General features: G+C 40.1%; 95 protein-coding genes and 1 pseudogene. 56 read left to right on the top strand and 40 right to left on the bottom strand.

What is annotated here, in order from left to right; translation table 11 throughout:
- Nucleotides 1-272: 272 nt before the first annotated feature.
- The 3 genes from H5201_RS06520 (at nt 273) to H5201_RS06510 (ending at nt 2,266) form a co-directional block, all read left to right on the top strand.
- Nucleotides 273-1,010 carry a ferredoxin--NADP reductase gene (locus H5201_RS06520; RefSeq protein ID WP_182784014.1) on the top strand — a complete coding sequence of 246 codons (738 nt, stop codon included), beginning with the start codon at nt 273-275 and terminating at the stop codon, nt 1,008-1,010.
- 62 nt (nt 1,011-1,072) lie between these two features.
- Nucleotides 1,073-1,897: a nuclear transport factor 2 family protein gene (locus H5201_RS06515; RefSeq protein WP_182740590.1), complete on the top strand. Its 825-nt coding sequence runs from the start codon at nt 1,073-1,075 to the stop codon at nt 1,895-1,897.
- 48 nt (nt 1,898-1,945) lie between these two features.
- The gene (locus tag H5201_RS06510) at nt 1,946-2,266 is read left to right on the top strand and encodes a hypothetical protein (protein WP_182719357.1); all 321 of its coding nucleotides are present in this window, start codon (nt 1,946-1,948) and stop codon (nt 2,264-2,266) included.
- On the opposite strand, the gene H5201_RS06505 is transcribed toward H5201_RS06510, so the two are convergent.
- Nucleotides 2,263-3,153, bottom strand: coding sequence for a TPR end-of-group domain-containing protein (locus tag H5201_RS06505; RefSeq protein WP_149982000.1), 891 nt, complete (start codon nt 3,151-3,153; stop codon nt 2,263-2,265). The genes H5201_RS06510 and H5201_RS06505 overlap by 4 nt on opposite strands.
- A 373-nt stretch (nt 3,154-3,526) precedes the next feature.
- On the opposite strand from H5201_RS06505, the gene H5201_RS06500 reads away from it, so the two are divergent.
- Entirely contained in the window at nt 3,527-4,273 is a 747-nt protein-coding gene (locus H5201_RS06500) for a GAF domain-containing protein (protein ID WP_182719359.1), read from the top strand.
- Nucleotides 4,274-4,311: 38 nt separating this feature from the next.
- Nucleotides 4,312-4,899, top strand: a complete 588-nt coding sequence (locus H5201_RS06495) for a sensor histidine kinase (protein WP_182719360.1) — start codon at nt 4,312-4,314, stop codon at nt 4,897-4,899.
- 247 nt (nt 4,900-5,146) lie between these two features.
- Here the strand turns inward: H5201_RS06495 and H5201_RS06490 are convergent, their stop codons facing one another.
- From H5201_RS06490 to exbB, 5 genes are read right to left on the bottom strand one after another with little or no spacing between them, the layout of a single operon-like run.
- Nucleotides 5,147-5,566, bottom strand: a complete 420-nt coding sequence (locus H5201_RS06490) for a YbaN family protein (protein WP_149981998.1) — start codon at nt 5,564-5,566, stop codon at nt 5,147-5,149.
- Nucleotides 5,567-5,609: 43 nt separating this feature from the next.
- Nucleotides 5,610-6,212, bottom strand: a complete 603-nt coding sequence (locus H5201_RS06485; RefSeq protein ID WP_182719361.1) for a biliverdin-producing heme oxygenase — start codon at nt 6,210-6,212, stop codon at nt 5,610-5,612.
- Between the two features lie 55 nt (nt 6,213-6,267).
- Nucleotides 6,268-7,110: an energy transducer TonB gene (locus tag H5201_RS06480; RefSeq protein ID WP_182719362.1), complete on the bottom strand. Its 843-nt coding sequence runs from the start codon at nt 7,108-7,110 to the stop codon at nt 6,268-6,270.
- Complete coding sequence (locus H5201_RS06475) at nt 7,107-7,541, bottom strand: biopolymer transporter ExbD (RefSeq protein WP_182784012.1); 435 nt, start codon at nt 7,539-7,541, stop codon at nt 7,107-7,109. The genes H5201_RS06480 and H5201_RS06475 overlap by 4 nt, the downstream gene beginning before the upstream one ends.
- 1 nt (nt 7,542) lies before the next feature.
- The gene (gene exbB, locus H5201_RS06470) at nt 7,543-8,502 is read right to left on the bottom strand and encodes a tonB-system energizer ExbB (RefSeq protein ID WP_259399660.1); all 960 of its coding nucleotides are present in this window, start codon (nt 8,500-8,502) and stop codon (nt 7,543-7,545) included.
- Between the two features lie 245 nt (nt 8,503-8,747).
- Here exbB and H5201_RS06465 point away from each other — a divergent pair, with 245 nt between their 5' ends.
- The 5 genes from H5201_RS06465 (at nt 8,748) to H5201_RS06445 (ending at nt 16,979) form a co-directional block, all read left to right on the top strand.
- Nucleotides 8,748-9,266: a sigma-70 family RNA polymerase sigma factor gene (locus H5201_RS06465; protein WP_149981994.1), complete on the top strand. Its 519-nt coding sequence runs from the start codon at nt 8,748-8,750 to the stop codon at nt 9,264-9,266.
- Nucleotides 9,267-9,272: 6 nt separating this feature from the next.
- The gene (locus H5201_RS06460) at nt 9,273-10,253 is read left to right on the top strand and encodes a FecR domain-containing protein (RefSeq protein WP_182784010.1); all 981 of its coding nucleotides are present in this window, start codon (nt 9,273-9,275) and stop codon (nt 10,251-10,253) included.
- 113 nt (nt 10,254-10,366) lie between these two features.
- Complete coding sequence (locus tag H5201_RS06455; RefSeq protein WP_182740594.1) at nt 10,367-13,066, top strand: TonB-dependent receptor; 2,700 nt, start codon at nt 10,367-10,369, stop codon at nt 13,064-13,066.
- 33 nt (nt 13,067-13,099) lie between these two features.
- Nucleotides 13,100-15,529 (top strand): PKD domain-containing protein, encoded by a 2,430-nt coding sequence (locus H5201_RS06450; protein ID WP_182762125.1) that lies wholly within the window; start codon nt 13,100-13,102, stop codon nt 15,527-15,529.
- A gap of 175 nt (nt 15,530-15,704) precedes the next feature.
- Nucleotides 15,705-16,979 carry a lipopolysaccharide assembly protein LapB gene (locus H5201_RS06445; protein WP_182784008.1) on the top strand — a complete coding sequence of 425 codons (1,275 nt, stop codon included), beginning with the start codon at nt 15,705-15,707 and terminating at the stop codon, nt 16,977-16,979.
- 536 nt (nt 16,980-17,515) lie between these two features.
- Here the strand turns inward: H5201_RS06445 and H5201_RS06440 are convergent.
- The 6 genes from H5201_RS06440 to dndB all read right to left on the bottom strand — a co-directional run bounded on the left by H5201_RS06440 (nt 17,516) and on the right by dndB (nt 24,659).
- Nucleotides 17,516-18,406, bottom strand: coding sequence for a nucleotidyl transferase AbiEii/AbiGii toxin family protein (locus H5201_RS06440; protein WP_149981989.1), 891 nt, complete (start codon nt 18,404-18,406; stop codon nt 17,516-17,518).
- Nucleotides 18,407-18,931, bottom strand: coding sequence for a type IV toxin-antitoxin system AbiEi family antitoxin (gene abiEi / locus H5201_RS06435; protein WP_182784006.1), 525 nt, complete (start codon nt 18,929-18,931; stop codon nt 18,407-18,409). It abuts the gene before it with no gap.
- A 762-nt stretch (nt 18,932-19,693) separates the two neighbouring features.
- A complete protein-coding gene (gene dndE, locus H5201_RS06430) occupies nt 19,694-20,044 on the bottom strand; it encodes a DNA sulfur modification protein DndE (protein ID WP_220497152.1) in 351 nt (116 codons plus the stop codon).
- On the bottom strand, nt 20,041-21,996 hold the full coding sequence (gene dndD, locus H5201_RS06425; protein WP_182784004.1) for a DNA sulfur modification protein DndD: 1,956 nt from the start codon (nt 21,994-21,996) through the stop codon (nt 20,041-20,043). The genes dndE and dndD overlap by 4 nt, the downstream gene beginning before the upstream one ends.
- A 1-nt stretch (nt 21,997) precedes the next feature.
- Nucleotides 21,998-23,581: a DNA phosphorothioation system sulfurtransferase DndC gene (gene dndC / locus H5201_RS06420; protein ID WP_182784002.1), complete on the bottom strand. Its 1,584-nt coding sequence runs from the start codon at nt 23,579-23,581 to the stop codon at nt 21,998-22,000.
- Nucleotides 23,574-24,659, bottom strand: a complete 1,086-nt coding sequence (gene dndB / locus H5201_RS06415; RefSeq protein WP_182784020.1) for a DNA sulfur modification protein DndB — start codon at nt 24,657-24,659, stop codon at nt 23,574-23,576. Before dndB ends, dndC begins: the two co-directional genes overlap by 8 nt.
- Nucleotides 24,660-24,856: 197 nt before the next feature.
- Here dndB and H5201_RS06410 point away from each other — a divergent pair, with 197 nt between their 5' ends.
- Genes H5201_RS06410 through H5201_RS06400 form a run of 3 tightly spaced genes read left to right on the top strand, consistent with a single transcriptional unit; the run spans nt 24,857 to nt 31,504 of the window.
- Nucleotides 24,857-28,240 carry a hypothetical protein gene (locus tag H5201_RS06410; protein ID WP_182784000.1) on the top strand — a complete coding sequence of 1,128 codons (3,384 nt, stop codon included), beginning with the start codon at nt 24,857-24,859 and terminating at the stop codon, nt 28,238-28,240.
- Nucleotides 28,241-28,242: 2 nt separating this feature from the next.
- The gene (locus H5201_RS23455) at nt 28,243-30,813 is read left to right on the top strand and encodes a hypothetical protein (protein WP_182783998.1); all 2,571 of its coding nucleotides are present in this window, start codon (nt 28,243-28,245) and stop codon (nt 30,811-30,813) included.
- Between the two features lies 1 nt (nt 30,814).
- Complete coding sequence (locus tag H5201_RS06400; protein ID WP_182783996.1) at nt 30,815-31,504, top strand: hypothetical protein; 690 nt, start codon at nt 30,815-30,817, stop codon at nt 31,502-31,504.
- 41 nt (nt 31,505-31,545) lie between these two features.
- Here H5201_RS06400 and H5201_RS06395 read toward each other — a convergent pair whose 3' ends face one another.
- Nucleotides 31,546-33,582 carry a DNA phosphorothioation-associated putative methyltransferase gene (locus H5201_RS06395; protein WP_182783994.1) on the bottom strand — a complete coding sequence of 679 codons (2,037 nt, stop codon included), beginning with the start codon at nt 33,580-33,582 and terminating at the stop codon, nt 31,546-31,548.
- Nucleotides 33,579-33,752, bottom strand: a complete 174-nt coding sequence (locus H5201_RS06390; protein ID WP_182783992.1) for a hypothetical protein — start codon at nt 33,750-33,752, stop codon at nt 33,579-33,581. Before H5201_RS06390 ends, H5201_RS06395 begins: the two co-directional genes overlap by 4 nt.
- Nucleotides 33,753-35,028: 1,276 nt before the next feature.
- On the opposite strand from H5201_RS06390, the gene H5201_RS06385 reads away from it, so the two are divergent.
- Nucleotides 35,029-36,501 carry a hypothetical protein gene (locus H5201_RS06385; protein ID WP_182783990.1) on the top strand — a complete coding sequence of 491 codons (1,473 nt, stop codon included), beginning with the start codon at nt 35,029-35,031 and terminating at the stop codon, nt 36,499-36,501.
- A 31-nt stretch (nt 36,502-36,532) separates the two neighbouring features.
- On the opposite strand, the gene H5201_RS06380 is transcribed toward H5201_RS06385, so the two are convergent.
- On the bottom strand, nt 36,533-37,552 hold the full coding sequence (locus H5201_RS06380; RefSeq protein WP_182783988.1) for a nuclease-related domain-containing protein: 1,020 nt from the start codon (nt 37,550-37,552) through the stop codon (nt 36,533-36,535).
- 587 nt (nt 37,553-38,139) lie between these two features.
- Here H5201_RS06380 and H5201_RS06375 point away from each other — a divergent pair.
- From H5201_RS06375 to H5201_RS06355, 5 genes are all read left to right on the top strand, one after another.
- On the top strand, nt 38,140-38,691 hold the full coding sequence (locus H5201_RS06375) for a hypothetical protein (protein ID WP_182783986.1): 552 nt from the start codon (nt 38,140-38,142) through the stop codon (nt 38,689-38,691).
- Nucleotides 38,692-39,500: 809 nt separating this feature from the next.
- Entirely contained in the window at nt 39,501-39,821 is a 321-nt protein-coding gene (locus tag H5201_RS06370) for a helix-turn-helix domain-containing protein (protein WP_145242858.1), read from the top strand.
- Complete coding sequence (locus H5201_RS06365; RefSeq protein ID WP_259398490.1) at nt 39,805-40,092, top strand: HipA N-terminal domain-containing protein; 288 nt, start codon at nt 39,805-39,807, stop codon at nt 40,090-40,092. Before H5201_RS06370 ends, H5201_RS06365 begins: the two co-directional genes overlap by 17 nt.
- 226 nt (nt 40,093-40,318) lie before the next feature.
- Entirely contained in the window at nt 40,319-40,783 is a 465-nt protein-coding gene (locus H5201_RS06360; protein ID WP_259399659.1) for a HipA domain-containing protein, read from the top strand.
- A gap of 65 nt (nt 40,784-40,848) precedes the next feature.
- Nucleotides 40,849-41,559 (top strand): hypothetical protein, encoded by a 711-nt coding sequence (locus H5201_RS06355; protein ID WP_182783984.1) that lies wholly within the window; start codon nt 40,849-40,851, stop codon nt 41,557-41,559.
- A gap of 80 nt (nt 41,560-41,639) precedes the next feature.
- Here H5201_RS06355 and H5201_RS06350 read toward each other — a convergent pair whose 3' ends face one another.
- From H5201_RS06350 to H5201_RS06335, 4 genes are all read right to left on the bottom strand, one after another.
- A complete protein-coding gene (locus H5201_RS06350; protein WP_259398492.1) occupies nt 41,640-42,473 on the bottom strand; it encodes an ABC transporter substrate-binding protein in 834 nt (277 codons plus the stop codon).
- A gap of 363 nt (nt 42,474-42,836) precedes the next feature.
- A complete protein-coding gene (locus H5201_RS06345; RefSeq protein ID WP_145239878.1) occupies nt 42,837-43,208 on the bottom strand; it encodes a response regulator in 372 nt (123 codons plus the stop codon).
- A 53-nt stretch (nt 43,209-43,261) separates the two neighbouring features.
- Nucleotides 43,262-43,804 carry a DUF6942 family protein gene (locus H5201_RS06340; RefSeq protein ID WP_182739997.1) on the bottom strand — a complete coding sequence of 181 codons (543 nt, stop codon included), beginning with the start codon at nt 43,802-43,804 and terminating at the stop codon, nt 43,262-43,264.
- The gene (locus tag H5201_RS06335) at nt 43,801-44,250 is read right to left on the bottom strand and encodes a YaiI/YqxD family protein (protein WP_182783982.1); all 450 of its coding nucleotides are present in this window, start codon (nt 44,248-44,250) and stop codon (nt 43,801-43,803) included. The genes H5201_RS06340 and H5201_RS06335 overlap by 4 nt, the downstream gene beginning before the upstream one ends.
- 123 nt (nt 44,251-44,373) lie before the next feature.
- Here H5201_RS06335 and H5201_RS06330 point away from each other — a divergent pair, with 123 nt between their 5' ends.
- Entirely contained in the window at nt 44,374-44,910 is a 537-nt protein-coding gene (locus tag H5201_RS06330) for a lipocalin family protein (RefSeq protein WP_182718227.1), read from the top strand.
- A gap of 300 nt (nt 44,911-45,210) precedes the next feature.
- On the opposite strand, the gene H5201_RS06325 is transcribed toward H5201_RS06330, so the two are convergent.
- Genes H5201_RS06325 through H5201_RS06315 form a run of 3 tightly spaced genes read right to left on the bottom strand, consistent with a single transcriptional unit; the run spans nt 45,211 to nt 47,494 of the window.
- Nucleotides 45,211-45,546, bottom strand: a complete 336-nt coding sequence (locus tag H5201_RS06325) for a DUF3325 domain-containing protein (protein WP_149981968.1) — start codon at nt 45,544-45,546, stop codon at nt 45,211-45,213.
- Nucleotides 45,546-47,153 carry a PepSY domain-containing protein gene (locus H5201_RS06320; protein WP_182767871.1) on the bottom strand — a complete coding sequence of 536 codons (1,608 nt, stop codon included), beginning with the start codon at nt 47,151-47,153 and terminating at the stop codon, nt 45,546-45,548. Before H5201_RS06320 ends, H5201_RS06325 begins: the two co-directional genes overlap by 1 nt.
- Complete coding sequence (locus tag H5201_RS06315) at nt 47,150-47,494, bottom strand: hypothetical protein (protein ID WP_182739995.1); 345 nt, start codon at nt 47,492-47,494, stop codon at nt 47,150-47,152. Before H5201_RS06315 ends, H5201_RS06320 begins: the two co-directional genes overlap by 4 nt.
- A gap of 259 nt (nt 47,495-47,753) precedes the next feature.
- Between H5201_RS06315 and H5201_RS06310 the strand changes: the two genes are divergently transcribed.
- The 4 genes from H5201_RS06310 to H5201_RS06295 are packed head-to-tail and all read left to right on the top strand — an operon-like array spanning nt 47,754 to nt 49,877.
- Nucleotides 47,754-48,116 carry a VOC family protein gene (locus H5201_RS06310; RefSeq protein ID WP_182761730.1) on the top strand — a complete coding sequence of 121 codons (363 nt, stop codon included), beginning with the start codon at nt 47,754-47,756 and terminating at the stop codon, nt 48,114-48,116.
- Between the two features lie 46 nt (nt 48,117-48,162).
- Nucleotides 48,163-48,537, top strand: coding sequence for a VOC family protein (locus H5201_RS06305; protein ID WP_182718231.1), 375 nt, complete (start codon nt 48,163-48,165; stop codon nt 48,535-48,537).
- On the top strand, nt 48,527-49,117 hold the full coding sequence (locus tag H5201_RS06300) for a uracil-DNA glycosylase family protein (RefSeq protein ID WP_182767872.1): 591 nt from the start codon (nt 48,527-48,529) through the stop codon (nt 49,115-49,117). The genes H5201_RS06305 and H5201_RS06300 overlap by 11 nt, the downstream gene beginning before the upstream one ends.
- Before the next feature lie 4 nt (nt 49,118-49,121).
- Nucleotides 49,122-49,877 (top strand): phytanoyl-CoA dioxygenase family protein, encoded by a 756-nt coding sequence (locus H5201_RS06295; protein ID WP_182767873.1) that lies wholly within the window; start codon nt 49,122-49,124, stop codon nt 49,875-49,877.
- Nucleotides 49,878-49,948: 71 nt separating this feature from the next.
- Here H5201_RS06295 and H5201_RS06290 read toward each other — a convergent pair whose 3' ends face one another.
- Together H5201_RS06290 and H5201_RS06285 are read right to left on the bottom strand one after the other, a co-directional pair.
- Nucleotides 49,949-54,010, bottom strand: a complete 4,062-nt coding sequence (locus tag H5201_RS06290) for a DEAD/DEAH box helicase (RefSeq protein ID WP_182783980.1) — start codon at nt 54,008-54,010, stop codon at nt 49,949-49,951.
- 104 nt (nt 54,011-54,114) lie between these two features.
- Nucleotides 54,115-54,675, bottom strand: coding sequence for a short-chain dehydrogenase (locus H5201_RS06285; RefSeq protein WP_182761733.1), 561 nt, complete (start codon nt 54,673-54,675; stop codon nt 54,115-54,117).
- 131 nt (nt 54,676-54,806) lie between these two features.
- Between H5201_RS06285 and arfB the strand changes: the two genes are divergently transcribed.
- Entirely contained in the window at nt 54,807-55,220 is a 414-nt protein-coding gene (gene arfB, locus H5201_RS06280) for an alternative ribosome rescue aminoacyl-tRNA hydrolase ArfB (protein ID WP_145239847.1), read from the top strand.
- A gap of 1 nt (nt 55,221) precedes the next feature.
- Here arfB and hemH read toward each other — a convergent pair whose 3' ends face one another.
- Together hemH and H5201_RS06270 are read right to left on the bottom strand one after the other, a co-directional pair.
- Entirely contained in the window at nt 55,222-56,241 is a 1,020-nt protein-coding gene (gene hemH / locus H5201_RS06275; RefSeq protein ID WP_182783978.1) for a ferrochelatase, read from the bottom strand.
- A gap of 96 nt (nt 56,242-56,337) precedes the next feature.
- Nucleotides 56,338-57,624, bottom strand: coding sequence for an HD domain-containing phosphohydrolase (locus H5201_RS06270; protein WP_182784018.1), 1,287 nt, complete (start codon nt 57,622-57,624; stop codon nt 56,338-56,340).
- A 162-nt stretch (nt 57,625-57,786) separates the two neighbouring features.
- Here H5201_RS06270 and H5201_RS06265 point away from each other — a divergent pair, with 162 nt between their 5' ends.
- From H5201_RS06265 to H5201_RS06230, 8 genes are all read left to right on the top strand, one after another.
- Entirely contained in the window at nt 57,787-58,746 is a 960-nt protein-coding gene (locus H5201_RS06265; RefSeq protein WP_182718235.1) for a sensor histidine kinase, read from the top strand.
- 110 nt (nt 58,747-58,856) lie between these two features.
- Nucleotides 58,857-59,507 carry a hypothetical protein gene (locus H5201_RS06260; protein ID WP_182718236.1) on the top strand — a complete coding sequence of 217 codons (651 nt, stop codon included), beginning with the start codon at nt 58,857-58,859 and terminating at the stop codon, nt 59,505-59,507.
- A 286-nt stretch (nt 59,508-59,793) separates the two neighbouring features.
- Nucleotides 59,794-62,331: a TonB-dependent siderophore receptor gene (locus tag H5201_RS06255; RefSeq protein ID WP_149981959.1), complete on the top strand. Its 2,538-nt coding sequence runs from the start codon at nt 59,794-59,796 to the stop codon at nt 62,329-62,331.
- A gap of 109 nt (nt 62,332-62,440) precedes the next feature.
- On the top strand, nt 62,441-62,641 hold the full coding sequence (gene arfA, locus H5201_RS06250) for an alternative ribosome rescue factor ArfA (protein WP_149981958.1): 201 nt from the start codon (nt 62,441-62,443) through the stop codon (nt 62,639-62,641).
- A gap of 458 nt (nt 62,642-63,099) precedes the next feature.
- Nucleotides 63,100-66,249: a glycosyl hydrolase family 18 protein gene (locus H5201_RS06245; RefSeq protein WP_182783976.1), complete on the top strand. Its 3,150-nt coding sequence runs from the start codon at nt 63,100-63,102 to the stop codon at nt 66,247-66,249.
- A 58-nt stretch (nt 66,250-66,307) separates the two neighbouring features.
- Complete coding sequence (locus H5201_RS06240) at nt 66,308-67,903, top strand: lytic polysaccharide monooxygenase (protein ID WP_182783974.1); 1,596 nt, start codon at nt 66,308-66,310, stop codon at nt 67,901-67,903.
- Nucleotides 67,904-67,970: 67 nt separating this feature from the next.
- The gene (locus H5201_RS06235; RefSeq protein WP_182783972.1) at nt 67,971-70,598 is read left to right on the top strand and encodes a glycosyl hydrolase family 18 protein; all 2,628 of its coding nucleotides are present in this window, start codon (nt 67,971-67,973) and stop codon (nt 70,596-70,598) included.
- Nucleotides 70,599-70,773: 175 nt separating this feature from the next.
- Nucleotides 70,774-71,484 carry an ABC transporter substrate-binding protein gene (locus H5201_RS06230; protein WP_182718241.1) on the top strand — a complete coding sequence of 237 codons (711 nt, stop codon included), beginning with the start codon at nt 70,774-70,776 and terminating at the stop codon, nt 71,482-71,484.
- A gap of 23 nt (nt 71,485-71,507) precedes the next feature.
- On the opposite strand, the gene H5201_RS06225 is transcribed toward H5201_RS06230, so the two are convergent.
- Entirely contained in the window at nt 71,508-72,458 is a 951-nt protein-coding gene (locus H5201_RS06225) for a helix-turn-helix domain-containing protein (protein ID WP_182761738.1), read from the bottom strand.
- Between the two features lie 246 nt (nt 72,459-72,704).
- On the opposite strand from H5201_RS06225, the gene H5201_RS06220 reads away from it, so the two are divergent.
- From H5201_RS06220 to eat, 3 genes are read left to right on the top strand one after another with little or no spacing between them, the layout of a single operon-like run.
- On the top strand, nt 72,705-74,111 hold the full coding sequence (locus H5201_RS06220) for an ethanolamine ammonia-lyase subunit EutB (protein WP_182718243.1): 1,407 nt from the start codon (nt 72,705-72,707) through the stop codon (nt 74,109-74,111).
- The gene (gene eutC, locus H5201_RS06215) at nt 74,108-74,977 is read left to right on the top strand and encodes an ethanolamine ammonia-lyase subunit EutC (protein WP_182718244.1); all 870 of its coding nucleotides are present in this window, start codon (nt 74,108-74,110) and stop codon (nt 74,975-74,977) included. The genes H5201_RS06220 and eutC overlap by 4 nt, the downstream gene beginning before the upstream one ends.
- Before the next feature lie 51 nt (nt 74,978-75,028).
- The gene (gene eat / locus H5201_RS06210) at nt 75,029-76,426 is read left to right on the top strand and encodes an ethanolamine permease (RefSeq protein ID WP_220497151.1); all 1,398 of its coding nucleotides are present in this window, start codon (nt 75,029-75,031) and stop codon (nt 76,424-76,426) included.
- 52 nt (nt 76,427-76,478) lie between these two features.
- On the opposite strand, the gene H5201_RS06205 is transcribed toward eat, so the two are convergent.
- Nucleotides 76,479-77,984, bottom strand: a complete 1,506-nt coding sequence (locus tag H5201_RS06205; protein WP_182718245.1) for a DUF2235 domain-containing protein — start codon at nt 77,982-77,984, stop codon at nt 76,479-76,481.
- A gap of 248 nt (nt 77,985-78,232) precedes the next feature.
- On the opposite strand from H5201_RS06205, the gene H5201_RS23540 reads away from it, so the two are divergent.
- The 3 genes from H5201_RS23540 (at nt 78,233) to H5201_RS06190 (ending at nt 80,150) form a co-directional block, all read left to right on the top strand.
- Nucleotides 78,233-78,709: a transporter substrate-binding domain-containing protein gene (locus H5201_RS23540; protein ID WP_404698739.1), complete on the top strand. Its 477-nt coding sequence runs from the start codon at nt 78,233-78,235 to the stop codon at nt 78,707-78,709.
- 114 nt (nt 78,710-78,823) lie between these two features.
- On the top strand, nt 78,824-79,033 hold the full coding sequence (locus tag H5201_RS23535; protein WP_404936354.1) for a hypothetical protein: 210 nt from the start codon (nt 78,824-78,826) through the stop codon (nt 79,031-79,033).
- Between the two features lie 142 nt (nt 79,034-79,175).
- Nucleotides 79,176-80,150: a transposase gene (locus H5201_RS06190; protein WP_182761740.1), complete on the top strand. Its 975-nt coding sequence runs from the start codon at nt 79,176-79,178 to the stop codon at nt 80,148-80,150.
- A gap of 506 nt (nt 80,151-80,656) precedes the next feature.
- Here the strand turns inward: H5201_RS06190 and H5201_RS06185 are convergent.
- Complete coding sequence (locus H5201_RS06185) at nt 80,657-81,961, bottom strand: NAD(P)/FAD-dependent oxidoreductase (RefSeq protein WP_182718249.1); 1,305 nt, start codon at nt 81,959-81,961, stop codon at nt 80,657-80,659.
- 267 nt (nt 81,962-82,228) lie between these two features.
- Here H5201_RS06185 and H5201_RS06180 point away from each other — a divergent pair, with 267 nt between their 5' ends.
- The 3 genes from H5201_RS06180 to H5201_RS06170 all read left to right on the top strand — a co-directional run bounded on the left by H5201_RS06180 (nt 82,229) and on the right by H5201_RS06170 (nt 85,021).
- Nucleotides 82,229-84,178, top strand: coding sequence for an ATP-dependent DNA helicase RecQ (locus H5201_RS06180; RefSeq protein ID WP_182783970.1), 1,950 nt, complete (start codon nt 82,229-82,231; stop codon nt 84,176-84,178).
- 47 nt (nt 84,179-84,225) lie between these two features.
- Nucleotides 84,226-84,552 carry a YkgJ family cysteine cluster protein gene (locus tag H5201_RS06175; protein ID WP_182718251.1) on the top strand — a complete coding sequence of 109 codons (327 nt, stop codon included), beginning with the start codon at nt 84,226-84,228 and terminating at the stop codon, nt 84,550-84,552.
- Nucleotides 84,553-84,640: 88 nt separating this feature from the next.
- Complete coding sequence (locus H5201_RS06170) at nt 84,641-85,021, top strand: VanZ family protein (protein WP_182783968.1); 381 nt, start codon at nt 84,641-84,643, stop codon at nt 85,019-85,021.
- A gap of 553 nt (nt 85,022-85,574) precedes the next feature.
- Here H5201_RS06170 and H5201_RS06165 read toward each other — a convergent pair.
- From H5201_RS06165 to H5201_RS06155, 3 genes are read right to left on the bottom strand one after another with little or no spacing between them, the layout of a single operon-like run.
- Nucleotides 85,575-86,939: a TrkH family potassium uptake protein gene (locus tag H5201_RS06165; RefSeq protein WP_182739983.1), complete on the bottom strand. Its 1,365-nt coding sequence runs from the start codon at nt 86,937-86,939 to the stop codon at nt 85,575-85,577.
- Between the two features lie 2 nt (nt 86,940-86,941).
- Nucleotides 86,942-87,595: a TrkA family potassium uptake protein gene (locus H5201_RS06160; RefSeq protein WP_182718253.1), complete on the bottom strand. Its 654-nt coding sequence runs from the start codon at nt 87,593-87,595 to the stop codon at nt 86,942-86,944.
- 12 nt (nt 87,596-87,607) lie between these two features.
- Nucleotides 87,608-89,062: a TrkH family potassium uptake protein gene (locus tag H5201_RS06155; RefSeq protein WP_182783966.1), complete on the bottom strand. Its 1,455-nt coding sequence runs from the start codon at nt 89,060-89,062 to the stop codon at nt 87,608-87,610.
- A gap of 205 nt (nt 89,063-89,267) precedes the next feature.
- Between H5201_RS06155 and H5201_RS06150 the strand changes: the two genes are divergently transcribed.
- Together H5201_RS06150 and H5201_RS06145 are read left to right on the top strand one after the other, a co-directional pair.
- Nucleotides 89,268-90,593 (top strand): DUF4118 domain-containing protein, encoded by a 1,326-nt coding sequence (locus tag H5201_RS06150; protein WP_182783964.1) that lies wholly within the window; start codon nt 89,268-89,270, stop codon nt 90,591-90,593.
- Nucleotides 90,586-91,254: a response regulator gene (locus H5201_RS06145; RefSeq protein ID WP_149981938.1), complete on the top strand. Its 669-nt coding sequence runs from the start codon at nt 90,586-90,588 to the stop codon at nt 91,252-91,254. The genes H5201_RS06150 and H5201_RS06145 overlap by 8 nt, the downstream gene beginning before the upstream one ends.
- A 16-nt stretch (nt 91,255-91,270) precedes the next feature.
- On the opposite strand, the gene H5201_RS06140 is transcribed toward H5201_RS06145, so the two are convergent.
- The 4 genes from H5201_RS06140 to H5201_RS06125 form a co-directional block, all read right to left on the bottom strand.
- Nucleotides 91,271-92,893, bottom strand: a complete 1,623-nt coding sequence (locus H5201_RS06140) for a methyl-accepting chemotaxis protein (protein ID WP_182783962.1) — start codon at nt 92,891-92,893, stop codon at nt 91,271-91,273.
- Nucleotides 92,894-93,170: 277 nt separating this feature from the next.
- Nucleotides 93,171-93,788: a glutathione S-transferase family protein gene (locus tag H5201_RS06135; RefSeq protein ID WP_182783960.1), complete on the bottom strand. Its 618-nt coding sequence runs from the start codon at nt 93,786-93,788 to the stop codon at nt 93,171-93,173.
- Between the two features lie 41 nt (nt 93,789-93,829).
- Nucleotides 93,830-94,861, bottom strand: coding sequence for an NADP-dependent oxidoreductase (locus H5201_RS06130; RefSeq protein WP_182783959.1), 1,032 nt, complete (start codon nt 94,859-94,861; stop codon nt 93,830-93,832).
- A gap of 463 nt (nt 94,862-95,324) precedes the next feature.
- Nucleotides 95,325-96,452: a zinc-binding dehydrogenase gene (locus tag H5201_RS06125; protein ID WP_182783957.1), complete on the bottom strand. Its 1,128-nt coding sequence runs from the start codon at nt 96,450-96,452 to the stop codon at nt 95,325-95,327.
- 242 nt (nt 96,453-96,694) lie between these two features.
- Here H5201_RS06125 and H5201_RS06120 point away from each other — a divergent pair, with 242 nt between their 5' ends.
- The 3 genes from H5201_RS06120 to H5201_RS06110 all read left to right on the top strand — a co-directional run bounded on the left by H5201_RS06120 (nt 96,695) and on the right by H5201_RS06110 (nt 99,035).
- Nucleotides 96,695-97,603, top strand: coding sequence for a LysR family transcriptional regulator (locus H5201_RS06120; RefSeq protein WP_182783955.1), 909 nt, complete (start codon nt 96,695-96,697; stop codon nt 97,601-97,603).
- A gap of 147 nt (nt 97,604-97,750) precedes the next feature.
- Entirely contained in the window at nt 97,751-98,176 is a 426-nt protein-coding gene (locus H5201_RS06115; RefSeq protein WP_149981933.1) for a hypothetical protein, read from the top strand.
- A gap of 13 nt (nt 98,177-98,189) precedes the next feature.
- Nucleotides 98,190-99,035: an SMP-30/gluconolactonase/LRE family protein gene (locus H5201_RS06110; protein ID WP_182739977.1), complete on the top strand. Its 846-nt coding sequence runs from the start codon at nt 98,190-98,192 to the stop codon at nt 99,033-99,035.
- A 355-nt stretch (nt 99,036-99,390) separates the two neighbouring features.
- Here the strand turns inward: H5201_RS06110 and H5201_RS06105 are convergent, their stop codons facing one another.
- Nucleotides 99,391-102,135: a TonB-dependent receptor domain-containing protein gene (locus H5201_RS06105; protein ID WP_182783953.1), complete on the bottom strand. Its 2,745-nt coding sequence runs from the start codon at nt 102,133-102,135 to the stop codon at nt 99,391-99,393.
- A gap of 201 nt (nt 102,136-102,336) precedes the next feature.
- On the opposite strand from H5201_RS06105, the gene H5201_RS06100 reads away from it, so the two are divergent.
- A complete protein-coding gene (locus H5201_RS06100; protein WP_182718263.1) occupies nt 102,337-103,542 on the top strand; it encodes an anhydro-N-acetylmuramic acid kinase in 1,206 nt (401 codons plus the stop codon).
- On the opposite strand, the gene H5201_RS06095 is transcribed toward H5201_RS06100, so the two are convergent.
- Nucleotides 103,539-104,033, bottom strand: a complete 495-nt coding sequence (locus H5201_RS06095; RefSeq protein WP_149981928.1) for a hypothetical protein — start codon at nt 104,031-104,033, stop codon at nt 103,539-103,541. The genes H5201_RS06100 and H5201_RS06095 overlap by 4 nt on opposite strands.
- Before the next feature lie 302 nt (nt 104,034-104,335).
- Here H5201_RS06095 and H5201_RS06090 point away from each other — a divergent pair, with 302 nt between their 5' ends.
- The 4 genes and pseudogenes from H5201_RS06090 to H5201_RS06075 form a co-directional block, all read left to right on the top strand.
- Complete coding sequence (locus H5201_RS06090) at nt 104,336-104,812, top strand: thioredoxin family protein (protein ID WP_145239740.1); 477 nt, start codon at nt 104,336-104,338, stop codon at nt 104,810-104,812.
- 4 nt (nt 104,813-104,816) lie between these two features.
- A complete protein-coding gene (locus H5201_RS06085) occupies nt 104,817-105,281 on the top strand; it encodes a mechanosensitive ion channel family protein (protein WP_182767885.1) in 465 nt (154 codons plus the stop codon).
- A 71-nt stretch (nt 105,282-105,352) separates the two neighbouring features.
- Entirely contained in the window at nt 105,353-105,946 is a 594-nt protein-coding gene (locus H5201_RS06080; protein WP_182762535.1) for a DUF4202 domain-containing protein, read from the top strand.
- Between the two features lie 41 nt (nt 105,947-105,987).
- Nucleotides 105,988-106,392, top strand: a pseudogene (locus tag H5201_RS06075) (zf-TFIIB domain-containing protein); the annotation flags it as partial.
- Between the two features lie 279 nt (nt 106,393-106,671).
- On the opposite strand, the gene H5201_RS06070 reads toward H5201_RS06075, so the two are convergent.
- Nucleotides 106,672-106,908, bottom strand: coding sequence for a hypothetical protein (locus H5201_RS06070; protein WP_182783950.1), 237 nt, complete (start codon nt 106,906-106,908; stop codon nt 106,672-106,674).
- Nucleotides 106,909-107,014: 106 nt separating this feature from the next.
- On the bottom strand, nt 107,015-107,395 hold the full coding sequence (locus tag H5201_RS06065) for a VOC family protein (RefSeq protein WP_182783948.1): 381 nt from the start codon (nt 107,393-107,395) through the stop codon (nt 107,015-107,017).
- Nucleotides 107,396-107,560: 165 nt separating this feature from the next.
- On the opposite strand from H5201_RS06065, the gene H5201_RS06060 reads away from it, so the two are divergent.
- From H5201_RS06060 to H5201_RS06045, 4 genes are read left to right on the top strand one after another with little or no spacing between them, the layout of a single operon-like run.
- Nucleotides 107,561-110,362: an Ig-like domain-containing protein gene (locus tag H5201_RS06060; protein WP_182783946.1), complete on the top strand. Its 2,802-nt coding sequence runs from the start codon at nt 107,561-107,563 to the stop codon at nt 110,360-110,362.
- 37 nt (nt 110,363-110,399) lie between these two features.
- Nucleotides 110,400-113,060, top strand: coding sequence for a TonB-dependent siderophore receptor (locus tag H5201_RS06055; protein ID WP_182783944.1), 2,661 nt, complete (start codon nt 110,400-110,402; stop codon nt 113,058-113,060).
- 12 nt (nt 113,061-113,072) lie between these two features.
- A complete protein-coding gene (locus H5201_RS06050) occupies nt 113,073-113,306 on the top strand; it encodes a hypothetical protein (RefSeq protein ID WP_145239716.1) in 234 nt (77 codons plus the stop codon).
- Nucleotides 113,303-114,451 carry a cytochrome-c peroxidase gene (locus H5201_RS06045; protein WP_182783942.1) on the top strand — a complete coding sequence of 383 codons (1,149 nt, stop codon included), beginning with the start codon at nt 113,303-113,305 and terminating at the stop codon, nt 114,449-114,451. Before H5201_RS06050 ends, H5201_RS06045 begins: the two co-directional genes overlap by 4 nt.
- The last annotated feature ends 70 nt before the right edge of the window (nt 114,452-114,521 follow it).

The raw sequence follows: 114,521 nt of genomic DNA, 5'->3' as shown, positions 1-114,521 counted from the left end.
AATGCTTTTAGCCGCTTCCTTAGCAAACGCTTCGAGTTCTTCTTTATTCATGTTCATCGCCTAATCCTTAAACTCTTGATAGAGTAAATTATGATAGGCATTTACACAAAATTAGTTACATCCTCTCGCAAACTCGCAAACTCGCAAACTCGCACTCCTTATAAGTGAATGCAAACTCGTACCTTTATAAAAGATAAGCAAACTCGCAAACATTGACAATGCTGTGCACTCTTGCCACTGTTATACAAAGCAATAATTAAGGAGTGTTAATTGTGTCTAATTGGGTTGAAGCGAGTGTTAAAGATATTGTTTGGTGGACTGATACGTTATTTAGTTTAATTGTGAATGCCGATGTGGAGCCGTTTAAAGCAGGTCAGTTTACTAAGCTTTCTATGATGATGGATGAAAAACGTATTGCACGGGCTTACTCTTACGTAAATGCACCAAGCTCTCCCGATTTAGAGTTTTATCTTATTAACGTGGCAGATGGCTTATTATCACAACAATTAGCCAAGCTTAAACCCGGCGATACGGTGATGATTGAAAGCCGCGCCAGTGGATTTTTTACTATTGATGAAATCCCCGCCAGTGAACAGTTATTTATGCTTAGCACCGGAACCGCAATTGGGCCGTTTTTATCCATTTTAGAGCAGCCTGATGTGTGGCAGCAATTTAAGCACGTTACCTTAGTGCATGGTGTGCGTTTGAATGCAGATTTAAGTTATCAAGCAAAAATCGCGCAGTTACAGCAGTATCCGCAATTGAGTTATTTGCCCGTAGTGAGTCGCGAGCAGGCAATTGTCGGCTTAGATGGGCGCATTACTGATCGAATCGCCGATGGCACTCTATTTAAGCATTGTGACAGTGTAGTTAGCCCGCAAAATAGTCAATTTATGATCTGCGGTAATCCACAAATGGTTAAAGACACCAGCGCATTATTAACCGAACAAGGCTACACTCGCAATCGTCGTCGGGAGCCTGGGCAAATCACCGTTGAGCAGTATTGGTAAAAAGCTATCGCGATCCGGTAAATTTTGTTATTTTAGAGTTTCTTAAATTACTCAGGAACAGTATGAAACCGTTATTTTTTTTAGTAAGTTTGTTACTTGCGTGGCAATTATTAGCAACTGCAGCTGAAGTAGTTGAACCACCGACTAAAACTGAAACAAAAGCAGCTGAATTACCTGCTGCAGTAAAAACGACTGACACTAGCGCTGGTGAAGAAAAGTCAGTGCAGAGTAAAGCCTCAGCTAAATCAACTGAGGTTGAATTACAAGATAGCCCTGCGGTGATCACTTTAACCCCGCAAAATGAGCAATCAGCTGAACCTGTGAATGTTGAACCAACACAGCCAATTAAAACAGACACCAGCAAACCAAGCGAGCCTGAAGTTGATACCAGTAAGGTACTTGGCACCGAAGCGGCAAAACCTGCTGAGCTTCCTAAAACGCAACAAGAAAAACAGCTTGCAGTCGCACAAGCAGAGCAAGCGGTGATCCAAGCTAAAGAAGCGCTAACACTCAAGCAACAAGTTAAAGCCAAACAGTCACGCGAATCGTTAGCCGTTATCGAGCAATTAATTAAGGCGTACAACGCCAGAAATATCGACGCATTTATTAGTATGTATGATGAAAATGTAGAGTTTTATGCCTTTCCAAATGAGTTACTGTTTAAGGGCAAAGAAAAACTGATTGCCCGTTACGGGATAATGTTTAAAAAATTAAAGTGTATAAAATCATCCCCAATTAAACGCATTGTACACGGTAATATCGTTATCGATCATGAACTGTCAGAAACCTGTTCAACAGATCCAAATGTAGTTGATAAGCGCGGGGAGTTAATCTCTAGCTATCAAGTTGAAAACGGCAAAATAACTAAAGTGCTCTTTTTTAGATAGAGCATTAATAGGCAGATTATATAGGCAAATAAAGGGGCCGCGACGAGTATGGACATTAGTGATGATAAAAAAATTAAGTTACTTTATCGTGTAGAGCCTGGCTGTTTAGGACCAACAGGTGCGCAAACAATTGAACGCTTTTGCGATTATGCTAATCAGCAATTGGTTGCCCCTTATTTTGCTTTGTACCACTTTACCCCGCGGTTTGATAAAACTAAAGCCGAGCGCGAATACAGTATTAATGCTCGGCTGTTATCTGATCAGCATGCACAGGCATATCTAGCGCACTTTAAAACCAACAAAGATGAGTTTGAGGAGCAACTCGATGAACTACTCACTCAAGCAATAGAAAGCTTCTTAGAACGCTAATCATTGTCGCCAGATACAATCGCATTAAAGCTGCTATTGTCGTGCAAACTGGCAAATGCACTTTCATGCAATAGCTCATTACGTAAGTTGGGTGAATACTCCAACGACATTTTAATATCGGCCAACGCATCAGCGTGTTTATGCGTCAACGCATAGGCACATGCACGTTGCCAATAAGCGTAGCCGTAGTCACTGTCTATATCCAAGGCTTGGTTACACAACTCTATCGCCTGAGCTGTTTCATTAAGCTCTAGTAATGCATCGGCTTTATAAGCGATAGCTTCAACATCTTCGGGTTTACGTTTTAAAATCTCATCAAATATTTCGATCTTATTGGCTATATCGCTTTCTAAATTAGCGCGCATCCATAAAGAGTGGACTTCATTAGTAACAGATATTTTTTGTTGGTTACTTAAAATTTCTTCAGAGCGCTCGCGTAGCTTTTCTTCAAATGTATTCAACCGTGCTTCGTATTCATTAGTGATCACGCTGACACGGGTATTTACAATATCTTCTACTTTGTTTTTTACATCACGTAACGAGTTCCAACCAACCAGTACCAAAATAGAGGCTGTGGCAGTGATGATAAAAAATACATTATTAATTGTATCAGTGGTGTAAGTCAGTGCGCGATCAGCGGTATCAAGCTGAGCATGAGTGACTTGTTTGGTAACGTCTTCACGTAGTTTTTGCTGATCTTGGCGTACCGCTTTGAGTTCATCAAGAATATAGCGTTCCATCAAGGGTCTGTACATCGGCTCTTGGAGTTTTTTGAGTGCCTGTTTTTGATGTTGCAGGTTGGGTACAGCGCGAGACTCTTGTGCCTGTGCCTGAGCTGCCACTAAAGTGGCAAAAAGAAGTAAAATTGATACAAAATAATGACGCATACTACTGCCTAGTCGATAAATTAAAGTGCTAAGTAAATTAATGAAACTGTAACATGACTACCTATTAGTAACTAGGGTGGGTTGATCTTTCGAGGTTGTTTTTACTGCTGTGTGCTTGGTAATCGCTGCATTGCTGTAATGGAAGAAAATGAAGCCATTAAAAACAGGCAAAAAAAAACCAGCTCTAAGAAGAGCTGGTAAAACTGCTTAAACAACATAAAGTCGTCAGGGATATCAACAGGAGTGAGTGTTCATAATAACCAAACATATCTGAACAACGTCTTAATATTTAAAGCATTATAATTGTTGAGGTAGGATTTAATTTCATCAACTAAACTAAATTGATGACCATAGTTTGGGGAAGGTGTATTCAATGCGGCAACAGCTTGTGCAATTACTTTATAAAGTGTCTACTTCATCAGCGTTAGATGATGGCTATATAGAGCTTGCAGAACAATTAATTGTAAATGCCATTATTGATGGCTTAAATAATACGCGTGCTAGCATCTGGTTATTTAATAAAGATAATACCGAGTGTCATTGTCAGTTACTGTTTGACCGCGCGAACAACAATGTAAACCAAAGCCTCATATTATCACGTGAGAACTATCCGGCTTATTTTTCTGCGTTAGATACTCAGCGCGTGATCATTGCTAATAATGCGCATACTGATCCCGCTACCTTTGAATTTTCAGAGCATTATTTAACGCCTTTAGGAATAAAATCAATGTTGGATGCACCGATCCGATTCAAAGGAGAAATGATCGGTATTTTTTGTTGTGAACATACTGGCAGTTTTAGGCAATGGGAGGATGATGAATGCACTTTTTTGAGTGGACTTGCTGATCTTTATGGCCGCGCATTGTCGGCGCAAGAAAGTCGTTTAGTTAAGCAACAATTAGAAGTTGCCAATCATCGCCTAGAAGAGCGGGTGATTGAGCGAACGAATACCTTACAAAAAACATTGGAAGAGTTAACCGGTACCCAAGAAAAGCTAATTGAAGCGGAAAAAATGGCCGCATTAGGAAACCTAGTGGCAGGTGTTGCCCATGAAGTAAACACGCCAATAGGTATGCCGTTACCGCCAATAGTTCGGCAACAGATAATCTTAAACAACTAACTCAACAGCTAAATGACAACACATTATCGAAAAGCAATTTGCAAAAATTTGTCGCGCATATTAATGAGTGTTTAATCATTGCCAGTAGTAATCTTGATAGAGCCGCAGCATTGATCTGTAATTTTAAACAAACAGCGGTCGATCAATCTTCTCTTGATATTAGCACCGTGAAGTTAAATGACTACTTAGCTAATACAATACATAGTCTCACCCCATTAACCCGCAGCCACAAAGTAACCACCACAATTGAGTGCGACAAAGCATTAACGCTTATCACAGTGTCGGGGGCTTTAAGCCAAATTATTATGAACTTGGTGAGTAACAGCTGTGTGCATGGCTTTAAAGATCGCGAAGATAATCATATCAATATAGCCGTTCACCTAGATACCCAGCAACACACTTACACATTACGCTATAGCGATAACGGCCACGGTATGAGCAAGGACGTATTACAAAGTGTGTTTGAACCCTTTTTTACCACCACTCGTGGCAATGGCGGCAGCGGTTTAGGTATGGCGATTGTTTATAACCTTGCCACCCAAGCTCTTCAGGGCGATGTAAAAATACATAGTCAGCCAGAGCAAGGTATTACCGTCACTTTTACTTTTCCACTGAGCCTGAGCTAGCTATATTTGATAAAACTCAGAGTTTTAGCATGATACTCAAACAATTTGCTCGTAAAGAATACGGTCATTGTTGAGTAAATATTCTGGTGACAGGGTAACTTAAACCGCTACTGCCTGAGGACCAGCTTAAAGGTGAGTTGTTTACTTAGCTGTAGCTAACAAGCTAGCGCTGACTGGATACCTTAACTCCCTCTGTTTTTACTTAGGGACGAGGTTATCAATCTCGCGCCTAATTAAGTGGCAACCATCACGAGCAGTCTTTTGGTGGTAAGGGGCGAGATAAAACGTAATATGCGCTGCCACCGATAAAAAGCGCGACAACAGTTGCCAGTAATAAAGAAGGTTGCGCGCTTAGGTAAAATAATCCATACCCAACAGCCATACCTAAACTGGCCATTACTTTTGCCGACTTAGAAATAGCGCCATGGGCTTGCCAATTGATTAGTGTTTTACCAAAGCGAGGGTGATTAATTAACCAAGATTCAAAGCGCTTTGATGAACGGCTAAAACAAAAAACAGCACCAATAAGAAATACTGTTGTTGGCATTATCGGCAAAAAAGCACCGACAATCCCCATTACGGTTAACACGAAGCCACTTAATAAATAAGTCACTTGCTTAAATTTACTAATAACTAACATCGAGTTTTTCTTACCTGTACGCTTCATACTTTATCGCTTAATTTTAATGCACTTGCAGCTCACGTTTTACTTAAACAAATACACAATCAACAGCACTACGAACCAAACTAAAAGCATCGCGAGCGCCATTAATTGCGAGTGTCTGTTGTTCTTTAGTTAATTCAACCGTATTTAAAGCCGTTGTAAAATCTTGCCATGATTGCCCGCGGCCAATTGTTGCTGGTGCTAAATGCGAGGCACCAAATTCTTCTGATAAGCCAATACGTTTTGCTGCTTTTAATAAATACTCAGCGCCTAAATTAGACCCCTCTGATACATAAAGCCAACCCAGTGAGGCTGGGTAGTCAACCGGCACTAAGTTAACGCTGGTTGTTACTTCACTCAGATCGACGTTAATATCGCGTAAGTCTTGTTCAAGATGGCTTAGGCGCTGCCGTGTTGGCAGATCGCTCACTAAGCGGCTTAAATTAGTATCGCTATAAAGAGGGGCAATAGCCAAATGAAATCGATATTGAACTTCTAAAAATAAAGCATAACGGTCTAAACTTGCAAACGGTCGCTTAGTCATAATCGTTTTATCAAGGTTATCGTGAATAGTCGTGGTATTGAGTTTAAATAGTGTTGTTAATGAAGGCGTATTAATCTCATTGTTAACATGTTGGTCTGCAATCATTGTATGTCCTTAGTTTTATATTTCAGTAATTCGTAATAAGCACAGCAAGTAGCTGTTAATGAATAAAAAATGCCACAGGCACGGCCATTTTTATTGGGTTCCCTGTAACTTCTTCTGGAGGGACGGGCAAGGGCTCAGCACGTCTAACTAATTCGATGACCTCATTATCTAATGCAGCTATTCCGCTTGCTTTAAATAATGTGACATCTAAAATATTACCTGCTCTGTCCATGGTAAAACTCACCCAAGGAACACCTTGTTGGCGCCTTAACTTTGCCATTCGTGGATAGCGCTTTTTTCGTTCTAGGTGGATCTGAATAGCACTTTGCCATAGTTGTTTAGCTGTACTTTGCTGTTCACTTAAAGCACCTTTTACCGGACCAGATGCGACTGTTGACTCTTTCACTGGAATAGCCAAAGGAGCACTACTTTGCTCTACCAAGTGTTCACTGGCTCCTGTTATGCTGGTGTTATCAGGCAGCGGAGTCGGTTGTGGATCTTGCTCTTGTTGTTGATTAGATTTCTCTACTGGTTTACTTGGTGCTGGCTCAGGTTGTTTATCGCTAATGGTAAAGTCAGATTTGCTTTCGAGTAATGGCTTTACCAAGGGTTTATCTATTGTTGTTGTCGGCTTGCTTACCTGCCGCTTTACTGGTGCTGACTCTTGTTGCGCAGGTCCGACAGGAAGTGCCGATGGCTCCGCTTTGGGGGCTGCCACAATATTGACTTCAAACACCTGCGGTGAAGCTTGCATGGGTACGATATTGTTATGCTCTGTCGGCATTAAAAAATAACCCGCAATGGCGGCATGAAGCATCGCGGCGATAAAAAAAGCGCCTACAACATGCCAACGCACCAAGTGAGAAGCGCTGGTATCGTTTCCTGCGAATAAACTCACTGGGCAACATCCGTTTCATGTTCAAGACCGACTAAAGCAACTTGTGAGTAGCCGGCTTTAGTTAATTGATTCATTAATGCCATGAACTGACCATATTCAACTTTGCTATCTGCACGAATCAAAATTTGCTGCTGTGTTTCAATACCATGTTGTTTTAGTGCTTGCGCCAAATTTTGTTGGTTTATTTTATCTCCCTCGCCAAGTATTAAAGTAAGGTCTTGTTGTAGAGTAAGGTAAGTTGGAACATCACTTTTCGGTTGGGTTGGTGCCGCAACAGCAGGCAACTTAACTGGCACACTGACAGTGGCTAATGGGGCCGCCACCATAAAAATTATTAGCAACACCAGCATCACATCAATAAACGGAGTGACGTTAATCTCATGCTGCTCTTGTAATTCATCGCTATCGGTACGGTTACTACTAAATGCCATTTTAAAGCTCTTTAGATACTGCATTTGCAGCGTCTTCATCGTTAAGTAGGTAGGCTATGTGTTTTGCATCAGGATGTTTTCGGTCAAGATCTCGGCTCACGAGTATCATGATCGCGGTCAGAATATCGGCTAACTGTGCTTTGTAACTGCCAATTACACGAGAAAAATGGTTGTACATAATAACGGCTGGGATCGCTGCAACTAACCCCAGAGCCGTTGCTAATAAAGCTTCTGCAATACCAGGGGCGACTACGGCTAAATTAGTTGTTTGTGTTTTAGCAATACCAATAAAGCTATTCATAATGCCCCAAACCGTACCAAACAAACCGACAAACGGTGCAACAGAGCCTATTGTTGCCAATATGCCTGTACCCTGATTCATATTTGCGCTTAGCGCTGCTTGTACACGCTCTAAACGCGCGACTAATCGCTCCTTTAAGCCTTCGTCAGTAGTAAGTCCTTCGCCAGTTAGTTGTAACTCATGTTGGGTTGCTTTTAGGAGTGTTAAGGCATCACTTTGTTGTAGTAATAAAGTGTGGTTGGCCTTTGCAAAACTTTCACTTTGAATTAAATGTTTAAGCAATTTTTTGGCATTTCGCTTAGTAATATTTAACTGTACAGATTTGAATATGCAGATAGCCCATGAGACTAACGATGCTAAAAGTAACCCGATAATTACGCTCTTCACAACCACATCAGCGCCCTTGTACATGCCGATTGGCGATAAGTCATGTTGATCAAAAGCCGCCTCGTCAACACTAACCGTGGTATTGGTGTCTGTATCAAGGTCAGATCCTACGGTTAAAGATTTAGCTGATAGCGTATTTGTATTCACCTCTGGTGTAACAGCATTACCTGTAACTTCTACTTTGGAGGCTGTTGACGGCGCCGCTTGTTGTGCGTGAACCGCAGACGTTCCACCACCCATTAAACACACAAATAACATAGTTCTTATAAACATTTTGCTCCCTAATTTTTACGTAATTTGTAAATGTGGCGATGTAACACCAACATACTAGATCAATATGCCGCATCGTTTTGATGGACAAATTATTGGCTATATAACTAATGCCGAACGAGATCCGATTTTCATCAAAAGAATAATAAATTTTTTATTAATAATGTTTGCAGAATACCCAAATTAACTTGAATAGGAATGAAAATCATTTATACTCGCGGTAAATATGCTACAGGAATAGTTAAATTTTGACTAGCACTACCGCTAACTCAGTAGGGTTTAATGCGCTCTACCAGGAACACCATGAGTGGCTTGTTCGCTGGATCGCTCGACGTACCTACAACAAAGATAATGCACAAGATCTTGCTCAAGATACATTTATGCGTTTACTTAATAAGCCCTCTTTGTATAACGAAATACAAAGCCCGCGAGCATGGCTTACAAAAGTTGCCGGAAACTTAGTAACCGATAACATTCGTCGCAAAGTTCTAGAAGAAAACTATTTATTATTTTTAGGAAGCATGCCAGAAGCAGCCTATTTTTCGCCTGAAGAGCAACTACAGCTGCTTAGTTTACTAGAGCAAATAGATAAATTATTGAGTGGTTTGAGAGCAATCGAAAAAACAGCATTTTTAATGGTTAGACTCGACGGGCTCAGTTATAAAGAAGTCGCAAAGCAACTCAAGGTGAGCCTATCATCTATTGAAAAATACATGGCGAAAGCGATGTTAGAGTGCTACACCCTTACATACTGTGATATAGAGTAAGCGATTGTGAATAATACGTGTGCACAAAAAACACCTTTACCAGAACAAGTCGTACAGCAAGCGATTGCGTGGCGTATTTGTTTAGAGTCGGGCAACGCACAGTCTGCAGATATGGCTGAATATAGGCGATGGCGGCTTGCCGATCCGATGCATGAATTAGCCTGGCAACGGATAGAAAACATGGAGGCTGCATTTGCCGGGGTGAGTAAAAAAAATGGTCGTATTGCTCACATGACCTTAAAAAAAACCGATCATGATATACAAAGCATGAGTCGTCGCCAGGCGCTAAAAAGGATCGCTGGAACCACACTAGGACTTGCCAGTGTAAGCTGGTTGGCAGACAAACAGGGGGCATGGCAATACCTTAACGCAGATCACGCAACTACCAATCAACGGCAATTATTTACGCTCTCCGATAATAGCCAGCTTTGGTTAAATCATAACAGCACTGTTGAACTGAATTTTAATGCTCACAATAGATACATTCATTTAACCCGCGGAGAAATGCAATTTATAGCTTCAGCTAATACGCAGCCTGTGCAGGTGGCGTTACAGCACGGAACTTTACTTTGTGACAGCAAACAATTTTTTGTGCGTAATGAAGCCGATCATGCTTTAGTTCAAGTTATGCAAGGCAGTGTTAAGCTCGCGCAAGCAAACGGCTTATTTACCAATCAGGCGATCAAGGCTGGCGAGCTATATAAAATTACCGTAAATTCAATGCAACAGTTAGACAATCATATATTTGACTACAGTAGTTGGACAGCAGGGCTGTTGTCAGTGCGAAATATGTCAATCAATTCTTTTTTAGCTGAACTATCTCGTTATCACCGTGGTTTTGTAAAAATTGCCCCCAGTTTAAATGACTACCTTGTCTCCGGCGTTTTTCAGTTAAATGACACTCACCTGATCCTTAAAACAGTCGCTCGTAGCGCTCGGGCAAGTGTGCATTACAGAACCCGTTGGTGGGCCGAAATTCGCTCATAACTATGTTTATTTAGTTCATCAGGAAAAAATATAAAATAATTATCATTTAGAGTTACGGGATTACTATTTTCATGCGTCATATAAGTATGCATTAAAGAAATAGGAAACCATTTATGCCCCGCGCAGCGTTAAATTTACTCATCGTAGTCACAGGTTTGTTGGTGATTACCCCTTCAGCAAGTTTAGCTGAACAAGTATCTGCAACATCACAATTAAAAATGATCAAATTTGATCTTCCCGCAGGCCAGCTTGGTGATGTACTGACTTTATTTTCACGCCAAGCGGGTGTGACTTTATCATTTGAAGAGCGTGTTGTCGGTGGTTTTTCAGTCGCTGCAATAACCGATGAAATGACCATAGAGGCAGCCTTACAAAGGCTGTTAAGCAATACCAATCTACAAGCTTTACCTGTTAGTAATAGCGCATGGCTAGTGCAACAAAAAACCACCCAAGATTTGATCACGCTAAATACCATTAATGTGCAAAGTCGCAATAGGGATCTAAAAGATCAAACCTATACCGAAGCCGCATCAGTAAACCTAATTACCCAGCAAGATATTGAACGCTTTAGAGGAACCAGTGTTGGCGATATATTTCAAGGTACACCCGGTGTTTTGATCAGCGAAAACCGTAACTCAGGCGGGCTTGATGTTAATATTCGTGGCATGCAAGGCCAAGGACGAGTACCTGTAGTGATAGATGGTAGTCGTCAAGAAACCACCGTGTATCGCGGCTATTCTGGTGTATCGAGCCGCAGTTACATTGATCCCGATTTGATTGGCTCACTTAAAATCAGTAAAGGCCCTATCATGAGTGCTGATGGCACTGGGGCGACAGGTGGCTTGGTGAGCGTTAGTACATTGTCGGCTGATGATATTGTTAAAGAGGGTGAGCTCAGCGGGTTTAGATTACGTGTTAGCGCCATCGGTAATAGCGCTAATACGCCAGAGCCAGGTACATACGCAGGGTATTATTTACCACGCAATGCCTATCGTTCACAGTGTCGCTTTTCGAGTTATTGTACTGAGCAGTACATAATGCCAGAGCGCTTTGCTCCTGAGGAGGGCATGGATAGACCCAGCTTATTTGAGTTTGCTAGTTATGCAGGCAGTTTTGCTGCCGCTAAGCATTTTCAGTGGGGCGATCTAATTGCTGCTTATGCTAAGCGCGAGCAAGGTAATTACTATGCAGGTAGTAACGGCCCTGCACCTGAAATAATTTACGCAGCCCCCGACAAACTTGCTTGGTACACCGAAACGGCGGTGTCAATGCAAGGGGCATCGCGGTTTCGTGCCAATGAACGCATCCCCAATACCAATTTTTCTAGTGAATCTTGGCTGTTAAAAAGCAATGTGTTGCTGCCCAACGATCAAAGCCTCGAAATGAGTTATATACGCTATAACAGCAGCTACGGCGAAATGATGCCATCGCAAATACGCTCTTTTGGTCAAGCAAGGCAATGGCTCGATAGCGAAGTCACTAATCAAACTTACACAGTGCGATATCGCTGGCAGCCAATCAAATATGATTGGGCTGATTTTAAAGCCAACTTTTGGCATACCGATGCACTTACCCATTTAAATACCCCTGGTGTTGGCTCAGTAGATATAGTCGATAATGTTGCTCGCAGCGATGATTATCAGCGCTTTGGAACTGATGTGAGTAATACCATGATGTTTTATTCAGCGGGCGAACTAGCGCTGAGCTATGGTGTTGCCGCACAGTATGAAGACATGGATACCGACACCCCTGAAACCGAAGGGTTCTATGCAGGGTCGCGCAGTGGTTGGCGCAAAGAATTTAGTGCTTTTACAGCCATTGATTGGCAGTTTTTAACAGCATGGACACTCGAATCGGGACTGCGTTTTACGCACTTTTCATCGAAAGATAATAACCCAGTAACCATTACTAGCAACGATCCTGCTTGTGTGTCTGACGGCGCCGATGGTTGCCTAGAAGTACAGTATGAAAATAGCCACTCAGGCACAGCACCATTGGTTGCTATAAAGTGGCAGGCATATAAAGGACTGCAGTTTTATATTCGCCACAGTGAAGCTTTGCGTATGCCAAGCCTATTTGAAAGTACCTCTGGTTGGTCTGTCAGCCCCGTTTTAGATATCCCTTTAGAGCCAGAGCATGCTAAAAACCAAGAAATTGGCCTTAATTATTTAACCGACTCATTACTAACAAATAACTATAAAGTGGGCTTTAAGCTCGCCTATTTCCAAAATCATGTTGATAACTATTTAACCCGTACGCAACCCAATGCGTGGGAGCAAAAACAAGGCGGCCTCAACGATTTTTTTCGAATGCGAAATATCGACAGCCTAGATTTAAATGGCTGGGAGCTTAATTTTAGCTACGACACAAAATACTGGGTTGCTGAGCTTAGCGGCACGCATTATACCCAGATAGAAGTGTGTAATGTGGGCAGTTATGTGCGCTACTACTGTAATGATTGGGGCCTTCCTGAAAGCTATATTAATAACATGATCCCGCCAAATTGGCACGCCAGTGCTCACCTTGGCTTACGTTTATTTGAGCAGCAATTAGAAGCTGGGCTGCGTGGCACATTTATGGGAGAGCGCAACTCAATTCCTCGCTATAACGCACCTACAGGGTTTAATGAACCGGTACTTTGGCACAGTTATAACCTTTTAGACATCTACGCTAGTTATAAATTTAACGACGACACAACACTCGATTTTACCATCGATAATGTTACAGATCGTTATTACCTCGACGCTTTAAGTTTAGGTTTAGTACCTGCACCAGGAAGAACTGCACGGCTGAGCCTAACTTATAATTTTTAACTGATAACACCTATCAGCAAGGAGTACAAAAGAATGAAAAAACTATTTGGCGCAATAGCCATAGTCGGGCTTTCGCTTACTATGGTAGCCTGTGGTAGCGGTAGTGATAACAAAGACAGTACACAAACAACAGAGCAAAAACCAACAGCGGTTGTTGAGCTGCAATCGCCAGCAGAATCAGCATTCTCACTAAAGGATGGCGCGGTAAAAGTCACGCTGAATGCTGAGGCGAGTACAAGTGCAGAGGGAACAGATTTAATTTATCAATGGCAGCTCATTGAACGACCAGCAACAAGTACTGCTAATATCACCAACACCAATACCATAACAACAGACTTTACTGCAGATTTACCAGGCAATTATGTTGTGAGTTTAATTGTTAATGACGGGGCAAATAATAGCGAAGCCGCGCGTATCACGCTAAGCGCAACCAGCCCGTATCCAGTCGCAATTACTGACTCAGTCCATAGTGTTAATTTAGGCACTAATAGCGTAGGTTTAGATGGTAGCCAAAGCGTAAACCCAGCAGGTGGTACCGATTCATTACTATACCAATGGACGCTTATGGAAAAGCCCACCGACAGTGCGGGTTATTTAAATAACGCAGAGCAAAGCCAAAGTACACTGTTTGTTGATTTAGCAGGTGATTACACATTGCAGTTAGTGGTGACTCATAACGACGTAGCAAGTGAACCAAAACAAGTTGTGGTAAGCGTTTCAGAAGGTAATGCGCCACCAGTGGCTAAAGCCGACGACATAACTATTATCCTAGGCGAAGAAGCTATCTTAGATGCATCAGCCAGCATTGACCCTGAAGGGGAGCCACTACAATATCGCTGGCAATGGCCGTCACGCTCAGCAACGGATCCTGAAGATGTACCACTACCAGAGCTTACAGGTACAAAAACGGCTGTAGTGCGTTTTACCCCACAAGCTGTGGCAAGTTATAAATTAATACTATTTGTATTTGATGGCACCCGAAAAAGTGAAGAAAAAGAAGTTACAGTCACCGTCAAAAAAGATCCTAACGCGACTAGCAATGCCCCACCGATCGGTAAATTATTAGCAACCGGCTATTACCCATCTAATAGTATTGGTGAACAAGAAGTAGGCTTAAGAGCTGAATTTAATTTTACCGGCTATGATCCAGAAGGCGAGCCGTTACAAATTATTGCAGCTACGCTTATTGAAAAACCGCAAGGAAGTATTGCAGAGCTAGTGGATATTGGTTCTTGGAAACCTATGGGTAAAAAGATTCAAAAGCTTGATATAACCGGCAGTTATTTAGTACGTATGGTTGTCTCTGACGGCGAAAACCAAATTTCAGTTGATGCCAGCATGCAAGCTAAAATAGGTAACGTTAACGGTCAACCTGCAACTGGCGGCGTTGATGCACAATCAAAGTCAGTGCTGGTGGGTGATGCATTAGTGTTTGATGCATCAAGTAGCGACCCTAATGATGATCCACTGACCTTTCATTGGCAGTTAACAGATAAGCCTGATGGCAGTAATGCGACTATCGAACCGGTAATTGAACCACAAAGCCAAGAATACCGTCGTGCAAAAGTGCTCACCGATGTGCCGGGATCTTATACTGCGCAGTTAATTGTAGAAGATGACCGTGGCTTATTTGCTAAGGCGTATGCACAAGACAGTGGTTTAGCTAAATTTACCAATACCGCTCCAGAGATCCGTTCCGTTGTATGGGCGCGTAGCTGGGGACGCTTAAATCCTGGCCAAGACTACTATCAAATTTTACCGTGCATGTCGTTATTACATCGCCCAGTAACCGTTGATGCCGATGGCGATGAAGTATTCACTCATGAAGAGCTTGTCAGTACCCCAGCAGGCGGTGAGTTTACTAGCAACCCAAGTGAAGCTGATTGCCCAAATACCCGTGGGCAAGTATTTACAAAGCCAGGTAAATATACATTCCGTTATTCTGCAACAGACCTAATTGATGATGCGCCGCAGTATGACTTTGTCGTTGACGTTGACCCACTCACAGAGGCTACAGGTGTACGTTTACGTAGCATCAACGAAGATAATGAAAGCCTATGGTATCCATTACCGTATGAGAATATTCCACCCTTTGCGAATGACTTTAGTGCCAGCTCTAAACCTTATCTTGAAGAGGGTTATATTAGCTGGTCATTAACCGCCACTGATGCAGATTACACCATTGAAAATTTACAGGTGCGCCATATTAATGGTGGGTTAGCAAGCTTAACACCGCGTTTCGAAAATCTAAAAAATGAGCAAGTAATAGCAAAGGGCAAATCAGTTGCATTTAAAACTATATTGCCAGTGGTTGCGTGTATTCGTAACGAAGAAGCATCTGAAGGTTTTCATTTTTCTTTTAACATTAAAGAAATTCCTGAAATCACCTTCGTATATGAAACATGGCGCACAGCCAACAAATCAAGCTTATTCTATGATTGGCCTGAATGTGTTGCTGAATAACTAAATACTTGGTAGTTCAACGAATAACAAAAAACCCAGCATACCGCTCTGGGTTTTTTGTTATTAACTTAATCAACTTCCTATCGTTGTTTTTATCGAAAATTTCGCGCCATAATCTTGTAACCCATAAATCAATTGGTACACTAGAGCCAACTTATAAAGAGCAGGACAAGCTATGTCGCCCGCCAAAATACGCAGTGATGTCATTAAATTAACTGTATTAAGCGATAAAAAACCAGATTACTATTTTATCCAAGGTTATTTTTTAGGGTTAGGCTTACTGCCCGACATAATAATGCCCAGCCAATGGCAGTCAGACCTATTAGGTGACATTAATTTTACAACAGACACTGAGTTAAAGTACCTCGAAAGCCTGATGGAAAATTACAATAACAGCATGCATAAAGTGATGACCGAAGACCTTAAAATGCCCACTAAATGCAGCTTATCGAAAACCGACTACCGCGATTCACTCAAAGCTAATATGCCACTGCCTAATTACTGTAAAGGGGCATTACAAGCACTTAAATTTATCGACAAACGCAGCCTAAACAAACACCAAAAAGACCTGCTAACGAGTTTAAATGAAGTACTGAGTGCATTTAGCTCTGAACAAGCTGCAGTTAAAAAATTTGCTGACAACCAAGGCCTAGCGCAAGCCTATAAAAAGAACTACAGCTATTTTGTAGCCGATGTGCTTTATAGCGTTCGTTTTATTGAAGACCCCAGCTGGACAGATGAAGACGAAGCCGCGTTTAACGAACAATTCGCGGAAGAGTTTGCAGGTGAACACCACAACGATGACTTTGCTGGTAAAGTGCTCGACGACGAAGTGATTGATCAATTAATGGAAGCAATCCTTAGTGATTTTACTCCAAGCGCATTTGAACCTATAGCAGCGTTACTGGAACTGTTTGAAGGTGTTATTACAGAGCAATACATAGCACAGAACCAAGGCCACTTTTGGCTGATCCACGAAACACGCCCTTATATGATGTTACGAGCGCATCGTGCACAAATCAACGCATTACAAGGTAACATACAATACGCTATTGACGAATTTGAAGTGCTTTGGCAACTAAACCCCATGGATAATCAAGCTAATCGCCATTGGCTAATGAACTGCTATGTAATTAAAGGACAGTGGCAAAAACTGGATGCGTTTTTAGCCGACTTCGACAGCGAAGAACTTCATGCCACAGCAAGCCGCGCCTTGAGTGAGTTTCATAAACATGGTGACTCTAGCCAAGCCAAGCAATACAAAAAGCAACTTAAACAGCTTAATAAACATTTTATAAAAATACTCACCGGGCAAGAAAAACTAAAATCTGAGGAGTTTCATTTTTACAGCCCAGGCAGTAAAGATGAAGTGGGTATATACCTAAATTCACTTGGCAAACAAGCTTGGATAGCCACCGAAGGCAGCTTGTTTTGGCTAAGAAAAAAGTAAATAGGTAGGTGAAAGGTTAAAGGCTAAAGGTGAAGGGTTAAAAACCCAGTACGCTGGTTAGGAATGCACATTAAATCGCCTAGCAGCGGGTTCACCCCGCGATCTATAAACCGGCTTCGGATTTCGTGCTACGGAATACACCCTAGCACCTAGTCACTTCCCTAAACCTAGCGCCTTTATTTTGTAGGAACGAGCTTTAGCTGTGATTATTTAAAAACCAATTTTACCACCGAGCTCACCGAGGCGCTTCGCTACACAGAGAAGATATAAAACCACGAGCTTCGGGACCTAGTCACTTCCCTAAATCAAAAGTCTTTTCGTCATTTTCTCTTCAGCGCAGCGCCTCTTAACCTCTGTGGTGAATAAATCATTTAAAATCAATTTTACCACCGAGAGCACCGAGGCGCTTCGCTGCACAGAGAAGACAAAGCAGCGGTCTAAGGTAATCATCCTAGCACCAAGTTACTTCCCCAAAACCTAGCGCCTTACAGTCTACAAAATATTACCTTTAAGGTGCTTTTTTGTAGGCCTTAAAGTTAGCTCCCCATATCAAACTTATTATTTTTAATACCATTATTAAGGATTGAGAGTGACATAGTACTAATTTCTGATTGTACATATGGCCAATAATCAGGGTTGTCGATTGTTCTTTCTTTGATTTGATTTGGAATGAAACGGCTCATTTCAATATTGAAGTCTTTACGAACTTCATCGTCATGCTGTAGCTTGTCTAATTGAATAGTCAGTGCCTCAATAAAGTCTTCGTTGGTTTTACCCCTGGCCACAAGCTTTTTATTGATCAGTTGCTTAGATACCGCAACACCTCTTTGTTTTATCCATACTATATCCCATACATCGCGCGGTTTAATGCGCCTAGCACGGTAGGCTAATGCAATAAACTTGTCTGCAAGCGTTTCCGTTAATGATTGTACAGGGATCAGCAAACCTTCTGTTGGCGCGACAATATTATAGTGATTTATTAATGGCCTTTTTTCGATATCAAATGACGGGATAGCGCAAATATCTATATGCATTTTTTGGCGGGGAAGATCAGGACGATTACTTCCTTTTTCGATACTTATTTTCCAAGATGAAGTATTAGCTTGATTATCTTCAGCTGGTTTATTTACCCATACCTGCACCTCATATTTATTTTGTATGTATTTTTGGATTTCAACTTCTAAGCCACTGAAACTACTTGGCTTGAAGTCATGCCCACCATTAAAATCTAAATCCTCAGATAATCTAGAACTGTTATGGCACAAACGAAGTGAGGTGCCACCAATAAAAGTAAGCGAAGGCATAACACCTTGTTTTACCATTGCAGCCATAATGTCGTGATGAAGAATTTCTTTTTCAATCACAGGCGTGACGCCAGCGTACTCTGGATTTGCAGCTATGATTTGGCGTATATATTCTGTTAACATTTAGTTCTCCAGCATGTGTACGTTGCGATTGCAGGCTTTTAGATCTGCAATCGCTTGCAGCGGATTTGCTCGGTACATCTTGATGCTTTTATCGAAATATAGATTTTTCGCAAATTTATCAATTGGCTTTTTTGTATGGGTCAGCTCAATAACCCCATACGGAGTTGAAAATGTGCCACTACGACCTTTCGTTATTACCGTTAACCTATCAAATAATATTTGCGAAATATCGCCAGTGTAACTGAGCTGGCTTTCTAGGCTAATGTAATTTAAAACGTCGCCACGTAGTTTTTTAACTATTTTATAAATAGCGGTGGTGGGGTCAGGTGGCGTGAGCGTGCTTTCAAAAATACCATTGCAGACTCTTCTTAATAGCCCTTTATTAACATTGTCAGTCAGAAACTTAGTGAATGCAGGAGTGGGTTTTTCAGCCATCATAAAAGCCAATTCTGCACTGGTATGAATACCGCCACCTGCTTTAACAGAGCTAGCTAGTATTGCTAATAATCTTTCTGCTTTATTCATTAGGTCTACAATTTAACACTTATAATGTTATTAATTGTAGACCTTAAGCTTAATTGAAGCAAACTAGAGTTTAGATTAACTCTAGTTTGACTTGTATTGTCATCTAGCTCTCGTACTTATATCACCCTATAAACCGACTTCGGGCAATGAGCAACGAGCTGCGCGCTAATCTTAGCATTTCCTTGTAGGTCGTCATTTATGGCGACAATGTCTAATGTTGAAAATTGACGCGCTACACAGAGAAGATAACGGGCGGCGTGTTAATCCTAGCGCCTTTTACTGTCGTAGGAACGAGCTTTAGCTGTGATTGTTTTAAAACCTCTATTCGAGGTTTTTGCCAGATTGCTGGCGGCAACCAAGGGGCGAATACCGCCGTCCGCCCCTTGGAACCCCACGGCGCCCCGGGGATCACACTTGCTCTTCAACATCGTTAATAATGTAAACGTAAACAGCGTAGATAGGCCATCCATGGCCAAGTTACGCTTTTACAGCATCCATGCTGTAAATTACTCATCATTAACTCAGTTTCAGGTGTGATCACGGGGAGTTGGAGTTCGTTGGTAGATTGGTGTTTATGAATGTAGGCGAGAGTTTATCTCGCGTTTTACATGGTTTTGTTAGGGATAAAAACCTCTATTCGAGGTTTCTGCTAGCGGCAACTAAGGGGGCTCAGTCTTTAAATAAACTCTTATGCAAATAATTCATCCATGAACTGGGTTCCTGTCAGTATCCATGCAAGTGTTTACTATTTACTACATTTATTTAGGCAATAACTAAGTCATCAATGTTTTTTACATTTCTAAAACTTTTAGAGCCTTGCATAACATGATATGCCCATGCTTTTGTATTTTGCTGTTGATCATTATCAGGATAAAGCATTTGCAACGTCATCTCTGTAATCAGACCTGTTTCACCTAACCATGTTACTTTATCTAGCGATAAAGAGCCGTTAAGCTCGATCGGCTCACCATTATATCTATTTCCGGCTTCTACAGAGGTGAAGAAAGCAATTCTAGCCAACACATTAGGTGTTACCTTCGTTCTTCCTTTTAAACGCCTTAGAAACTCATCAGTTTCAATTGTTAGTTTCATACCACGGTTTGGTAAAATCATTCTGTTCCCACTTTATTTGATTCCCAAAAATAACCATCAGATATTGATGAAGTTTTAGTTGTTTGATCAAAGCTAATATCATACTTCCTAGATATATAGTTTTGCATCTTATCAATATATGTTTTATTTATTTCAGTATCAGTCGAGAGAATAATTACTTGTTCTGATGCTGATGGGAAATAAAATTCTACCAGTTTATCTCTATGGGCTGAGTCTAACCGACCCAGTGGAGTATCAATGACAACTGGAAGTTTTTTACCTGATATAGCAGCAAGGGCATCTAACATAGCTATAGCAAAAATTTGTTTCTCACCTGCAGATAATCCATTCTTATCAATGTCTTTACCTTGCGAATCTATTAATGAAACATTATAAGATTCAGGATTAATTTTCACGTTTAACTCTAATTCATCTTTTCTAGCAAGTTTTTTATAAGAATTTATAAACTTAGATTCAATCTCTTGAAGCTTAACTTTGGCTAAATCAATTGAAAAGTCATCAAGTAAGGCAATAGTTCTGCTTGCTCTAATAGCTGAATCTTGCTCTCCAAAAGCAGATTTCATTTCTTTCTGAAGCTTAACTAATTTGCCTGTGAGATCTTGAGCTAGTTTAAAAAAGCTTTTAGCTTCAAGTAAAAAGCTTCTATAGGTTTTTACTTGCTCATTCTTTTGCTTTTCAAGTGATCTTAAGTTATCAAATGCTTTTTGTAATTGCTCTTGCTCAGGAGCCCTTGCTACGTTGAGCGATGCATTCTCAATCTGATTTTGAATTTTAACGAGCTCTACTTTTAATGAGCGAGCATTTTTGATCGATTGTGGAGCACGCTTATTTATTTGCTCTTTGATTAATGCGCTTTGTTGCTCACTCAGATTGAAACTAATAGCACCTGATTCTGGCTTACTAAACTCTTCAGCTGCTTTTAATAGCTGATCTTTAGAAGGGTAAAATGGTTTACTTTTTGATTGTTCTAAAAATTGAGCTAGCTGGGCTTTAAATGTAGATCGCTTTTGGTTATCTGTTGATTTATCTATTTCTTCAATAAGTTTCTTAAGCGTTGTTTGAGCAATACCTATAGCATAATCACTTTCAAGCTCATGTTGTAATTTACTTTCTAATACAGCTTTTTCTTGGATTTTCTCATTGATTGAATTTTGAGTATGCTCTCTACTAGTTGCCCAAGCACCACCACCTGCTAGTAACTCTTGCTCTGCTGTCGCTAATTTTCTATTTAGCTCTGCTATGCCGTTAAATTCTAAATCAGCTTCGCTTCTTTTAAGCAGTGCTCGGCTTAAGTAGTCATCTTTTTCTGCTTCTAGCTTCAAATATTGCTCTTTGAGTTTTTCCTCACTAGCTGCTACGCCAGCCTTGCGTAGATAAATTCTCAAATCTTCTTTAAGCCGATTTACTATATCTAAGCCAAGTAACCTTTTAACAGCATGTTGAAGAACTACTCCCGAATTATCTTCAGCAAGTTCAGCTATCTTTTCGCCATCAAAAAATACGAGATCAGCAATACCTGCAGGTATTAATTCTAAAAGAAATGCTTGGGCTTGATCGTAATTTAGTTCGAGCTTTGTTACTCCATTTTCAGTAATAGTTAGTTCATCAATAGAGCCATACTGCCAAAATCTAGTAATAGTATAATGGTGGGTTTCGCCTTGGCGAACGTAATCAAATTCTAATTCAATATTTGCCGATTTTGCAGCTGCATTGCCATCACTGTTATTAATGAGATTTTCAAGCTCTGCTATAAATGCAGGATTTGATAATGAATTAGCAAAAGCTTGGCGCCCTAGTAATACAAATCGAATGGCAGTTAAAAGACTCGTTTTACCAGCACCGTTCAATCCACCAAATAACACAATAGGACGGTTTTTCTCTGGTTTGAGATTAACGGTATGTTTGCCAGCAAAAACTCTAAAGTTGTTTAAGCTTAATTTAGTAATAATCATTTCAAAGCTCGCAATCTAGTAAAGAGTCAATACCATTTAGTTCGGACTGAATTTCGTTAATGTCCTGTAAAAGAGCATATTGTAGAGTTTTTTCTGACTCTCTTTTTTGTTTAGCAACCTCCAAGTTCCCCCAATCTTGGCGTAATATTTTATCTAAGCGATTAAAAATACCTTGGCGCTTACCAAACCCAGAAAGGCTTAATTCAACATCAATTAACTTTTTGATTAATTCAGCATCGACCTCATGTACTTGTGACAAATGTTTAATCATTTCAGATTCAACATCGCTGAATTTATTACCATCATCTTCTAAGAAACTAATCGGACCGTTTGGATATACACGTTTATAGATCTTGGGTAGCTCATCAGCCCAATCGGGTGTTAGTGGATCATTACGCCATTGAAAACGAATTTCATGAAGCTCGCCTTCAGTAATCAATGTTACATCACGCCCTTGTTTATTGATTTCTTTTTCCATAGTTAAAAGGTGTTCTAACCACTCTTTGCGCAAATGCAAAAAGTACGGGCCATGAATAAATTCAACGTGTTCCTCTTCTTGCATTCCATGTTTTACGCTAACTTTGCCATCTCTACGACGGTTTTGACGATACAAACCCTTGACGCTTGGTTCAGTAGTTGAATGCAAAAAATTTCTAAAAGAAGCTAAAGGTTGCAACCAAGTTTCACCGTTAGCTATAAGTCCATCGATTGCTTTATCTTTAGTAACTACGGTGCAGCTCCAACAACCAAAACGAGATTTACCACAACCCGGTGAAGAAGCTGTTTCAACCAATGGGCACTCGCCGCTAGTTGAGTTTGTACTGTCGTAAAGCTCTACTAAAGCGATATTAGAAGTACCCCAAGGTGTTTCCCAAGGACCTAACTCTTCATATTGGCCAGGCGCAATTTGTTGTCCTAACAAATGCCAAACCTCTTGTACTTGCCAATCTTTTATTGGGGCGTACCGGCGATAGTGAGGGTCGGTTTCATCAAAATACTCTTTGCCTGAATGATACTTCTCTAATATATCTTCACGGTTTTTGCTTTCTTGAGAGCGAGATCCAATAACAACTATAGGAGCCTGCTCAGCGCTAAATTCAGTTTTTGCAAAGTCTTTAAATGGGTTTAGTTTTATCTTTTCAGTGCACCAACGGTTTAGCTTTAAATTGGGGGCAGGATAACCACGGCCAAGTAAACGAGACCAAAATGTATCACTGGCCTTAGGGGTAATAATACGAGTTTCTATTGGCAAATCAGTGATGCTAGCTGCCCGCTGCAATGTATTTAAAGCATGCAGTGCTTTTTGTAAGTAAATAGGGACTTCAGCTAGGGTATCGCAAAATACCACGTAAACTTTATTTGTACGTTGTTCAGGGCTTAAACCAAGTAGAGCTAAATACACAAGCGTTAAGATAGCGGTTGAATCTTTACCGCCGCTAAAAGCAACAACCCAAGGTTGGTTTTCACGCATGTATAAATATTGAATCTCTGCAAGTTGATCCTTTAAAGGGCGCTTGGCAAAGGTTTGGTCTTCGATAAAATCCATGTAGTCATGGATATCGTCATAATTTTGAAATTCAAACATGATTACTACTAAATTCTTCTTCTAGTTTTTTATCGTCACCTTCAAGTTGTAAATCAAGAGCCTGCCTCAAAATATTGGCAGTGAGTTTAATATTACTAGAAGCTTTGGACAATTTTCCATGGTGCAATGCTCTATTGTCCCATATCGGGTTGCTCTTTCGCCAATCTATTTTGTTTAACTTTTGCAGAACATGTTGCCAATCTCTAGGGTGCTGTGCAATTAATGACTTACCCATTCGGCCTAACGCATGCAAACCAATACCATGAGCATGAATATACTCTTGCCTAAAATTAGCTGGAGAGAGCTCTTTATTATGTACTTGTTGCCATTCAGTTATAACACCAAAACACGCTTGCCAAAAACTAACGGCAATTTGTAAATCACCATCTTCAAAATGTGACTTTGCATTTTTACTGAGCAGTATTTGGCTTGCTTGTTTAATACTACTTAAAGTGAATAACTTGGCACTTTTGGGCGAAACAGTCGATTGTTCCATTTCAGTAAAACCTACAAAAGGCTTTATCTCTGTTGCTAGGTAACGTGCAACACCGGCAGACGAATCTCTAAAATCATACAAAGCACTAATAGAAGGGCTAGGCTTTACAGCATACTTATTTAAATCGGCAAACATTTGTTGGCTTCGTTTTAGACCTTCATCAACAAAAAATAACACAGATATATTGTCTTGACCTAGCTCAGGCATTTCTTTTAATGCTTCTTCAATGGCTGCACGGCGATGTTGTCCATCATTAATTAGTATTTCAGCATCCATAGGAACTTGTAATACACCTAAGTCGTGCGCTCCTTCATGTGGGATAAATCGCACTTCAGTACCTACAGATGCAGTAAGCGATGAAAATACATACTCTTTAGGATTATCAACTAAATAACGAACCATCTCAGGTAGGCGTGTTCTGTTAAGGCTTCGCTGTGCTCGCAGTTCAGCAGGGACTTCTTCCTCATCAAATAAAAATATTTTCGGAATAATCCTAAGTGGGCAGGTCGCAATATAAAAAGGGCGGCCTGCTTGCTGGCCTCTCACCGTTGGGAACGAGTAGCAATATTTGTTTTCAAACATAAATAGGTTTTGGTTTGTTATTTTTAGCAAAGTGTAACACTTTAACAGGCATTTTTATAACCTTACTTTGTTAAATATAACGTAAATTCATTGCGTTCAGTTCGTGTTAATTTTTTATTTCAAGGTTTGTCTTTTTTAAGCTTTGAATTATTTATAGTTATGATTTAATGAAAAAAAATTAAATGGATTTGAAAATCATGACTCAAGACAATGCTATCTTTTTTGATTTAAACATGACAACAGATGTCACACATTTGAAGTTTGATCAAGTTTTCCAAACAGAAGCGCGTGACAACATATTTTTAAAAATAAATGAGCAATTACTTCAAGTCGATTTTGAGCAAGATTACAATAGTCTATTTTATGATAGGTTTCATAATGCAATTACTATAAGTGGACCTAGGGGGAGTGGCAAATCAACTTTCTTAAGGCACATTTTAACTTGTTTAAGTAATCCAGAAAGAGTATCGGCTAGCAGTAAACAAGAAGAAGAAATACCCAAAGGTTTGGAAGTTCTTAGAATAATCGATCCAACTTTAATTTCTTCAAAAGAACATGTCTTGATAATTCTAATCTCGCAGGTTAGGGATGCTGTTTCAAAATATAAAAAATCAATAAGTGATCATGATTTCTCTGAATATGAGTACTGTTTAAAAGAGCTTGCTGGTGGTTTGTGTCAAATAGATGGAATTGGGCCGTCTGAATATGGAGACGAGTGGGAAGATAAAACATATATTCTGGAAAAGGGTTTAGAAAAAGCATCCGCTGGTCGAAACTTAGAAAGAAATTTAAATAAGTTTGTAGAGTCCGCCTTGAAGGCAATTGATAAGAAGGCTTTTGTGCTAACTTTTGATGATATTGACACTAAATTTGAAAAAGGTTGGCCAGTTCTAGAGACAATTCGAAAATATTTAACTAGCCCAAAGTGGATAGTTCTAATATCAGGTGATATAGAATTATATGCAAGGCTTATTCGTTCGGCACAGTATAAATCACTTGGTGATGAAATTATGAAATATGAGCGACCATCGCTAGATTTTCATAATAGCAACAACCTTAATGATTATCGTGAAGATAATATAATTGCGACGGTGTCGGAGTTACAAGAACAATACATGATGAAAGTGTTAAAGCCAGAAAATCAGGTTAGTATGCTTACCCTTCATCAAAAATCACTAAGAAATAATGATAATACTACAAAGATTTTTTTAAATAATTCTTCCAAAGACATTCAAGTGCCTCTAGAGGATGTAATCACAACTTTTTTATCGAAGTGTTTAGGTCTCACTCAGACCCATGAACACAAGAGAGCTGCTTCAGGCCTGTTGGGATTACAAACACGAACTTTTTTGCAGTTATTGAAGTCGATATTAGTTGATTTAAAACTGAGTTCTTCTATTGCAAATAACAACTCTGACTCTTTTGAGTTTGATAAAGCCCAACTTGACGATTTTACTCAGCGTGTAATTGGTATATTTAATAATGCATTTTCGAATTATAAAATTCGCTTATCAGATTTATTGGTAGCGAAATACTCAATGGTTACATTAGCTAAGTTATTTTGGCGTTGGGCTATTGAAGAAGGAGTTTGGCAGAACTTCGATAGTATAACAACTTCTTCAGATGAAGAAGGGTTTAACTCTAGGGTTTTAACATTCTTAACATTAGTTAGTAGTCATACTAAATTTGATATTTCTCAATCTTTTAAATGGGGGATGTTTAGTGCGACCCCAGTATTTTTGGCTCAAAATGTAAGATCGGAAGATCCTAATAATCAAAGAAATAGGGAAGGAATTAAAATTAGTATAAATGAGATATTAGATTATATGTCTCTAAATGATACTTATATTAGTATTTGCCATACTACACAAAAAGCATTACTCGCATATCTAACACAACCTAGTGATGGCAAGGCTACAAAGTTCACACTTTCTAACCCAGAAAACTTAGGTCTTTATACCGTTCCAAGATATAACAATACAAGCTTACTTTTTGAAGCTAACCTTGAGAGATTTTATAAAATTCAAGGTATTCAATCTTACAAAGATAAAATAACAAAGGGAACAAAAGCACAGAAGACAGCAGCCAGAAAGAACTTGAAAGAAGCTTATCATAACGCTGTATTAAAGCTAGCAGACCCAAAAACTAGTTATGAAACTTATGGTGAAATGGCGGATTGGTTATCAGGCATGGCTAAGGTATACCCTAAGCTCAATGATAAAAATAAAATGCCTAAAGTTCAGACTGTTGGCTTTATTTATAGCACTATCGAATCTATAGGTGAAAGCTATGACTTGGGTCATTTCATCAATTATGCCAAGGTTTCAGTGAAAGACTTTAATAAAGGAGCCGAAACTAACTTTTTATCTGGGCTATCTTTAATTTCATGTATTTTCGAATTAATTGAGAAAAGTGGTGGTGATGATGAAATCAAGTCATTGGTATTAGACGCAGCTCCTAAAACAACTCATTTAATGCCTAGCTGGTATAATGATGATAGTGAAAGTCGTGAAGATGATGCCGATGCCGATGCCGAAGAAGAACTGCCAGCTGTAGCTGAAAACTATAGTGGTGATTTTTACGAAAATCTTATTAAATGGATTAAGGCTGTGAAAAAGTATTGGCCTAAAAATAATTTATCAAGTGCATCTTTAAACAACTTATTCAATAACTTTTTAGAGAATTTAGACTTATTAGAGCGCGATCCAGCCATAGGCTGTTTGCTTCATAGTCAAATCGTACTCTTTTTACATTACTGCTTAATTGAAGACCTTAATAGAAATAATGATTTAAACAAAATTAATGAAAAAGTAAGCATTAAGTCATTAGCAGATACTGAAAAAGAGCTGGTAGAGAATATAACCAAGTATGCAAAGTATAACTTATTTACCATGGGGAGTAGTAATAAGGATGCTCTGAGTCTTCATAAAGAAATGTTAATTGAACCTCAGGAATCTTTATTTGGTTTAATGCTCGCTTGTCCAATTATCGGTTTATTCCTTCGTAAGCTGCCTGTCCAAACTAAGAAAAAACCAATAAAGTGGAATTGGCACACAGCCCATGCCAGTAGCTTTATAAAACTGATAAATACAAACTTTTGTTTAAATGAAAATATTGAAGAGAACTTAAAAAATGATGAGTATATCTCTCTCATAAAAGCGGATAATCTAAGTCAAGAGAAGCGCTCAGTAATATTTAAAACATACTATTCAGAATATACAGCTTTAATGATCGAATACCTAGATTCCATCAAAGTTACAAGAAAAATTGAAGGTGAAAACCTGACATTCGATAATCTTTATCCTGTATTGAATACTATACCAATAACAGGAAAGTCCGACTGGCAAAAGTTAGGGGTAAGCCTAGAGCTTGCTTCTGAGCCATTAACCCCGCCCCCATCACCTCTTCCTGAAGAAGGCGCAGAAGAAAATACATCTGATGCAACTAAAGAGGAGACTAATGGTGGATTAGAAGGTGATGAAAAAGAACAGTTATTACAAAATGAACAAGAAATAGAGGCTGCTGACTCTGAAAGTAAGAAACCTCAAACACAGAGTAGCTCTGTTAAAGCGGAAGAATAATAGTGCCAGCTAATATCATTAAAGAAAGTTTTCGTAATACAGAAGCTTTACTTAGTTATTTAAGAAATGGGCGATTAAACAACGATGAATTTAGCCGCATATTATTTCAGGGGTTAAGGAGACGAACACCTTCAGCTCCTGATCATATAATTAAAAACCGATTAAAAAGGTTATTTGATCTAGAAAACTCAACAATACTAAAGTTTTTAAATGATGTACTTACTAGCTTAGAAGAACGGTATGTAGAGCCTACCCATAATGGACAATTTCTAATTGAATCTAAAAACTTTGCTGAATGGCAAGAACTTATTACAGAGGTACCACCACTTCTGGCAGTAGCTAAAGCATTACAAAAAAAACATGATTTTATATCTTTAGTAGATAAAAGTGACATAAAACAGTTTTTCGAACGCTTTTTAAAGCCACAAGTGCGTTATAGTGCTTTACCAAGCATTAAAGACCCTCGCCTTGATGAGTTAATAGAACGACTTAAGCTAGATGATTTACATATTCATTTAAATGGTTCTAGTGAAATTGAGCTTGTTTGGGTTTCTGCGCTTCAGAAGCCACAGCAATTCAGTAAAGAGCTAAAATGGGCGGAAAATAATGATTTAGTGAAAGAGCTATATTCTGCTGATGAAATAGGGTTAACTCAGCAGGAACAATTAAAACGCTTACGAATTGCCGGGGCATTAAGGCGATTGTTATTAAATGAAGTTTTTAACCAAGAACAACCTAAATGCGATGACGTTAATAATAAAAAAACGTTATCAAAAGGATTTGAAATACAATTCAAAGATATAGAGTATGTAAATCACAGAGCTGATTTTGAGGCAGCTAAAAATGCAACATTTGCTGCACTTTATTATGCTGATATTGAAACTTTAGTCTCCAAAAAACTTGAGCATATTACGCCTGAAGTTAGAACACCTTTGGCTATAGAAGCATATTATTTAATTGCATTTTTTGATTATCTTGAAAATACGAAGAATGAAGCTTTTGCTCAAGCTCTTCATTATTACTTACTGATAAAATGTCAGTTTAACCGCCTAATTGTCCAGCAGACGAATCAATATGGTTTTGACCAGTTTCAAAAATTTACTTTTAATGAGATACGGAGTGTGGCTGAGAAAGAATATCAAACCCGTTACCATCAATTAAACTATTCTGATTTAGGGGATCTTGATTATTTAGAGGGTCGCTTTGCTCCAAGTCGAGATTTGCCAAGTAATATAAAGCGATTGAGAACTATCTTAAGCGATTACAAGTGTTATCAGTTCAGTGAATTGAGAGCACATTCGCAATCAGAAAATTTAAGAAAAAAACACGACCCATTTAGTTTAAGTGATTTGCTTACAGATAAAAATAATTTTACAAGTTTAAAGCTGAGTTTAGTCGCCCACTTTATTAAGCGTGAAGATAAACGAACTAGGGAATTAAATAGAGAAGATAAAAAACTCTCTTGGCAGTGCCGACACTATGAGCTTCGTAATCAACTCGAGAAAACGCGTAGAAGCCTAAATGCATTAAGTGAACGTTATACTAATTTGGGGGATTATTTATATGGGTTTGATGCGGCTGCAAATGAACTAGATGCAGGACCTGAAGTGTTTGCTCCAATTTTTAGGCGCCTTAGGACAAGCGGTTATCATAATTTTACATATCATGCAGGTGAAGATTACGTACATTTACTCTCTGGTATAAGGACTGTGGCTGAAGCTATCGATTTCTTAGACTTGAAAACAGGCAATAGAATTGGTCATGGGACAGCGGTAGGTATTAATCCAAAGATATGGCGAGGAAGAATAGGCGATAGTATTGTCATCAAGCGAGGTGAGAGACTTGATGACTTGGTATTTGCTTATAAGCATTTATGTGAGGAATCTATTAGCGGTAGAGTTTTGCATTTAATAGCTGCAGAAATAAGGAGGCTATCTTTAGATGTGTATAAAAAAGCTTATGAACCGGATTTGCTTTTTGAAGCATGGAAGTTAAGGTACTTAGATCCGTTATTAGCTTTTGGCATTAAGCGTTATAAAGATACTTATCTTAGGAATGATATAAAAGATGAGCTTGAAAAAATAGAAATTGCTGAGAGAGAAAATAAAGACGCATTTTTAATATATAAGAAATATCATGGAGTTACTGATTCTACAATTGTATTTCGTTATGAAGAGTTGGTTGAAGTTAACACGGATTGCTCTTGCGAAAGATCATTCGATTACGAAGTATTTAGACTATTACAAAAATATGTAATTGGTAAAATTAATCGTCGGCATATGGCTATTGAGAGTTTACCAACGAGTAATGTGAGAATTAGCTTTTATGAACATTACCGAGAGCATCATATTTTTGATTGGCTAGGTGTAACCGATGAGAAAGGTATGGAAGTGCCGGTAGTATTAGGCTCTGATGATCCAGGTATTTTCGCCACAAATTTAAGAAACGAGTATGCCCATATTTTACTTACTCTTGAAAATGATATTGGCCTTTCATCTATGGAGGCAATTACGAAACTAGAGCAAATAGTTCGTAATGGTAAAATTTGGCGCTTTAAAAAATTAAGTTATTAAAATGAAAAAAGAAAAATCAACAAAAGTAAGCTCACCTCAATGGGCTGATTTTACTAAATACCAAACCTTTGAACGCCAATGTAACAATTACTCTGATTATTTAAATAGTTACGTTAACTGGTTTGCTAAAAAAAGTAACGTGTGTCGTTTTGCAATGAAACAAGGGCTATTTTTAGCTATGTTCGCAGGTTCGTTATTTTGTATAAATAAGTTTGAAGGAAGTTACGAAAGTATCGAACTATGGCTTTTAAATTCATTAGCCTGTTTGATCTTATTGATAAGTTTATTACCTGACTTTGTCACGGATAAAGACGTTATAAAATCTAAATCTAACCTATTCATTATTACGATTTATTTTGCACCATCGGTACTAAAGGTATTACAAATGAATTGGGAGGCGAGTGTAATTCCTTTAATTGGTATAGGTTTAGGAATGTCGTTTATATTTTACTTAATAAATAGATTAGAAGGGTACACGCGTGCTTGGTCTCGTTACAGAACCGCTCAATATAAAGTATCTTTGATCAGTTGCCAAAAGCAAACGGGGCTGTTAACTGAAAAGCAGGCACTACATCGTTTACATCACGTTATTAATAGTGAAGTAGAATCGCGTCACAAAGAGATTATTAGTGATCTTCATTTTTTTGGCGACAAGGTAAATGGTCTAATCGGCAAGCGTGCAGGCTTGTAATCTAAACATAATTGTTGAGTAGAAACTTAACTCAACAATTATTAATTAGCTTTATAAAATTTATCTCCCTTCAATTCAACACGCCAATAGTCAAACACCTTGAGTAAAATAGGCCAGTTGGGCCACTCTGCTTTGGCTACGCCTTTGAGCATATCGGCTAGTTTTTTATCAAACCTCTGTTGGCTTTTGTATTCGTTACTGCCTTTTTGTAAATAATCTATTTTGTTATAAAGGGGCTGGTAGGGGTAAGCATCGCCGTAGTAAAAATAGTCTATATCTTGCTCTAGCATTTTTACTTTTATTCGCTCAGTGAGTAATGGCAACTTTTTATTAAAGTCATCGTATTTTAAAAATGTCACTTTGCCTGAGCGCATATGTATTCTGACTAAATCTACGTCGTCTATATCGCCATACAATTGCACGGCACAGCCTATATAAACTCGCAGTATTGCGGGGAGTTGATTTAAGTAACGAGTTGGTAATATATACGAGTGGTTGTCGTGTAACTCACCGAGCTGAATTTGCTCGTAAGCTTGGTAACAGGCATTGCCAATATTAGCGGGCTCTGCAATCGAGAAAAGCAGTTGTTTTGCTTGCTCTAATGCTTGATTGTAATCACTAAAATGTACTTTTAAGTCACGCGTTAGCCTTGCAGGCATATGACTTTTAGCTTGGCGTTTACCAAATAGGCTAAGCGCAAAATAAACCAGTAAATCATGTTTTCGTTTTTGTTGCGCTTGCTCAAACTCATTTGGTTCATAGTAATTTTGCAACAAGCTAAATGCTTTGTTGTGGCTGGCGAAATATTTGCGCAGTGTTGTACTTTGCTCAAACTCATCGTTTGCAGGTAAACGGCCAAAGTGCAGGCAATGTTGCCAAAAATCATCAAGCAGTGTTTGGTGTTTTTCAAACAAGGTTTTTTGCTGGACTTTGGGTAAAGCTTTTGGCTGTGGCCTTTGGGTTATATGTTGCCAATTATAATTTTGAAATTGCAGCTCTAAATGATGAGCCTCTTCTAATTGTGGGCATTTAAAAATAGCAATTATGCCTTGCCCAAACGCCATTGTTTTAACGTTTAGGGTTTGCTCTATGTAAGCTCTTATTTGGGCTTGGCTATAGTATTTTTGAAACGTATTCCATTTAGTTATTACGCCGTCTTTGTATTGTTTAAAGTGTTCTTGTTTGGCCTCATTGGCGAGCATTACCGATACTAAAAGCAACTTTTTAGTATGTTGGTAAGCTGCTTTTAGTGTATCTATACGCTCTTGTTGATCTTCAATAACATTGAGTACAAAACCTAAATTAACAATATCACTCGTTTGTTTGTTCCCGTTTGGCCTGTGTACTGGATCCCATGCATTAATGTTGAGTCCGTGGGCTTCTAGCTCAGTTGCGTCATCGGCTAGGCCGCAGCCGTAATCTAGTATTGAATAATCACCATTTAAGTAGCCATACTTTGCCAGTTTTTGAAAAGGCGCTGAAAGCCTATCGCGATTTATAGCCGTTAAATGGCGCTGTATTGTTTGTGGTTTATGTTCAATTTCAGGTTTTGGTATTTCTGCTAGTTTGTTTAACCTGCCTTGCTCATCAAGCTTATAGCCTTTGCGCTTAATTAAGTTATGCCATTGCTGTTTAAAACCAATACTTTTGGTGCTTTGGTACAGGCCAATTTGCTCGCCTTCCTCGGTTATATCTTTAAATAATGTGAAGTGGGGATAACTTGGGAGAACAAAGGTTTCTTTACGGTGCAAAATAGGCGGATTATTTGAGCTACTGTAATTAGTTGTTTTTATAGTTAGCTCATCAGCATCAATTGTATAGCTGGTGTGAAGTGCCGGGTAAGCGTATTTATCAAAATCAGGGTAGTTAAGTAGTGTAAATTTTAAGTCGCGTTTATAGAGCTTTATAAGGTTCCACGGTTGTTCTACTTCAAGCTTGTTTATTGTGTTTGTTATAAAGCTGAATAGTTCAGGTGGTATGGCTTCTGCTAATGCACTTTTATGTAAATAAATGGCTGTAGGTAATGATTTACCATGTTTGAGCTTTTTTACTAAATCACGGTATTGAGGGAAGTTCATTTGGTAATGCGTTCGGAATTTTTAATAAAATAAAAATATGCCCGCCCGCGCTTTTCAAACTTAAGCTCGCCACGTTCGCGGCGGTGCATTAGCTCGCAGCCTGATATTTTTAGATGCTTCATTGCCTCTTTACTCGAAAGCCATTTGCCCTTTTGATCTTGATTAGCCATTTAAGTTACTCAAATTATGTATAAATTTAATATACATAACTCTTAGCGCATCGACAAATTTTGTATAAAGACTGCTGTTAAGACAATTCCCCGTGATCACACCCGAAATTGAATTAATGATGAGTAATTTACAGCATGGATGCTGTTAAAAAGCGTAGCTTGGCCACGGATGGCCTATCTACGCTGGTTACCTTCATATCATTAATTTAGATTGAGGGAACAGTGTGATCCTCGGGGCGCCGTGGGGTTCCAAGGGGCGTACGGCGCTATGCGCCCCTTGGTTGCCGTCGCCAACGCGATATAACTAAAAATTTGTAATTAAAAACCAAAGTCGGATACAAACTCCCGCCTACAATTTAAAAGCTGCGCTTTTCGCGTCAGCAAGCTTAACGCCTACGGTCAACCTAAACGATGCTGTTAATAAATCCCCCGTCATTTTGCCCGAAAAGCTCAATTGATGAGTAATTAATTGCATGGAAGCAATTAAAGCCGTGACTTCGCCATGGACGGCGAATACACGGCGTTTACGTTCATATCAATTGAGGTTTTGAGTAAACTGCAAAATGCTCGGGGCGCCGAGAGATTCCAAAGAGAAGTCGGCGGTTACTTCTCTTTGGTTGTCGTCGCCAAAGCCGGCTATACACGCTCGCCTACAATTTAAAAGCTGCGCTTTTTGCGTCAGCAAGCTTAACGCCTACGGTAAGCTTAAACGCCGCTGTTAATAAATCCCCCGTCATTTTGCCCGAAAAACCTCAATTGATGAGTAATTGATTGCATGGATGCAATTAAAGCCGTGACTGGCGCATGGATGTGCCTTACACGGCGTTTACGTTCATATCAATTTAGGCTTTGAGGAAAGTGCAAAATGCTCGGGGCGCCGTGGGGTTCCAAGGGGCGTACGGCGTTATACGCCCCTTGGTTGCCGTCGCCAACGCGACATGTATAAATAAAAGCGACGAGCACCGAGTTACGGGCATCGAGCTTAGATATTAAAAGCTGCGCTTTTCGCGTCAGCAAGCTTAACGTCTACGGTCAACCTAAACGATGCTGTTAAGAAAACTCCCCCGTTACTTTGCCTGAAAAGACTCAATTGATGAGTAATTGATTGCATGGCGGAATTTTATTCCCGACAAATTCTAAGTTTCTAAATCCCTTTAGCCAGTACAAAGTGTAAGCCATGAGATTATAAAGTAACAAGTGTTAATAAAAAGTTGACATTGATGTTGTTTGGTCTAAATTTTAACCAGTCATTAAGTTTGTTGAAAAGGAATTTCTGATGAAGCTTTTATTATTTATTGTTTTATGTTCTCTTTTATGTGCTTGCACTGCAAGCACCGGTGATATCTCCATTTATTCCGTCGGTTCAGATAAAAACCTTACCTCTCCTCTTGTTACTGCCAAAGAATTGTATAGTGCTGACGGTATGATATATAAAACTGATGAAGCTCATGCTTTAAGCGGCGATGATACTTTTAGTATTTATTTAACGGATACCTATCTAAGATACCTACCAGATATTGGCGGAGATAATGAAGTTTTGATTGTCGCTGAATTTGAAGAAGTTGTAACAGGAACATCAAGCGATACTATTACCAAAATATTAGGCCCGTATGATTCAATTGCAGATGCTACGAAAGCTCCATTTTTCCATAAAGCGCTATATGGTCCTAAACGAATGGAGAGTGACTTATTAAGTCTCAAATTAAAAATCTATGAGTACGATTTAGATGAAAATGATAAAGCCGGAAGTATTATTGATTTTATCGCAGCAGCAGGAGAGGCTCTAAGTCTATCAAACCCCGTAACCACAGAAGAAATAAAAGTAGCTAAAGAGATCGCAAAGTCTGTTACAGGTACAAATGATAATGACTTAGTATTCCAGCTAGATTTGGACTTTGTTGCAGGTAATTCGCTATATAGACATAGTGGTAACAATAATGTAAATGTTCTGCCTTTAAAAGCTGGTGAAATAGTGCTTATAAAGAAAGAAGTGTGTGCTATTGGGCGATGTTACGACTATTTCAGTAAAGAAGAAGGGATACGCAACCCTGTTGGTTACGCTACAGATATATTACTTTCTCCAATTACAGCAATGACAATTGGTTTAACTGATACACCCGCTGGGTCATCTTTATCAGATGTGGAGCCACAAACGCTTGAAGTGCGTAGCGAAGGGTTAGTTCATAAGTCAAAGTCAGATGAAAAGTCAGATGGAAGCACGGAGAAAGTTAATTATTTTACTGATAAAACTTGGCTTAGATTATCTATTCTCAAAGGTGGGGACCCAGAGCTATGGGAAAAGCGAAAACTACTTTACCCAATAGAGGCTGAAATAAATGGGTTACTAAAAAGCTCTACTGGTATTAAAAGTGATAACCTTACTGCACCTATCGCTTCTTTAAATAAGGCTAAAAACCAATTAGCAGCAATGAAGCAAAATGGTATAAAACTCGTTTCAAATAACTCCTCAAACAACACGCAGTATATTTTAAAAGGCTCAACTAGTGGGGCTATTTGCTTAGATATTCCTACACGATTTAAATTGACACAAGCATTGCCTTTGTTTGATGGAAGCCCACAAGAGGAATTACCATCGTACAATAAGTATAGATGTTACAAATTGATGCCATCAGTGAAAGCTCAACCCTTTAAAAAGGGTACTTTGTATTTTCAAATAAACTATACAGATAATGATGTTTTAAAATCGCACATAGCAACAGTGGAAGTGGTAGATGAATTTCCGAAATGATATACCTCTTATTTCTGAATACTATCGAGCTTTAACCATCAAATTTGAAAAGCGCTGTATTTTCACAATCACCACACACTAATGAGTAGAGATCTTTGCGTTTACTCACTTTGGTATTGGCGCTGGTACATTGCGGGCAAGACGTTTTCATTGGTGTATTGGTATCGCACTCCCCACATGTAACAAAGTAGCCGTAGCGGCCTGAGCGCGCTTTAAGCGTCTTGCTATTACTGCACTGTTTACATTGTAAATTTACTTCATTGACAACATTTGGTTGCTCTTCTTTAATTGTTGGAACAATAGATCTTGGTGCAAGAGCTGTTGATTCATTTTGATAAATCGGGCTTGGCTCGTTGAGGCTTGTTGCTAACGCATCAGGTTTTAACTGTGTGGCAGGAGTAATATTTTGCTCCAAAAGAAACTGACAGATCCTAGCTAAGCTTTCTTCACTAAACCATGGGCGAGTATTGGTTGAGAAAAAGTGCAGGGCATTTGGTATTGATGTCGGTAGCTTCATTATGTCTAAAAGTTTATCCGCTATAAACTCTGATTTAACGAGTCGCTCTTCAAGCGTTTTTGGCGTGTTATCTCGATTAATTATGGCATTACTCGATATTGCGCAGATGCTATACCATTCACGGCCACCAAAATTTTGCTGTATTTTACCAAACATCTTTGGCAGGAGTTGAGGAGCATTGTCTCTTACTAAACTTTTTAGTAATGCCAATTGTAGCTCAACTTGTTTGATAGGTGACGGCATGCCTTGCCATTGCCCACGGTAGCTGCGACTCCATTCTTGATGTTGGTTTATTGCAACTTCACCGGTAATACTTTTTGATTCAATAAGAATAAACCCGTAGGTATAAACAATAAGGTGGTCTATCTGTGCGCTTTCGCCGTTGTGTTTAAACTTTACATCATTAAACACAAATACTTGAGGGTGGTCTTTAAATGCGCGCCGTAAGTAAAAGGCCACGTCTAGCTCTTGCTTTTGGCCTGCTTTTAATTTTGCTGAGTTGGTTGTGACGAGCGTTTTATCTTTTAAAATCATGCGGAGTCCTTTCAGTCATGTATTTGTATAGAATAACATTGAAGTACCTAATAAAAATACTGCTCTGATTAATTTGATTTTAAATATTCAGCAAATTTAACACTGAAGATCACAGTATGCTTTTTCGCGTCAGCAAGCTTAACGCCTACGGCAAAATTACACACTACTGTGAAGACAGTTCCCCCGTGATCACACCTGAAATTGAATTAATGATGAGTAATAACAGCGCATGGATGCGCGTTAAGCTGTGACTTCGCCATGGACGGCGAATACACAGCATTTACGTTCATATCATTAATTTAAATTGAGGAAATAGTGTGATCCTCTGGGCGCCGTGGGGTTCCAAGGGGCGTACGGCGTTATGCGCCCCTTGGTTGCCGTCGCCAACGCGACATTAACCATCAAATTTGCAATTAAAAACCAGACCGCGAGATATACTCGCCTACAATTTAAAAGCTGCGCTTTTCGCTTCAACAAGCTAAGCGTATTAAGATTATGGAGTAATTGCATATATTGTATGGGTATTGCTGCACATAAAAAAAACAGACACCATCAAAATAGGAACATATTTAATTTAAAGGATATAAATGAAAATAATCTACCTCTCTTTTTTAGCTCTATGCTCGCTTCATGTAAATGCAGCTATTTTAGATTGCGACTTACAGGGTAAAGATCGCACTATTTATCAATTAGTAAAGCCAATAGCACCCTTCGATAGCTGTAAAAAAGCCGTTGATAATGAAGGCAATATCGTGGGCTATAAATTAAAGAAAGAGGGTTCTTATATTGATATTTCATTTGAAGATGAAAACTTCACACATGAAGATCACTTCTTTGTTTCAGGTAATAAATTGACAGTGAAAGAACTCCTTTTATCTATATATATACCTCAAGGTGAATCTGAAAACGAATATATAAAAGCCCAAAGAAAGAACCTTTTAAAATCAACTACTAGTGGTATTAAATATGATAAAGGTGGGGTTTACTTCTTTGATTTAGAAATAAAAAATTCGGCTTACAAAAACTATGTTGCTTATATTGAAGAAGGTAAACCTAACGAGTTTATTGGTATAGGAACCGACGGAAGCAAAGAATTGCTGATAAAAATAATGTTTAACAAAGGAATGGATGATATCTAAAAAATATGAAGGTATTGATGACAAGGACGTAAAAAAGATCTTTTAGTAAAGGCACAGCTAGCCAAATAGAGATTAACGATAAAGTGATTGAGTTAGTTTGGGAAATGTTAGCTTCATCAAAAGAATGTACTAAGGCCATGCACTTTGTTCCAAGACCACAAGGATTAGCGGCATCTCCTATGTATGTCGCTAAATAACTAGCCCAAATAGCGTATAGAGTATCTGCTGATAAAGATGATTCTGTTTACCACGTATGTAAAGTGTTTTCTGCAAGAGGTTATGCTACAAAAATTAAATTAGCAGGCATGGGTTTGTAAAATTTAATTAAAAACCAAAGCGCGAGATACACTCCCGCTACAATTCAAAAACTTCGCTTTTCGCGTCAGCAAGCTTAACGCCTACGGTGCTAAAAGGAGCTAGGATTTGCTCGTAGCTCGTAGCTCGTAGCTCGAAGCCCGTCGCTCGAAGCACTTTTTATCTTCTCTGTGTAGCGCCGCGCCTCGGTGAGCTCGGTGGTAAAATTGGTTTTAAAACAATCATAGATTAAGGCAAAGGCGCTAGGTTTTAGGGTAGTGACTAGGAGCTAGGATTAATCCGTAGCCCGTTTTTTCAACTTGTCAGTTTTACTCTATAAACTAGTCAATTAAAATTTACTTATGGGTTTTAATTTAATTACAAGTATTCATAAGTTAAATGCATTTTACTTATGGTCTTGTTGATTAATTATTTAGTCTAAAAGTAAAGTATCGTTGACTTTTTCTTAAGGTATTCTAGAATTGGTTGTATAAGTAAACTATAGTTGACCATAAATGAGCGATTCCTCCGTCAAAAAAACACTCGGAAGAGTTGTTAAGCGTACTGAAATGCCTGAGCTTTCTAAGCCATTTTCACCCATGCAGCTGGCTAAAGCCATTACTGCAAAGCGAACTGGTATGAAGCTGACATTAGTGGATGTATCACAAGCGCTTGCTATTTCTAAGCCTACGCTAATAAAAATAGAAAAAGGTGATGTAACTGTGCAACTGCATAATGTACTAAAAGTTATGGAGTATTTAGGGTTGTCGTTCAGCCTTGTCAGTGATGATATAGCTCATAGCAATGATGAGGTGAGTGATGAACAGTGGTACTAACACCAATCGTCTAGATGTGTTTATCGGTCAATCGCAAAAAGTGGCTGAGATAACGCTGGCAATAGGCTCTGAAAATGAGATTTCATTTACTTATGAGGCTAAATGGATCAACGAGGGTTTTGCAGTTTCACCACATTTGCCACTCAATGGCGATTTTGACTCTCGTGCAGTACGTAATTATTTGCAAAATTTATTACCTGAGGGGAAAGGCCTTGAAGAGATCATCAGTAGCACGACCATTTCTAAGAATACATACTCAAACTACCTCTAGATACGAGTTTCAGTTGGAATTAAAAGCGATTTAGGCAAGGCATTGATTGCAAGTAATAGTGGTTCTATTGTTAAAATCAATAACGCAGTATAAATTGCTTTTAAACCAACCCGCTGGGCGTTTCACTGGCACTTACTCTCAGCGTTGTTACTTCTTAAAAGGGACTGCCATTCTTGCAAAGTAACGCCTTGATATTAAGCTCCTGTGAAACGCTGAATTCTGCATCTTGAGGTGGTTTGAGTATACCCTTGGTTTAATTAAAGTGATTGGCGAGGAGACATCAGGTGCTTTATCGTTTAGAGCAAGTAATTGTGCAGTAAAGCAAACCTCCTTTCGTGAAGTAACGAATCACCAATTGAGTCAAAAGTTGAACCGTTTTAAGCAAGCGGGCGAGCCTATTACATTATGGGACGGGCGAACGAGGCTCTCTGTCGCTGGGGTTCAAGATAAGCTTAACTTACTCGAAATCGACGGCAGGCTGGGGTTTGGTGAAGGCGAATTATGCTCTAATAAAATATTTAAGTTTGAAACGGGCGCTGCGCCTTTCATTGCCGTAAATGAGTTATTTACTATGTTGCTGGCAAGAGGCGCAGGGCTTGATGTGCCTGACGTTGAATTGCGTAGCTATGGTGAAATGCGGGCCTTTGTTATCGATCGTTTTGATAGGCGAATGGTTGTCGGAAACTTCTAATTGAAAGTCTTGCTGCTAGCGTAAAAAATGCTACGCTATCCCTAATTTAACGACAGTGATTTATTATGATTAAAAGGATTTTATTGGCTATCTGCGTGATTTCAACCAATAGCACATTGGCCGCAGAGCAGTATTCGCAATCACGGTGTGATGCTATTAAAGCCGAGCGAGAAAAAGTTCAGGATAGAATGAGGGCAGGATATAAGGCAGCTGAAGGTGAGCGTTTACGCAGGCGCTCAACTGAGTTGTTTGAAATATTAGGTCGTCACTGCATAAGCCCAACTAATTGGAGGAGCCACAGTTCAGGTTCACGAACTTATACTCGCTCATCTGCGAATGATTTATTAACTAAAAAAGTTCATGACTCAACGGTCTATAGTAAAACATACGACAGTGATAGCAAGCGACTCGCGTGGAGTAGCTTTTACCAATATCCTGAGCGCTGCCGTGCTAAAGAAATGCAACAAACTGACTTTGTTTGGTGCAGTGAAAATCGAGCTGAGCAGCGTGCAAAATTTGAAGCCCAGTGGCAAGCACCAAGCAAAGCAAGCGCGAATGTTAAACAGCCAACGGTTGTTTTATCTCAACAAAACGCTACTGCAATAGCCACAATTACACATTCGATGACGCTAACCCCAGTGTCAAAAGCTGATACCCGTTTGAATACAGTTGCTTTGGAAAAAGAAGGCTACAACTACAAAGTTTGGCAATTAGTGGCTGTTGGTTGTCTTGCCTTTATGGGAGTTTTTGGCGCTTACCGCTGGTTTAAAGATTAAGTGCAAACAAGTCGCTCTAAGTAAACGCCGGGTTAGGTTAGGCTTATTGTCACGTAAAGTATGAACTACGGGTTAACTCGTTACTGTAGTTTGGCTTGGGGCTGATAATCACCTTGCTCTAAACCTTTAAAGTAAGATTGGTAACGGCCGTTGTGCTTAAACTGTGATAAGTACTGATTAAAGGTGTTGAGCAGTTTTTCACTTTCGCTGTTATTTTTTGGAAATAGTAAGAAGCTTTTATTAATTAACAGGGGTTTGGGGTGGTGGCTAATAACATTAACAAGATCGGGCAGTTGGTGTTTGAGGGTAAAGTAGCCAACACTTTGCTCTTCAGCAAAGGCGTCGATACGCCCTAGTGCTAAACGGCGAAAGTTTTGCTCGGTATTACCTACCCGCGACATTTCAAAAGAGCCTTCGGCAAGGGCTTTATCAAACTCTGGGCCATAACTATAGCCAAGCCCACCACCGAGTAATAGGCCTTTTAAATCTGCAATATTTTGCCAATCAAAATGGCGCTGCTTTTGATAAAAAAACACAAATCGTTCACTGAGTACCGGTTCGCTATATAAGTAAGCAGTTGCTCTTTCGTCACTGAACATCCATACCGCAGTAGCGGCATATTTGTTATTTTCGGTATCGTGATATGCACGTGACCAAGGTAAAAATGTAAAGTTAACGGTAATGCCTGCTTCCGCAAATATATCGCGAATTAAATGCGCTACTACACCTTGGTAGGGCAGCGATTCACTGAGAAAAGGCGGCCATTCACCTGCGCTAAGTTGAATTGTCGTTGAGTCAATACTTTGCGCTGTCGGTACTGCTTTACTGGCGTTACTTACACACAACAGTAGTAACAGACTAGCGTTGCATATATTACGTAATCGTTTAGCTGTTCGCATTGTGTAATTTAGCATTTATGATCATGGTAAAAAATCTGTATTGGTTATAAATTCTTCATTTATGATACTACAGTAGCGATCACGCAAAAGCGAATTAGTTCATAAAGTTATGCTGGGGTTATATGAGTTATCTGATGAGTGAAACCTATCTGGTTGTGGTGTGAGGCGACGTTTAATTGAGTCCCATATCAAATTAGGGCAGTTAGAAGTTTACCCTAATTTTGAATATAACTGCCACTATAAATATTATTTAGTGGGCCCTAAGGAGCATTTTAATTGGCCAAAGGTAATCGCTTTTCAAGCTTGGTTATTATCTAGATTTCAGCAAGATGATGACGCACTTAAACAATGTTTAAAGTAACATAGCGTTGAGATTGACTAACTTTCTAACTTCATAACTTTCTTTAACTGGCTATCTAACACATTTAAATTAAAAGGTTTTACAATAAAGCCTGACACTTTCGCGGCGATAATTTCTTTGATTGCTGTGGAGCTGTCTTCGCAGGTGATCATTAACACCGGGATTTCGGCTAACTCTTGGTCATCACGAATACGATTGAGTAAAGTTTTGCCATCCATTTTTGGCATATGCAAGTCGGTGATAACTAAATCATAGCCTTGGTTTTGTAATAAACTTAATGCTTGTATTCCATCAGTCGCTTCAACAATATCGTGATAATTTAGTTTTCTTAACATATTTATTAATACATGGCGCATCAAAGGCATATCGTCAACGACGAGGATTTTCATAAAGTTAAATTGTCCATAATATGCAAATTACCTTAAGGTTAGTTAACAAAGTCTTACTCTGCCACAAAACACTGGGCAACTAGCTGACTAAGTCGCGCTATTTTTATATTGCTAAGTTGGCGGTAATCAAAGTATGGACACACAATCAACTTGTTTACTTTATCGATAGCAAATTCTTCATCTAACCACTGTAATTGGCACTGTAAGTGTCCTTGCTGCAGCAGCGCTTTAGCATATGTGCGTCCGGCAATAATATGCAAGGTATTATTGTTATTTAAAACCGGAGGGCTAAAAAGTAAGGCAGTTTGACTATTAAGCTGCAGCAGTTGTTCATCACGATAGTGTTGCCAAGTCGGGGCGAGTTTGGCGAATTGGTAATACTCGCTAGGCAGTGCAAATAACACTTTAGCATATACATTAAATACTTTACGCCAGCCATTACCACAGGCTTGGTTGATGCTGGCAATTTGTCCATCCACACATGACGTCACTGTACTTAGGTTGGTGTACTGTGGCATCGGTGGTACATTCGCTATATACACAGCGACTGTAAAAGCTGGGTCACCAAAGCCTATATTACTTGCAGCCTTACTCATTTATTTTTAGCTAGAATGCGGTCTAGATTATTAGCAAAGTTTTGACGATCACTTAGGCTAAGCGGTGGCGGTCCGCCGTTCATTTCAACGCCACTTGAACGCATAGTATCCATAAAATCGCGCACATTTAGTAACGAGCGAATATTTTCACTGGTATACAGTTCGCCGCGAGGATTTAGCGCTTGGCCGCCATTATCGATTACTTCGGATGCTAGCGGAATATCACCGGTGATCACTAGATCATTGGCTGCAATACGTTTGACGATTTCGTCATCAGCCACATCAAACCCTGATGAGACCTGCAACCGGCTAATGTATTTTGAAGGCGGAATACGCATTGCATGATTAGCGACTAAAATTGTTTCAGTTTGCGTACGCTCTGCGGCACGAAACAAAATTTCTTTGATCACCACTGGACAGGCGTCAGCATCAACCCATATCTTCATTGTTAACTTCTAATAGTTAGTAAAAAAATGATCCTAACCTAAGGCTTTTAGAACAACTAGTATTAAGTGAACTTTTTATGCTTTACTGCGTTGGTGGCCTAATTAACTATCAAGGAATCAACGATGAAAAATCAATTATTTATCACTCTTACTCTGTTCGTCAGTAGTTTACTGCTTGGCTGTACTGGCATGCCCGATAAGGTTGCACCAGTGAGTCCTTTTTCCATCGAACAGTACCAAGGTAAGTGGTATGAAATAGCCCGATTAGATCACTCTTTTGAGCGTGGTTTAGATAATATAACAGCGGATTATACAATTAACGATGATGGCTCTGTAACTGTGCTAAACCGTGGTTTTAATAGCGAGGAAAACAAATGGAGTGAGGCTCAAGGTACTGCGAAATTTGTTGATAGCAATAATGTTGGTCATTTAAAAGTATCGTTTTTTGGTCCTTTTTACAGCTCTTATATTGTATTTAAGTTAGACCAACAAAATTACCAATATGCGTACGTATCTGGCTACAATAACGATTATTTGTGGCTATTATCGCGTACCCCCACTGTGAGTGAGCAACGCTTAGCTGACTTTAAAGTGCTTGCGCAGCAAAAAGGCTTTGATACAGACAACCTGATAATGGTTAAACAGAACAGTACACCATGACTGTAAATCCCCTTTACAGTGATAGAGAATAGCTATGTAGGGCGGCTTGTGTAACTTTGACTTTGCTACGACTACACAGTAATAGGTTTTATTTTTTTATATTAAAAAGTAATTACTAGGTAATAAATATGACACATTAGAGGGATATCATATTCCGCATAGATTGATTGGCAATAGCTTCAATCAAGCTATTTGTAACATGAGTATCCCCCTACTATTTATAACCAAATCATTTGGATATAGGCAAACTAAGTTAGTTTGCCTTTTTTTTTGCTCAGATCATATTTTTACTAACTAAGCTTAAAAAACTGTTAAAAACAGCCCACTGAGCATTACAACGGTGATATTTAAAGCACTCATTATTTTTACCCAAGATGCTTTGAAGCTATAAAAAATCATTAATATTAAGACACTTAGCGCCATGTAACCACAAAATAGTAAAGCGCCGTAGCCGTTATGTTGTACAACACTCAGTACTAAGCTTAGTAAAATACTGATCCAAGCAGCGATCAAAAACTGTTTACTGAGTTTGTCGCTAGGGCGGGTTTTAAATACATCACGGTAATGATTAAATTTAGCCAAAGCAAAACAATTAAATGCCAGTAAACATAGGCTCAATTGCAGTAATTCATGCATTATGGTTGCTCCTGTAACTTAGTTTTTGCTGAACGGCGCGCCCGTTGTTGCGGTGTTTTAGCCGGAGTGTGAGTTGGTATTTTTTTGGCCTGAATTACAAATAAGGCTGCAAATATTAAGCACATTAAATCAAAACTAAACAACGCCCATTGGCCGTTTAGCAAGTAGCTTATTAGATTGCCATTGGTGGTAAGAGCATTAATAACAGGCACGCTGAGACAGGCGATACCGTTTATCCACGCGAGTAAAATCCACTGCGGCCTTGCGCGTTTAAATAGCGCAAACAAAGCAACGGCTAGCCAAGTCACAAAGAATGCAAGTATTTCTTTATCAGCGCGCTCAGGGGTTGTCATAGGCAGTAACCGGTTGGCAATAAAAAATGCGCAGGTTGCAAGTGGTAAGCCCATTAATGTGGCAAGGTTTAACCCTTCTACCAACTTTAAGCCAATTGTAGCGGGTTGGTCTTTTTTCATGCGTTCGCGAATACGCTTAGCCCACATAATACAGCCAGTTGCTATCATTACACAGCCAGCTACGCCGCATAAAAAGTATAACCAGCGTAATAATGGGTTAGCTAAACGGCCTGTGTGTAGGGCTGTTAGCGAGTCATAGAACACTTCTGTATTGGTTAATTGGGCAGCAGTTTTAGCTATTAAGCTGCCATCTACACCGTTAAATAATAAGGTGGGTGTTTGGTCGCGAACTAGGCTACCGGTGTCTGCACGGACTGTAATTGTGGCTGAGGCTTTATTTGGATCACGAATTGATATTTGTGTTAAGTCAGCATCAGGCCAGTTAGTATAAACTTGATCTAAAATAGTATCGATGGCTATTAATGGGGCGCTATCTGGGCTAGTTTTGGTGCGCACATTAGTGGGTGACACATCGTTAAATAAACCACGAATACCATCTTCGTATGCGGTCATTGCTGGATAGGGGAATAACATAAATATTAGCGTGATTAGGCCTGTATAAGTGATCATAATATGAAAAGGTAACGCCAATACAGACGATACATTATGGCCATCTAACCAACTGCGGCTGCCTTTATTGGCACGAAAGCTAAACATATCTTTAAAAATACGTTTGTGGATCACCACCCCAGATATCAGCGCTACCAACATAAATAAGCTCGCAAAGCAGACAATCCATCGGGCTGTGCGTACATCAATATAATGTAGGTCAAAATGCAGTCGGTAAAAAAAGTTACCACCTCTGGTGTCTCTTGTTTGTGCTATTTCGTCGCCTGTTTGTGGGTTGATATTGTGCTCTTGCCAACCACCAAAACGCTTCCCTTCAGGACGAGGCTTTTCATAAGCATAGTTAAGCTGCGGTTTTCGCTCTGTGGGCAAGTAAATTCCCCAACGCGTAGACTCCGAGCCTGCATTTTGTAGGTAATTAATACCACTGATAATTTGGCTACGCTGTTGCGCTACACGCTGTTCAGGCGCTTGTACATTGTGCAGCGCTGGTTGATTCCATAGCGTTATTTCGTCCCGAAAAAAACTCACCGTACCAGCAAAAAATATTAAATAGAGTAGCCAGCATACTAATAATCCAACCCAAGTATGCATCCAGGTCATGGAGCGGAAAAAACTCTCTTTCATAGCCAACCCTTTAGTAATGATAAGATCAGAGCACACCCTGAAGTAGTTAGTAAAATAGTGATCCATATTTTAGATAGTGACTTAACTGCAAACACCCAAATAAACACGCAGCTGTACACTAAAATAGTCAGGCTGATACTAAGCAGTACAGCATCTGATTTTTTCAGCGGTAAAATAATACTCAGTAACGCGGTAAACACGGCAGTAAAGGTATAACCACCAACAATGGCGGCAAAAAAGCGTGAGATAACAGCAAAACGGTAAGCATGGGCTTGATAAGCTTGGCTTAATTTAGATCTTATAGAGAGTGTTTGGCTGTTTTTGACAGATTGAGCGTGCATGATGATCCCTCAAAGTCCCAAATGGGGGCGAATAAAGAGGGTATTATATATTCTAGATACAGAAAAGATAGTGATTCGTATTTTCTTTGTTGTTTGTTCGGGTGATAGCGCAATAATACTCAGTATATTTACTTAGTAAAATGATGATCTGCTTTTATCATTTGCTGTTTTAATTGAAAAGTTCGCAAATTTTTCAACTGCTTGTATGCTTAGTGATTGGAAGGCTATAAGCCGTTACATTAATTTTTTAGGGAGTACTATGTCAGCACACAAAAAACTTAATTATGTTGAATTTGCCGCAGCAGATTTAATCGCCACTAAGGCATTTTTTAGTGCGGTTTTTGATTGGCAGTTTATTGATTATGGCCCTGAATATACGTCATTTAGTGCTGATACTGCTGGGCTTGATGGCGGTTTTTATCAAGCACCACTTAGCTCATTAACGCAACATGGTGCAGCTTTGTTAGTATTTTATAGCGAGGATATTGCGCAAACACAGGCTAAAGTAGAGCAACATGGCGGGAGTATTATAAAACCAATTTTTGATTTTCCAGGGGGCTGCCGATTCCATTTTACCGAGCCCAGTGGCAATGAATTTGCAGTGTGGTCAGAACATAATTGAACGCAAAAATAGATCATTATTTTACTAACTCAAGGAAAAAAATTGAATGACAGATTTGAGTTGCGAAGAAATTAAAGCATTTGTACCAGCAAAAGATTTTGCGCTTAGTTGTGCGTTTTATCAGCATATGGGCTTTCAAATCGCGTGGGAAACCCCAGATATGGCGTACTTTTACCACGGAGACTGTAGTTTTTTACTGCAAAATTTTTATAATCCAGAGCACGCTAAAAATTTTATGATGCACTTATTAGTTGCAGATGTGACAGCATGGCATGATAAATTAACAAGTGCGGGGTTGGCGCAAAAATATAATATAAAAATTACTGAGCCAAGCTTGCAAGCGTGGCAAATGATTGATTTTGTTATTTATGATCCAAGTGGTGTGCTGTGGCGAATAGGGCAAAGTAGTGATGATGGCTAGCACCTTGTTAAAGCAAGTTAGTCAATGCGTGATCTGTGAATCTGAGCTGGCGCTTGGGGCACGTCCGGTGCTGCAATTTAATCCCAGTGCGCGTATTTTAATTGCAGGGCAAGCGCCGGGGCTTAAAGTACACCAAAGTGGCATTCCATTTGATGATGCCAGTGGTAAGCGGCTGCGCGAGTGGTTAGGGCTTAAGCCATGCGATTTTTATGATGCAACTAAGGTTGCTATTTTGCCGATGGGCTTTTGTTACCCAGGTAAAGGTAAGTCAGGCGATTTAGCGCCGCGTAAAGAATGCGCACCTGCATGGCGTAAGCAGCTTTTAGCGGCACTGCCCAATATTAAGTTAACCATAGTGCTGGGTAAATATGCCCAAGCGTACCATTTACCACACACAAAACATTTACCCCTCACTGAGTTAGTAAAATCATGGCGTGAGTATTGGCCAGATGTTTTGCCATTGCCGCACCCGAGTCCGCGTAATAATATTTGGCTAACTAAAAACCCTTGGTTTGAGCGTGATGTGGTGCCACAGTTGGCGCAAACTATTCAAGCAATTTTGCAATGTGAGGATGATTAGTTTGATGATCAATACCCAATTTGAGCAGCATGGTTTTTTTCATGTAAAAGGTTTTTACACTGAACGTGAACTTGTGCATGAGCGCGAAGTGATCAATTGTTTTCATCAGCAATGGATCGCAGATAATCAACAGTTTTATCAAACCAAGGCGGTTAATAGTGCCTATTTAACTGCAAATACCTATTTAGATGAGGCCCAGCGCTTAGTATTATTTAAGTTTATTGCCAGCCATAAGTTAATGGCTCAAGTTGATTCGATACTTGAATCAGCGGCCTTTATGAATACCCAGTTGTTTTTTAACCCAGTTAATCCTGAACAAGAAAATTATTGGCATCGTGATATGCAGTACCATTTAAACTTAGCGGAGCAGCAAGCTGCGCTATCGGGTCCTGAAGTGATACATTGTCGAGTTGCGCTTGAGGATGAGCCAGGTATTGAGTTAGTACCAGGTACCCATCGACGTTGGGATACCCCTGATGAGCTGGCAACTCGGTTGGCGATTGATCACAACAACACCAGCGATGATTTAGCCACCGGCCATGTGATAGAAATGCAAGCAGGGGATTTATTAATTTTCTCGGCAAATATGATCCACCGTGGTTTATATGGTAAAGACCGCTTAGCGCTGGATATTCTTTTTGGTGAGCCACAGCCCCATGTACTGCATTTTGTTCAGGATATCTGTCTGCCTACTCCAGCGATGCTTTCGACATTAGAAGATGCCAGTGCCTTTGCGGTTACTTTGGCACACCAAGAATAACCGCGCTACATAGACCTGCCTAAAAACCACATGGGCTGCTGTAATAATCTCGAAAGATAAACAGGTCTGAGCTACATTTCGCTGTTACTTAACAGCGCCAGTAGTTGATCTTTAGACATTTGCCCAGCATCACCACTGCCGGCGAGTACTTTATCTGCGAGTGCTTGTTTATGTTCGTGCAATTGCAGGATTTTTTCTTCAATGGTATTTTGTGCTATCAGTCGGTACACAGTAACGGGGCGTGTTTGCCCTAGGCGATGCGCGCGATCTGATGCTTGTTGTTCAACCGCAGGATTCCACCACGGATCGAGATGCAGTACATAATCAGCAGCGGTTAAATTAAGCCCCGTGCCGCCTGCTTTTAAGCTGATCAAAAACAGTGGTGCATGACCTGCTTGAAATTTATCAACTTGTTGTTTGCGTTTGTTAGTACTCATGCTGCCGTCAAGATAACAATAATCGATGCCGCGTTTTTGTAAGCGCTTTTCAACCAGTTTTAACACATCGACAAATTGGCTGAAGATCAGCGCTTGGTGGTTGTTTTCTAGTAATTCTTCAATAATCGCTTCTGCAGTGTCGAGTTTACTAGATGGCAACTTACTATTTTCCAGTAACAACTGCGGGGCAATACAAGCGCGGCGTAATTTAGTTAATGACGCCAAGATAGTAATGTATTGGCTATCTTCCTGATTTGCTTGTTCAAGTGCGTTTAAACGAGTTGCTTCGTACAGTGCTTGCTCTTTTTCACTTAATGCGAAGGTTAAGTTTATTTCGGTTTTTTCTGGTAACTCGGTCAATACCGTTTGTTTGGTTCGACGCAGGATAAATGGAGCAATGAGGGTTTTCAGGGTATCGGCTTGTTGTTGGTTTTTATCGGCGTTACCAAAGCGCTTTTTAAATACTGGCAGGGTATGTAAAAAGCCTGGCATTAAAAAGTTAAACAAGCTCCACAGTTCACCTAAATGATTTTCGATTGGTGTGCCTGATAGGGCAATTTTAAATTGACCATTGAGTGCAAATGCGGCTTTAGCTCTTAAACTCAAGGGGTTTTTAATTGCCTGTGCTTCGTCAAAGACAATATTAGCAAAAGAAAATTGCGCCAGTTGTTCACCAATTAGTGGCAGTAAACCATAACTGACGATCACTAAATCGTGTTTACCAGCCGTTGCCAGAATATCAGCGCATGCAGTGGCGTTTTCAATGATTTTTACATGCAAAGCCGGCGCGAATCGCTCGGTTTCAACTTGCCAGTTATGACACACAGATTTTGGCGCAACCACTACACTGGCACCTAAACTACTGCGCATTTGTAACACGGTTAAGGTTTGTAAGGTTTTACCCAGCCCCATGTCATCGGCTAAACAAGCATTGAGTCCCCAGTTGGCCAGTTGCATTAGCCATTTAACCCCGACTACTTGATAGTCTCGTAAAATATGGACTAAATGTGCAGGTAAGGTAGGGTCGATAGTTTGCTCAAATTTAGCTAAACGCGTTTTCCAGCTGTCACCAAATGTGACATCACCTAAGTCGGCAATGCTTTGGTGTAAAGGCAATGCACGCGCGTTGGCAATCCGTAGTTCATCACTTGGGTTGTGCTTATCAATATTTTGCATCCCTTCTAAGCGATTTAATAAGTTAGTTAAACGCTGATCCAATAATAATGAATTGCCTTCCGAAAACTCTAAAATGCTGCCACGGCGCGGGGCTTTAAGCAGGGTTTGTAATTCGTATATTTGGCCGCTAGGGAGTGAGATTTTACCACTGACGCTTAACCAATCGTTATCATCATTTAAGTTAAGAGAAAGGTGCTGGCTTTTGGCAACTCTCATGCCTTGGCTCGTTTCGTCCCAACTTAATACCAGAGACTGTGCTTTTTGCGCAGCTTCAAGTAACTCAATTGCTTGGCTAATATCTTCAGGTAAATAAAACTGCTGTTGAATTTGATTATGTTGCGGTGATTGCCGATCAGCAAATAATCCGGCCATATTTTTCAGTAAATTTCTAAACGCTTTTTGCTCTGCTTTTAAATCACGTTTAATAACAATGCTGTCGGTTTGATCATCATCAGTATGTGCGAGTGTCAAAGCACCAATGCCGGGCTCAACCCAAGGGCCATCTACGCCATTTGGCATGGCATAAAAGTTAATGTTGATACCTAATTGGGTAAGAGCGATCACTGCGGCAAATTCACACAAGCCTTGGCGTACGTTGTTGATATGAGCAAACTCGGTACGCTGGCTGCTAATATGATGCTCGTTAGCCAGTACTTGTAATGCGGCATTTAGTTGTGGCAGTTTTTCTTCGGTTAAATTATTGGGTTGTTGCTCAAATAATTGCAGTAATTTGAGCTGTTTGTCATCAATGGCGAATACTTGGTAACAATTAGCGTGACTGTGGATAAGTAAAAAGTCACAGTCCGGATCGCTGATACTCGGTTGCATTACCAGGCGATAGCAATCATTGCTGTCTTGTGCAATTTCAATGACAAACTCGCCTTTGATCAGCGTAAGTGGCTGTCCATTGTGATCTTCAAGCCCTTTAAACCCTATTAGTGCTTGTAATACCGCGGCCGTTGCATGTATTTCGTGATAACCAAATCCGGCATGGTTGTTGAGCACTTGTACTAAGTTATGATCGGCGCTGGTTAATGCATCTTGATACTGGTTATAAGCAAGTTCTTGGGCGTTTACTTTACGACCTTTGGTCCATTCGCCTTTGGCATTGAGTTGCTGTACTTTGGCTTGTATGAGCGGTAAATCTAAATGGGTTAAATCCAGTTGCCATACAATTCGTTGCTGCGCAGTGGGCGTATCAATTTGGCTAATATCATTAAGCCAACGCTGCCATTGTGGGACGCGGGTAAAGTGCTGTAATAAACCAGTATTGGGTAATGGTGTGTCATCGCTAAGCCAATTAACTAAGTGCTGGCATTGCTCAGCTAACCAGTGTTGATGCGCACTAATTGCGCTATTGAGCTGTTCTAACAGTTCAGTATCACCCCTTAGATGATTTACCTGTTCGTCTGTGGCGTTTTTAATAATTGCCAGTAATAAGCAAAATAATGGCGCTAATGCATTCGGGTTACCAAGTAGATGACTTAAGCTGTTGCTTAAACGATGGTTTTGATAGTTAGCTAAATCCTCTTCCAGCAAATAATCAATCGCTTGGCTTGGGTGGCTTAATTCCCCAAGATTTTTTTGATACCATTTTCGACAGGTATTTAGTTGTTTAATATCTGCAGCGGTTGTACTGATAAATAGGCATATAGTGTAAAGTAATCCGGTGATCTCGGTCGGATAGATGCCTTTGCCAAAGTTTTTTCTAAACGCTGTTAAAGCGCTTTTATACTGTATCAAAGCAATATCAATAAACTCACCCTTGATGGCATTGGTATTTGCTTCATAAAAAGTGGCTAAAACACGGTCTCTTTTATCATCTAACAATTCAGCAAAATTATCTTCTTGTAATAATATGGCTAAATTCTCATTCAGATAAATGCGTTTTCTCAGCTCTGTTGTTGGGAGCGCTTTGGCAATCAGAGTCGGCCATGCACGCTCACTGGTGAGGTTGAAAAATTGACCGCGGATAAAGTTATCCAAGCAAAGCTGTTGCCATTGCTCAGGAAGGCATTGCCACAGTTGCTCGCTGTATGGTGATTGCGCGAGCAAATTAACAAAAGCGCTATCAAGCTCAAGTGATAAATCACCAGGGAGCGGTTTTTTTCCGCTTTTTGCGCGGTCAAGATCATTAAATAGCAGGTGCAGAAAGTGCACGGCTTGATCGTGGTAATAATAGCTTTTTGTAGCTTCGGTTAAAAAAGCATGCAATAAAACTGGCTGATGTTTTATAGCATTAATAGCTACATAAGCAACTGCGCTAACTGATATACGAAAGTTTGGTCCGTAGGGGAGCTTCCAAATTAAATCTTTAGATTCGAGTTGTTTAGTGTATTTAGCGACTTCAGCTTGAGAAAACGAATAGCCATTTTTAATGTGACTATAAAGACGTTTAGTGAGCTGCTGGACAGAGTTCTCATAGCCATGCGATGAGCCACTTATTATCAGTGCAAGTAATACACACAGTTGTTTTTGGTCGTTATCAGTTGTGGCGGGCGAAAAAGTACTTAATGGCATAAAATCAATAATTAAAGTCGCTAATGATTGCAGCCAGTATAAGTTTCAGCTGGGGGAGTTACAACTATAAAAAAGCGACCCTAAGGTCGCTTTTTTATAAAAACCTATTGCACTCTGGCAAATAGTTTTTGTAGTTGCGGCATATATTCTTTAATTAGTTTTAAATTACTTTCGCTAACAACCGGCGCATCTGTATTAGCAGCATTAGCTGAGTTACCAAGTGTGCCCATCATTGAACTAGCGCTGTTATTTTTCGAGCCGCCCATACTTTGCAAACCGCCCATTAACTGATTTACTTTATCTTTGTTTTCTGGCGATAAATTACCTTTGATGTTTTCAAGGTAAGCCATCGAGACTTCAGAACCCACAGTAATTAGTTGTTCAGGCGTGAAACCATATTTATTGGTAAGGGCTGCAAACTCTTTGTATAAATCATTATCTTTGATTGTACCAAGGGCGCCTAATGCCATTGCCGTCGAGCCCCCTTCAGAGCCACCTAACATACTACCCAAATCCATGCTTTTTAATGAATCTTGATTTTGTGACCAATCAACAACCGCGGGTAATGCTTGCATATAACCTTGTAAATCTTTTTCTGTGATATCTGCCGCAAGGCTTGAAAAACTCATTGCTAACAAACTAAGAGATAAAATTATTTTTTTCATGTCGAGCACCTTTATTCAATTGTTAGTTGCATTAAAGACTATTAATTAGATAACCGCTATAAATTAAAGAGGGTTTTAGTCTGTTAACATCAGATGATATACTACATTTTTGCCTGATGTAGCTGAACCACATGTTAATTATTTCAAATACCGTAACAATCGATGAATGGGAAGTCGAGCTGTCAGCTATTCGTTCACAAGGAGCGGGTGGTCAAAATGTTAATAAAGTGGCCAGTGCGATCCACCTTCGCTTTGATATTAATCGCTCAAAGTTACCAGAGTTTTATAAAGAGCGGTTGTTGGCGTTCAATGATAGTCGTATCACTAAAGAAGGTGTGATTGTTCTCAAAGCGCAAAGTCATCGAACTCAAGAGCTAAACAGGGAAGATGCGTTAAAGCGACTAAAACAGCTTATTTTATCAGCCACTAAGGTTGAACGTGCTCGTCGTGCTACTAAGCCAACACGTAATTCACAGCGCAGACGCATGGATAAGAAAACCAAACATGGTAATACCAAAGCGCTGCGCGGCAGTGTTAAAGTTTAATTTATAAGTTTGGTTTAAGCACCTCAAATAACGCGTTAATATGATCGTCTCTATCATTAAGCGCAGCTATATAACGGTATTTTTCACCGCCAGCTTGTTCAAAAATCTCTCGGTTTTCACCTTCTAATTCTTCAAGTGTTTCAAGGCAATCAGCGCTAAATGCAGGGCTGATAATAGCCACGTCTTTAATCCCTTCGCTTGGTAAGCTCTCAAGGGTTGCATCTGTGTAAGGTTTTAACCACTCAGCTTTACCAAAACGGCTTTGGAAAGTGGTGATCACTTTGTCTTTGTCTAGGCCTAGCTTTTCTACCACTAAACGAGTGGTTTGTTGGCATAGGCAGTGATAGGGATCGCCATTATCTAAAAACTGTTTAGGCATACCGTGGTACGAAAACACTAATTTTTGTGGCATACCGTGTTTTTCTAAATCTTCGCTAATGCTGTTAGCGAGTGACTCTAGGTAGGTTGGGTTTTTGTGATACCCATTTATAAAGTGAAGCTCTGGCACCCAGCGCCATTTTTTTAATACATTCGCCACGGCATCAAATGTTGAGCCTGTTGTTGGGCTTGAATATTGTGGGTAAAGTGGCAACACAATAATGCGGGTTAAGCCTTTATCTCTAAGCTCTTCAAGGCCCGCTTCGATTGATGGATTACCGTAGCGCATCGCCATAACCACTTCGGTATTGGTATAGCCATGCTGTTTTAATAAGGCATTTAATTTAAGGCTTTGCTGGCGTGTAATATGGGTCAGTGGCGAGCCATTTTCAGTCCAAATACTTTTATATAGTTTAGCTGAGCGTTTTGGGCGAATACGCAAAATGATGCCATGCAGGATGATCATCCACACAATACGCGGTATTTCTACGATACGAGGATCTGACAAAAACTCACGTAAGTAAATGCGCAATGCACTTGCTGTTGGGGCATCGGGGCTGCCTAAGTTGGTCAGTAAAATCCCTGTTTTTTGATTAAAACGCTGATCATGAGGGTTATCGGTAACGGCTGAAAATCGCGACACGCAATGCTCCTAAAGCAAAATAGACGGTTATGGAATATAGGCTATTAATATTAATAGCCTATTGTAACGAATGAAAGGGTAAATAGGATCACTGATTTACAATGATTTGATCATGATCCTAAATGGAGTCGGTTTTTTAGCTTCTAGTTGCTGTAACTTTTCAATGGATTTAGCACTAAATATATGCCCCTTTGGTAGCAACATAATACCCGTGTGGCTATGCAGTGCATGGCTAAGTACCATATTGATGGCTAGCTCTTTGGCCGTTATTATTTTCATCGAGCCTACTTTTGCTTGCTGCTTAATACATTTAACTCGGCAAGCCTCCAAAGCTTGTACTAATTTAGGATGGTAAAAGTTACCGCTGTACATTTTTACTGTTTCGAGTGCATGTTGGTGCTTTTCTTCATCTTTTAAATTACTTTGTTCAAATGCATTCCAATAGTCACGAGAAAGCGCGAGTATCATTGCACTAAGAGGAATATCATTACCTTTTAATCCTTTAGGTAGGCCATTTCCGTTATAGCGTTCGTACTGGTGATAAATGGCGTCAGATACTTCATGCAGATGAGTCGCAGGCATTAACATCAATTGTGCTGTACTTGGATGCGTATAATAACTTTTGCGTTGCTGTTCATTAAGCGCATGCACGGGTTTTTCATAAAGTGCGGGATCCATTGCTAACAGCCCTATCTGAGCTAAGTAACCAGCCATTGCCGCCATTTCTATATTTTTTGGTGGTAGCTGCAACTGTTTTGCTATTTGCGTACAGGTATTGGCAATGTTCTGCGCTTTGGTGCCATCTAAATATGGATTGGCATTAATGAAGTTATAGAGCAACTCAACTGTTGAACTATGTTCGTGTTTTTCATGGGCGTTGGCAATTTCGAGTTTTTTAAGTACTTGTTTTATTTGTTTGGTTCTTTTTTCAACGCGCTGTTCAAGAGAGCTATTAAGTTCTTTGAGGACTTCATTATGGCGATTAATTTGTTGTTGGAGTTTCAGGTTTTGTTTTTTAAGTTGATATTTTTCAATACTGTCGGTGATGGAACGTAGTAATAAGTCATTTTGCCATGGTTTTTGGATATAGCCATGGATCTTGCCTTGATTAACAGCTGCTAAGGTGATTTCTATATCGGCATAACCAGTAAGTAAAATACGCTGAGTATCAGGTGCTAATTTTTGCGCTTGTTGAAAAAGTTCAGCGCCATTCATTTTTGGCATCCGCATATCGCTAATAATTACATCAAATTCATACTGTTTGATTAATTTTAGTGCATCTATAGGTGAATCACTGGTAAGTACCGTAAGTTGCTGCGTTTTGAACAGCCGCGATAAAGAACGTAGCACAATCTCATCATCGTCAACGCATAATACTTGCATGGTTGGTAGGTCTGCTGATTGACTCACGATTTTACCTATGGATAAACAATATTATTAACCATAGCCTGTCTGCTATAGTTTTTCTAATTAAACCGTGTCATTGGCATCAATTGTGCTAATTTTAATGACAAGATAATCGTTTTTAATTGCTGGTTAATTAAGATGGATGCGATAGATGAAGACTACAAGCAAGCTTATTTTCGTGAACGTACCGCGCGTATAAAGGCTGAGCAGCTGATTGAAGATAAAAGTCGCGTTTTATATGCACTAAATGAAGAGTTAATAAAAAAAGTAGCTGATCTTGAGTATCAACAGCAGTTATTTATTCAAGCAGAAAAAATGGCCACTTTAGGTACCTTATGTGCAGGGGTTGCCCATGAAATTAATAATCCCTTAGCTTATGCAATGAGCAATGTAGAAAGTTTGCAACAGAGCATGCATGGCTTTTGTGAGTTACTTGATTTAAACCAGCAATATTTAGCTAAGAGGATTAGTGAAACAAATTTTCAACAACAGTTAGCATCACTTAGTGAGCAGCAATCATTTGCTGAACTGCAGCAAGATATTCATCAACTAGTGGCCGATAGTGCTGAAGGCTTAAGGCGCATTAATCAAATCGTGGGCAATTTGCTTAATTTTGCGCGACCAACAACTAACAAGAAACAATTGGCTGATATGACAGATGCTGTGAAAAATGCGCTTAAATTGCTTAAAAATCAATTAAAAGGTTGTCAGTTAACCACATCAATAACGACATTGCCGCTGAGTTATTGTGATTTGGCAACCATCAATCAAATAATGGTTAACATACTTATTAATGCTTCACATAGTTGCGAAGCATTAATTGATAGACAAGCACATATTCACGTGCAAGTTGATAGCGACGACCAGCAAATAATTATTAGTGTTAATGACAATGGTTGTGGCATGAGTGAGCAAGTGCTTGCAAAAGTTTTTGATCCATTTTTTACTACTAAACCAGTTGGCAGGGGGACCGGTATGGGCATGCCATTAGTGTACACTATGGTTAATGATCATCAGGGAAAAATTGAAATTGAGAGCACCGTAAATATAGGTACATGTGTGCGATGTATATTTCCAGTGTTGAGTGAGCGACCTTAACTCAGGCAAAAACCATTTAACCAGAGTTAGGTTAAGTAATAATTTGCTTTTAAATTAGCCAATTGTTGGTTAGTGTAGGTATGAATTTTATAATAACTTGAGGGTGAATAATGCTTAATGAAAAAAGTGAATTGGTTCTTAGGGATTATCTAAGTCAGCACCCTGAACTAAAAGTGGTGAGTTCTGACAGCGTGATTGGTTTTATCAGTGGGTTATTGGCGTGCTCGGAATTTTATGGCGAGTCAGAAATTGCCAATTATATTGCTGATAAAAATGACCCTATTTATACCCAATTAATGACAAGCTCAGCGGAGCATGACGCAATGATCACGCTGCTGGATAATGTGACCGAAGCTCAGGTAGCGCAGCAGCATATACTGGCAAGTATTTATCCTCATGGTAAAGATGCTAAAGCGCCGAGTGAGCAACTACAACAATGGTGTGTAGGCTATTTAGCTGCTTATATGGTGAATCAAGAAGTATGGCAGCATGACTTTAACTTTTTACTCAGTGCCGATAAACAGGTCGTTGAGAATCAGGCGGATGGACAGTTATTTATTGATAACTTTGAAGCGACGCTTAATTTACTAGCCACTTTTGCGATGTGGCCAGATTCGCTCAAAGAGCATCCAGAACCTGCGGTACTTAGTGAAGGCTTTGCGCTACTGTATACCGGATTAGATGAAAGTCTTACTGGCATTGCATCCATGGCATTGATGCTAGAAGATGAAAAACTGGCTTTGTGGGAAGAAGAAGGCTAGAAAACATAGTTTTAACAACCAGCATGATTTGAATAATCATGCTTTTTTTTGTTTAAAATTCAATCAAAAACATGAAATAGGAGAAAATTTAGCTAACTTTTGCATATATCGACCATTGTCGCAGTTAAATATGTTTCTTTTTATATGTGTATGTTGCTAGGATGTTTGCCAAAGCGCAATTTTGTAAATGACGCTTGATCACACTAATTATAACTTTTATTAATTTACCTGTTTACTACTGCAATTGAGTAAACAGGTGAAGAGTCAACAGGGTCGAACAACACACATGACAACACTTCGTTTAAATACATTGGCTATCGCCGTAGGACTTGCATTTAGCACCTCTTCAGTTATTGCTGAAGAAGCAACAGTTCAAGCAGAAAAAAATATAGAACAAATTTCCGTTTTAGGTTCACGGGTTTCTAACCGCACAGCAACTGAATCTTCGTCACCCATTGATTTAATTGACGCTGATGATTTAAACAAAGGTGGCTTTACCGAGCTTGGCCAAAGCTTACAAGCTACAGCGCCATCGTTTAATTTTTCGCGTACTCAAGTATCAGACGGCTCTGATTTATTCCGCCCAGCAACATTGCGCGGCTTACAGCCAGACCAAACGCTGGTTTTAGTAAACGGTAAGCGCCGTCATAATCAATCTATTTTTGGCCTTAATGGAACAGTTGGTGCAGGTGCTGCGGGTACCGATATGAATGCTATTCCACTGACTGCACTTAAAGGGGTTGAAGTATTACGTGATGGTGCTGCAGCGCAGTATGGCTCTGATGCTATTGCTGGGGTCATTAACTTATCACTGAATAACTCAACAGGTATAACAACTGGTTATGTACAATATAGTGAAACAGCTGAAGGTGATGGCGAGACTATTTCAGCGGGTTTAAATCGCGGTTTTGATTTGGGCACTGAAGGCGGTTTTATTAATTTATCTCTTGAGTATCGTGATGCCGATGGTACTAACCGTGCAGAGCGCGATACCGGTGGTTCGCTTGATGTAGAGCCAGGTACGTTATCTGACAACGTTCGTTGGGGCCAAGGTAATTCGGAAAGTGAATTTACCTCGTTATTTTATAATATGGCATTGCCAATGGGCGACGGTGAGCTTTACTCGTTTGGTGGTTACTCTGAGCGCACTGCACTGGGTAACGGCTTTTACCGTAACTTTAACGAAGCATCTAAAAATGTTACTCAAGTATACAGTGATGGTTTTTTACCGCGCATTTATAACGAAGCACAGGATATTTCTATTGCGCTAGGTTTTAAAGGTGATATTAATCCAGATTGGAATTACGATGTATCGGCAGTTTATGGTGAAAACCAATATGACTTTACATCACGCAATACATTAAACGCTTCTTACGCGGCGGAGTATTTATTTAATAATCCAACGGCAAGTGATGCTGAGATAGCAGCAAATGCAGGCCCAAGTGGTGGTTACTCAGGTGGTTTTAGGTTCGATCAAACAACAGTTAACCTTGACGTAAATGGCATTGTGGACATTGGTCGCGGCGAACCGCTCTATGTAACAATTGGTGCAGAGTATCGTAAAGAAAATTACCAGATAGTGCCTGGTGATGAAGCATCGTACGCATGTGGTTTAGCAAACATGGATACATCGTATCCATCAGTGAACGACCCTGAGCAATTTGCACAATGTGGCTTTCAAGCTTATAACGGTTTGCGTCCAGAAGCTGCAAATCAGAGTGATCGTAACAGCTACGCATTTTACGTAGATGTTGAAACTATGCTTACTGATGCATGGAACGTCAGTGGTGCACTTCGCTATGAAGATTTCTCTGATGCTGGAGATGACTTAATTGGTAAGTTAGCAACGCGTTATGAATTTAACGATGACTTTGCAGTACGTGGTGCGGTATCTACTGGCTTTAGGGCCCCTTCGCTGCAGCAAAGTGGCTATACAGCATTTACTACTAACTTAGGATCCGACGGCACGTTAACGCAATCATTTACTGCAAATACGGGCACTGCTTTCCCAAGTGCACTAGGTGTAGATAGCTTAAAGCTTGAGACATCGACAAACTACAGTGCTGGTTTTGTTTACGATGTAACAAGCGAACTTTCGTTAACGGTTGATTTTTACCGCGTAGAAATTGAAGACCGTATTACACTTGGCAGTTTATTAACGGCTGACGATGTATCGTTTAGCTCTGAGGCTGTTGCTGCTTTACAAGCAACCGGCGCTGTACAAGCTAACTACTTTTCAAACTCAGTTGATTCAACCACTCAAGGCGTTGATATAATTGCATCATATCGTACAGATGTAGAAGGCGGTAACTTTGGTGTTACTTTTGCGGGTAACTTAAACGATACTAAAATTGATGGTGTAAACGCAGCGGACGGCATTCCAGAATCGGTTGCATTTGATGATTTACAACGCAGCTTTTTTACCGACGGACAGCCTAGTGAACGAGCAACACTTACCTTTGACTACGAACGTGATGCATACACTTCAACAATTCGTTTTAATTACTTTGGCGAAACCGATGTAAAATATTTTGGTAACGATCATATACCATTACCGGGTGAGCTTTCGCCAACAGGTTCGTTTAAACCAACAAGTACGGTTGAATCTGCAGTGTTAGTTGATTTAAACGTGAGTTACCAAATTAACGATATGTTTGTGCTTTCGGTTGGTGCCGATAACGTATTTGATGAAACGCCAGATGAACTAGGCGATGACGAAGTACTAAACTTTATCACCAATGGCGCATTTAAATACCCTGTACGTGCATTGCCTTATGGCTTTGATGGCAGAAGTTATTACGCAAAAGTAAGCTTTAGTTTCTAAATTTATAGTTGTTTATTAAGCCCGCAAATAAGCGGGCTTTTTGATTTAAAATACTTGTATTTTTTTATATCAAGCATACAATCGCAAAACTTTTAAAGAGGAAAAATAAATGAGTAAACGTCGTTCTAAAGTGACTAAATCTACAACATCAGTAGATACAGGTCGGGGTGTTATTCGCGATAATGCATTAGCGGCATTAGTGACATCGAAAATTTTTAAACCACAAATTGTAGCTGCTAAAAAAGGCAAAGGCGCTTACAAACGCAACAAAAAACACGCAGGACAAGAGTCCTATTTAATCGCCGCTTAATGACGTTGTGATCAAATAGGGCTTTTATTTAAATGCTATTTTTTACAAAAAATAGCAAGCTCCGACATTTTTTTAAAAACCTCGCTTAGATAATTTTTTTCTAAGCGAGGTTTTTTGGTTATATAGTCTACCACCTTATTGTTTATATCTATTCCCACTCTCATTTACGTTTTCGTAAAACTTGCTAGAGCCCGCGAAGATACTCGCAAATAAAACTTAACCATAAATTAACCTTGTATTCATATTCTGTATGCGAAATTACCCTTTCTTTAAACGGGATGGCTCTAATTTAGTTCTAAATAACGATAAAAAATATATTTTATGGTCTTTTTTTATTAATAAAGTGGCTGTTTTATATACATCATATATCCAAATTAAGTTGACGTATGAGTTAACTGTGGTAGTTTTTAAACTGAGTTGTAAATTTAATGTTATATTTAACCCTGGGCGGAGGAGCTATGAGCTCACAAATGACAATAAAAAATGCTTTTAAGCTAAGTGCGGTATCGCTTAGTTTTGTAGGCTTAAGTACGCATGCAGCAGTTGACTGTAGTGTATTAACACAATGGCAAACGGGTCAAACTCACAGCGGTGGCAGCCAAGTACACGCACAAGATAATGCGTATGAGGCAAAATGGTGGACACAGTCAAATCCAGTTGAAAATGCTGGTGACTGGCAAGATTGGAAACTTTTGGGTTTGTGTGACAGCGCTGTCACAGAAAATCAGGCGCCAAATATTACAGTATTAACCCCCGCAAACAATTCTCAATTTGCTGATAAAGACAGCGTTGTCATGACTGCGCAAGCAACCGATGACGATGGCTCTGTGACAAAAGTTGAGTTTTTTGTTGATGGTGCATTAATCGCAACTGATAGTAGCGCACCGTTTAGTACTAATTGGCCTGCAGTTGTCGGCACACATCAAGTGAGTGCTGTGGCAACCGATGACGATGGCGCGCAATCTACGCAAGTGATCAATACGATCAGTGTTACTGAGATCGTGGAGCCGGTTAATCAAGCACCGGTGGCAACAATTAGTTTCAGCAGTTTACCAACAGAATTAACGGTTGGCTCACAAGTGGTGTTTGCGCTTGCTGGTACTGACAGTGATGGTCAAGTAACGGCACTTAACTTTGCGGTTAATGGTGCTGATGTGCACCAAGCAAGTACGGCATCAAGCAGTTATGCTTGGCAAGCAACAGCGCTTGGTCAGGCAACCTTTACGTTAACGGTAACTGATAACGAAGGCGCAACAGCCCAAGTAACAAAGCTGCTTACTGTTGTTGAAGAAAATACCGGACCAGTGACTGGAACTGATTGTCATCCGCAGGGGTTATATCAAACACCAGGTGTAAATACGCCGTATTGTACTGTGTATGATGCAGATGGTCGTGAGATAATGGGTGTTGATCATCCGCGTCGTGTAATTGGTTACTTTACCAGTTGGCGCAATGGCGCAAATGGCCAACCGAGCTATTTAGTAAATGATATTCCATGGGATAAGATAACTCATATCAACTATGCGTTTGCCCATGTTGATGCCAATAATAAAGTATCGATTGGCGATCCAAATGCTGCAGGTAATCCAGCTACAAATATGGAATGGCCAGGAGTGGTAGGTGCCGAAATGGACCCAAGCTTCTCGTATAAAGGTCACTTTAATCTTTTAAACAAATTCAAAAAACAACACCCACACGTTAAAACATTAGTATCTGTAGGTGGTTGGGCTGAAACGGGCCGCGTTGAAAGTGGTGGTTTTTATACCATGACGACCAATGCAGATGGTTCAGTTAATCAAGCGGGTATTGATGCCTTTGCAAAAAGCTCAGTTGAATTCATTGAAAAATATGGTTTTGATGGTGTTGATATTGATTATGAATACCCATCATCAATGAAAGATTCAGGTCATCCTGATGATTTCCCAATTTCAAATGCACGTCGTGCAGGTTTAAATGCATCTTACCAAGTACTAATGAAAAAGCTGCGCGAAGAGCTAGACCGTGCTGGTGAAAAAGCGGGTAAACATTATTTACTAACAATTGCATCGCCTTCTTCAGGTTATTTACTACGTGGTATGGAAACATTCCAAGCGGTTAAATACCTCGATTACGTTAACATCATGTCTTATGACCTTCACGGTGCATGGAACTCGCATGTTGGCCACAATGCGGCCTTGTTTGATACCGGTATTGATTCTGAACTAGCGCAATGGGGGGTTTACTCAACAGCTGAGTTTGAAGGGATTGGTTATTTAAATACTGATTGGGCGGTACGTTATTTTCGTGGTGCAGTATCGGCAGGACGTATCAATATTGGTATTCCTTACTACACCCGAGGTTTTAAAGATGTCAGCGGGGGTACTAATGGGCTGTGGGGGCAATCTGCACTACCTAATCAAGCAGATTGCGCAACAGGTACCGGCGTTGGTGAAAAGAACAAGTGTGGTAATGGCGCATTAGGCATTGATAATCTTTGGCATGATAAGAACGATGCAGGACAAGAAATGCCAGCAGGTTCTAACCCGTTGTGGCATGTTAAAAATCTTGAGAACGGCATTGTTGGTTCGTACTTAGGTGTGTATGGCTTAACACCAGAGACTGATGTTGATGATCAATTAACGGGTACTTATACACGTCACTATGACAGCGTTGCTGTTGCACCTTGGTTATGGAACTCAGAGAAAAAAGTATTCCTATCTATTGAAGATGAGCAGTCTATGGCAGCTAAAGTTGATTACGTAATTAACAATGGCCTTGGCGGTATCATGTTCTGGGAACTTGCTGGTGATTATGATTTTGACTCAGCAAAAGGTGAGTACTTCATGGGTTCTACCTTAACAACTTTGGCTTATGACAAGTTTAACCAAAGTGGTGTGGCGTACGACACTCATCCAGGTAATCCAAACTTTGTTGTACCAACTGAAGCGGTAGATGTAACGTTTGCAGCAAAAGACTTCCCAATTGGTGATGATAACTACCCAATTAGCCCAACATTTGCGTTCACTAATAACTCCAATATTGATCTAAGCGGTGCGAAAATTTCGTTTGATGTACCTGTATCAACATCGGCTATTTTTAAATCTAACTGGAACGCACAAGAAAAATTGGGCATGGCAGTTGAAGTAAATGGCTCAAATGCCGCAGGTAACAACATTGGTGGGTATGAAAATGAATTCCACCGTTTTTCAATCACTCTGAACAATGAATGGGGCGGTCAACCGAAAGACTTCAGTGGTGGCAAAACAGTCAATGCGCAAGTTATGTATTACATGCCAATTACCGGTCCTAGTAACTTTACTATAGAAAAAGATGGCAAAGTTTACGCGTTCAAATTTGAATACCCACAATTGCCTGATGGGACTACCGGTGGCGGCGACACCACGGATCCTGGTAATGGTGGTGGCGATACATCTGGTATGTGTGAAGGTGTGGCTGTGAGCTCAATCCCTGTATATCCAAACTTCCCTCAAAAAGACTGGGCAGGCAATCCAAGCCATGCCGCAGGCGGTGACTTAATGGTTCATAACAGTGCCGTTTATAAAGCGAAGTGGTGGACAAGTTCTGAACCAGGAGCAACAGCTGACTGGACTAAAAGTTGTAGTCTGTAAGTAAATAATAGGGGCAAGTTTGCTTGTCCCAAAATTTCAGCTTTTCAAGGACAAAACAATGAAAGCTATTAAATTTAAAACTTTATCACTCTCGGCAGTGGCAAGCAGCGTATTACTAACAATTATGCCAGCGCAAGTGAACGCCCATGGTTATATGGATAGTCCAAAAGCGCGGCAAGCTTTTTGCCAAGCCGATGGTGGGTATTGGTGGCCAGAAGATGGCACTAATATTCCAAACCTTGCTTGTCGCGCCGCATTTTTAGAGTCGGGTACAGTGCAATTTGTACAAGATATTGAGTTTTCTGTTAATACACCGGACTACTTAAATCAAGCTGCTGTAGAGGCTAAGGTACCAAATGGGTCGTTATGTGCCGGTGGTGACAACGCAAAGCGTGGTATGGATTTACCTTCGCCGCATTGGCAACGCAGTGATGTGGTACCTAATGCCAATGGTGAAATTCAAATTCGTTACTTAGCAGCAACGCCGCATAATCCCAGTTTTTGGCAGTTTTATTTAACTAAACCAAGCTTTAATGCAGCAACAGATGTATTGACGTGGGCTGACTTAGAGCTAGTTCAACAACATGAAAATATTGACGTTATCAAAGATACCGATGGAAAGCGTTATTACGAAATGAATGTTGCTATTCCACAAGGGCGCAGCGGCGATGCTATTTTATATAGCCGTTGGCAACGTATTGATGTGGTGGGGGAAGGTTTCTATAACTGTAGCGATATCAATATTGTGACAGACGCAGGGCCGACGGATCCGAGTGTTTGGTCAAGTGTTGGTTACTTTGTTCGTCAAGGACAAAGTGCCATTGCGGGTGACACTGTTTGGGCACGTTTATTTGATGAAAATGGCCAAGAGGTTATCAATCAGCAATTAAAAGTGACCGCTGCGAATCAAGCGAGTTGGCAGCAAGCACTGGCACAACAACTGAACTTAGATTATGCCCATTTAGTACAAATTGGCGTGCAAAATCAAGCCGGTGACGTGGTTTATAACAGTACTGATGTACTGACTAATCAAGTGTATAGCAGTAATGAAAATTACACTTATAGCTTAAGCGTGCAAAGCGCTCCCACTAATACTGCGCCAATTGTACATACTTTGGATGATTTAGTTGTCGATGAAAACACCAGCACAGCTGTACACCTTCATGCTTTTGATGATGAACAAACGCAATTGAGCTACAGCTGGTCAGTGCCAGCACCACTGAGCTTTACCGGTGGTGACGCAAACGTGGTGATTAGTGCGCCAGAGGTATCAACAAGCACAGATTATACCGTGTCTGTGTCGGTTTCAGATGGTCAATTAAGTACTCAAACTAGTTTTAAAGTCACTATAAATGACAGCGTTATCAGTGAGCCTGATGTTGTAGCTTGGAGTAGTAGTGTTGTATATCAAGCCGGTGACAAAGCCAGTTTTCAAGGTGTTGTTTATACCGCGAAATGGTGGAACCAAGATCAGCAACCTGATAGCTCTAATGCATGGCAAAGCGATTCACAATCGGATATGAATAACGATTGGAATGCAAGTAAAGCCTATCAAAGTGGCGCTGAAGTAACGTATCAAGGACAGCGCTATAGCGCTAAGTGGTGGACTCAAGGTGATACACCTGGACAAGCCAATGTATGGACCAAACTTTAATAAGAAGCCTAAGTTTTGTAGTTCAAACTTATTAAATAATTAAATTAATAATGGATAAGAGAGAAATATGAATATTAAACAGTTAACAGCAGCCATTGGCGTTGCTCTATTTGCAAGTACAGCCGTTGCAGCACCGTCTACACCAAGTATTAATTGGGAACCGCAACAATATTCGTTTGTTGAAGTGAACTTAGAAGGTAACGGTTCTTATAAGCAACTTGTTACCCGTGTGGAGCAGGTGAGCATCAATATTCAATGGAGTGCATGGAGCGGTGACGGTGGTGACAGCTACAAAGTTTACTTTGATGATATGTTGGTAAATGAAGGCACACTTTCTGCAGGTTCTAAGAGCGGAACTATTTCTTTCCCTTATGACAAAGCTGGTCGCCATACATTGTATGTAGAACTATGCGAAGTCGGTACTACTTGCGCACGCAGTGCCGGTAAGCCAATCGTAATTGCAGATACCGACGGCGGGCACTTAGCGCCATTGCCGATGGATGTTGATCCTAATAATCGTGATATTGGTACCAAAGCAGGGTTAGTGACCGGTGCGTATTTTGTTGAGTGGGGTATTTACGGTCGTGATTATGATGTAACAAATATTCCAGCACAAAACTTAAGTCACATTTTATATGGCTTCATTCCAATTTGTGGTGAAAATGCATCACTAACTGGCAGTCCTAAACAAGCACTTGAAACAGCCTGTGCTGGCTCTGCTGATTATGAAGTGGTTATCCACGATCCATGGGCTGCTGTACAAAAAGCATTACCAGGTGTGGATGCAGCGGATCCAATCCGTGGTACGTATTCACAGTTAATGGCACTTAAGCAGCGTTACCCGGATCTTAAAATCTTACCATCAGTAGGTGGCTGGACGCTATCTGACCCATTTGGTGGTTTTACTAATAAAGCTAACCGCGACACATTTGTAGCATCAATGGAAGAGTTTTTAAGAACCTGGAAGTTTTACGATGGTGTTGATATTGACTGGGAATTTCCTGGTGGTGACGGCGCTAACCCAGATATTGGCGATCCGATAAATGATGGTCCTGCATATGTTGCGTTAATGCAAGAGCTGCGCGCTATGCTTGATAAGCTTGAAGCTGAAACAGGCCGTACTTATGAGCTTACGTCAGCAATTGGCGCTGGTTACGATAAAATTGAAGACGTTGACTACCAAGCCGCTAGCCAATACATGGATTATATCTTCGCTATGACTTATGACTTTTATGGGGCATGGAGTGGCGTAACTGGCCATCAAACTGCGCTTTATTGTGGTGAGCATATGAGCGTAGGGCAATGTAATGGTACGGGCGTAGATGAAAACGGTGAGCCACGTAAAGGCCCTGCTTATACAACAGATAACGCAGTACAGTTATTATTAGCACAAAATGTAAACTCGAAAAAAATTGTTGTTGGTACTGCTATGTATGGCCGTGGTTGGGAAGGTGTTTATCCAACAGGCACCACTATTGATGGTAACCCTATGACAGCAACAGGCTCCGGTCCATTAAAAGGCTCAACAGCACAAGGCGTGTGGGAAGATGGCGTTATTGATTATAAAGGCATCAAAACTCATATGATTGGTGCTGCAGGTACTGGTGTTAATGGCTTTGAAGTAGGCTACGATGACCAAGCGCAAGCGGCGTATGTGTGGAATCGCGCCACAGGTAAACTAATCACTTATGATAGCCGTGAGTCAGTGATAGCTAAAGGTGCTTATGTTAATCAATATAACTTAGGTGGGTTATTTGCATGGGAAATTGATGCAGATAATGGCGATATTCTCAATGCTATGCACGATGGCTTAGGCGGAGTTGTTACACCACCAAGTAATAAAAAACCAGTGTTATCAGTATCAAGCACTGTAACCGTGAACGCTGGCGAAAGTGTTTCTGTCAGTGCTTCAGCAACAGATGCCGATAATGATCCACTGACGTTTAGTTGGACTGCATCACCTGAGTTAACAGTATCTGGCAGTGCAACAAGCACATTGGCAATTACTGCACCTAACGTAACCCAAGACAGCCAGTTTACCGCAACCGTCAGTGTAACTGATGGCAAAGCAACGGTAAGCCAAAGTGTTTTGGTTAATGTCATCGCGCCAACAACTGGTGACAACACTGCACCGACAGTTGATGCGATTGCTGATATCACTATTGAAGAAGGCGCTTCTGCAGCAGTAACGGTTGTTGCCTCTGATCCGCAAAACGACGCACTGACTTATACATGGTATGTCCCTGCAGGTCTTACATTAGTTGGCAGTGGTGCCAGTGTTAATCTTACGGCCGGCGCAGTAGCTGCAGATACAAACTTAACAGTATCTGTGGCAGTAAGTGACGGCCAAGTTGCTACCACTCAAAGCTTTACTGTAACGGTAACTAACACCGATACAACGCCTCCTACAGGTGATACGTGGGATGCCAGTAAGGTATATGTTGGTGGCGATACTGTTGTTTATAACGGCGTAACATACAAAGCTAAATGGTGGACTCAAGGTGATCGTCCCGACTTAGGTGGCGTTTGGGAAGCAATTACGCAACCAACAGATGATACAGGTGCTCTGATTTGGCAGTCATCAGCAACTTACAATAGCGGTGACCAAGTTTCTTATGGTGGTAACAAATACCAAGCGAAGTGGTGGACTCAAGGAAATGAGCCCGGCGTAGCAGACGTATGGAAATTACTTTAATTAGCCTATTAATCAAGCCTACTTTTAGGTAATAAATTAAAGTGTAATTTACTCACATAAAGCAGCTTTCGGGCTGCTTTTTTTGTATTTCGAGTCAGATGCACCATACTGTACAAAGCGTCTATAATTTTACTAGGCTGTAGTTATTAAATACATTTACTTATTTTTGATATTGTTGAGTCCAATTAGTAGCGGCTGCGAAAAAACTCTGCAAGTAGGGGTGGTGTTACCTTGGCCACCGTTTGTCTTTGATGGTGAGCAGGCTCTTACAGGAATAGATGTAGAGATCAGCCGTTTGGTGTTAACGCATGCTGGATTCTGTAGTCAGTTTGTGTCTTTACCGTCATCAAAGCGCGGTTTGGTCGAGCTTGAAAAAGGCCGCGTGGATATATTAACTGCTGCGAGTTTCAATCAACAACGTGCCCAATATAGTCACTTTTCAACCCCATATAGACGTGAGAAAATGCGGCTGTTCTGGTATGAAGATGCTAAGTACCTAACACACGATTTAGCCAGCCTGTTGGCGCAACAAAAAACCATAGCCGTAAATAATGGTGGTTATTATGGTAAAGAATTTGAGCAGCTAAGCAAAGTCACAAACAATAAAGATTTACTTGTACGAGTACCTTTGCTCAAGCACCGGCTATATATGTTAAAAGCTAAACGCGTCGATTTTATGATCGATGATGAAATATCTGGGTTATACCTCATAAGCCAAGAAAAAATCCCCGGTATTACACTGCATCCTTATGTTATTCATGATAATCCAATCCATTTTATGCTCAGTAAAAAAACGGTCACGATGGACAATGTGCGCTCAATTAATGCAGCGATCATTGATATGCAATCGAATATCAAGCAAATAATTGCCAGCTATACCTATTAATTAACTGGCTATAATTGATACCACTAAAGCTGCGCACGTTTTACTGTGTCTGAAGGGTTTTCACCAAATAGTTGTTTATAGTCTTTAGCAAACTGGCCCGGATGCCAAAAGCCCCAATTGGCGGCAATCATTGAAATGTGTTTATTTTGTTGCGGATCACTGAGTTCACGGCGTATTTGGTTAAGCCGGGTCATGCGTAAAAAACGCAGCGGATTGATGCCTAAAATACTTTCAAAGCTGTATTGTAAAGTCCGTCGACAAACGTAGGTAAACTCACATAATTGGGTGATAGTCACTATGTTGTCTGGGTGATCGTGAATAAATTCTTTCGCTTTATCAACAACGTTTTTACGGTGTTTATAACTTGGGGTTACTTTTTGCTGGGGGAGTTGTGATTGCAGTAAGTGCAGCACTAAATTTAATAAAATATCGTGTTGTAAAGCCGCACTTGCTCCACCGCCATTAGCATAAATGATTTGTTCAATGCATTCACGAGCACGTTGCAGTGTTTGTGGTGATGTTGTAATACGCGGTGACCCATGTTCACAAATGCCCTGAAGCGACAACCCTTGTCGCTGAGCAATTTGATGAAGCGTATCTTGATTGATCACCATGCCATAAATATTAAATTGCTCAGGGGTGATCAGCTCAAAGTTGCAATCACTTGGGCGGCACATTAATTGATTATCAGCGATGGTGAGACCATTAATTTTACTGTTTTGTGCGTTTACCGGAATGCCAAGCCATAACGCATTTGGCCATACTTTACACTGTTGTCGTAATGCGCACTGGGTATACTCTTTAAACACTTGCAAACCATCATAAGCCACTTCATCAATACAGCCATAAAAGCGGCCATCACTGACTTGATCATATTTTTGTTGCCAGTTTGTTAGGTTTCCCGCCTGCTGGTCCACATCGGTTGTAGCTAAAGTGCACTTACTTGGTGCATTTGTCGGTAAATTATGTTGCATAGTTGCGTATTACACCTCAGGCTAATTATTACAAGTAAACAGTAGTTGTCCGATTTTTAATTTTAACTATATGATTTTTATTGTTTAAGTAACATTTGCCAAAACTTGATAGTTGCTTGGTACGCTATAAGCTACCTTAAAAGAATCGTTGTACTGTTTATTGCTTTATTTATTGTTTTTTATTGTAGTAAAAGCAATAGCTGTGCCTATCCTTTTTAACACACATTTTGTCAGCAAGGTAAGTTTATGAGTAAATCGTATCGATACACGTTAGGAAGTAAAACCTACCAGTTTAACAATCTCGCACAGTTAATGGCTAAAGCGACCCCGCAGCGCTCTGGTGATAGCTTGGCAGGTGTTATTGCCAGTTCTGCCGAAGAGCGAGCCGTGGCACAAATGACGCTGGCAGAAGTCCCTTTAAAAACATTCTTGAACGATGCCTTGATCCCTTATGAAGACGATGAAATTACTCGGCTAATAATAGATGAACATGACACTAACGCATTTGCAGCAATCGCACATTTAACGGTAGGTGATTTTCGTAATTGGCTGCTGAGTGATCACGCAACAAGCCATGTTTTAGCGACAATCAGAGCGGGTATTACCCCCGAAATGGCTGCTGCTGTTAGTAAAATAATGCGTAATCAAGATCTGATCTTAGTTGCCAAAAAGTGCCATGTTACGACTGCATTTAGAAATACCATTGGCTTACCTGGCCACTTATCAACACGCTTACAGCCTAATCATCCAACAGATAATGTAAATGGCATTGCCGCGAGTATTTTAGATGGGCTGCTGTATGGCAGTGGCGATGCCGTAATTGGTATTAACCCCGCCACTGATAATGTTGCACAAGCGATTAAATTAATGCGGTTAATGGATGATGTGATTGAAAAATACCAGATCCCGACTCAAAGCTGTGTTCTCACGCATGTAACTAACACCATTGAATGTATTGAGGCCGGTGCGCCGGTTGACTTAGTGTTTCAGTCTATAGGGGGGACTGAGGCGACTAACTCAAGTTTTGGTTTTAATTTAAATACACTTGCTGAGGCGCAAGATGCAGCACAAAGTTTAAAACGCGGAACAGTAGGCAATAATGTGATGTATTTTGAAACGGGGCAGGGCAGCTCGCTATCAGCAAATGCCCACCATGGGCTTGATCAACAAACGTGTGAAACCCGTGCTTATGCCGTAGCGCGAAAATTCAAACCGTTACTGGTCAATACCGTAGTGGGTTTTATTGGCCCGGAATATCTATTTGATGGCAAAGAAATTACTCGAGCAGGGCTTGAAGACCATTTTTGTGCCAAATTACTGGGTGTGCCTATGGGCTGTGATGTGTGCTACACCAACCATGCTGAGGCAGATCAAAATGATATGGACAACTTACTGACCTTACTCGGTGTAGCGGGGTGTTCGTTTGTAATGGGGATCCCCGGATCTGACGATATTATGCTTAACTATCAAACCACCTCATTTCATGATGCTCTGTATGCAAGGCGGGTATTAGGTTTGCGTCCAGCACCTGAATTCGAACTTTGGCTGGCAAAAATGAACATTATGACAGATACCCAGCAGCATATTTTGTCTGACACGTTACCGTCACAATTTGCGCGTTCTTTGAAAGCTTTAGGTGGTGGACAGCCATGAAAAACTCATCACCCAAAACGGCACAGCAAATACAGCAACAACATCAAGATAATGGCAAAGTGGTGCATAACCCATGGCGGCAACTACGCAGCTTTACCGATGCACGCATTGGTTTAGGGCGCGCTGGGATCAGTCTTCCGACGGCTGAAATGTTGGCGTTTCAACTCTCCCATGCGCAAGCACGAGATGCGGTTAATTTTCCATTGGATTTAGCTGCGTTAAGTGAACAGCTAGAGGATTTTTGCGCATCACCACTGCATTTACATAGTCAAGCCGTGGATCGCAATCATTATTTACAACGCCCTGATTTAGGTCGAAAACTAGATCAAGCATCGCGCGATCAGCTAAGCAACTATATGAGGAAAGCGGCTATAGCCACTGAGTTACACCATGATATCGCAATCGTTATTGTTGATGGTTTATCGTCTTTAGCAGTACAAAAAAATGCCCATCCTTTTCTTGTTCAGTTACTGACGATACTGCGTGAACAACCAGAGCCATGGCGTTTGGCACCGATCAGCTTAGTTGAGCAAGGTAGAGTGGCGATAGGCGACGACATAGGTGAGCTCCTTAATGCCAAGGTGGTGCTGGTATTAATTGGTGAACGGCCAGGGCTAAGTTCTCCAGATAGTTTAGGGCTGTATTTAACTTGGCAGCCAAAAACAGGGCTGAATGATGCTTGTCGTAATTGTATCTCTAATATTCGTCCTGCTGGGCTGTCATATCAGGATGCAGCACAACGAACTTTATATCTTTTACAAGAAGCGAAACGTTTAAACCTGTCAGGGGTGGGGTTAAAAGATCGCAGTCAAGACGATGTGATAGAGCATCAAACGCAAACAACAAACTTTTTACTATCAGAATAATCAACAACGAAAACATAATGTAATTACAACAATAAATAGCAGGAGAAGATAATGTCAGATAATAAAGAGTACCTTGCAAAAAGACAGTTAAAACGAGGCTCCGCGGGATGGATTTTATTGGCGGGATTAGGAGTGTCGTATGTTATTTCTGGGGATTTTGCGGGTTGGAACTTTGGTATTGCAGAAGCTGGTTGGGGCGGCTTTGCTGTCGCCACAGTATTAATGGCGGTGATGTATTTAACTTTGGTTTTGTCATTAGCAGAAATGTCGGCGGCCATTCCGGCATCGGGTGGTGGCTATAGTTTTGCGCGTCAGGCAATGGGCCCTGCTGGTGGTTATTTGACCGGCTTGGCCGTGTTAATCGAGTATGCATTAGCACCCGCTGCGATTGTTATTTTTATTGGCTCGGCGGTCGAAGCGCTACTGGGTTTTAATGGTCCTTGGGTGTATGCGCTGTTCTATATTGTGTTTATCAGTATTCATTTAGCGGGAGTGGGTGAAGCATTAAAAGTGATGATGGTGATAAGTGGCTTAGCGGTTTTTGCCATTATAGCCACTGCGATCGCATTATTTACACATTTTGATGTGTCGCGATTGTTTGATATTGCCATCACCGATGCTGCTGGAGCCTCCGAGTTTTTGCCCTTTGGTTGGTATGGCGTGTGGGCTGCATTGCCGTTTGCAATGTGGTTATTTTTAGCCGTTGAAGGCGTACCATTAGCGGCAGAAGAAGCCAAAGATCCAGCTAAAGACGTGCCAAAAGGAATTATAGGTGCAATGTTGTTTTTATTGTTTACTGCTTTGTTAGTCGTAGTATTGATCCCTGGTGCCGGTGGTGCCAGCGCAATGGGGTCTAGTGCCGTGCCGTTAGTTGATGCGCTAAACGTAACAGGGAATGCAAGCTTAGCAACACTCGTTAATATATTAGGTTTAGCGGGTTTAGTGGCGTCGTTTTTCTCGATTATCTATGGGTATAGTCGGTTAGTGTTTGCGCTCTCTAGAGCGGGCTACTTTCCAAAAAGTTTGTCGGTTACAACTTCACGAAAAGTGCCGGCACGTGCCTTAATTGTGCCGGGTATTTTTGGTTTCTTAGCATCATTAAGTGGTGAAGGTGATTTAATGCTGGCGATGGCCGTGGTAGGCGCTACGGTTTCGTATGCATTGATGGCATTGAGCCATATTTTACTGCGTATTAAACAGCCTGAACTCGCACGACCTTATAAAACGCCAGGTGGCATGATAACCTCAGCAATTGCGCTGGTCTTATCTTTGGTGGCTTTAACTGGGGTATACGCGTTTGATCCTCGTGCATTCTTGTTTACTGTGGTGCTATTTGTGATCGGAGCGATTTATTACTTTGCATACAGTAGTAAGCACTTAGTCGCACACAGTGCCTATGAAGAGTTTGCTATGTTGGCTGAAGCTGAAGCCGCTTTAAGTGCAAAATAGTGATAGTTTAATGTTACCAATAGGCCGTTAGCACGGCCTATTAATAATGCAATTAACCAAGGCGGGTCACGTTTATTTTTATACGCCCAGCATTAGCGCCATAAAAACGCACCAAATCATTTGCAAAAGGCGTAAATTCTCCTGAGTGAGTCATTTTAAATTCACCCCCATCGGCAATCTCAAAAGCATCATTATCGCTATGGGCAATAGCACCAATTAAGGCAAACCAGTTTGCATGTGGTAAACGACGAAAGGGTTCGAGCAATGCCATGGGGATCTCTTTTACACCCAACTGTAGGTTATCTCGGTGCCAACCTTGTGGCCCACATTTTACGCCATCGTCATACCAAAGTTGTTCTGGGTAAGGGCTAAAGCGATAAGTAGCTCCTTGTTCAAGCATTAGTCCTGTTGCATTGTATTGCTCTGCGGCATAAACCAACACATCTTGGCTTTGGCCAATTTGTAACACTGACATGTTTTGATTTTTTAAAGCTATATGGGCAGACAAACCGTTAAAACTAAACGTAGTTTGATCTGCATACAGCAGTTGATAACTAAGGTTTTTTAAAGACTCGGGACGATAACTGGTTAATTGATTGATACGTGTAGCAACACTGTGGTGGATAATGGGTAACAGCTTACTTTGTTCGTCATCAACCAGCACGGTACATTCACGATCAATCAGTTTAAATAAAGGATTAAACCAAAAATAATTCTGTTGATGGCTTAACGCGAGAGGATCTGGGGTGATGGTCATATCATCTTGGGCGATAAAACTGTTTTGATCCGCAGGAAATAACGATGAATACTCGATTGCTTGACTAGTTAAAAAGGATAAAGCCACAGGCAGTTCAAGTAACCACTCCATTGCAAAGCGTAAGCAAATATCCGCCAGCCCATCTCGATAATAGCCACCACCGATATCGGAATGTGCGCCTGCAAACCATATTTCATGTACATTGTTTTGATGATTTATAAGGGTAGGCTCAAAAGCTCGACGCTTTTCATCCAGTGCCACACAATGCAGAGCCTGATTTATGTTGGTCGCTAAAGTATGGTTTTCAAAAATAACATGCTCAGCGCCTCGGGTGGCCTTGGTGACTTTGGATAAACCAATGGATGCCACAGTATCAAATACGCATAAATAAACGTTATTATCTATGAGCGGCTCTAAGCACTTTGCAAAACGTCGTGCTAACGCAGCGCCGCGACTAAAGCCAGTGAGTAACAATGTATCGCCAGTTTTGTAGTAGCGCTTAAAATCATTTATAGCATGATTTAAAATACTGGCAACATCGTCATCGCGTGGTGCGAAAGATTGATTGAGGAATCGCTTTAAACGACTTCCTTGAGTTCCAATACCTTGGTAATAGAAGCTAAGTTGATTAGTAAAAGGAGTAACGGGCTCGTTATTTAATTGGCCACCCATTAATAAATGAAGTTTGAGAATATTCGAAATGCTTGCATCTTCCTTAAAATGCGCAGAGCTGAACTGCTCAGCATCACGTGGCTCACTACCTGTGCCATCAAAGTTGAAAATCAGCGTTTTCGCGGTCATAGCATCATTCCTTTATGTGGTTTTTTATAACTTACAGGTAAATTATTTAAATTTGAAGACAATCCACTCAAATATGCTATAAGGATTTTTTGTTATTAATTTTAGGCAATACTTTTTTATAGATTGAAAATAATATAGTCAAATGTAGTCTAAGCTTAAACAGTTGAAGCTCTGGTTTAGTAACAAAGTTCAAGTTGCCATTAAGCCTTAGGTTAAATAGTTAAGTTACGCAGATTTGCCTAGAGCAAATGTATTATTGTGTATCTTTAGATAGGCATGATAAAAGGTATCGTGTTGCTATGACTAAATTTTTTATTATTTTGCTGTTATGCATACAAAGTACTGCTGCGCTTTCTAATTCAATAACACAGCCTTTAGTAGGATCTCATAATGAATGGCCTCCCTACATATTTGCTGATGGAACGGGTATGACTACTGAGCTTGTACGTGCTGCATTTTTTAGCCAGAATATTGCATTCGATATTAAAATAGCGCCATTTAGTCGTGCAATGCGAATGTTAGAAAATAATGAAATAGATTTGATCCCTGCATTATGGTGGACAGAAAATCGTGCTAAAACAATTTTGTTCAGCCAGCCCTACTTTACTAATGAACTTAGCATAATTAGTAATACTAAGTCGCAGCTTGATTATCAAGGCCCTCACAGCCTAGAAAGCTTAACAATCAGTACAATCAGAGGTTATGGATATCATGAGTATTTATAGTCTATTGATAGGCTTACAATCGTTCCTTTGCTTAATGTCCATAGTTGTCTTGAGCATGTAAAAAAGCATCGCGCTGATATTGCTCTGGTTGATAAATACGCAGCATGGTTCGAAATGAAAAAAAATGGTTACTCAACAGAGCTAACAATTTGGCAACCAGCTTTAATTAAGCACCCTCTTCATATAGGGATCAGTAAAGAGCATCCCGATGCTGAATATATAATAACCTCCTTCAACAAAGGGCTAGAGCAAATAAAGCGCTCAGGTGAATATGATGAAATATTAGCCCGTTACGAACATCTAGCCTCAGCACAGCCAGAGTAACTAATAAAAAAATAAAGACACCCACCTAATAAATGGCGATTGTAGTAATTCAAACTTAAATGACACCCATAATAATGACTATATTTGCAGTTTTACCATGAGGAACTAGTATTTTATAAGGAACGTGATATCTGAGATATTTATGGCTACTGCAAGAAATCGACAAATCAGTTTAACGGACACTCGTTACTATCATTGTATATCACGATGTGTAAGACGTGCCTATTTGTGTGGTGTGGATGAATATACGGGTCAATGTTATGAACACCGCAGAAAATGGGTTGAAGATAAGCTAATGAGTTTGGCATCTCTCTTTTTTATAGATGTGTGCGCTTATGCAGTAATGAGTAATCATACTCATATTGTAGTGTACGTAGATAGTAAAAAGGCGGAAAGAGTAAATGATAGAGCAGTTGCAATTCGCTGGCATAAAGCCTTTAAAGGTTCTGAATTAACACGACGTTTTGCTAAAGGTGAAAAGCTAGCATCTTTTGAGATGAAAATAGTTACAGATAGTATTGCGCAATATCGTTCAAGGTTAATGGATATTAGCTGGTTCATGCGCTCTTTAAATGAATATATAGCGCGAAAAGCAAATAAAGAAGATGACTGTAAGGGGCGATTTTGGGAGGGACGGTTCAAATCCCAAGCGTTACTTGATGAAGCCGCATTATTAGCATGTATGGCGTATGTTGATTTAAACCCAGTTCGTGCAGGTATTGCTGACAAACCAGAAAATTCAGATTTCACGAGTGTCAAAAAGCGTATTATTTCGGTCGCAGCAGGGAAACAGCCCAAATCATTACAACGTTTTTCAGGGATGGCAACACAGCATATGGTGAAAGGTTTACCTTTTGAGCTAACTTCCTACCTTTCTCTTGTTGATGCGACAGGGCGCTGTATTCGTCCTGATAAAATAGGTTATATAGCCGCCGATCTAACCCCTTTGCTTGAAAGGTTGCAAATAACCCCCGAAAACTGGTTGAAAGTTACCAGCAAATTTACCACCGTTTTTCACGGTGCTGTTGGAAGACCTGAGTCGTTAAATATGTTTTGTGAACATCAACACTTTAAGCGACGAACGAATCTAACGAATTGCGAAAAATTACTAGCGTGATAACGTAGCCAACCAATAATACATAACTTATTAATTCAGATTTTTTTGACGCCTAAAAATGCAAACGCCTGATATTTATCTGCCATTTGTATAAAAGTCCTTTTTGAAAATAACTACGGTTTTTAATTGTTTCGTTTATTGCCCTAACCTGGATGTTTGCAATTTCATTCTTATTTTGAATGGGTGTCATTGCAATTTTTAGATGGGTGTCTTTTTTATTTACCTTCAATCCATTGTTTTAAAATGTAAGTTTGCATTTTTTTAGATATATATGGATGGGTGTCATTATAATTGCAATTTTTAGATGGGTGTCTTTTTTATTTACCTTCAATCCATTGCTTTAAAATGTAAGTTTGCATTTTTTTAGATATATATGGATGGGTGTATGGATGGGTGTCAATTTTAATTTTAATGGGTATCATTATAATTTCTAGATGGGTGTCATTTTTTATTTTATTTCTAGGTGTGTAAGTGAAGCGGCGGCTCCACTTACTCTTGTTAGTTGCTTAATGTAATTTCATCTTTGGCCTAACGACCCGGAGCACTTTTTCGCTGATCCATAATGCAAAGGTTTTGGCGCTGCCGTGGATAGCGCGTTGATGCATGCGATAGAGCGAAATATACATAAAGCGGGCTATCTTGCCTTCAATAAAAAAGCTATTACTAGTGAGGTTGCCCATTAAGCTCCCCACGGTACTGTAGCGTGACAAATTGACGAGCGAACCATGATCGCTGTATTCAAAGCCAGTTAACGGCTGTTGGCGCAGTGTCGCAATTAGGTTTTTTTCAACACATTGTGCCATTTGATGGGCTGATTGCGCACGGGGCGGTACTAATTTGCCATCTTTTTGTGTAAACGCGCAACAGTCACCTAATACAAAAATGGTGTCATCGCTATTACTTTGCAAATAGTCGTTCACCATGATTTGGTTATTACGAGTTAGTTCAAAAATCCCGAGATCTTTTATAAAATCGGGGGCTTTTACACCCGCTGCCCATACCATAATGTCGGCATCGATCTGTTCATCATCTTTAGTGATGAATCCTTGATTTGTTGCCTGCTTTACTTGGGTGTTTTCTCGAACGTTAACACCAAGCTTTAGTAGCTCTCTTTTCGCTGAGTTTGCTATACGCTCTGGTAGGGCGGGTAAAATACGCGGGCCTGCTTCGATTAAGTGAATGTGTAAGCGCTTTGCCGACATATTTGTCAAACCATAAAGTTTTAATAAGTCAGAAACATGATACAGCTCAGCTGAGAGTTCAACGCCTGTTGCGCCACCGCCAACAATGGCAATATTTAATGCATGCTGTGGGTCGTCGTCTTGATGTAGCCGAGTAAAGTTATCGAGTAGCGCGTGCTGAAAGCGTTCCGCTTGTTGGTTTGAATCAAGATAAAAACAATGTTCTTTAATACCGGGTGTATTGAAGTCGTTACTGACGCTGCCGATGGCAATCACCAAGTAGTCATAATGAACGGTGCGTTGTGGTAAAATTTGATGGCCAAGTTCGTCATTAAAGGCACTGAGTGTGATGGTTTTATTAGCGTTATCAAGGTTGCAAAAAGTGCCAAGTTGAAAGTTATAATGATGTTTTGCTGCGTGTGCTGAGTAAACTACCCCATCTAAATCGGCATCTATAGAACCCGTTGCCACTTCGTGCAGCAAAGGTTTCCAAATATGGGTGCGATTTTTATCAATTAATAGAATGTCGGCGTGTTTTTTCTTCCCTAGTTTATGCCCTAATTGCGTTGCGAGCTCAAGGCCGCCGGCACCGCCACCGATGATCACGATTTTAGGATGTGTGGTTATCATTTCATTGCCCTCAAAAGAATTATACCTAAATGCTCTTATGATGATGAAACGTATAGAACACTTAGGTATTGAGCTGAACAAAAATGTTCAAAATACCTTTTCAAGCAACGCATTTATAATGCGCCTTTTCTCACGATTTGTCAGTAAAATTTAATAGGAACAAATAGATAAGCCAAGAAAATAAAGCAAAAAAAAGTTACCATGGCAAACATTGCATTTTCAAACTATGATTTCCTTTATTAGGGAATATGAATAAAGGGAAATATTATGAGCGGATCGATACTTTCTTCACTTGAGCAACACTTTGGGTTTAGTCAATTTCGCCAAGGTCAGCAGCAAACCATAGAGCAACTGCTAAATAACCAATCATCATTGGCAATTTTCCCCACTGGATCTGGTAAGTCATTGTGTTATCAGTTAACTGCATTGCATTTACCTAATCTAACGCTGGTTGTTTCGCCATTACTTGCGCTGATGAAAGACCAAATTGGTTTTTTAAATAACAAGGGAATTTATGCCGCAAGCCTTGATTCAAGCCAAACTACAGAGCAAAGCCACACTGTAATGAGCGATGTGCGTGCCGGTAAAGTGAAAATCTTAATGGTGTCGGTAGAACGTTTTAAAAACGAGCGATTTCGTGAATTTATTAATCAAGTGGCTATTTCAATGCTGGTGGTTGACGAAGCTCACTGTATTTCCGAATGGGGCCATAATTTTAGGCCTGATTATTTAAAACTGCCGCGCTATCGTGATGAGCTCAATATTCCCTTGGTATTATTATTAACGGCCACCGCCACTAAAAAAGTAAAGCGTGATATGAGTGAACGTTTTGCAATTACCCCAGAATGCATTGTACAAACTGGGTTTTATCGGGCTAATTTAGACTTATCGATACTCAGCGTGAAAAGCGCTGATAAAGCAAGTACATTGGCTAATATTGTGCGCGAGCAAACGGGCCCAGGGATTGTTTATGTGACCTTACAACATAGTGCAGAGCAAGTCGCTGAAGCGCTTAGCCGCCAGGGCTTACACGCTGTGGCTTATCATGCTGGGCTTGAAGATACTCTGCGTTATGGTATCCAAGATGATTTTATGGCGGGTAAAATTAATGTCGTAGTGGCCACGATTGCTTTTGGTATGGGGGTTGATAAATCAGATATCCGTTTTGTTATTCATTATGATTTACCAAAGTCGATTGAAAACTACAGCCAAGAAATTGGTCGTGCAGGGAGAGACGGACAACTATCGCAGTGTTTTACATTGGCTAATTTAGATGGCTTAAACACGGTTGAAAACTTTGTTTATGGCGATACCCCAGAGCTTAGCGGTATTGAGCATGTGATCAACGATATTCGCCAACACCAAAGCGATCACTCAAAAGAAAGTCAACAGTGGGAAATGCAAGAATACAGCCTTTCAAGTGATAGTAATATTCGCCAATTAGCGCTTAAAACCTTGTTAGTACAATTGGAAATGCAAGGTGCAATAACACCACTTTATGCTTATTACGCCGACTTTAAATATAAGTTTTTGGTTGATAAAGCCGCTTTACTTGGTCACTTTGATGCTGATAGACAAGCATTTTTACAGTTAATATTTAACCATACCCAGTTTAAAAAAATCTGGGGCACACTAAATTTTGACACGCTTACCCAAGCCGCTCAGGTGGATCGCAAACGCGTTGTTGCAGCGCTTGATTATTTAGCAGAGAAGAATTTAATAGCACTTGAAACAAAGCGAATCACCCAAGTCTATCAAGTACATAATGAGGTAATTAATAACCCTGAGCTGGCTAAGCAATTACACAGCTATTTTGTTGATAAAGAGCAAGCTGAAATTAAGCGTATTGCGGCACTTATTCGCTTTTTCGAGCTTAAAACATGTTTGAGCTATAACCTTGCTCGTTATTTTGACGACCATCAAGCGCCACAGCAATGCGGCCATTGCTCAGTATGTAGAGGCCAAGCTGTAACACTTGAATATTCACTCGCTCATAGCTTTGCTAACGATGCTGTAATTTATCAAAAGGTTGATGAGTTACTTAGTCACCTCGCCAGTAAAGGTATACATAATATAGGTATTGAAACCCAATGCCGCTTTTTAGCGGGAATGAGCGTACCGTTATTTGCGCGTAACAAAGTGCGTCAACTCAGTGGTTTTGGTTTGTGTGAGCAGCAGCGTTACAGCGAAATAAAAGCGAAACTACTGGCGCGTTAGTTTTGCTCGTGTATGCTAAGCGGCTAACATTATTTTAGTAAGCCGCTATGCCTCAAACCGTTATCCCCATCGACAATATAATTCCTATTGAAACAGTTACTAACGCCCCTGAGCCGGTTACCTGTGCTAACTGCCAAGCATGTTGTTGTCAGTTAGAAGTGCGTATTGTGACCGACACCGGTGTGCCATTTCATTATATTGAGTATGATAAATGGGGCAGCGAAGTGATGAAACGCGCCGATGATGGTTGGTGCCAAGCACTCGACCGCAATACCTTAATGTGTTCAATCTACGAAAACCGCCCGTTAGTATGCCGCGAATTTGAAATGGCATCGGACGAGTGCATCACCGAGCGTGACCTTGCAGGGATCTGATGGTTGCTTTAGCAGCGGAACACTAAGTGATTGAATTATAATCACTATTCGGCTATGGTTGGTAACTCAACAATAACATTAAACAATCATGCATAAATTAATCACTATTGTGTCAGTTACTTTTCTTAGCTTTATTATATGGGTCATATATCAAGCTAATACGGGGCAACATAGTATTTTCTTTGAGCTTGTTAGAAGTATCCCTTATGGCGATAAAGTAGGGCACTTTTATTTATTTGGTTTGCTTACTCTAGGTGCTAATTTTGCGTTTAAGCTAAAATCATATTCAGTATTGTCATGCAATTTGTATATTGGTTCGAGCGTCGTGTTTCTATTCGTTTTATTGGAAGAGCTAAGCCAATACTTCATACCTAGTAGAACCTTAGACATCGCTGATCTACTTGCTGATGCTTTTGGTATCCTCACTTTTAGTTTGATAACCAAGCTGATAAATAAAGGTTCGCGATGACGAGTTTTGTTAGCTTACATTAGTTGATTACTGCAAATGAACAGCTTTTTCTCCTGCATAGCAAGCGCTGGTTTGAAAGTTTTTTTGTCGTTAGTTTATTAATGTATCGATAGTTAAATTTTATTCAATTCAATTCAGAACCATTAACCAACCTCATATTCGTTATGCAAGCTCTTAAATCATCATGGTTAATTTTTGGCTGTATTCCATAAATTAACAATGGGTGTCTTTGTTATTTTCCAATCAATTTTTAGTTTACACATTACGAAATTAAGATTGGTGTCTGTGTTATTATCTTTATGCAAGCTCTTAAACCATCATGGTTAATTTTTGGCTGTATTCCATAAATTAACAGTGGATGTCTTTGTTATTTTCCAATCAATTTTTAGTCTACATATTACGAAATTAAGATGGGTGTCTGCGTTATTATCTGTGTTTTTAACCTATGAAAATCGTCTGTTAGTATGTGGCGAATTTTAAATGGCATCAGGTGAGTAAACCACTGAGCGAGCATTAGCTGGGATTTAGTTTGAGATTCTCCCAGCTCTGCTATTTAGCCAATCGATAATTGTGCGCTTGGATACCTTAGTTTCCTACTGCGAGGACTCGCTAAAAAGTAGGCAATGGTTAAGGGACCAATCCTTCCCATAAACATTAAAAACATAATGATAAATTCGCCCAGCGGAGAAAGAGAAGCAGTTAAACCCCGCGACAATCCTACAGTGCCAAGTGCAGACACAGCCTCAAAGGCGACATCTAAAAAAGGCGCATCTTCAACAATCAGTAAAGTAAAAATAGCCAGCCATGTTATACCCGCTGAAACAAGGGTTAAAGCCAGTGCTTTATATACAGATTCTTTGTCGATTTCTCGGCGTAACACAGTAACGCCTTTATCGCGGCGTAAGTAGCTGTAAGTTGCTAAAATCAACACCACAAAAGTCACTACTTTTATACCACTTGCGGTACTGAGTGAGCCTCCACCAATAAACATTAACATCATTGTTAATGCGGTACTGGCATTTCTCAGCTCTTCTATAGCAATGGTATTAAATCCAGCCGTACGCGGTGTTACGGCTTGAAACCAAGCAGCTAGCCATTTACCGACTTCTGACAAGGGTTGCAGTGTTTTTGGATTGTCATATTCAATAACGTAAATCAGTACCAGCGCTACAATATTGATGATAACCGTGCTGATCAGCATTAACTTACTATAGGTGCTAAGGGCTGCCCAACGTTTTGATTTATACACATCCATGAGTACGGTAAAACCTAGGCCACCGATAATAAACAAACCAGTAACGGTAAGATTGATCACAGGATCGTCAACATACTGCATTAGGCTGTTGGGGCTAAGCGCAAATCCCGCATTATTAAATGCACTAATGGTATAAAACAACGCATGGAAAAAGCTGGTTTGTAAGCCCAGCTCAGGGAGCCAGTACAGCGTTAAAATAACAACACCGAGTGACTCAACAATGATGGCAAAAAGCAACACTGATTTTGCCGTACTCAAAAGTGTTGATGTATCTGTTTGATTAAAAGCTGCTTTAGTTACTGTTTTTTGAATAAAGCCAACTTTGTTACCCAATGCCAGCAAGGTTACCACTGCAAATGTCATCAAACCCAAGCCACCAAGTTGAATTAATAGCGCGATCACCCCTTGGCCAAAAGGGGTAAATGCGGAGCCTGTGTCTACCACAACTAATCCGGTGACGGTTACCGCCGATGTTGCAGTAAAGGCACTTTGTATCCACGAAATAGGTTCATTGGTGGCAAAAGGCAGCTTTAATGCTAAAGCCCCTAGTGCGATTAATATCAAAAAGCTGCAGCATAAAATAAGCGGCGGTGCAGCATTGATTTTTTTATGCCCACTGACTTTGCGCTCAATAGGCGTTTTGAGAGGGTGCCATAAAACCATGGTTATAACAGCCTTGGAGCTAGATAGTTTAATTCGACTCGGCTACCTGATAGCAGTAAGGTGTCGTGGGTATGTAACTCAAAGTCGTCATCAAGCTTGACAAACGTTTGCTTGGCGCGCTTTACCAATAGAGGGTCTACAGTGCCTTTTATTTCTCTGAGTAGATGCCCTAGTTTTGTTTTATGTAGGTGAGCTTTTATACTTACTTCAACAACGTATAAGCCATTGCCTAATGAAATATAGTCGTTCACTATCGGGTAATTAAGCGCTTGTGCAACGCGCACACCCATTTCTTCTTCTGGGTGAATAATACGCGAGACACCCAACTTTGATATAATCGTATGATGCGCTTTGGTGCTGGCTTTAACCCATATTTGTTTAACCGCTAAATTTTTTAGTGCTAAGGTACACAATATGCTGGACTGCATATCTTCACCGATCGCGACTAAGACCGCTTCACTATTTGCTAAATCGAGCTCCTTTAACGCCGCTTCATCTGTTGAATCGCATACCACTGTCTCTGATAAGTGCTCAACATACTTTTCGGCGAGTTTTGGGTTGCTATCAACGCCAGTCACTGTGTGTCCTAAATGGATCAACTCCAAGCTTGCTGCAATGCCAAAGCGGCCTAAACCGATAACTGTAAAATGTGCCATAGTATTCCTTCGTTATTTTTTCCAAAAGCTATGAGTAAAAAGTGTAAAAACAGTAAAATATTCTAACCGACCCACGATCATAGCGACCGAGAGTATCCAAATACCGGTGTCTGAAACGGGTTGAAAGTTAGCGCCAACTTCACCAAATCCAGGGCCAAGTACATTGACGCATGCAGCTACTGCAGTAAATGCGCTCCAAAAATCCAGACCCGTTGCCATAAGCAACATTGTAAACAGTAAGCTTGAACCAACAGCAAAGCTCATAAATGCCATAATTGCATGGCGTACATCTTCTTTAACGGGCGATCCTTGATACTTCAGTGTAAATATCGCTCTTGGGTGAAGCAGCTGTTTAATATTGTTATTAATCATTTTGCCAACAATAATGTTACGAATTATTTTATTTCCGCCAGCCGTTGAACCTGCACAACCACCAAGATAGCCGGCAATAACCAGTAAAAACCCAGCCTCAGCTGGCCAGTCAGTAAAGCTTGCTGCGCCATAACCGGTGCTGGTAATAAAAGAAATAATATGAAATGTAGAGAAACTAAATGCTTCAAGTACATTTGAGTAGCTGTCTTTAAGCAGTAGCATGGTGGTTAAAAGAACCGATAAAAGCACCACTATATAAATAAAATAACGCGTCTCTTCATCATGATAATAACTAGTAATGGCTCTTTTGTGCGCTACTTTGAAGTGCAAGGCAAAGTTAATCGCTCCTGCAAGCATAAATACATTAGCTATCCACAGCAGTAAGTGGCTGTGGTAATACCACATACTGGCATCATGGGTTGAAAAGCCCCCAGTTGAAACCGTGGTAAAGGCATGTGCAATCGCATCGTAAAAACTCATTCCGCCAGCATAATAGGCTAAACTACAAAGTACGGTGATTGCTAAATAAACGCCCCATAAATAATGAGCGGTACTGGCAACGCGCGGAGTTAATTTTTCGTCTTTAATGGGGCCTGGTGTTTCTGCTTTTAATAATTTCATGCCACCAATATTCAACATAGGTAAAATAGCCACTACAAAAATTACAATGCCTAAACCGCCCATCCATTGTAAGAATTGTCGATACAATAAAAAGCTAGCAGGCATGTTATCGAGCCCGGATAACACCGTTGCGCCAGTGGTGGTTAAGGCGCTGATTGACTCAAATACCGCGTCGCTAAAGTTAACGCCAGTGACGACTAGAATAGGAATGGCGCCTAACACACCGGCTATAATCCACGTTACTGTGGCGTAAATAAGTGCATCTCTGAATGTTGCGGCGGTTAGATCAGTTTTACGTAAATTGATAAGTAGCACTAAAGCGACAGAGATCATCGTTGCGCCAGGAATAAGAAATGCGCTAATAACTCGGTCTTTAAAAATAAATAATGAAAGCGCTGCAAAGACCAGTTGTACCACTCCCATCCAAATAATAGGAAAGGCGAGTAGTCTTAAGGTGATTTTCCAATTTATCATCAATACGCCTTATCAAATACCTATAGCAGGTAACACGCAATCACTAAAGTTGAGTTGAATATACGGGATCAAATAGTAAAGTCAGCGCTGCACTGCAAAGCTTTATAAAGATTTTATAAATGAGATAAAAAACTTTATAAAAACTTTATAGAGGCAATATTGAAAAGGCAGTAACCTATGTAGTTAATTGTCAGAGGAATCGTTAATGAATCAAGTGCAGGGCAAACCAAGCAAATATAAAGCATTTTTTTTGGCGGTGATAATGCCGATCATTGTAGTTATGGCGATTTATCCGTTACGAGATTGGTTTTCGACCACCGACATTGTGATGTTACAGCTGTTATGGGTCGCCTGGGTTGCAGTTCGCAGTAACCGACGCGTTGCAGCCATTACCACCTTGGTCAGTGTAGCGTGTACCGATTGGTTTTATGTTACCCCGTATTTTACTTTTCATATTGAAAATATTGAGTATCTAGTTACTTTTATCGTGATGCTCATTGTGGGACTGATGATCAGCCAGTTAGCGGGCGAATTAAACACTAAGGTGCGAGATGTACAATTACACGCGAGTAATAGTCGAACACTGTATGAGCTGGCTAAAGGATTAAATAGTTTAGACGCACTGGATGAGCAAAAGCAGTACTTTCAGCAGCTTATTAGCGAGCATTTGGCCATTACTTGCCAATTTCAACAAATGCGTCAGCAAGTGGCAGGTGAATTTATGCTATTAAGTGATAAAGAGCAAAGTATGGGGGGGTTTGCTTTTGCAACGTTACTGTCTGAAGGACAAAGGAGCTTCGTAAATACCGCAATTTCATTGTTGTATCAGGTACATGAGAAAACCTTACTGAGGCAGCAGTCGGCGGCAATTTCAGTTCAAGCTGAACTCGAGCGTGCTAAAAATGCATTATTACGCAGTTTATCTCATGACTTGCGCACGCCACTGGCAACTATTATGGGCGCCTCAAGCATGTTGGCCGATGATGAGATCACACTCAGTGAAGAGATAATAAAAGAGCAGGCCGGTAATATTTATGAGCAAAGTAAAATTCTTAATCAGCATTTTGACAAGGTGATGGAGCTTAGCCGAGTAAATAAAATGGGCGAAAACCTGTGCTGGCAAACAATTAACTTGCAAGCTTTGCTAAGCGAAGCAAAAGCACGTAGGCAGCAGCAATTAGCGCATTTTGTGGTAACAACAAATATTGATGCCAATTCGAGCTGCCAAGGCGATGTGACACTGTTAGAAATAGCACTGGCAAATATGCTCGAAAATGCATGGCGTTATGGTGATGGTGAGGTGGTTGTTGAATTTACCCAAAGCCGTTACGAGTCAGCGGTGAGTTATCAATTACTATTGAGCAATAAATTAATTAGCAAGCCACAGGCAAGTGCTGATGAAGGTGTAGGGCTTGGCAGTGTAATTTGTGATGTGGTTGCTAAGTTTCATCAAGGCACATTTTCACTGACGATAGATAACGATACAGAAATGGCCTTGGCAAAATTAATCTGGATAAAAAATAATGACTAAAATCTTAATACTTGAAGATTCTCCGCCGTTGCAAAGCTTTTTAAAAACCTTACTGCAAGCCAGTGGCTATGAGCTGAGTATTTGTGATAAAGGGCTGGATGGTTTTGCACTTTTAAGTGAGCAAAGTTATGACCTTGTATTATTAGATTTAGGGCTTTTGGATATGGATGGTCAAGACTGGCTAGTGGAGTTTAGGCAATGGAGCCAGTTACCGGTATTAGTGCTTTCAGCTCGTGATGGTGAAGTGGAAAAAGTCACTGCGCTTGATAATGGGGCCAATGATTTCCTTACTAAACCTTTTAGCGCCAATGAACTATTAGCGCGTATTCGGGTGTTACTGCGTACTAATAATCAAGTCAGTTTTGCGTTGCAATGTGGCGACATTTGTATTGACCCAAATAAGCATATTGTGCGTGTTGGTGACAATGAGGTTAAGCTGACTAAAAAGGAATATGCAATCTTACTGTTATTATTTCAAAATAAAGATAAGGTACTGACTCATAATGCAATATTAAGCCATATATGGGGAGAGCAATATATAAATCGTCCTGAATATGTGCGTGTGCATGTAGCGCAGCTAAGGCAAAAATTAGAGGCAAATCCCGCAAGCCCAAAGTATTTACTTACTGAGCCTGCGGTAGGATATAGATTAGTAGATTAAAGTATTAAAGCGCTCTTTAGTTCACTTTGAAATAGCTAATGTACTGCTTCAGTGTTTTTGATAACTCAGCCAATGCGACTGCTTCTTGTGCATTGTTTTTTAAGGATAAACTGGTTTCCTTGGACATGTTAGCGATTTCCTCTACACCAGAACTAATTTCTGACACAGTGGCAACTTGCACTGATGTTGAGTCGACAATTTCAAGCACTTTTTCCAAGGAATCATTAGCTTGTTGTTGTATCTCTTGCAGTAGTTGATTGGCTTCATCCATCAATAATAAACCACTTTCTACTTGTGGTACTGTGGTTTCCATCGCAGTGACAGATGCTTGGGTATTATCTTGGATCTGTAAAATCATTTTCTCAATATCACCGGTCGCATCACCTGTACGTTGGGCGAGTTGCCTAACTTCATCAGCTACAACGGCAAAACCACGTCCAGATTCGCCTGCACGAGCGGCTTCAATAGCTGCATTTAGCGCTAGTAAGTTAGTTTGATCTGAAATACTACGTATCACACTTAATATATCACCAATGTTTTTAACATGATTTTGTAGTATGTTTACTTGTTTGACTGTTGCTTTCACTGTAGTTGATATGCCGCCAATTTCGGTTGCTACTTTTTGCACCGATTGACTACCTTGTTGTGATAATTGTGCGGTAATTTTTGAATTATCTTCAGTTTGTTTTACTGCACTGGCAACTGAGTGAATGCTATGGCTCATATTGGCTAAATTGGTGACGGCAGAGTTAGTTAGCGTAACTTGATTATCTGCGGCATAAAGTGCTTGTTGTGAGCCTGAGGCGACACTTGCTGAATGAGATGAAAGCTCTTGTGAAGAATCAATAATGCTATTGACGATAGCTTTCAATTCTTTTTGCATTACTTGAACTGATGCCATCATACTATTAGGGCTGCAGGAATTTATTTCAGTGGTTAAATCACCTTTAGCGATACGTGCAATTACTTCTGCTGCTTCTTGAGGTTCACCGCCTACTGCATTTTTAATTTTTGAACTAATAATATAGGCAATTACAGCGCCAATAATAACAGCCAGTGCAGTTAATGAAATCATCCATAGCTCAAATGAGCTGGTTATCTCACGTGTTTTATCCGTTAAATTATGATTTGTTTGTTCTTGCAGATTGATGAATTGATTAATGCTGTCCAACCATTCTACAAATGAGGGACGCGCATCGGTTAGTAATAGCATAGTTGCGTGCGTTATATTATTAGCACGTTTAGCGGCGATAATATTTTCCACTAAGGGGAGGGTATGCTCTTCTATCTTATCAATTTTTTTCATTAGGGAGCGCTCGTGATCAGTCATTTGATCAACCAAGCTCGCCATTTTTTCATGCGATATTTGGTAATTGTTATTGAGCTCATTTATTAAGCTAATCGTATCGCTTAAATCACTAGCATTTGTTAATAGCACCACATCCCGTATTGCTATTGCCCTATCATGTACTGCGCCCCTAAAATCAATAGCATAACGCTGCTTAACAGAATTTATATCGTTAATTTCACTTATATTATTGTCAATTTGACTTACTTGAGATGTGCCAATAATGGTTAATGTGAGCATCATTAATAAGATCACTCCAAAACCAGTGGCGAGGCGCATATTTATGGTCATATGTTTTCCAGTATTATTTGGTGCGATTTTATATTGGCTGATTATAACTCAACGTAATTCGTTAAGTGGAATGACTTACAAAACGAATTTACTTTTCTAATAATCAGTTATGTATCAATAATGTTAATGTTGAACAATTAATGTGCAGTAGTCAAGTTAATGAGCAACTGCACTTTTGAATTGTAAAGCTTAAAAAAATCTATCTCGATAGACCGAACCGGAATGAGTGCATCGCTTAGCTGTAAAACCACCTTAAACAGCCAAAACGAAAACTAACTTAGTCGTACTTTGCCTCTAACTCGTTAGCGGAATGAAATTTCTCGTGAGTTTGTAATTGCTCATCGTATTTAACGAGATTTTTAAAATGTGCTAGTTGACCTGCATTTTTAACAATTTCAACAATAAACGACATCATAAAATCAGCACCGGTTAGAGAGTCTCCCACTAAGTAACGTTTACCTTCTAAGCGGTCATTAAAGTAACTAATAACTTTGGCGGTTTCTGCATCGGCATAGCCTTCTAAAAATTGCGTTTTAGCGCCATCTTTTTGCACAAACATTTTTAATAATAGCGGTAAAATTGCTGAGCTTTCAGCGAAGTGCAGCCATTGCTGGTAGTCAATATAGTCTTTACTGTCACGGCTTGGCGCAAACTTATCGTTACCGTATTTACTGATCAAATAGTCGGTGATCGCACCTGATTCAGCAATTATTTGGCCATTGTCCTCAATCACTGGTGATTTGCCTAGTGGATGAATCGCTTTAAGCTCATCAGGAGCTAAAAAGGTTTCACTGTTGCGTTGATAAGCCACAATTTCGTAGTCAACGTCTAGCTCTTCGAGTAACCAAATAATACGTTTAGAGCGGGATTTATTTAAATGGTGTAACTTGATCATAGTTATCCTTAAAAGCGCAGCCGTTGCTGCGCAGGGTAAATTTAAAGCGGTTTATTTACTTGTACTACCGTTTTGCCAAAGTTCTTGCCGTCAATCATATCGTTAAACGCTGATACGGTATTTTCAAAACCTGTTACTAAATGTTCACGGTAATGAATTTTTCCTTCGCTGAGCCATTTTTGCATATCAGTGGCGAACTCATCATAACGATGGCCATAATCATCAAAGATAATAAAGCCTTGCATACGAATACGCTTAGAGAGAATTTGACCCATTAGAGCCCCCATGCGATCAGGTTCTTGTGGTAACTCAGTCGCATTATATTGCGACACTAAACCACATAATGGTACGCGCGCAGCGGTGTTTAATAGTGGTAATACGGCATCGAAGACTTTTCCGCCCACATTTTCATAATAAACATCAATACCTGCATCACATGCGTCAGCTAACTGTTTGGCAAAGTCATCGCTGCGGTGGTCAATACAAGCATCAAAACCAAGCTTTTCGACTGCGTATTGGCATTTTTCATTGCCGCCTGCCACACCGACTACTTTACAACCTTTGAGTTTAGCAATTTGCCCAACAGTTGCACCTACTGGGCCTGTTGCTGCTGCAACCACCACTGTTTCACCTTCTTTTGGTGCACCAATATCAAGTAGCCCCATATAAGCGGTAAAGCCAGGCATACCCATAATACCTAATGCATACGATGGATTACTTGGCTCTTTGCCTAATGGCATTAATCCTTCGCCATTTGAAATCGCATATTCCTGCCAGCCTGTATAGGCTAGTACCCATTCGCCTTCGCTAAATTTATCGTTTTTAGACGCTTCTACTTGGCACACGGTTGCGCCAACCATGACATCGCCAATTTCTACCGGATCAGCATATGATTTCGCATCACTCATGCGGCCACGCATGTAAGGGTCAAGTGATAAATAAATAGTGCGTAGTAATACTTCACCTTGTTGTAGTTCAGGCATTTGTACGCTTTTAAATTCAAAGTTATCAAGCGTTGGCGCACCATGAGGACGAGACTTTAGAGTAAATTGTTTATTTGAAATAGCTTGCATAATTTTTTCCTTGTCTGATTAAAAGAAGGCTGCATAACGGCTGTAAATCTAAATGCTCAGTCGTTATAGTCTCTGCAGCGGATTAAATGCTTAACCAATGAACTTAGGGCTATGCTTGATAAATTCAACAGCTAGCATAGATAAGTTTATCGCTATACGGAGAATCACTTTTGCAGCTGTGCAACAGCAATTCTGCTTACTGCCATTTGGCAGAATTTTTGTTTTTTCTTACAACTTTGAGAGCGCATGTTGAGTGGTTAACTTGGGTGTTTAACATTATGATAAACATTATTTAAGCTTTAAATCATTTGAAGGTAGTTATGAGCGCTACACAGTCAGCACATCTAAAACAAAGAGCTGCCTAACTCTTTTTAATTACGAGAATATAAAAAGCAGGCACCGCAATCAGTGTCTGCTCTTACATTTTAACCCCCCACAATTAAGACGGGGGTTTTATGCTTAATTACGCTTGCGGTTTAATTAAGTATTTTTCACCTGTGGCATGTTTCGAGTAAGCCTCAATTGATTGTAATTGTAAGGCCTCTGGCAATGACACTTCATGGGTGTAATTACTTGCAAAGGTTGTGGTAATTTCATCTGCAATACGTTTACGCATTGCAATTACCGTATTAGTACCAAGTTTGCCTAGTGCATTAAATAGTAAGAACCCATTAACACCCCACGCAAAGCCAAAGTTGCGATTTAGCGTAATTGGGCCGCGGTTTAAGGCACCATAAATATAAACTTGCTTGAAAGTGTCAGAGCCATAAACGCTGTATTCTGTAATGTCACGAGTTGCAGCGACTTCCATACAGTTAAGAATGTCACTCGTTAGTTGGCCACCACCAATTGGATCAAACGCAATCGTTGCACCGGTTTCGATAATTGCGGCTGTTAAATCAGCAAGGAACGTATCATTACTTGAGTTAACAACATACTTTGCCCCCATATCACGTAGTAACTTTTCTTGCTCCGGCTTACGTACAATATTGATTAAATCAACACCATCGGCAATACAAATTCGATTTAGGATTTGACCAAGATTAGAGGCCGCTGCGGCATGAATAATCGCTTTATGGCCTTCAGCACGCATTGTTTCAACCATTGCTAATGCAGTAAGTGGGTTAACAAAAGCCGACGCACCTTCTTTAGCCGTCGTTCCTTCTTTTAATTCTAAGCAGCTTTGCACATTTGCGCATATAAATTTGCGATACGTACCACCACCAATTACAGCAACAGTTTTACCCATTAATGCTTGTGCAGCTGGCGATGAGCCTGCGGCCACAACCGTACCTGCGCCTTCATTGCCAACGGGTGTGGCTTTACCAACACGTGTTTTAAGTGATGGCATAAATTGAGCAGGAACATCAGCGGTAATAACTGGGTTTTGCTCAGTACCGGTTTGTTTTGCACTGGACATATCAGCGGCACTGAATAACACACCTAAGTCAGATGGATTTAATGGCGCAGCTTCAATTCGAATAACGACTTCATCAGCACCGGGCTGTGGCATATCAATGTTTTTTAAGGCAAGCGTTAGTTTGTTATCTTCACTGATAGTTGAAGTAAGTTGGATATTTTTATCTGTCATAATGTTCGCTCCTGATAATGTGTATTAATTAGTGCAATAGCTAAGTGTTATTTAGCATGTGTTATCTGAATATAAGCTTGCGTAAAGCTGACTCGACTCAACAACACATAAAAATGTAATGTAAACGCATGCGTTTAGGTTAAGTACATTATTACTTGTTTAAATTTGCTTATATATAGGGGAAAATGCGAATAACTTTTGTCTTTAAGACAATAATGTTATTTATTGAAAGGAGAGGTTAGATGGATCAACTACGGGCAATACGCTACTTCATAAAAGTTGTTGAAACGGGTAGCTTTACCAAAGCGGCAAGCACGTTTAATGTGCCGCCGTCCTCTTTGTCTAGACGCGTCGTTGATTTAGAAAAAAGCTTAGGGGCAACACTTTTAAAACGCTCAACCCGTCTTGTGAAACTGACAGAAGTTGGACAAATTTACTATAACGACGTTCAGCAAATAGTAAATCAGCTAGAGCAAAGTCACGAAACTGTGCGTAGTTACCAAACAACTCCAATGGGGCGTTTATCAATAAGTTCGATGGTGAGTTTTGGTGACAAAATATTACTGCCATTATTAGAGGAATTTAACGCCTTATACCCTGAAATTATACTTGATGTTAGTTTAAGTGATGAGCTATCGACACTGGGGCGTGACGATGTTGATATTGCTATTCGTGGCGGTTATGCACCTAATGAGCGTGTGTTAGCTATAAATTTGATGAATAATGAGTTTATTCCCGTAGCATCGCCAGGTTATTTAAAAAAGCACGGTGTGCCTAAAAATGCCATGGAGTTAAAGCATCACAATGGCCTTTATTTTAAAACGCCACTTGGGCCAACGCCATGGTTATGTAAAGTAGATGAGCAATGGCATGATGTGTCAGGACCGGCTGTAGTTATTTCGAATAACGGAGCATGGTTGAGTAAAAAAGCCTGTAATGGGGAAGGCATTTTAATGTCAACTCGCTGGGCACTTGCTCCATACCTTGAGTCGGGCGAGTTGCAAGAACTTAAGTTTGAACATCAGCTTGCGGTAACGCAAAACTCTAATATGGCTATTTATTTGTTATATCAAAAACAGCGATATTTAGTACCAAAAGTGAAAGCCGCCGTAGATTTTTTGGTACAAAAAATAAAGGTAGAAGCCGATTGAGCACAAAGTTATAGAGCTTTCTATTAGCGTCACAGCACTGTTAATAAAATCTTTTTAGTTATTAAAGAAATTGAAAAATTAAATGAGAAAGCACACAAGTTGTGTTAAAAATAACCTTTAGATAGATGTTGTTAGCGAGGGAATGAAATGAAAATACAACTGTTGGTTTTACTGCCACTGCTAGTCAGTGCTTTTGTGAGCGGTTTGGTAAAGGCAAATGATGAAGTATTGTCGGTCGATCAAGTTGCGTTACAGGGAATGCAGTTTAGTTTTGAAAATGATGCGAAAGTAAGGCCTAAAAACAGTGATTTCAGTGTGGTTAACTCTGTGCTGATGAGCAGTGAGCAAGGCCGGCGAGTCGCAGTGGTGACAATTCGTAATGACGCGTCAGGTTCACGCATTTTACAGGCTGAACATATTATGGCGTTATTTGCCGATGGCAGACGAATATCGCCTATGGCTCTGGCTGACAATATTAAACTAGACGATGGTGAGCAGCGCACATTAACGCTGTCGTTTGGCGAAGACAATTTCCCGATTTTGAGCATCTTCACCAGTAATAATTTAAATTAGGAATAATAATAAAATGAAAGCGATGATCTGTGGATTGAGCTGTGCAGCACTTTTTAGTGCCACCAGTATTGCGCAGCACAGTAAGGAGTTTGTGCCTGATAATGTGTTTACTCAAGGCGTTGAAGGACCTGTTTTTTATAAGCAGCATTTATACGCAGTTAATTTTGCTGATCAGGGCACCATTGGTAAGGTTGATAACAATGGTAAAGCCAGCTTATTTTTAAAGCTGCCAAATGACAGCGTTGGTAATGGTTTGCAATTTGATGGCCAAGGTAATCTCTATATTGCGGATTATGTAAATCATAATATTTTAAAAGTGCCTGCTAATAGTAAAAGCGTTGAGGTTTTTGCTCATAATAAAACCATGAATCAACCAAATGATATTGCCATAACTAAACGCGGTGTGTTGTTTGCCAGCGACCCTAATTGGGCTGATGCTACCGGCAAATTATGGCGTATAAATACAGATGGCAGTACTCAATTATTAGAAGAGAATATGGGCACCACCAATGGTGTGGCGGTTAATAACAGCAATAGTAAACTCTACGTAAACGAAAGCGTGCAGCGGATTATTTGGCAATATGATCTTGATAGTGAGCTAAACATCAGCAATAAGCAGCCGCTGATCACATTTGACGATCATGGTATGGACGGCATGCGTGTTGATAACCAAGGTAACCTGTATGTAGCCCGTTATGGCGCAGGTGTTATTTTAAAAATTAGTCCCGCAGGTAAGATATTGCAAACCTATACTTTAACAGGGCAGCATCCAACCAATGTGGCATTTAATGACCAGCAAACCAAGCTGTTTGTCACTATGCAAAAACGCGGTGCGATTGAAGTGATAAATGTGGAGTAAAACTGCGGACATTCTGTGGGAATTGACTTAGTTGTGATTGTTTAAAGACCCTAATTTGCACAAAGAGAAGTGAATAAGGGTAAATGAGACACCCAGAAATACGACGGGCAACGGATTAATCCTAGCACCTAGATACTTTTCTAGAACCTTTACCCATGTAGGTCGCTATTTATGGCGTCAATATTTTCCTCATCAGCGCAGCGTCTCATGACTTCTTTGTGAATAAGTTACTTAGAGTCCATCTGCAAGATGAGTAGCAAATGTTTTGATTCAACTAATCTAATATGAAAAGCGCACCGGGCAGGGTGCGCTTTAAGGGTTTAATCCTGTGTTGCTATGAGCAATTTGGGATTAACTAAAAACTCGGTGAGTAACGAACTGCAACGCCCACTGTACGGCCAATAACGCTGTAATCACTCACAGTATTAAAGTGGTTAGCGCCAATGTCAGGTGTTGGTGGTGCTTTGTCAAATAGATTATCGATACCAAAGTTAACGGCGATAGTGTCGGTTGCTTGCCACGATGCAGCAAAGTCCATGTAGTCTTGTGCTGAAATTGTTTCTGTTCTATCTACAGCATAGTCTACTTCACCGATTCTGCGCCAGCCTAATTGGAAGTTCATGGTATCTAGCTGCCAATCAAAGGTGGCGCGATGTTTATAATCGGCTTGTAAGATACTCGCAAAATCGCCTGAACACGCGCTACCGTAAGTGCCTTTACAATCAACTTCGGCTACGGTGCTATTATTTTGGCGAGTTTGTTTTGTTACAAAGTTACCTTGGTATGAGAGCCTAAAGCGACCGCCTAAATCCATTGGTGCATCAAATACATAGTTGGCTGCTAAATCGATACCAGCTTGTTCAATCGCTGCAAGGTTAAAGTCATTTACGATCGCGGTGCTAATAAAGCCTGTATTAGGATCGCGAAGTACTGCGCCACACAATGGGTTGTTCGGATTTGGATCGTCGATATAGCAGCTTTGTAATGCTGCAGCAGGTTGAATTTGACTTACCGCATCGGTTACACGAATGCTATAGTAATCAAGTGATAGGTCAAAGCCCTCAATGTAACTTGGAGTATAAACTACACCTAAAGTATCTGATTCTGCTTGCTCAGGCTTGATGTTCGGATTACCGCCGTAAGTATACTCGGCTGTTGTTGAGTCATACTCAGTGCCTACTGGTGGTGCGCCAAAAGCGGCACATTGCGCTGCGTCCCCCGTACCTAGTAAACATGGATCGCCATTAAAGCGACCAGCAAAGCGTGGTACAAATTGGTCACTATTTTGGTCAAATAAAGCTAATGATAACCCCGTGATCGGACTTGCGAATTCGCCTAAGTTTGGTGCTCTAAATGCAGTGAGCTTATTAGCACGAATACGGATATCATCGTTAATTGCCCAGTTTATGCCAAGCTTATAAGTGTCTTCGGCTTCGGTGTTTGAATAATCAGAAATACGGTAAGCACCTTCAAAACTAAGTTCTTTAGCAAATGGCATATCAATTAAGATCGGCACTAAAATTTCTGCATAAAACTCACTACTGTCGAAGCTGGCGTCCATATCAAATGCGCTAACAGAGGCAAAGCTAGTGCCATTTCTAAATGCATCTCCCGGTGTTTGCTTGCCCGTTTCTTTGCGGTACTCATAACCAATTGCAAAATCGACATAACCGGCAGGTAATTCAAATAAGGCACTAGAATCGCCAGAGAGAGTTGCAGCAAATACACTTTGAGTACGTTCACGGGTGGTATATAACAGTGGATCGCTAAATTCATTTAGATCTAAATTAGGATCAAAAATATCGCTGCTATTGGAAATATTGCCAAAGCGGCTGTTGCCACTGTTATCATTTTTATAGCCATTGTTGTAAATTGTAGCGACTTCGTCAGTTTGACCGTATTGACCATAAATGTCGTAACGTAAATAATCGTTAATATCGCCTTTTAAACCCAGTTGAAATTGTAATGAATCACGCACGGCTTCAGTATGTTGAACGCCAAGGCCTAAATTACGCTCAACATTGACTAGCGCATTTCCATCAGCATCAAAGGTGAGTTGTTGGCGTAGTTCATCAGGAATATATTGGTTATCTTGTGTGAGGGTTACTTGTTCATTAACAAGAATAGGTGTTTGGCCGCTAGCACCGGCGCCATTAACGGTTACTTTTGAATACATAGCGCGGCCGTAAATGATTGCGCTGTCACTGGCATCCACATCAAATAATAACCCAGCAGAAAATCTATCCATTGGCTGAGTTAAATAACGGTCGCCGGTAAAGTCACTGGTTTGACGGTCGCTCACGACTTGCCCTGCATCATTAATCGCTAAACTGTTGCCGCTGGCAACATCGGTGTAAAACCCGCCGCTATTAATCATAGTTGCGCCATTATCTAAGGCATAATCACGTTCACCAGCAAGTAATTCTTTACGTTCAGAATAACCAAGGTAGCCAGTAATATGGCCACTACCATCAGCTATATCGCCACCAAAAATGGCTTCAAAATTAAGTTTTTCATTGCCACCATCAGCTGTTTCATAACTACTTGAAAACTCAGCGCCAGTAAAGTCATCATCAAGCACAAAGTTAACCACGCCAGCTACTGCATCGGCACCATAAACAGCAGCCGCACCGCCAGTTAAAACATCAACACGTTTGATCAAACCGGCAGGAATTGTATTGACGTCAACTGAGTTACGAAAACTAAATGGCACAGCGCGCGTACCGTCAATTAATACCAAAGTTCGGTTTTGACCAAGACCACGTAAATCAATAGTCGATGAGCCAAATGAGTCACCTACCGTTGCACCTGTACTATTAGCGCCCGCTGCGGCTTGTGGTAATTTTGCGGTAATATCTTCTACATTCACCGCGCGATCTAGGTGTATTTGTGCTTCGTCAACACTCACTACTGGGCTACTTGAAACTAATTCTGTTCGCTGAATTCGCGAGCCAGTAACCGTAATTACTTCAGGTTTTTTTTGCTGCACTTGTTGCTGTTCAGCGGCCAATAAAGCAGGGCTAGTAGTGGCAATAACTGCCAGTGCAATTGGTGATAGCAGGTGGAGTGGGCGCATTGAGTTAGGTTTGCAGTGTTTCATGGTCTGTTCCCGTGGTTATGTATTTTTTGCTATTATGAATTTTATCGTTGTCGGTACACTCAGTGTGTTGGTAAGTTTTAAAGCATTTTTAACGTATTTGCAATAATTATTCTTTCAATGTTTAAAGTTAAGGTATAAAGTATTCTTTAGTTTGAAGTGAATGTACATTCATTAGTATTTTGATTTTTAAGGGTAAAAAGAATGCATCAGCATATATTACAACTGTATAACAGTGCTAAAAAACAACAAAGATTAATAATTGGTCTGATGAGTGGGACTTCATTAGATGGGTTAGATGTTGCATTGTGCAAAGTCTCAGGGCATGGCATGGACACCCAAATTGATGTGTTAGCCTTTGACACCGTTGGTTATGATGATGACTATAAACAGAAAATAAAAACAGTATTTGCCAAGCGCGAATGTGATTTGGAGTTAGTTACTTTACTTCACCCTTGGGTGGGGCAATTACATGGCAAAATGGTATTGCAGTGTTTAGCTAAATGGAAAGTTGCTGCAGCTGATATTGATGTGATTGCAAGTCACGGGCAAACTATTTATCACTGCCCTAAAAGTCAGCATAGCCAGAGCGATTTTAATCATGGCACTTTGCAAATAGGTGATAGCGACCATTTAGCGGTTACGACAGGTATTACCACGATTGGCGATTTTAGACAAAAGCACATTGCAGCGGGCGGAGAAGGCGCACCACTTGCGGTATATGGCGACTATTTATTTTTTAGCAGCTTAACTGAAAATCGTATATTACTGAATATGGGTGGCATTGCTAACCTGACTTTTTTACCACAATCTGCTGATGCGAGCGCTGTATTTAGCTCTGATATTGGCCCAGGTAATACCATTATGGACGCTTATATACAGCGTTATTTTGCGCCGCTTCATTATGACAAAGATAGTTTAATTGCCAACCAAGGCCAGATAAATCAGCCGCTGTTGGATGAGTTATGCCAAGATGAATTTTTTAATTTAGACTTTCCTAAGACGACAGGCCCTGAAGTTTTCAATTTGGCTTATTTACACCAAGCACAAACGACAACCAACACCCTACAGCTAAGCCACGAAGATGTGATGGCAACACTAAATCGATTTTCGGCGATGATGATTGCACAGGCTATTAATCAATGCAGTGAAAAATTAGCCGATGTTACAGTTTATGCCAGTGGCGGGGGAATACATAATCCACTGTTGATGAAGCATATTTTATCTTTGTGCCCACAGTTACATGAGATTAAAAATACCCATGCTCTAGGTATCGACCCAGATGCGAAAGAAGCAGTTTTGTTTGCGATTTTAGCGAACGAATGTTTAGCGGGTGGCCAGCAACGTTTTGGTAATCAAGCGCAGGGCATACCCACCATTACTATGGGTAAAGTCAGCTTTGCGGATTAAAATAATGATAAAAATGAACTACTAAAACTTGTCATATATTGGCGCAGTGAATGACTTTTAGAAACTAGAGCCGGCTCGTATTGTGGTATATAACCTGCGCCATATTCCTTGATTGCGACATCAAATTCAGCACTGTCTTTGAGGGTGGCATGTAAACCATGCAACATTAATTGCAGCACATATTCGTCGCTTTCATCACTGAGAGTTATTTTTTCAAGTGTCAGCGTTACCGTACCGGCTTCGATATCGCTCAGACGCAGTGTGTATTGCATAAAGTAACGTGCATCACGCGCTGCTATATGTGTTGCACTTAACGAAATAGTGTCGCCTTCATGCGCATCTTCTGGTAATACACAAAGCAGTGTAATTTCATGCTGCGCGTTTGCATTTAGATGCAGTGTATCGTACTCCATAGTATGTGCCATGGCAGCTGATAGCGGATCTTCAAAAGATTGCAGTGCAAAGTTCAAGCGCACTAAAGGAGTGGTCATTGAGGTCAGTCGTCTTTTCTAGGTTAATTAAATCGAATGGAAATTATCCTATAGTTTAATTGCAGATTTATGACTAATTGAACGTATTTTCATCATTTTTAACTTAGCGTGCTAAAACAATGCAGCAGCAGTTGTTTATAGGTAATATCAAGCTTATAAATTTTATAATAATAAATTTAAAATCCATTTTTAAATGTTTACTTAATAGCAGCAAGATTGGCTAATTTACAAACGGGTAATAGCACTCGCAATAAACTGTGATTTGGGTATAGTCAACTTAATATAAATAGCCGAGAATTATCATGTTTAAACGAATAGCGCTCTTTTTATCAGTATGTTTAGTGCCGCTACTGTCTTTTGCTGTAGATAATAAGCCGTTTGTAGGGCAGATAAGTGCGGCTGATTTACTTAACGATCATCAGCAATTTTCCAATGAATACAATAACTTTGTGCCAACTGTTGCCGATACACAAGCCATGCAAACACTCAAAGGTAAAGATATTTTGGTGTTATTTGGCACTTGGTGTCACGATAGTCAGCGTGAAGTACCACGGTTACTTAAATTACTTGATAGCTCCAAGGTGGCATTGGCCAGCTTAAAGTTGGTCGCTGTCGGTTATGATAAACGCGATCCTGAAGGGATTGCAGCACGCTACCAATTAAAGTATTCACCAACGATTATAGTATTAACAGCAGGCGAAGAGCTTGGGCGGTTAGTTGAAAAACCAAAGGCGTCTATTGCTTCAGATTTAAGTCAATTTAATCCAGTAACAGAGTAAAAGTATGAGGGATCAAATTATTGCTGCTATTTTGGTATTTGTTGGCTGCATTGTTTTAAGTTTAGTTTTTCACTTTGCACTGAAGAAGGTTGAACGTCGTTTTGATGGCCATGCCGCGGAATCGTTTCGTTTAATTTCAAACTCACAAAAAGCGATTTTGATTTTTATTGGCACTATATTAGCACTCTCTAAGCTTGATTTTGATGTAACTGGTTTAGTCGCTGGCTTGGGTTTAACAGGGTTTGCGTTAGGGTTTGCGCTTAAAGATGCAATTTCAAATCTCGTTGCAGGGATAATGGTTGTGCTTTATAGACCTATTAAGTTGGGTGATAACATCGAGGTCGCGAGCTGTAAAGGTGTCGTGGTCGATTTAAACCTCAGATATATTACTTTACAGACCGATGGCTGTCGTCATTTAGTTCCCAATTCATTGATGCTCAGTAATAAAGTAACAATAAATAACTCGTAATATTTTCAACTAGCTAATTACAAATGAGCTGATTAAAATAGCCTATAAATCTAAGAGTGATGACTAAACTAATGTTTGAGCAAGTAATCGCGTTAATTGATGAAGCAAATAGCCAGGATCCTAATCAAGAACACTATGCAGGTAAAGTGTGGCCTAAAGAGCGTTTATATTCAGAGCGTATGACGCAGATGTTAAACCGTTTTAAACCTGATGCTGATGAGCTAATGCATATTGCTGTGAGAGCACAGCACATAAAGCGTTGGTGTTCGCCGCGAAGTCACTTTCCAATGGATAAACAAGGCTATCATCAGTGGCGCAGTGCGTTGTATGTTTTTCATGCCAGTACTGTGGTTGAATTAATGCAGCAAGCTGGTTGTTCTGATGTTGATCAGCAACGAGTATATGCAGCGGTTGCGAAAAAACAAATCAAGCGTAATCCTGATAGTCAATTGGTGGAAGATATCGCAAGTTTAGTGTTTATTGAGTATTACATGTTGGCATTTGTGCAAACAAAACCAGACTACGATGAGCAAAAGTGGATTGGGATTTTGCAACGTACGTGGCAAAAAATGTCTACTGAGGCACATGAGTTTGTGTTGGCGGGTAATATTACTTTACCAGCGCCGTTAGTACCGCTAATTGAAAAGGCGCTTGCACCGAGTTAATATCTCACTGCGATGAGTAATAAAATGCAAAGGAACTGGATATGCGCTGCCCAAGGACAAATATAGAACTCACTAAACTAATGGTCGGGGGGATCGAGGTTTTCTCATCCGCCAATGGTGGGGTATTTTTTGATAATCGCCAGATTTTTAATTTTAGTGATCCATCTTTAAAAAGAGCGCTGGTGCTTGCTGAGCACTTGGCTGCTTTACCTGACACAGACGTTGATTTAACGGCACGAATTAATTGCCCTAAGTGCCCGAGTGTCGTGATGATGCGGCGCTTTTTTACACCTCTTCATGTGGTCGAAATTGATGAGTGCCCAAGTTGTGCGGGTATTTGGCTAGATCCAAAAGAACTTAATAAAATTCACGACAATCACTTAACAGTGAAAGAAAAACAATTACTAGTGAACCAGCAAGCCAATAATCATGGTTTTATACCAATCGTGTTAAGTTACTGACCATTTATAGCGACAGATAAATGGAGTGATAACAAGGCGTAAATTTTGACATGTAGTTGTTCTACTTGAAAAAATTATAACGCAGTTAGCGCTTTATTTAGCTCGCTAGAATGGTTAAATATTTAAGTCGATTGGTATTATACATTTTGAAATACCGACTAATCGATTTAGCCAGCGAGGTATTAAGAAAAACCACAACAAAAATACCGAGAGTTTAGTTGAAATCGCTTTAGCTTCGTTTTTGGACTAACTCTGCAGAGCAACTTAGTCTTGGTTAAGTTGCTGTTTTACGTTTTGTACTTTCGCTAAAGTTTGCTTATCAACAACCACAGGCAATACCAATTCTATATTTTCTAATGTGGCGATGACTTGTGTTTTCAACTGTGTCTGCTGTTCAATTTGCATAACTTTAAGTGTTTCAGCGGTTTGTAATTTGATTTGTTCAGTCACTAGCGCTTCAGTTGGGCTTAGTAGCATCAATGTTAGTAGTAATGTATTCATATTAATCTCCTTATTTAAATTACCGCTAAGATAAGGAAATTAGATGACAGTTGCGTGTGGCTTATATTGCTACAAAGTTAAACTTTAATGCTGTTTTGATGAAGGGCTAGGCTTGTACTAAGCAGATCAAAGTACCTTCAATGGCTCGTACGTAGGCATAATATTGAGTTTCTCTATAGCTTGGTGGGCAAAGTGGCTCTGCACCCGCCAATACCGCTCTATCATAGCTTTCGCTGAGTTCACTACAGCTAAAGCGCAGTTCAAAACCAAGCGCTGGCTGTTTTGGATGAGCACGAATGTAGCCTTGTTTAAAATGAGCTTGTGCATAAGGGTGATTAGCAAATGCTATTTTGACAGCACCTGTTGCAAGCTCTCCATATTCGGCATCATCGCTGAGGGCATGAGTGGCAAAACCAAACGCTTGAAAATAAAAGTCTAAGGTTTCTTCAACGTTATCAACGTAGATTATTTGGCTTATGTATTCCATTAACACCTCTTTGAATATATTTAACCTAATAATAGATGATTATTAGGTTAACACTTAATAATTTATTTAATAGCTTGAATAGTTTTTGGAATTTCAATTGTTAATCATATTGCAAATGATAATTCTTTACATTATGATCCCGATAATTATTAACGGGGAATTGACATGAAATTAAAACTTTTATCTATTGCGATTAGTGCAGTAGTGCTCGCTGGCTGTGGCTCTAGCGGTGAATCGAACTCAGCACCAACATTTTCACAAGCTCAGTATTCTGTATTTTTAAATGAAGATGCTAGTGCAAGTTTATTAGTGAACGCCTCTGATAAAGACAATGATAGTTTGACTTACTCTCTAGCAAATGCTGCGAGTAACGGTTCGGTCTCAGTAAGTGCTAGTTCAGGCGAAGTGATTTATACGCCTGATACAAACTTTAATGGAGAGGACTTTTTTGCAATAACGGTATCTGATGGCGAAGATACAGCGACTACAACTGTCAGTGCAACTGTTGCAGCGATCAATGACTTCCCTGTCATTACCATGGATAAAGTTCAGGTTAGTGGTGGAGAAGTTAAAGTTGGTCAAGTTAGCGCCAGTGATGTTGACGGCGATACACTCACTTATTCTATAACAAAACAACCATTTAATGGCGAGCTCGTTATAGACGCGCAAAGTGGAGAATTAACTTATACCCCTTCAACATTAACAAATGCCATTGATAGCTTTGAATTGACCGTAAATGATGGAAATAATGGTGTTGTAGCAAAAACGCTAGAAATAGCCACTAACTTGGCAACTAATGCTGACCGTGCTTACTATTATTATGCTTCTGAACAATCTCATCTTAAACGTTCTGAAGTTCTTGCTGCCAATATCGAAAATGATATTAATCTTGGTGGTGTCTATACAGCTTTAGCTACCGGATACGCTGAAGCAGGGTTAGATAATGAAGTTGAACGTTTCATCACTGCTGACAGTATTATTCGTGATGACCTACGTGCTGTTGCACTTGTTAATGTTGCAAATCAGTACAATTTGCAAGGTAAATTTGAGCGAGCAAATGAGCTCCGCTTAGAAGCGAGTAATTTGTATTCGCAATACATCGCTGCCAAAGGCATTTCTGCATTTGCGGTTGAAGATCAAGATTTCTTTTATGAGCTTGCTGATTCTTATTTAAATGCCGGTGAGCCTGCACTTGCACTACAAAGCTATAATGTTTTAGATATATTATTAAGTTCAGCCCTTAAAGCCGAGCAAACAACACAAGCATTACGGCTGTTCTTTGGTTTTAGAAACTCAGTTGATGAAGTGATAGCAACATGGCAAACCAGTCGAGAGCAAGCTGATTTTGACTATGCGCTTAGCATGGCCGACAGGCTTTATGAATTTGCTAACATGATAGGTTACCGATACGTATCGAATGACCGAAATGGTAATGAAGGAAAACCTTATTTTAGTACCCGCCAAGTTGCATTAGGTGATGTGGTTGAAAACTATCGTTTACTAGGGCAACTTGATAAAGCTAAAAGTGCGCTTGCTGATGCATTGGCGCTTCATGGTGTAGTCAATTATGACGAAGCTTATACCCGCGAAAAAGATGAATATGCTGACGTTACAATGGTCGAATATCCATTTGGCTTGATAAACTTTGCAGAGTCCTTTGTAAACTTATACCCAAATTTAGACTTAGAAACGAGCTTTTTAACCCCATTTGAACAAGGAAGTACATATTACGATTGGGCTAAGGAAGATGCTGAAGACGCGCGGTTATTTGCGTACGTTAGAAATATTGAAGATGCAGATGAAAGCTTAGCGTTAATTTTGGCCGCAAAAGATGATAGCGATCTAAGACGATTATTTACTAATATCATTGCGTTTAATAGTTCAAATCCTGGTGGCTCACGTATTTTAATCGACCAGGGGCGCTATGCTGGTGCTGCAAAGTATATCGCGGAAGGCTTAAAATTATTGAGTTCTGAGCAATATATAGCGCAAAACATTGGGGATCAAGTTTTCGTAACAGGTACTACTGGGTGCCAGCTATTGCTTGAGCAACTGTTCGAAGTTATTCGTTTAACTGGCGAACAAAGCTATCGAGAGCAAGCGAATAAAACACTGACTACATGTCGTGAAATATCACTAAATAACTATGCACAAGTCAATGGCACAGAAGTAACAAAAGAGGATGTCGTTGCTTCGAGTGTTGATCTTATTAAATACCACAACCCATTGGGACAAAATGAAGCTGCCACGCCACTTATCGAAGTAGCTAAAAGCTTTTTAGCTACTTATGGTGAAGAAGATCTTGCACGAAAGGTTTCAGATACAGGCCAATTAGCTGCTGCGTTTGGTAAAGGTGGCCAATTTGAATTAGCAAACCAATACTATTCAGACTACGCAAATCTAATTAAACAAGTTGAAGAGGCGGTGACAGTAGACAGCCAGTTTGCAGTGACACAAGATTTTTTTGATGCATCAAGCCGAAGCACTTACAACTTTTCGCAGTATTACCGAACGCTAAAATCACAAGCCGGAAGAATCAATAATTACCAGCAACTTATTAGTGATGCAACGGCAATTTGGGTTGATTTGATTAATTGGAACATCAATCGGTTGGATGAAGCTTCGCTACAATTACAATTACAGTATTACCCTGAATTCGCTAATCAATATTTAATGTTAGGTCAATTTGATGCGGCATTAGCATTAAAAGATAAAGCCGCATTAGGAGTGGTAGAGCATGACTCTATAGTTACAGATGTCATTAATTATCTGAGTCAATATGATGCTTTTACAAGGGTGACTATCGCGACAGTTGATACTGATAATGACGGTAAGGCTAACTTCTTTGCACCTTATGCTAGTGATGAAATGATTGCTCAGTCTGGCATCGAACTTGATTTAGACAGTGATGGTGACGGTGTAAATGATGACGCTGACACTTATCCTTTGGATGAGACTCGTCAGTAAAATGAATATACGATATTTTACTTTTGGGCTGCTCAGCATGATGCTGACTGCGCCTGTATCCTCAGCCGAACCAAGTGAACAGCTTGAGAAAGAAATCACAAAGAGTCGTTATGAAACTTGTGAGAAAAAAGAGCCAGATTGTATTAAAAACATTGAAGTAATAGAAGTGAGGGGGCAGCAGCCGAATCCAATTTCAGTGAGTAGTCAAGGTGTGTATACCTTAAATAGAAAAATGATTGAAGATTATCGTTTTGGTAACGGTAATTTAAATGATTTGTTGGGGATTTTGCCAGGAGTTCAGTATGGCGAAGCTGCTTACTCAGCCGAGCAAGTAAGTAATATTAAACCATCTGAAGTGTCTATTTCTGGAACTGAAGGTAAGGCAACCGCTTATTTAATTGATGGTGTATCGAATAACTCTAATTTAAACAATCAACTAGGGAATACCGATAGAAACTTGCTGCAAGATGTGTCAGGGCATAGCCAAGAGTTATTTCTTAATCTTGATTTAGTTGAGAGTATTGAGGTTTACGATAGCAATATTCCCGCTAAGTATGGCAATTTTAATGGTGGTTTAGTGCAGGCACAAACGCGTAAAGCAAGGGATGAGGTTTCGCTTGGGATTAGCTACCGGCAAACAGCTGACGACTGGGTGGATTATCATAATTTTTATGCTCCAGATTTTGATGGCTCAGACACCTTAGATAATGCCGTGTTTCAAAAGCGTAGTTTTAGTACTCATATCGCGGCACCTCTGACAGATAAGCTTGGAGTGATTGCGCAATTTCAATATTTAAAGTCCCAAGAGTCACTCGAACAATTAGGTTATTTACGTTTACAAGAGCAAACTAATTATAACGGCATGGTTAAGTTTGATTATGCTGTAACCACCAATGACGATATTTCATTTAATTATTTATATGCACCTTACGAAGGAAATTACTTTGATGTTAATGCCATAAATAGTGATTACACAGTGAAAGGTGGGGGAAGTACCGCCATTTTAACCTGGCAAGCTAATCGTCATTGGGGCTACATGGACTCGCAAATTAGTTGGCGTAGCAGTAGAAACTCAAAAGATGCTAGTTCAGCTTGGTATAACTGGATAAATATTCCTGGTAAAAACTGGGGTGATTATGATGGCTCAATGACGAGCAATGAAGGTGGTTTCGGTGATATTACCAAAACACAAGAAACCTATACAGCAAAGCAAGATTTCGAACTCCCATTAGGGGAAGTATTGTTTGCAGACTCTCAGTTATCACTGGGTTATGCAATAGATCATCAGGTTTCAGTCTTTGATCGTTTAGAAAACGCGACTATTTATAACGGCGCTATCGTGTCACCTATGATCGATTGTGCCGGGTATCAAATTGACTGTGTTGAAACTGTTTTCAACCAGCCGATAGCTGATATTGAAGCTGAATTAGGTCGCCCTTTGGATTTGTCAAACGGAGATGATTTTTTATTGTATCAAAGCAACATAAGTCAGACTGGGCAGTATTTTCAATATCGACAAACTACACCAAAAGCACGAGCTGAAGCCAGTGTGAATAACTTTTCAGCTTATGTAGAAAATGAATTTGAATGGCAACAATATTCATTAACACTTGGTGCCCGGTATGATTATAACGACTTTTTTGAAAACCATAATGTGGCTCCAAGATTACGAGGTAGTATCTCGTTGTTTGAAAATACCGGTAAATTTATTTTTGGTGCAAATCGATATTACGCAAGCGATGCAATCAATTATAAGCTTAATGAAGCTATGGTACCTACGTTTACAGAGGTGAGAGCGATTTATCAGCACCGCCCACAACAATGGCAGGCCGAGTTATCTAATCGTGGTTACCGTTATGTTTATAAAGATTTAAAAACACCATACAGTGATGAGCTTTCAGCAGTATATCGTCACCAAGTACTAGGTGGGACGTTAGAGTTAAAATGGTTATACCGTGAACAGCATGAAAGTATTAACCGCGTAAAAGGAACAAATGAGTTAGGGGAAGCAATTTTATATGGTGCAAACTCTGGAAGTAGTGAATATCAGCGTCTTAGCTTATCCTGGATGGCTACTTTTGATACTCAGCACGTTGAGTTTAATGTTTCTCACGCCAGTAATACAACAAGTGCAGAGCAATTTGATGGTAGTACGCAAACCTATGTCAACAGCACTGATTACTTCTTAAATTTTTCCTATGACGATAATGAGTTAGTTTATATTAGAGGTGATAATTATGACTTAAATAGCCGTGAAAACGATTCGACATATAACTTAATGACACGACATGATATGGAGCTAGAAAAGCAAGACTTTAATCGCCCAATTATTGCCAATTTGAGTTGGGGTGGGCGTTTTGATAATTGGCAACTATCAGCTTATGCCCGCTTTAATGGTGAGCAAGATGCTATTTACGCCACAGGAACAACTCAATCGATAAAAGAGGCGACATCTATTTGTGATGGCTGCTCACCAAATCGTCGAGAATATCCAGTTTACCGCATAGAGAAAAGGCCTAGTTTCTGGTTATTAAGTGGCAGTGTAAAGTACACACTGGCAGTCGCACGTGATTATCGAGTCACTTTAAGCTTTGAAGGCGAAAATATTTTAAATAAACGTACGTATCAAGTGAGCCCTTATAGTACAGGGGTGGAGCTAGGACGGCGTTTTTGGTTAGGCCTACAACTTGATTATTAAGAGGATACAATTATGACAACCATTTATGCTTTAGCGCTTATAACAACGCAACTATGTTATGACGCAAGTGCTGATACACACGCAATTAAATTTGAAGAATTTTTTGAAGGTGCTACCGAATTACAAGTGGCGCGCCAAGAAGAAAAAGACCTCTGTATTGACCTTAAAAGTCATCAATTAGTAAGCGCAAAACGACTAGTTGCAACTGATGAGCGTGTTTTTTCAATTGTTGAAAGTAACAAATGACAAAAGCACGGCAACTATTTATAGTTTTTATTGTAGGTTTGGTTTTTAATTTACATGCTGAACCTATTAACTTTTTACAATTACGTGCACAGTATGAACAAACCTCAGAAAACTGGCCTGAGCCTTGGCTTGAAGAGGGAGTGGAACATAGTGAAATAGGTGCATTAACTGAGGTGATATTTCCAGTTGAAAACCCCTTTACCATAGCCAAAATGAGGTTAGGTGAAGCTCTATTCTTTGATCCTATTTTATCTCGATCTGGACAAATAGCATGTGCAAGTTGTCATGACCCTGATTTAGGTTGGGCAGATGGAAGGAGAGTTTCGTTTGGTCATGATCGTCAAGTAGGTCAGCGAAATGCACCTAGTATTGAGAATGCTGCTTTATGGCAAAGCTTGTTTTGGGATGGTAGGGCTAGGTCGTTGGAACAACAAGCGTTAATCCCTATTCAAGCTGGTAATGAGATGAGTTTGACTATTTATGAGTTGGAATTGAAATTAAATAGCACTTATCAATATAAACAGAAGTTTAAACAAGCTTTTGCTAAGGAATACATTTCTGCTGAAGATGTTGCTAAAGCATTAGCGACATTTCAGCGCACTATTCGTTCACGAAAATCTGATTTTGATTTTTTCTTGCTTGCAGCAAAACAATCAGACCCTAAACGTAAGCGTGTTTTATCGCAAAAGCTAACAGATCAAGCTTTGTGGGGGATGCATTTGTTTAGAACCAAAGCGAGATGCATAAACTGTCACTCAGGCTCTTTGTTTTCGGATAATAAATTTCATAATATAGGCCTGACATACTATAAAAGGGAATATGAAGATTTAGGTTTATTTAACTATACTGGAAACCCCGCTGATGTTGGCAAATTTAAAACACCGAGTTTACGTGGAGTGATGAATACAAAGCCTTGGATGCACAATGGTTTATTTATCAGCATGGCAGGTGTAATAAATATTTATAATGCTGGTGGGGTCAGAATATTAAAAGATGAAAATGATGTGTTTTCGCCAGAAACATCAACTTTATTAAAGCCTTTGGCGCTAACACAAGATGAAAAAATGGCGTTAGAGGCATTCTTGCACTCAATCACAGCCCATCCTGCAAATGGACCTCATTTTTCATTTTTATCTGAAAGCTAAACAAAAAACCTTGTAAGGGCGTGCCCAACAAGGTTTAATTTTTACAGCTTACAGCTTACAGCTTACAGCT

Origin of the sequence: Pseudoalteromonas sp. SG43-6, from assembly GCF_014164365.1 — a bacterium.
GTDB lineage: Bacteria > Pseudomonadota > Gammaproteobacteria > Enterobacterales > Alteromonadaceae > Pseudoalteromonas > Pseudoalteromonas rhizosphaerae.
Note: the sequence above shows the minus strand (reverse complement) of the source record. Positions and strands in the feature narration are given on the sequence as shown.

Excerpts from the sequence above, each read along its gene's own strand:
- H5201_RS06400 (WP_182783996.1), top strand. The coding sequence starts at position 30,815 with ATGAAAAAAGAAAAATCAACAAAAGTAAGCTCACCTCAATGGGCTGAT.
- H5201_RS06370 (WP_145242858.1), top strand. The coding sequence starts at position 39,501 with ATGAGCGATTCCTCCGTCAAAAAAACACTCGGAAGAGTTGTTAAGCGT.
- H5201_RS06500 (WP_182719359.1), top strand. The coding sequence starts at position 3,527 with ATGCGGCAACAGCTTGTGCAATTACTTTATAAAGTGTCTACTTCATCA.
- H5201_RS06375 (WP_182783986.1), top strand. The coding sequence starts at position 38,140 with ATGAAAATAATCTACCTCTCTTTTTTAGCTCTATGCTCGCTTCATGTA.
- H5201_RS06190 (WP_182761740.1), top strand. The coding sequence starts at position 79,176 with ATGGCTACTGCAAGAAATCGACAAATCAGTTTAACGGACACTCGTTAC.
- H5201_RS06105 (WP_182783953.1), bottom strand. The coding sequence starts at position 102,135 with ATGAAACACTGCAAACCTAACTCAATGCGCCCACTCCACCTGCTATCA.
- H5201_RS06270 (WP_182784018.1), bottom strand. The coding sequence starts at position 57,624 with ATGCAAGTATTATGCGTTGACGATGATGAGATTGTGCTACGTTCTTTA.
- H5201_RS06285 (WP_182761733.1), bottom strand. The coding sequence starts at position 54,675 with ATGAAAAAAATAATTTTATCTCTTAGTTTGTTAGCAATGAGTTTTTCA.
- H5201_RS06155 (WP_182783966.1), bottom strand. The coding sequence starts at position 89,062 with ATGATAAATTGGAAAATCACCTTAAGACTACTCGCCTTTCCTATTATT.
- H5201_RS06160 (WP_182718253.1), bottom strand. The coding sequence starts at position 87,595 with ATGGCACATTTTACAGTTATCGGTTTAGGCCGCTTTGGCATTGCAGCA.
- H5201_RS06095 (WP_149981928.1), bottom strand. The coding sequence starts at position 104,033 with ATGACCACTCCTTTAGTGCGCTTGAACTTTGCACTGCAATCTTTTGAA.
- H5201_RS06310 (WP_182761730.1), top strand. The coding sequence starts at position 47,754 with ATGTCAGCACACAAAAAACTTAATTATGTTGAATTTGCCGCAGCAGAT.
- H5201_RS06380 (WP_182783988.1), bottom strand. The coding sequence starts at position 37,552 with ATGATTTTAAAAGATAAAACGCTCGTCACAACCAACTCAGCAAAATTA.
- H5201_RS06085 (WP_182767885.1), top strand. The coding sequence starts at position 104,817 with ATGAGGGATCAAATTATTGCTGCTATTTTGGTATTTGTTGGCTGCATT.
- H5201_RS06065 (WP_182783948.1), bottom strand. The coding sequence starts at position 107,395 with ATGGAATACATAAGCCAAATAATCTACGTTGATAACGTTGAAGAAACC.
- H5201_RS06045 (WP_182783942.1), top strand. The coding sequence starts at position 113,303 with ATGACAAAAGCACGGCAACTATTTATAGTTTTTATTGTAGGTTTGGTT.
- H5201_RS06350 (WP_259398492.1), bottom strand. The coding sequence starts at position 42,473 with ATGCTAAATTACACAATGCGAACAGCTAAACGATTACGTAATATATGC.
- H5201_RS06110 (WP_182739977.1), top strand. The coding sequence starts at position 98,190 with ATGAAAGCGATGATCTGTGGATTGAGCTGTGCAGCACTTTTTAGTGCC.
- H5201_RS06320 (WP_182767871.1), bottom strand. The coding sequence starts at position 47,153 with ATGAAAGAGAGTTTTTTCCGCTCCATGACCTGGATGCATACTTGGGTT.
- H5201_RS06115 (WP_149981933.1), top strand. The coding sequence starts at position 97,751 with ATGAAAATACAACTGTTGGTTTTACTGCCACTGCTAGTCAGTGCTTTT.
- H5201_RS06180 (WP_182783970.1), top strand. The coding sequence starts at position 82,229 with ATGAGCGGATCGATACTTTCTTCACTTGAGCAACACTTTGGGTTTAGT.
- H5201_RS06390 (WP_182783992.1), bottom strand. The coding sequence starts at position 33,752 with ATGGCTAATCAAGATCAAAAGGGCAAATGGCTTTCGAGTAAAGAGGCA.
- H5201_RS06070 (WP_182783950.1), bottom strand. The coding sequence starts at position 106,908 with ATGAATACATTACTACTAACATTGATGCTACTAAGCCCAACTGAAGCG.
- H5201_RS06220 (WP_182718243.1), top strand. The coding sequence starts at position 72,705 with ATGAGTAAATCGTATCGATACACGTTAGGAAGTAAAACCTACCAGTTT.
- H5201_RS06080 (WP_182762535.1), top strand. The coding sequence starts at position 105,353 with ATGTTTGAGCAAGTAATCGCGTTAATTGATGAAGCAAATAGCCAGGAT.
- exbB (WP_259399660.1), bottom strand. The coding sequence starts at position 8,502 with ATGTTTATAAGAACTATGTTATTTGTGTGTTTAATGGGTGGTGGAACG.
- H5201_RS06165 (WP_182739983.1), bottom strand. The coding sequence starts at position 86,939 with ATGGTTTTATGGCACCCTCTCAAAACGCCTATTGAGCGCAAAGTCAGT.
- H5201_RS06490 (WP_149981998.1), bottom strand. The coding sequence starts at position 5,566 with ATGAAGCGTACAGGTAAGAAAAACTCGATGTTAGTTATTAGTAAATTT.
- H5201_RS06440 (WP_149981989.1), bottom strand. The coding sequence starts at position 18,406 with ATGTTAACAGAATATATACGCCAAATCATAGCTGCAAATCCAGAGTAC.
- abiEi (WP_182784006.1), bottom strand. The coding sequence starts at position 18,931 with ATGAATAAAGCAGAAAGATTATTAGCAATACTAGCTAGCTCTGTTAAA.
- H5201_RS06205 (WP_182718245.1), bottom strand. The coding sequence starts at position 77,984 with ATGACCGCGAAAACGCTGATTTTCAACTTTGATGGCACAGGTAGTGAG.
- H5201_RS06120 (WP_182783955.1), top strand. The coding sequence starts at position 96,695 with ATGGATCAACTACGGGCAATACGCTACTTCATAAAAGTTGTTGAAACG.
- H5201_RS23535 (WP_404936354.1), top strand. The coding sequence starts at position 78,824 with ATGAAAAAAAATGGTTACTCAACAGAGCTAACAATTTGGCAACCAGCT.
- H5201_RS06170 (WP_182783968.1), top strand. The coding sequence starts at position 84,641 with ATGCATAAATTAATCACTATTGTGTCAGTTACTTTTCTTAGCTTTATT.
- H5201_RS06385 (WP_182783990.1), top strand. The coding sequence starts at position 35,029 with ATGAAGCTTTTATTATTTATTGTTTTATGTTCTCTTTTATGTGCTTGC.
- H5201_RS06130 (WP_182783959.1), bottom strand. The coding sequence starts at position 94,861 with ATGCAAGCTATTTCAAATAAACAATTTACTCTAAAGTCTCGTCCTCAT.
- H5201_RS06125 (WP_182783957.1), bottom strand. The coding sequence starts at position 96,452 with ATGACAGATAAAAATATCCAACTTACTTCAACTATCAGTGAAGATAAC.
- H5201_RS06240 (WP_182783974.1), top strand. The coding sequence starts at position 66,308 with ATGAAAGCTATTAAATTTAAAACTTTATCACTCTCGGCAGTGGCAAGC.
- H5201_RS06510 (WP_182719357.1), top strand. The coding sequence starts at position 1,946 with ATGGACATTAGTGATGATAAAAAAATTAAGTTACTTTATCGTGTAGAG.
- H5201_RS06410 (WP_182784000.1), top strand. The coding sequence starts at position 24,857 with ATGACTCAAGACAATGCTATCTTTTTTGATTTAAACATGACAACAGAT.
- dndB (WP_182784020.1), bottom strand. The coding sequence starts at position 24,659 with ATGTTTGAAAACAAATATTGCTACTCGTTCCCAACGGTGAGAGGCCAG.
- H5201_RS06325 (WP_149981968.1), bottom strand. The coding sequence starts at position 45,546 with ATGCATGAATTACTGCAATTGAGCCTATGTTTACTGGCATTTAATTGT.
- H5201_RS06340 (WP_182739997.1), bottom strand. The coding sequence starts at position 43,804 with ATGAGTAAGGCTGCAAGTAATATAGGCTTTGGTGACCCAGCTTTTACA.
- H5201_RS06225 (WP_182761738.1), bottom strand. The coding sequence starts at position 72,458 with ATGCAACATAATTTACCGACAAATGCACCAAGTAAGTGCACTTTAGCT.
- arfA (WP_149981958.1), top strand. The coding sequence starts at position 62,441 with ATGAGTAAACGTCGTTCTAAAGTGACTAAATCTACAACATCAGTAGAT.
- H5201_RS06265 (WP_182718235.1), top strand. The coding sequence starts at position 57,787 with ATGGATGCGATAGATGAAGACTACAAGCAAGCTTATTTTCGTGAACGT.
- H5201_RS06185 (WP_182718249.1), bottom strand. The coding sequence starts at position 81,961 with ATGATAACCACACATCCTAAAATCGTGATCATCGGTGGCGGTGCCGGC.
- H5201_RS06255 (WP_149981959.1), top strand. The coding sequence starts at position 59,794 with ATGACAACACTTCGTTTAAATACATTGGCTATCGCCGTAGGACTTGCA.
- H5201_RS06485 (WP_182719361.1), bottom strand. The coding sequence starts at position 6,212 with ATGATTGCAGACCAACATGTTAACAATGAGATTAATACGCCTTCATTA.
- H5201_RS06515 (WP_182740590.1), top strand. The coding sequence starts at position 1,073 with ATGAAACCGTTATTTTTTTTAGTAAGTTTGTTACTTGCGTGGCAATTA.
- H5201_RS06150 (WP_182783964.1), top strand. The coding sequence starts at position 89,268 with ATGAATCAAGTGCAGGGCAAACCAAGCAAATATAAAGCATTTTTTTTG.
- H5201_RS23540 (WP_404698739.1), top strand. The coding sequence starts at position 78,233 with ATGTATTATTGTGTATCTTTAGATAGGCATGATAAAAGGTATCGTGTT.
- H5201_RS06060 (WP_182783946.1), top strand. The coding sequence starts at position 107,561 with ATGAAATTAAAACTTTTATCTATTGCGATTAGTGCAGTAGTGCTCGCT.
- H5201_RS06295 (WP_182767873.1), top strand. The coding sequence starts at position 49,122 with ATGATCAATACCCAATTTGAGCAGCATGGTTTTTTTCATGTAAAAGGT.
- H5201_RS06235 (WP_182783972.1), top strand. The coding sequence starts at position 67,971 with ATGAATATTAAACAGTTAACAGCAGCCATTGGCGTTGCTCTATTTGCA.
- arfB (WP_145239847.1), top strand. The coding sequence starts at position 54,807 with ATGTTAATTATTTCAAATACCGTAACAATCGATGAATGGGAAGTCGAG.
- H5201_RS06355 (WP_182783984.1), top strand. The coding sequence starts at position 40,849 with ATGATTAAAAGGATTTTATTGGCTATCTGCGTGATTTCAACCAATAGC.
- H5201_RS06455 (WP_182740594.1), top strand. The coding sequence starts at position 10,367 with ATGCCCCGCGCAGCGTTAAATTTACTCATCGTAGTCACAGGTTTGTTG.
- H5201_RS06145 (WP_149981938.1), top strand. The coding sequence starts at position 90,586 with ATGACTAAAATCTTAATACTTGAAGATTCTCCGCCGTTGCAAAGCTTT.
- H5201_RS06050 (WP_145239716.1), top strand. The coding sequence starts at position 113,073 with ATGACAACCATTTATGCTTTAGCGCTTATAACAACGCAACTATGTTAT.
- H5201_RS06330 (WP_182718227.1), top strand. The coding sequence starts at position 44,374 with ATGAAAAATCAATTATTTATCACTCTTACTCTGTTCGTCAGTAGTTTA.
- H5201_RS06315 (WP_182739995.1), bottom strand. The coding sequence starts at position 47,494 with ATGCACGCTCAATCTGTCAAAAACAGCCAAACACTCTCTATAAGATCT.
- H5201_RS06290 (WP_182783980.1), bottom strand. The coding sequence starts at position 54,010 with ATGCCATTAAGTACTTTTTCGCCCGCCACAACTGATAACGACCAAAAA.
- H5201_RS06300 (WP_182767872.1), top strand. The coding sequence starts at position 48,527 with ATGATGGCTAGCACCTTGTTAAAGCAAGTTAGTCAATGCGTGATCTGT.
- H5201_RS06175 (WP_182718251.1), top strand. The coding sequence starts at position 84,226 with ATGCCTCAAACCGTTATCCCCATCGACAATATAATTCCTATTGAAACA.
- H5201_RS06365 (WP_259398490.1), top strand. The coding sequence starts at position 39,805 with ATGAACAGTGGTACTAACACCAATCGTCTAGATGTGTTTATCGGTCAA.
- eat (WP_220497151.1), top strand. The coding sequence starts at position 75,029 with ATGTCAGATAATAAAGAGTACCTTGCAAAAAGACAGTTAAAACGAGGC.
- dndC (WP_182784002.1), bottom strand. The coding sequence starts at position 23,581 with ATGTTTGAATTTCAAAATTATGACGATATCCATGACTACATGGATTTT.
- H5201_RS06395 (WP_182783994.1), bottom strand. The coding sequence starts at position 33,582 with ATGAACTTCCCTCAATACCGTGATTTAGTAAAAAAGCTCAAACATGGT.
- H5201_RS06305 (WP_182718231.1), top strand. The coding sequence starts at position 48,163 with ATGACAGATTTGAGTTGCGAAGAAATTAAAGCATTTGTACCAGCAAAA.
- H5201_RS06335 (WP_182783982.1), bottom strand. The coding sequence starts at position 44,250 with ATGAAGATATGGGTTGATGCTGACGCCTGTCCAGTGGTGATCAAAGAA.
- H5201_RS06100 (WP_182718263.1), top strand. The coding sequence starts at position 102,337 with ATGCATCAGCATATATTACAACTGTATAACAGTGCTAAAAAACAACAA.
- dndE (WP_220497152.1), bottom strand. The coding sequence starts at position 20,044 with ATGATTTTACCAAACCGTGGTATGAAACTAACAATTGAAACTGATGAG.
- H5201_RS06135 (WP_182783960.1), bottom strand. The coding sequence starts at position 93,788 with ATGATCAAGTTACACCATTTAAATAAATCCCGCTCTAAACGTATTATT.
- H5201_RS06245 (WP_182783976.1), top strand. The coding sequence starts at position 63,100 with ATGAGCTCACAAATGACAATAAAAAATGCTTTTAAGCTAAGTGCGGTA.
- H5201_RS06345 (WP_145239878.1), bottom strand. The coding sequence starts at position 43,208 with ATGAAAATCCTCGTCGTTGACGATATGCCTTTGATGCGCCATGTATTA.
- H5201_RS06140 (WP_182783962.1), bottom strand. The coding sequence starts at position 92,893 with ATGACCATAAATATGCGCCTCGCCACTGGTTTTGGAGTGATCTTATTA.
- H5201_RS06055 (WP_182783944.1), top strand. The coding sequence starts at position 110,400 with ATGATGCTGACTGCGCCTGTATCCTCAGCCGAACCAAGTGAACAGCTT.
- dndD (WP_182784004.1), bottom strand. The coding sequence starts at position 21,996 with ATGATTATTACTAAATTAAGCTTAAACAACTTTAGAGTTTTTGCTGGC.
- H5201_RS06445 (WP_182784008.1), top strand. The coding sequence starts at position 15,705 with ATGTCGCCCGCCAAAATACGCAGTGATGTCATTAAATTAACTGTATTA.
- H5201_RS06260 (WP_182718236.1), top strand. The coding sequence starts at position 58,857 with ATGCTTAATGAAAAAAGTGAATTGGTTCTTAGGGATTATCTAAGTCAG.
- eutC (WP_182718244.1), top strand. The coding sequence starts at position 74,108 with ATGAAAAACTCATCACCCAAAACGGCACAGCAAATACAGCAACAACAT.
- H5201_RS06505 (WP_149982000.1), bottom strand. The coding sequence starts at position 3,153 with ATGCGTCATTATTTTGTATCAATTTTACTTCTTTTTGCCACTTTAGTG.
- H5201_RS06475 (WP_182784012.1), bottom strand. The coding sequence starts at position 7,541 with ATGGCATTTAGTAGTAACCGTACCGATAGCGATGAATTACAAGAGCAG.
- H5201_RS06090 (WP_145239740.1), top strand. The coding sequence starts at position 104,336 with ATGTTTAAACGAATAGCGCTCTTTTTATCAGTATGTTTAGTGCCGCTA.
- H5201_RS06450 (WP_182762125.1), top strand. The coding sequence starts at position 13,100 with ATGAAAAAACTATTTGGCGCAATAGCCATAGTCGGGCTTTCGCTTACT.